This window comes from Runella sp. MFBS21 (genome assembly GCF_029433105.1).
GTDB lineage: Bacteria > Bacteroidota > Bacteroidia > Cytophagales > Spirosomataceae > Runella.
Genome location: NZ_JARNTW010000002.1, coordinates 115344 through 227648 on the forward strand (window position 1 = coordinate 115344; position 112305 = coordinate 227648).

At 41.9% G+C, this 112305-nt stretch carries 94 protein-coding genes (1 of these 94 cut by a window edge); 47 read left to right on the forward strand and 47 right to left on the reverse strand.

Annotated elements, in window-relative coordinates; genetic code table 11:
* The 6 genes from P1X15_RS04765 to P1X15_RS04790 form a co-directional block, all read right to left on the reverse strand.
* On the reverse strand, positions 1-2782 hold the 5' portion of the coding sequence (locus P1X15_RS04765; RefSeq protein WP_277336999.1) for a VCBS repeat-containing protein. The gene continues 572 nt to the left of window position 1, outside the view; the window shows 2782 of its 3354 coding nt (coding positions 1-2782); its start codon is at positions 2780-2782; the stop codon falls past the left edge of the window.
* A 48-nt stretch (positions 2783-2830) separates the two neighbouring features.
* Positions 2831-3538 (reverse strand): hypothetical protein, encoded by a 708-nt coding sequence (locus P1X15_RS04770; protein ID WP_277337000.1) that lies wholly within the window; start codon positions 3536-3538, stop codon positions 2831-2833.
* 116 nt (positions 3539-3654) lie between these two features.
* The gene (locus tag P1X15_RS04775; protein ID WP_277337001.1) at positions 3655-5508 is read right to left on the reverse strand and encodes a RagB/SusD family nutrient uptake outer membrane protein; all 1854 of its coding nucleotides are present in this window, start codon (positions 5506-5508) and stop codon (positions 3655-3657) included.
* Positions 5509-5528: 20 nt separating this feature from the next.
* Positions 5529-9053 (reverse strand): TonB-dependent receptor, encoded by a 3525-nt coding sequence (locus P1X15_RS04780; RefSeq protein WP_277337002.1) that lies wholly within the window; start codon positions 9051-9053, stop codon positions 5529-5531.
* Between the two features lie 57 nt (positions 9054-9110).
* A complete protein-coding gene (locus P1X15_RS04785) occupies positions 9111-10127 on the reverse strand; it encodes a FecR family protein (RefSeq protein ID WP_277337003.1) in 1017 nt (338 codons plus the stop codon).
* Between the two features lie 108 nt (positions 10128-10235).
* The gene (locus P1X15_RS04790) at positions 10236-10916 is read right to left on the reverse strand and encodes a sigma-70 family RNA polymerase sigma factor (RefSeq protein WP_277337004.1); all 681 of its coding nucleotides are present in this window, start codon (positions 10914-10916) and stop codon (positions 10236-10238) included.
* 182 nt (positions 10917-11098) lie between these two features.
* Here P1X15_RS04790 and P1X15_RS04795 point away from each other — a divergent pair, with 182 nt between their 5' ends.
* From P1X15_RS04795 to P1X15_RS04805, 3 genes are all read left to right on the forward strand, one after another.
* Positions 11099-11569, forward strand: a complete 471-nt coding sequence (locus P1X15_RS04795; RefSeq protein ID WP_277337005.1) for a RimK/LysX family protein — start codon at positions 11099-11101, stop codon at positions 11567-11569.
* Positions 11570-11693: 124 nt separating this feature from the next.
* Complete coding sequence (rimK, locus tag P1X15_RS04800) at positions 11694-12596, forward strand: 30S ribosomal protein S6--L-glutamate ligase (protein ID WP_277337006.1); 903 nt, start codon at positions 11694-11696, stop codon at positions 12594-12596.
* 51 nt (positions 12597-12647) lie between these two features.
* On the forward strand, positions 12648-13355 hold the full coding sequence (locus P1X15_RS04805; RefSeq protein ID WP_277337007.1) for an NrtR DNA-binding winged helix domain-containing protein: 708 nt from the start codon (positions 12648-12650) through the stop codon (positions 13353-13355).
* Positions 13356-13359: 4 nt separating this feature from the next.
* Here P1X15_RS04805 and P1X15_RS04810 read toward each other — a convergent pair whose 3' ends face one another.
* Complete coding sequence (locus P1X15_RS04810; RefSeq protein WP_277337008.1) at positions 13360-15144, reverse strand: MutS-related protein; 1785 nt, start codon at positions 15142-15144, stop codon at positions 13360-13362.
* Positions 15145-15191: 47 nt separating this feature from the next.
* Complete coding sequence (locus P1X15_RS04815; RefSeq protein WP_277337009.1) at positions 15192-15491, reverse strand: hypothetical protein; 300 nt, start codon at positions 15489-15491, stop codon at positions 15192-15194.
* 204 nt (positions 15492-15695) lie between these two features.
* Between P1X15_RS04815 and P1X15_RS04820 the strand changes: the two genes are divergently transcribed.
* Positions 15696-16211 carry an acyl-CoA thioesterase gene (locus tag P1X15_RS04820; RefSeq protein ID WP_277337010.1) on the forward strand — a complete coding sequence of 172 codons (516 nt, stop codon included), beginning with the start codon at positions 15696-15698 and terminating at the stop codon, positions 16209-16211.
* Positions 16212-16215: 4 nt separating this feature from the next.
* Here the strand turns inward: P1X15_RS04820 and P1X15_RS04825 are convergent, their stop codons facing one another.
* From P1X15_RS04825 to tyrS, 5 genes are all read right to left on the reverse strand, one after another.
* Positions 16216-16509 carry a putative quinol monooxygenase gene (locus tag P1X15_RS04825; protein ID WP_277337011.1) on the reverse strand — a complete coding sequence of 98 codons (294 nt, stop codon included), beginning with the start codon at positions 16507-16509 and terminating at the stop codon, positions 16216-16218.
* A gap of 28 nt (positions 16510-16537) precedes the next feature.
* Complete coding sequence (locus P1X15_RS04830; RefSeq protein WP_277337012.1) at positions 16538-17320, reverse strand: enoyl-CoA hydratase/isomerase family protein; 783 nt, start codon at positions 17318-17320, stop codon at positions 16538-16540.
* A 22-nt stretch (positions 17321-17342) separates the two neighbouring features.
* Positions 17343-17981 (reverse strand): hypothetical protein, encoded by a 639-nt coding sequence (locus P1X15_RS04835; RefSeq protein ID WP_277337013.1) that lies wholly within the window; start codon positions 17979-17981, stop codon positions 17343-17345.
* Positions 17982-18088: 107 nt separating this feature from the next.
* On the reverse strand, positions 18089-19543 hold the full coding sequence (gene rpoN, locus P1X15_RS04840; protein ID WP_277337014.1) for an RNA polymerase factor sigma-54: 1455 nt from the start codon (positions 19541-19543) through the stop codon (positions 18089-18091).
* 311 nt (positions 19544-19854) lie between these two features.
* Positions 19855-21156, reverse strand: coding sequence for a tyrosine--tRNA ligase (gene tyrS, locus P1X15_RS04845; protein WP_277337015.1), 1302 nt, complete (start codon positions 21154-21156; stop codon positions 19855-19857).
* 213 nt (positions 21157-21369) lie between these two features.
* Here tyrS and guaB point away from each other — a divergent pair, with 213 nt between their 5' ends.
* A complete protein-coding gene (guaB, locus tag P1X15_RS04850; RefSeq protein WP_277337016.1) occupies positions 21370-22845 on the forward strand; it encodes an IMP dehydrogenase in 1476 nt (491 codons plus the stop codon).
* A gap of 181 nt (positions 22846-23026) precedes the next feature.
* On the opposite strand, the gene P1X15_RS04855 is transcribed toward guaB, so the two are convergent.
* On the reverse strand, positions 23027-23881 hold the full coding sequence (locus tag P1X15_RS04855) for an AraC family transcriptional regulator (protein WP_277337017.1): 855 nt from the start codon (positions 23879-23881) through the stop codon (positions 23027-23029).
* A 109-nt stretch (positions 23882-23990) separates the two neighbouring features.
* Here P1X15_RS04855 and P1X15_RS04860 point away from each other — a divergent pair, with 109 nt between their 5' ends.
* A complete protein-coding gene (locus tag P1X15_RS04860; RefSeq protein ID WP_310586008.1) occupies positions 23991-25361 on the forward strand; it encodes an MFS transporter in 1371 nt (456 codons plus the stop codon).
* 62 nt (positions 25362-25423) lie between these two features.
* Positions 25424-26956, forward strand: a complete 1533-nt coding sequence (treA, locus tag P1X15_RS04865; RefSeq protein ID WP_277337018.1) for an alpha,alpha-trehalase TreA — start codon at positions 25424-25426, stop codon at positions 26954-26956.
* A gap of 51 nt (positions 26957-27007) precedes the next feature.
* Here the strand turns inward: treA and P1X15_RS04870 are convergent, their stop codons facing one another.
* Both P1X15_RS04870 and hisB read right to left on the reverse strand, forming a co-directional pair.
* Positions 27008-27376, reverse strand: a complete 369-nt coding sequence (locus P1X15_RS04870; RefSeq protein ID WP_277337019.1) for a DUF3127 domain-containing protein — start codon at positions 27374-27376, stop codon at positions 27008-27010.
* A 348-nt stretch (positions 27377-27724) separates the two neighbouring features.
* Entirely contained in the window at positions 27725-28846 is a 1122-nt protein-coding gene (gene hisB, locus P1X15_RS04875; RefSeq protein ID WP_277337020.1) for a bifunctional histidinol-phosphatase/imidazoleglycerol-phosphate dehydratase HisB, read from the reverse strand.
* A 92-nt stretch (positions 28847-28938) separates the two neighbouring features.
* Between hisB and P1X15_RS04880 the strand changes: the two genes are divergently transcribed.
* The gene (locus P1X15_RS04880; RefSeq protein WP_277337021.1) at positions 28939-30279 is read left to right on the forward strand and encodes an amidohydrolase; all 1341 of its coding nucleotides are present in this window, start codon (positions 28939-28941) and stop codon (positions 30277-30279) included.
* An 89-nt stretch (positions 30280-30368) separates the two neighbouring features.
* Here P1X15_RS04880 and P1X15_RS04885 read toward each other — a convergent pair whose 3' ends face one another.
* Positions 30369-31244: a DMT family transporter gene (locus P1X15_RS04885; RefSeq protein WP_277337022.1), complete on the reverse strand. Its 876-nt coding sequence runs from the start codon at positions 31242-31244 to the stop codon at positions 30369-30371.
* A gap of 140 nt (positions 31245-31384) precedes the next feature.
* Here P1X15_RS04885 and P1X15_RS04890 point away from each other — a divergent pair, with 140 nt between their 5' ends.
* Positions 31385-32281, forward strand: a complete 897-nt coding sequence (locus P1X15_RS04890; RefSeq protein WP_277337023.1) for a polyphosphate kinase 2 family protein — start codon at positions 31385-31387, stop codon at positions 32279-32281.
* An 18-nt stretch (positions 32282-32299) separates the two neighbouring features.
* On the opposite strand, the gene P1X15_RS04895 is transcribed toward P1X15_RS04890, so the two are convergent.
* From P1X15_RS04895 to P1X15_RS04905, 3 genes are read right to left on the reverse strand one after another with little or no spacing between them, the layout of a single operon-like run.
* On the reverse strand, positions 32300-32521 hold the full coding sequence (locus P1X15_RS04895) for a VF530 family protein (RefSeq protein WP_277337024.1): 222 nt from the start codon (positions 32519-32521) through the stop codon (positions 32300-32302).
* 51 nt (positions 32522-32572) lie between these two features.
* Entirely contained in the window at positions 32573-33682 is a 1110-nt protein-coding gene (locus P1X15_RS04900) for a Zn-dependent alcohol dehydrogenase (RefSeq protein ID WP_277337025.1), read from the reverse strand.
* Positions 33683-33685: 3 nt separating this feature from the next.
* Positions 33686-34462 carry a hypothetical protein gene (locus P1X15_RS04905; RefSeq protein ID WP_277337026.1) on the reverse strand — a complete coding sequence of 259 codons (777 nt, stop codon included), beginning with the start codon at positions 34460-34462 and terminating at the stop codon, positions 33686-33688.
* Between the two features lie 145 nt (positions 34463-34607).
* Here P1X15_RS04905 and P1X15_RS04910 point away from each other — a divergent pair, with 145 nt between their 5' ends.
* Complete coding sequence (locus P1X15_RS04910; protein ID WP_277337027.1) at positions 34608-35444, forward strand: universal stress protein; 837 nt, start codon at positions 34608-34610, stop codon at positions 35442-35444.
* A gap of 101 nt (positions 35445-35545) precedes the next feature.
* On the opposite strand, the gene P1X15_RS04915 is transcribed toward P1X15_RS04910, so the two are convergent.
* From P1X15_RS04915 to P1X15_RS04945, 7 genes are read right to left on the reverse strand one after another with little or no spacing between them, the layout of a single operon-like run.
* The gene (locus P1X15_RS04915) at positions 35546-36193 is read right to left on the reverse strand and encodes a hypothetical protein (protein ID WP_277337028.1); all 648 of its coding nucleotides are present in this window, start codon (positions 36191-36193) and stop codon (positions 35546-35548) included.
* Between the two features lie 4 nt (positions 36194-36197).
* The gene (locus P1X15_RS04920; protein WP_277337029.1) at positions 36198-37091 is read right to left on the reverse strand and encodes a hypothetical protein; all 894 of its coding nucleotides are present in this window, start codon (positions 37089-37091) and stop codon (positions 36198-36200) included.
* Between the two features lie 2 nt (positions 37092-37093).
* Complete coding sequence (locus P1X15_RS04925) at positions 37094-38206, reverse strand: hypothetical protein (protein ID WP_277337030.1); 1113 nt, start codon at positions 38204-38206, stop codon at positions 37094-37096.
* 3 nt (positions 38207-38209) lie between these two features.
* A complete protein-coding gene (locus P1X15_RS04930; RefSeq protein ID WP_277337031.1) occupies positions 38210-38467 on the reverse strand; it encodes a hypothetical protein in 258 nt (85 codons plus the stop codon).
* Positions 38468-38508: 41 nt separating this feature from the next.
* Positions 38509-39657 (reverse strand): M56 family metallopeptidase, encoded by a 1149-nt coding sequence (locus tag P1X15_RS04935; RefSeq protein WP_277337032.1) that lies wholly within the window; start codon positions 39655-39657, stop codon positions 38509-38511.
* 24 nt (positions 39658-39681) lie between these two features.
* Positions 39682-40020: a hypothetical protein gene (locus P1X15_RS04940; protein WP_277337033.1), complete on the reverse strand. Its 339-nt coding sequence runs from the start codon at positions 40018-40020 to the stop codon at positions 39682-39684.
* Positions 40021-40045: 25 nt separating this feature from the next.
* On the reverse strand, positions 40046-40408 hold the full coding sequence (locus P1X15_RS04945; protein ID WP_277337034.1) for a BlaI/MecI/CopY family transcriptional regulator: 363 nt from the start codon (positions 40406-40408) through the stop codon (positions 40046-40048).
* 163 nt (positions 40409-40571) lie between these two features.
* On the opposite strand from P1X15_RS04945, the gene P1X15_RS04950 reads away from it, so the two are divergent.
* Complete coding sequence (locus P1X15_RS04950) at positions 40572-41411, forward strand: dienelactone hydrolase family protein (RefSeq protein ID WP_277337035.1); 840 nt, start codon at positions 40572-40574, stop codon at positions 41409-41411.
* 961 nt (positions 41412-42372) lie between these two features.
* Here P1X15_RS04950 and P1X15_RS04955 read toward each other — a convergent pair.
* From P1X15_RS04955 to P1X15_RS04970, 4 genes are all read right to left on the reverse strand, one after another.
* Positions 42373-45486: an efflux RND transporter permease subunit gene (locus tag P1X15_RS04955; protein ID WP_277337036.1), complete on the reverse strand. Its 3114-nt coding sequence runs from the start codon at positions 45484-45486 to the stop codon at positions 42373-42375.
* 3 nt (positions 45487-45489) lie between these two features.
* The gene (locus P1X15_RS04960) at positions 45490-46572 is read right to left on the reverse strand and encodes an efflux RND transporter periplasmic adaptor subunit (RefSeq protein ID WP_277337037.1); all 1083 of its coding nucleotides are present in this window, start codon (positions 46570-46572) and stop codon (positions 45490-45492) included.
* A 75-nt stretch (positions 46573-46647) separates the two neighbouring features.
* Positions 46648-47913 (reverse strand): TolC family protein, encoded by a 1266-nt coding sequence (locus tag P1X15_RS04965; RefSeq protein ID WP_277337038.1) that lies wholly within the window; start codon positions 47911-47913, stop codon positions 46648-46650.
* Between the two features lie 110 nt (positions 47914-48023).
* Positions 48024-48410 carry a hypothetical protein gene (locus tag P1X15_RS04970; protein ID WP_277337039.1) on the reverse strand — a complete coding sequence of 129 codons (387 nt, stop codon included), beginning with the start codon at positions 48408-48410 and terminating at the stop codon, positions 48024-48026.
* A 300-nt stretch (positions 48411-48710) separates the two neighbouring features.
* Here P1X15_RS04970 and sufC point away from each other — a divergent pair, with 300 nt between their 5' ends.
* The 6 genes from sufC to P1X15_RS05000 all read left to right on the forward strand — a co-directional run bounded on the left by sufC (position 48711) and on the right by P1X15_RS05000 (position 52453).
* Positions 48711-49469, forward strand: a complete 759-nt coding sequence (gene sufC, locus P1X15_RS04975) for a Fe-S cluster assembly ATPase SufC (protein ID WP_277337040.1) — start codon at positions 48711-48713, stop codon at positions 49467-49469.
* 22 nt (positions 49470-49491) lie between these two features.
* Positions 49492-49719: a hypothetical protein gene (locus P1X15_RS04980; RefSeq protein ID WP_277337041.1), complete on the forward strand. Its 228-nt coding sequence runs from the start codon at positions 49492-49494 to the stop codon at positions 49717-49719.
* A gap of 65 nt (positions 49720-49784) precedes the next feature.
* Positions 49785-49916: a type II toxin-antitoxin system YoeB family toxin gene (locus tag P1X15_RS04985; RefSeq protein ID WP_277337042.1), complete on the forward strand. Its 132-nt coding sequence runs from the start codon at positions 49785-49787 to the stop codon at positions 49914-49916.
* On the forward strand, positions 49897-49989 hold the full coding sequence (locus P1X15_RS04990; protein WP_277337043.1) for a type II toxin-antitoxin system YoeB family toxin: 93 nt from the start codon (positions 49897-49899) through the stop codon (positions 49987-49989). Before P1X15_RS04985 ends, P1X15_RS04990 begins: the two co-directional genes overlap by 20 nt.
* 17 nt (positions 49990-50006) lie before the next feature.
* Positions 50007-51329, forward strand: a complete 1323-nt coding sequence (sufD, locus tag P1X15_RS04995; protein ID WP_277337044.1) for a Fe-S cluster assembly protein SufD — start codon at positions 50007-50009, stop codon at positions 51327-51329.
* Positions 51330-51514: 185 nt separating this feature from the next.
* Complete coding sequence (locus P1X15_RS05000; protein ID WP_277337045.1) at positions 51515-52453, forward strand: D-2-hydroxyacid dehydrogenase; 939 nt, start codon at positions 51515-51517, stop codon at positions 52451-52453.
* 94 nt (positions 52454-52547) lie between these two features.
* Here P1X15_RS05000 and P1X15_RS05005 read toward each other — a convergent pair whose 3' ends face one another.
* From P1X15_RS05005 to P1X15_RS05045, 9 genes are all read right to left on the reverse strand, one after another.
* Positions 52548-53084, reverse strand: coding sequence for a hypothetical protein (locus tag P1X15_RS05005; RefSeq protein WP_277337046.1), 537 nt, complete (start codon positions 53082-53084; stop codon positions 52548-52550).
* 114 nt (positions 53085-53198) lie between these two features.
* Entirely contained in the window at positions 53199-53666 is a 468-nt protein-coding gene (locus P1X15_RS05010) for a hypothetical protein (protein ID WP_277337047.1), read from the reverse strand.
* Between the two features lie 80 nt (positions 53667-53746).
* Positions 53747-54295, reverse strand: coding sequence for a hypothetical protein (locus P1X15_RS05015; RefSeq protein ID WP_277337048.1), 549 nt, complete (start codon positions 54293-54295; stop codon positions 53747-53749).
* A 34-nt stretch (positions 54296-54329) separates the two neighbouring features.
* Positions 54330-56642: a TonB-dependent receptor domain-containing protein gene (locus tag P1X15_RS05020; protein ID WP_277337049.1), complete on the reverse strand. Its 2313-nt coding sequence runs from the start codon at positions 56640-56642 to the stop codon at positions 54330-54332.
* A 7-nt stretch (positions 56643-56649) separates the two neighbouring features.
* Positions 56650-57618 carry a DUF4249 family protein gene (locus tag P1X15_RS05025; RefSeq protein WP_277337050.1) on the reverse strand — a complete coding sequence of 323 codons (969 nt, stop codon included), beginning with the start codon at positions 57616-57618 and terminating at the stop codon, positions 56650-56652.
* A gap of 65 nt (positions 57619-57683) precedes the next feature.
* A complete protein-coding gene (locus P1X15_RS05030) occupies positions 57684-58607 on the reverse strand; it encodes a hypothetical protein (RefSeq protein ID WP_277337051.1) in 924 nt (307 codons plus the stop codon).
* Positions 58564-59664 carry an ISAs1 family transposase gene (locus tag P1X15_RS05035; RefSeq protein ID WP_277337052.1) on the reverse strand — a complete coding sequence of 367 codons (1101 nt, stop codon included), beginning with the start codon at positions 59662-59664 and terminating at the stop codon, positions 58564-58566. The genes P1X15_RS05030 and P1X15_RS05035 overlap by 44 nt, the downstream gene beginning before the upstream one ends.
* 43 nt (positions 59665-59707) lie before the next feature.
* Entirely contained in the window at positions 59708-59905 is a 198-nt protein-coding gene (locus tag P1X15_RS05040) for a hypothetical protein (protein WP_277337053.1), read from the reverse strand.
* A gap of 147 nt (positions 59906-60052) precedes the next feature.
* Positions 60053-60685, reverse strand: coding sequence for a Crp/Fnr family transcriptional regulator (locus P1X15_RS05045; protein WP_277337054.1), 633 nt, complete (start codon positions 60683-60685; stop codon positions 60053-60055).
* A gap of 423 nt (positions 60686-61108) precedes the next feature.
* Between P1X15_RS05045 and P1X15_RS05050 the strand changes: the two genes are divergently transcribed.
* Positions 61109-63424 carry a glycoside hydrolase family 65 protein gene (locus P1X15_RS05050; RefSeq protein WP_277337055.1) on the forward strand — a complete coding sequence of 772 codons (2316 nt, stop codon included), beginning with the start codon at positions 61109-61111 and terminating at the stop codon, positions 63422-63424.
* Positions 63425-63581: 157 nt separating this feature from the next.
* On the forward strand, positions 63582-64457 hold the full coding sequence (locus tag P1X15_RS05055; protein WP_277337056.1) for a glycosyltransferase family 2 protein: 876 nt from the start codon (positions 63582-63584) through the stop codon (positions 64455-64457).
* 69 nt (positions 64458-64526) lie between these two features.
* On the opposite strand, the gene P1X15_RS05060 is transcribed toward P1X15_RS05055, so the two are convergent.
* The 3 genes from P1X15_RS05060 to P1X15_RS05070 form a co-directional block, all read right to left on the reverse strand.
* Positions 64527-67706: a T9SS type A sorting domain-containing protein gene (locus P1X15_RS05060; protein ID WP_277337057.1), complete on the reverse strand. Its 3180-nt coding sequence runs from the start codon at positions 67704-67706 to the stop codon at positions 64527-64529.
* Positions 67707-67849: 143 nt separating this feature from the next.
* On the reverse strand, positions 67850-68737 hold the full coding sequence (locus P1X15_RS05065; protein ID WP_277337058.1) for an alpha/beta hydrolase: 888 nt from the start codon (positions 68735-68737) through the stop codon (positions 67850-67852).
* A 156-nt stretch (positions 68738-68893) separates the two neighbouring features.
* Positions 68894-69502 carry a 2OG-Fe(II) oxygenase gene (locus tag P1X15_RS05070; protein WP_277337059.1) on the reverse strand — a complete coding sequence of 203 codons (609 nt, stop codon included), beginning with the start codon at positions 69500-69502 and terminating at the stop codon, positions 68894-68896.
* Positions 69503-69909: 407 nt separating this feature from the next.
* Here P1X15_RS05070 and P1X15_RS05075 point away from each other — a divergent pair, with 407 nt between their 5' ends.
* Positions 69910-71094, forward strand: coding sequence for a DUF6600 domain-containing protein (locus tag P1X15_RS05075; protein ID WP_277337060.1), 1185 nt, complete (start codon positions 69910-69912; stop codon positions 71092-71094).
* 52 nt (positions 71095-71146) lie between these two features.
* Here P1X15_RS05075 and P1X15_RS05080 read toward each other — a convergent pair whose 3' ends face one another.
* Positions 71147-71911 (reverse strand): LytTR family DNA-binding domain-containing protein, encoded by a 765-nt coding sequence (locus P1X15_RS05080; RefSeq protein WP_277337061.1) that lies wholly within the window; start codon positions 71909-71911, stop codon positions 71147-71149.
* Entirely contained in the window at positions 71886-73013 is a 1128-nt protein-coding gene (locus P1X15_RS05085) for a sensor histidine kinase (protein ID WP_277337062.1), read from the reverse strand. Before P1X15_RS05085 ends, P1X15_RS05080 begins: the two co-directional genes overlap by 26 nt.
* A 352-nt stretch (positions 73014-73365) precedes the next feature.
* On the opposite strand from P1X15_RS05085, the gene P1X15_RS05090 reads away from it, so the two are divergent.
* The 27 genes from P1X15_RS05090 to P1X15_RS05220 all read left to right on the forward strand — a co-directional run bounded on the left by P1X15_RS05090 (position 73366) and on the right by P1X15_RS05220 (position 108738).
* Complete coding sequence (locus P1X15_RS05090; protein WP_277337063.1) at positions 73366-74292, forward strand: DUF2279 domain-containing protein; 927 nt, start codon at positions 73366-73368, stop codon at positions 74290-74292.
* Between the two features lie 205 nt (positions 74293-74497).
* Positions 74498-77038: a TonB-dependent receptor domain-containing protein gene (locus tag P1X15_RS05095; RefSeq protein WP_277337064.1), complete on the forward strand. Its 2541-nt coding sequence runs from the start codon at positions 74498-74500 to the stop codon at positions 77036-77038.
* A gap of 277 nt (positions 77039-77315) precedes the next feature.
* Positions 77316-78698 (forward strand): FAD-binding oxidoreductase, encoded by a 1383-nt coding sequence (locus tag P1X15_RS05100; protein WP_277337065.1) that lies wholly within the window; start codon positions 77316-77318, stop codon positions 78696-78698.
* A 129-nt stretch (positions 78699-78827) separates the two neighbouring features.
* Entirely contained in the window at positions 78828-79316 is a 489-nt protein-coding gene (locus tag P1X15_RS05105; protein WP_277337066.1) for a Rieske 2Fe-2S domain-containing protein, read from the forward strand.
* Between the two features lie 22 nt (positions 79317-79338).
* Positions 79339-79782 (forward strand): thioredoxin family protein, encoded by a 444-nt coding sequence (locus tag P1X15_RS05110; RefSeq protein ID WP_277337067.1) that lies wholly within the window; start codon positions 79339-79341, stop codon positions 79780-79782.
* Positions 79748-80719, forward strand: a complete 972-nt coding sequence (locus tag P1X15_RS05115; RefSeq protein ID WP_277337068.1) for an FAD:protein FMN transferase — start codon at positions 79748-79750, stop codon at positions 80717-80719. The genes P1X15_RS05110 and P1X15_RS05115 overlap by 35 nt, the downstream gene beginning before the upstream one ends.
* Before the next feature lie 239 nt (positions 80720-80958).
* A complete protein-coding gene (locus tag P1X15_RS05120) occupies positions 80959-81129 on the forward strand; it encodes a DUF4266 domain-containing protein (RefSeq protein WP_409049673.1) in 171 nt (56 codons plus the stop codon).
* Between the two features lie 53 nt (positions 81130-81182).
* Positions 81183-82394, forward strand: a complete 1212-nt coding sequence (locus tag P1X15_RS05125; protein WP_277337070.1) for a DUF3570 domain-containing protein — start codon at positions 81183-81185, stop codon at positions 82392-82394.
* Positions 82395-82721: 327 nt separating this feature from the next.
* On the forward strand, positions 82722-83075 hold the full coding sequence (locus P1X15_RS05130; RefSeq protein ID WP_277337071.1) for a hypothetical protein: 354 nt from the start codon (positions 82722-82724) through the stop codon (positions 83073-83075).
* Complete coding sequence (locus P1X15_RS05135; protein ID WP_277337072.1) at positions 83072-83662, forward strand: DUF4255 domain-containing protein; 591 nt, start codon at positions 83072-83074, stop codon at positions 83660-83662. The genes P1X15_RS05130 and P1X15_RS05135 overlap by 4 nt, the downstream gene beginning before the upstream one ends.
* A gap of 42 nt (positions 83663-83704) precedes the next feature.
* Entirely contained in the window at positions 83705-84535 is an 831-nt protein-coding gene (locus P1X15_RS05140) for a hypothetical protein (protein WP_277337073.1), read from the forward strand.
* Positions 84536-84569: 34 nt separating this feature from the next.
* A complete protein-coding gene (locus tag P1X15_RS05145) occupies positions 84570-86378 on the forward strand; it encodes a phage tail sheath C-terminal domain-containing protein (RefSeq protein WP_277337074.1) in 1809 nt (602 codons plus the stop codon).
* Positions 86379-86418: 40 nt separating this feature from the next.
* On the forward strand, positions 86419-86856 hold the full coding sequence (locus tag P1X15_RS05150) for a phage tail protein (RefSeq protein WP_277337075.1): 438 nt from the start codon (positions 86419-86421) through the stop codon (positions 86854-86856).
* Positions 86857-86860: 4 nt separating this feature from the next.
* Positions 86861-87307: a phage tail protein gene (locus P1X15_RS05155; RefSeq protein ID WP_277337076.1), complete on the forward strand. Its 447-nt coding sequence runs from the start codon at positions 86861-86863 to the stop codon at positions 87305-87307.
* A 7-nt stretch (positions 87308-87314) separates the two neighbouring features.
* Positions 87315-87491: a DUF5908 family protein gene (locus tag P1X15_RS05160; protein ID WP_277337077.1), complete on the forward strand. Its 177-nt coding sequence runs from the start codon at positions 87315-87317 to the stop codon at positions 87489-87491.
* A 5-nt stretch (positions 87492-87496) separates the two neighbouring features.
* A complete protein-coding gene (locus tag P1X15_RS05165; RefSeq protein ID WP_277337078.1) occupies positions 87497-88201 on the forward strand; it encodes a LysM peptidoglycan-binding domain-containing protein in 705 nt (234 codons plus the stop codon).
* On the forward strand, positions 88202-89935 hold the full coding sequence (gene vgrG, locus P1X15_RS05170) for a type VI secretion system tip protein VgrG (protein ID WP_277337079.1): 1734 nt from the start codon (positions 88202-88204) through the stop codon (positions 89933-89935).
* Between the two features lie 4 nt (positions 89936-89939).
* Positions 89940-90389, forward strand: coding sequence for a GPW/gp25 family protein (locus P1X15_RS05175; protein ID WP_277337080.1), 450 nt, complete (start codon positions 89940-89942; stop codon positions 90387-90389).
* 31 nt (positions 90390-90420) lie between these two features.
* Positions 90421-93657, forward strand: coding sequence for a baseplate J/gp47 family protein (locus P1X15_RS05180; protein WP_277337081.1), 3237 nt, complete (start codon positions 90421-90423; stop codon positions 93655-93657).
* 42 nt (positions 93658-93699) lie between these two features.
* Entirely contained in the window at positions 93700-96132 is a 2433-nt protein-coding gene (locus P1X15_RS05185; RefSeq protein ID WP_277337082.1) for a hypothetical protein, read from the forward strand.
* A 22-nt stretch (positions 96133-96154) separates the two neighbouring features.
* A complete protein-coding gene (locus tag P1X15_RS05190) occupies positions 96155-98068 on the forward strand; it encodes a carboxypeptidase-like regulatory domain-containing protein (RefSeq protein ID WP_277337083.1) in 1914 nt (637 codons plus the stop codon).
* Entirely contained in the window at positions 98026-99291 is a 1266-nt protein-coding gene (locus tag P1X15_RS05195; protein WP_277337084.1) for a contractile injection system tape measure protein, read from the forward strand. The genes P1X15_RS05190 and P1X15_RS05195 overlap by 43 nt, the downstream gene beginning before the upstream one ends.
* A 92-nt stretch (positions 99292-99383) precedes the next feature.
* Positions 99384-103577, forward strand: coding sequence for a DUF4157 domain-containing protein (locus tag P1X15_RS05200; protein ID WP_277337085.1), 4194 nt, complete (start codon positions 99384-99386; stop codon positions 103575-103577).
* Between the two features lie 185 nt (positions 103578-103762).
* A complete protein-coding gene (locus P1X15_RS05205) occupies positions 103763-105070 on the forward strand; it encodes an ATP-binding protein (protein ID WP_277337086.1) in 1308 nt (435 codons plus the stop codon).
* Positions 105071-105178: 108 nt separating this feature from the next.
* Positions 105179-105748 carry a hypothetical protein gene (locus tag P1X15_RS05210; RefSeq protein ID WP_277337087.1) on the forward strand — a complete coding sequence of 190 codons (570 nt, stop codon included), beginning with the start codon at positions 105179-105181 and terminating at the stop codon, positions 105746-105748.
* Positions 105745-107949: a histidine kinase gene (locus P1X15_RS05215; protein WP_277337088.1), complete on the forward strand. Its 2205-nt coding sequence runs from the start codon at positions 105745-105747 to the stop codon at positions 107947-107949. The genes P1X15_RS05210 and P1X15_RS05215 overlap by 4 nt, the downstream gene beginning before the upstream one ends.
* 30 nt (positions 107950-107979) lie before the next feature.
* Positions 107980-108738: a LytTR family DNA-binding domain-containing protein gene (locus P1X15_RS05220; RefSeq protein ID WP_277337089.1), complete on the forward strand. Its 759-nt coding sequence runs from the start codon at positions 107980-107982 to the stop codon at positions 108736-108738.
* Positions 108739-108976: 238 nt separating this feature from the next.
* Here the strand turns inward: P1X15_RS05220 and P1X15_RS05225 are convergent, their stop codons facing one another.
* Positions 108977-110233, reverse strand: a complete 1257-nt coding sequence (locus P1X15_RS05225) for an Hsp70 family protein (protein ID WP_277337090.1) — start codon at positions 110231-110233, stop codon at positions 108977-108979.
* A gap of 63 nt (positions 110234-110296) precedes the next feature.
* A complete protein-coding gene (locus P1X15_RS05230; RefSeq protein WP_277337091.1) occupies positions 110297-111979 on the reverse strand; it encodes a murein L,D-transpeptidase in 1683 nt (560 codons plus the stop codon).
* Positions 111980-112305: the final 326 nt, after the last annotated feature.

Sequence of the window (112305 nt, forward strand, 5' to 3'; positions counted from 1 at the left end):
ACAATTCGGCGGGCTGTGTAGGAGAAGCCTGCACTTGAGAGTTAAGTCCCAAATTGCCTATCAGCAAGTCTTGTTTACCATCCCCATTCAAATCTTCCACAAGAAGTTTGTTCCACCATCCATTGTATTTCTTATCAAAATACTTATCCGTTTTATCCTCCAATTTTCCATTGACTTGTTCAAAAACCATGACAGGCATCCATTCTCCTACTACAATAAGTTCCGCTTTTTTGTCACCATTAAGGTCGAGCCAAGCGGCGTCAGTGACCATGCCTACTTTTTGAAGGGTAGGTGCTAGAGAAGTAATTGCATCCTTGAAATTACCCTTGCCGTCGTTGATGAGTAAAAAGCTAGTGGGAATTTCGGGATAACTTCCCGGCACCACGCGTCCACCCACAAATAAGTCGGGTTTTTGATCACCATTGATATCGGCTACTCTTACGCAGCTTGTGCTAGCAAGCATGGAAGGCAGTGCAGCAGGGTTTTTGGTGAAATTTCCTTTGCCGTCATTGAGATAAAGAGCATCTTGGAGAAGAGGATCGTTGAGGGCAAAATTGGCATAGCCTCCATGACATACGTACAAATCAAGCGCACCGTCTCCGTTGGCATCAAAAAACAAAGCATCGCTTGCATCACTTTTGGCATCTGCTTCAAAGGCTGTTTGTGGTTTTTTGGTGAAACTTCCTCCTTTTTGTTGGACAAAAAGTGCTCCAGCTTGCCCATTGCCTCCTCCCACAAAAACATCTTCAAGACCATCGCCGTTTACATCCCCTTTTGCCATAGGAGGGCCAGGGTAAGATTGCGGATTGACCATCAGGATTTGACGCTTGAAATCGTTGAAACTGGAAGCAGGCTGAGTGTACGCGATTTGCGAAGGTGTTTCTTGGAAAATAGGAGCTACCTTATTGGGTTTAGAAGGAGTTTCGGTAGCGTCTTTTTCTTTGAGGGTGAGCCATTGATTGGCTTTGAGGTTAGTGAGGCGTTGTTGTTTGCCATTAGGCCAAACTATTTTCAAGGAGTCCACAGTTGCGATTTTTCCAAGTCCAAAGTGTATAATACCCGATACACTCGACTGATAGCCACGCATAGGCATTTGCTCCAAGTATTGAACTTGCCCTTTTTGATAGATAGTGATTTTTGCCCCAATACCTAGCCGGTTCATCGACCCTCCCTCAAGGCTTATTTTGAGGTAATGATGTCCGAGTTTTTGCTGGGCGTCGTTTTGGTAAATGAAAGCAGGCTGATTGATATTATTGACGACAAGATCAAGGTCGCCGTCATTGTCCAAATCAGCGTATACAGCCCCATTGCTATTGGAAGATTGGGCTAGTCCCCACTGAGAGCCTACATTTTTGAAAGAGAGGTCTTTGTTGTTTTTGAAGGCATAATTGACGACGTTGGAAGCAGGCATTTGTTGTACCAAATTGAGTACATCCTGACGGCCAATGTTGGCTTGATTTTGTTGAAAGTCATTCATGTATTTCAAAAAATCAAGATTTGTATAGTCGCGCAGGTAGCCATTGGTAATGTAGAGGTCTTTCCAGCCGTCGTTGTCATAATCCGCAAAAAGGGCTGCCCAGCTCCAGTCGGTATTAGAAATACCTGCCAATTGACCAATTTCGGAGAAAAGAGGTGAGGGAGTCTGAGTAGCACCTTGGTTGAGCTGTAGCATATTGCGCATGTATTGCTTATGAAAACCGGAGCGTACTACCATGTCAAACTTCTCATAGTTGTCAGGAGCCATGAGGAGTTTTTGGCGGCGATTGTCTTCGGGTAGCATATCGAGCGTAAAAATATCCGGAGTGGCGTCGTTGTTAATGTCGGCCACGTCGTTGCCCATCGAAAAATGAGACGTATGCCCTATTGAGGCGGCTAGTTGATTAGTGAAGCCGCCTTTTTGATTGTTGATATAAAGCCGGTCAGGAATCGTGTAGTCGTTGCTGATATAAATATCAGGCCAGCCGTCTTGGTTAAAATCCCCGATTCCTGCTCCCAATCCGTACGAGAGTGCCGAGCTATGGATGCCCGATTGTTTGGTAACATCCGTAAATCGTTGCCCTTGGTTCTTAAAAAGTCGTGAGCCACTGATGGCATCTTCTATTTTTTCCAACTGAGCACTGCTCGATTCGTTGAGTACGGGCAAAGATTTGATGTTGTGATTGAGCAAAAACAAATCTAAGTCTCCATCACAGTCATAATCAAAGAAATAGGCATTGGTGCTAGAGGAAGGGCTATCAAGCCCATATTCGGCAGCTTTTTCGAGAAAAGTCGGAATCCCTTGGGGATTGTTGCCTTGATTGATAAACAACTCATTGGTTTTTTTTTCGGGGGGCAGATTGCCTGAATGACACACAAATATATCCAGAAGTCCGTCGCCATTGACATCCGCCATCGTAACGCCCGTTTTCCAAGGGCCTTGGCGACCACCTGCACCCGAAACATCGGTAATGTCTTCAAAGGTCATTTTACCTTTGTTGAGGTAGAGTTTGTTGGCGCTGAGATTGGCCGTAAAGTAGAGGTCGTCGAGTTTATCGCCATTAAGGTCTCCCACTGCTACACCACCACCATTATAAAAATATTCGTACATCAACACATTAGTATTAAGTCCTTCAGTGATAATGTTCTGAAAATCTACGTGTGTTTGTTCGGGGGTAAGGAGGGTAAAAAGAGCTGGTTCGTCATTGGCAATAATCTCTTCTTTTTTTTCTGAAGAGGAATCTTGGCAGCCGATTGTGGTCCATACCAACAAACTTAAGACGTAAAAAGAGAAAGGTATCTTCATAGAAACTAAAAATCGGGTTGGAGCAATGACAAAAAAATGAAATAAGAATTAAAGTAATTGATTACAAAACTGTAGTAAATTTTTGAGATTGTCTTCATCGTAAACATCAATAGGATGCTCTTTAAGGTATTTTTCGATGGCAGATTTATGTTTGGGAAATATCTTAGAAATGCTTGATTTATTAGCTTTATAGAAACGATTGTTTGCGTCGATAAAAAAATAGGTTTTTGTTTTTGAAAACACTATATCTCCTTTTGTTTCAAGTTTTTGGACGGAGCCATTGCCATGCGAAAAGACACTGTAATTTCTGATAGAGCCGGCTCCTGATGATTGTTGATAGGCGCCTTGTTTTTCGAGGCTAGCGAGACGAAATACTTGCTTAACTCCCAGCTTAGCGGCAGGTGTATCTAGCATTACCTCTACATAGCCAATGTCTGGGTTGTAATAAAATACTATGTCATGGATTTGAATATTTTTGATAAGATATTCATTGGAAAGCGAAAGGGTGTCTGAGTTGGGGGCAATAAAGTGCATTTCTCCCAACAAGAGATTATAATTAAGTTTCGCTGTACTATTTCCGCCCGTCAAAAATGATACTATTCCATCCTGAAAGGCGGGTAAGCGATAGCGGTCTGTGAAAGCAACTTGTTTTTCAATTTCTTTCTCCGACTTAATCTTAATCAAGTTAGGATTTTGGGCTGCTAGAGATAATGTGATACAAGCTCCCATTCCGGTTATTAATAATTGTTTAAGCATATCCCTGATGTGAAGATGAAATTATTATAACTTAGAAAGGCGAGGTCTTAAAAAATCTATGCCTGTGAGAACCACAGGCATAGATAAGATTACTCAAAAGATGGTGAAATGTAATATTAATAGCCAGGGTTTTGTACCAACTTGCTATTTCGGTTCATTTCATCGCGATGGATAGGCAAGAAATATTGCTTATCTAGCCATGCGCGGTTTTCTTTACCAGGGTCGATTTCAAATACTTTGTAAGTATAATCGTAGCTAGTTGGGTCGTATTTGTAAAGCGTCACGCTCTTACCAGCTTTAAGTGCACCTGTGACGTTGATACCATTTGCTTTGCGGCCTAATGTAGTAGGTGCAATCATCCAGCGGCGCGCGTCATGATAGCGTTGTTCTTCAAGATACATTTCAATGCGTTTTTCGTTTCTCAGACGCTGACGCAGAGCATCACCCGATTCGGTAAGAGCAGGCATTCCAGCGCGGAAACGGATTTTGTTGAGCCAAGTACGCGCTTCGGCATCTTGACCTAATTCGATAGCAGCTTCGGCATAGTTGAAGATAGCCTCAGTATAGCGGAACAAAGGCCAAGGAACTTGTTGCCAAGTATTTTGATCTACAATTGCAGGATTTGGATCGATAAATTTACGTGCATAATAGCCAGTATAAGTACCATTCCAGTCTTCTACCGATGATTTGCGAGTATCCAATCCGAAGAAAGGAACTTTTGAACCACCACTGACCACTTCATAAGTTCCGGTTTGGATTTGGTTGGCAGGGTCTTTTGAAGCTACGTCGGCAGTACGAGGTTTCCAGTTAGAGCCATCGTATAAAATTGAGGCATAGAAACGAGGGTCACGATTGTCATAAGGTTTGGTAGCATGATCGGCTTTATTCCAATCAAACTTGGTACCATCCATCATTTCATAATCATCTACCATCAATTGGATAGGGGTATTACCAGCCCAGTTGTGGTAGCCATTAGGGCCATTAAACAACCCTTGGCGGCCACCGTTTTCTTGCTTGGCATTGATGAAGTAGCGTCCTAAGATAAGTTCTTTTTCGCCACCGTTTCTTGACATCGCAATGTTGTGATAGTTGGCAGTTCCGTCGTCTTTAGAAGCAGCTTTATCCAGTGTGAGCTGATAACCCAATCCCGTTACATCCAATACCGCTTTGGCAGCATCTTTGGCTTTTTGCCAGCGCTCAGTACGGCTACCACTTGTATATCCAAGGATTTCTGGTTTAGAAAAGGCAGCCAAAACAGTTGATTTTGCTTTTGCGGTAGGTACGTCGTACAAATCGCTAGCGGCATAAATCAACACACGAGATTTAAGAGCCAAAGCAGCAGCTCTTGTAGCTCTACCTGCGGCCAACGATTTGCCATTGAGGAGGGTTGCTGCTTCATCGCAGTCTTTTACGATAAAGTTTACACACTGCTCAAAAGTATTACGCTCCGATAGGTAGTCTGCTTCTCCCAGCTCGAATGGACGATCCACTAGAGGAATACCTCCATAGTAGCGTAGGAGTTGGTGATAGTAATAAGCACGCAAAAATTTTGCTTCACCTTTCAAGCGTTCTACCAAAGTAGCATCATTGAATTGGGGTTTTTCCAATTTACTCAGTGCCAAGTTACAAGCACGGATACGTGAGTACATATTGGCCCAGCTCAAAGTTCCATTGATCCAGCCTGGATCGGCGGGATTTGAACGTGATTCAGTAATCGTAGTAATACCGCGACCAGGGTGAGTAAAAATAGTCTCATCGGTCAAAGAGGCGAGCATTTGCTCGTCAAATCCTCCATTACCAAAACCTGCGTAAATTTCAGTAACAAACGCATCGGTCAAGGCACCGTCGGTCCAAACTGTCGATTCCGACAACTGATCCAGAGGTTGGGTATTGACAAAATCACCGTTACAACCTGCCAAAACCAACATGGCAGAGAGAGCAGTGACTGATATGTATTTTAGTTTTTTCATATTTATTTCAAAAATGTTTGTTAGAAAGAAACTGTCAAACCAGCATTGATGATACGCTGCTGAGGATAGTATTGACCAGTTGATGAGCTTGATTCAGGGTCAAACGAATCGAATTTGGTGATAGTGAAAAGGTTCAAGCCATTGATGTAGATACGAGCATTTCCCATACCCACTTTGCTTGTAAGTACTGAAGGAAGGGCATATCCAAGCTCAAAGTTTTTGAGACGGATATAGTCCGTATTTCTAAACCAGTAAGAGTTACCACCAGAGAAGTATTGGTCACTACGGTTAGCAATACGAGGGTGTACGCTGCTTGGATTTTCTACCGTCCAACGATCTCTGTACATGCTATAAAGGAAGTTACCAATATTACCCATTTCACCAGGGCTTACGTATTGTTTAGCACCTGCCGAACCTTGGAAAAGGATATTTACATCAAAACCTTTGTAGCTGGCAATTAAGCTCAAACCTCCTTGGAACATGGGGATGTTGTTGAAATTGGTACGAACTCTATCGTCAGGCGTGATTTTACCATCACCATTGTAGTCCACATACTTCATATCACCAGGGCGAAGGGTATTTACGATCGCTTTGTAATCAATTTTATTTTCATTGATTTCGGCTTGATCTTTAAATACGCCATCATACAAATAAACTTGTTCGGTATTCATAGGCTTGCCAGTAGTGCGTTGCCATTCAGGAGCACCTGGAGCTTCGTCCCAGAAAAGGATTTTGTTTTTGGCATATCCTCCGTTTACGCTTACATTATATTTGAAAGCACCTGCTTGGTTGCGATAGCCAATGTTGAATTCCCAACCTTTGTTAGCCACTTCTCCGATGTTTTGCGCTGGCAAAGAAAGACCTGTTGATTGAGGTACCGAAGCGTTTTTAAACCACAAGATGTTGGTACGTTTGTTTGAGAAAACGTCAAACTCAAAGTTGATTTTACCGTTTAGCAACTGACCTTCCAAACCGATATCGGCATTATTAGCGATTTCCCAAGTGATGGAGTTGTTAGGAACACGTGTTTCGTACAAAGTCTTAGTCTCTGTATTGTTAATGATATAACTACGGAAACCATAAGTAGACAAGTACTGATAAGTAGCAAGAGTAGTAGTGTTAGGAAGATACACTTGGTCGTTACCCATTTGGCCATAAGAAGCGCGGAGTTTCAAGTAGTTGAATACTGGTAGCGATTTTTTGATGAAATCTTCTTCAGACAGTACCCAGCCCACCATGGCACCAGGGAAGAAACCATAACGTGTAGCTTCAGGGAACATATCTGAGCCGTCATAACGCCACAAGAATTCAGCTAAGTATTTTTCTTTGTAGTTGTAAGCCACCCGACCGAAGTAGTTCAAACGAGCACGTTCGAAAGCCCCACCACCGTTGTTTTTCTCTAAGTCACCACCGGCAAAGATTTGATCAAGGGCAGGAGAGATAAAGTAACGACGGAAAGCGTTGAAGTTATCACCTTGGATAGTTTCTTTGTTTGTACCAGCCAAGAATGTTAGACCGTGTGCGCCAAAAGTACGCTCATAGGTAAGAATACCTCCTAAAAGAATATTAAGCTGGTTTTCGTTGGTCAAAGTAAGGCGAGGCTCGGCAGGTCCGCGTTTACTAGCAATCAATTTGGGAGTTACGCCATCGGCTTCAAAGCCAGTACCACGCTCATATAGAGTCCAAGGAGTTTCCCAACGACGCATGTTGCGCGACAAAATGTCGATAGAGGCAGTTCCTGTAAATTTCAAACCTTCTACGCCAGGGATTTTGATGTCGAGCTGTCCGTTGGTTTGAAGATAATTACGTTTGTCTTTATCATAACCAGTGGCATTGGTAGTGATGACAACAGGGTTTTCACCGTTCTCAATGTCAGGACCAGGGCGTCCGTCAGGCCAGTAAGCAGGCTGTTGGGGTTTTCCACGCATCAACATCCGGAAAATCGCACCAGCACCTTTGGTAGGAAAGAAACGAGACTCTTGGCGGCCAGTTACACCCATATTCAAGTTGATGTATTTGTTTACTTTGGCGTCCAAATTGATACGGAAATCATACTGCTTATAGCCAGTTGCTGAATTGATATAGTTCCCGTCTTGGTTTTGATAACCCAAAGAAGCCAAGTACTTCACATTTTCTGAGCCACCATTCAATTGTACATTGTGGCGAGTTTGAGGCGACCATGTTTTGAGGGTAGAGCCATACCAGTCGGTATCAGGGTGTCCCCAAGGATCTGAGCCATCACGGTATTTTTGGAAATCTTCGGGTTGGAAAGGAGCTTTACGCTGAGCACCAGCAGCGGTAGTATATACCCCTGTTGACTTGTAAGCTGCAGTAGCAGCTGCCCATTCGCTGGCAGGCAATCCATAAATATCCAAGTCATTGAGCATCTCAGTATATTGAGCAGCATTGGCTAGCTTGGGCAATTGGGTAGGTTGTGCCCAACCTTGGTTAAATGAGTAAGAAAGCTCAGGTTTCCCAGATTTACCTCTTTTGGTAGTAATCAAAATAACCCCGTTGGCAGCACGAGCACCGTAGATAGCAGCCGATGCATCTTTCAAGACGGAGATAGTTTCGATATCAGCAGGGTTGAGGCGATCCAAACCACCCGCACGACCTGGAATACCATCGATTACGATAAGGGCGTCGTTGTTTCCGAGGGTGTTTGACCCACGAATACGGATACCCGCTCCGTCATAGCCTGGCTCACCACTACGGTTGGTAGCTACTACCCCAGGAAGACGACCGGCGAGAGATTGGGAGAGGTTTACGGCGGGCGATTTTACCAAGTCACCCCCTTTTACACTCACAACCGAACCCGTTACGGTTTCTTTCTTCTGAACACCATAACCCACCACGACTACCTCGTTAAGGGCTTTCACATCTACCATCAATGTAACGTTGATGCTATTGCGTCCATTAACAGGAACTTCTTGTGGAAGATAACCGATAAATGAGAACACCAAAATGGCATTGTCATTGGTGAAGTTTAATGTATAATTACCTTCGTTGTCAGTTACTGTTCCAAGCGTAGTACCTTTTACTAATACACTTACTCCAGGAAGTCCTTGACCTTGCTCGTCGGCTACTTTACCTTTCACTTGTGCCAAGGCAGTCTGCGTGCGGCTTGCAGTTCCTTCAGGAGTGAGGGTAGGATTGATAGAAGCGGTTAAATTTCCTACGGCTACCGTAGGAATGGCAGTTTGTTTTTCAACTTTTCCAGAACGAGTCACTACATAAGAACCGTCGCTACTTTTACGATACCCCAAACCTAATGGTTTCAATAGTGTCTCGATGTTTTTTTCGAGTCCTTCCTTGTAGTTAAGCTCATTTGCTGATACAATATAAGGCTCAACCATTTGGTCAGAAAACAAAATGTCTACCTTATAGTGATGACGTAAGTCGTTTAAGACTTTTTTCAAGCTTTTGGTCCCTTTCCTTTCGGGAGCAGGGGTATGGTGCGCTAGAGGAGAGCGCTCCATGTTTTGTGCTTGACTAATGGGCTGCCCTACCATCATTGCTGCTAGAGGGACGCCAATTAGCCTCATTTTGTAGCTCATTTTTGTCATAGTAGATAAAATAAATTAATTGTTAGTTAAGATTGGTTAATGAATTGACTTGAAGATTACTTGTTTGTCTTTCTGTTGAATAGAAACTGGTAGAATTTCGGATAAAGCCGTTAATAACTCTTCGGCATTGCGGGCTTGAAATGAGCCAGACAAAGAATAATCGAGCAATTCTTTGTCTTCTATTTGGGCCCGGATGCCGTAGTTATTTTGAAGAAGTGTAACAATTTCTTTTAGGTTAGTTTTGTCAAATACAAAGCGATTGTTTTTCCACGCGGAATAATTTTCGGGGTGAAGCACTTTTTTTACTTCCATGTTTCCCTTATCGGTAAGGGATACCAAATCCCCAGGTTTCATGGTAAAAAGCTGTGGACGTTGGTTTTTAGAACGATACTGAATATTGACCTTGCCTTTGGTAAGTACCACTTTTGATTGATCTTCCCGTGCCAACACCGTAAACTCGGTTCCGAGTACTTCTACATCAAAAGAGGCCCCTGTCTTTACTAAAAATCGTTTGTCGTCTTTGGTATGAACTACGGAAAAATCCGCCTCTCCTTTCAAAAAGACAGTGCGAGTAGAGCTCCCAAACCCAAAGCGTGGAACACTCAACGACGAATTAGCATTCAAGGATACTTTACTGCCATCTTCTAGGGTAAAAGATTGGGTTTGACCATAATTGGTGGTATATGTTTTGGTGAAAATTTGCTCTTGATAGAGCCACAGAGTGACGAGTGAAATAAGTAAAAAACTTGCGGCAGTAAGTTGGATACCCCAGTTCCACCACTTGTTTTTCAATTGTCTTTTTTCAATAGCTTCAGTTGGTTGTTCATTAGCTAAAGAAGGCATCTCTAGTTGCTTATGGAACCGCTCTATGCCTTCAGGCAGGTTTGCCTGATACATAGGTCTGCTCAATTCCCATTCATGAAGACACAAATAGAAAAACTCTTCGTTTGAAGGGTCTAGAGCCCATTCTTCTATTTGAGAGCGTTGAAGAGCGGTAACTTGACCAGCAAAATAATCAAAAAGAAGGGGTTTAGTAACAAAAATTTGTCTCACAAAATGGTATTTTAAGGGCTTTTAGTATTACTTTCATAGGATAGACACATGTGCTATCTACAAACCCTTATACCAGATTTAAAATTTTTTAGAAAAAGATAAATTTTGCTAGAAATCAGCCAATAGAGCGGTGACAAAACTCAGTATTGTAATGCCTTTTGCTCTCAACATATCTCTGAGTGTGTGATTAGCTTTTCTAATCTGAACTTCAATCGTGCGCAACGATAATTGGAGTATATCGGCGATTTCAGCATATTTTTTGCCTTCAAACCGATACATCAAATAAATCTTGCGTTGTTGTGAGGGAAGGTTGCTGATTGTTTTTTCGATTTCTTGATACAGTTCTTCGTATTGAGTAACTAAGTCGGGCTGAGAGATGACGTCGTCAGAAGAATTTTCTAAAATCTCCAAGCCTGTCATACGTTTAGATTCCCTTTGCAGATAATTGTAGGCACGGTGGCGTACCGTTTTGTACAAATAAGCCCTGAAAGAGGTCGTTACTTCGCGATAGGTCTCTTTGGAATAAAATTGATAAAAGATGTCAGATACTAAATCTTCAGCGATGGTTTTGGAATAAAGGAACCTCACTGCATGACTACAAAGGGGCTGATAGTATGAGCGATAAAGTAGCTCACACCCAAGTTGGGGGTTAGATTGAAATGCCTGACGAATAAAAAACTCTACGTCTGCCGGACTTTCTACCTCCTCTAATTCATTCACTTCCTCTTTCAAAATCCGCACCGGAACCTCAACTGTAGGAATAGAGTTGTAATCGATACTAAGGCTCATTTTTAGGTTAGTCAAATATTACTGTATGTAAAGTTACAATTTTACTGCAATTATTACAATTTTCTAGGTGTTATATTGACCAAAACTAATGATAAATTAGCTTACTTTAAGAAAATGTCACTATACCGGAACCCTTTACCTTATCTTAATGTATCTTTGACGATACGATAGTTGCCACAATAGTGAAAACAAAAAAGAAAAAGCTTAAAACTGTAATTAGACCCAAAAAATGGGTGATTGGCCGTAACGATGTGGTAGATTTTCCCGATTTGGGGATAACGGATGTACGGGCTAAAGTAGATACTGGCGCTTATACTTCAGCGATTCATTGTTATAAAGTACAACTTATTAAAGAAACGTTGACTTTTTATTTACCTGCGCATCGTGGCGAAAAACATCAAAAATTTGAAACAAATCATTTTGAGTTAAAAGCCATCAAAAACTCTTTTGGACAGACTGAAATGCGCTATGTTATTAAAACAAAAGTTGCATTGTTTGGTAAAACATTTTTGACCGAATTTTCGCTTGCCGACCGCCAACAAATGCGATATCCGGTTTTGATAGGCCGCAAATTGCTTCGTAACCGTTTTGTGGTAGATGTAAGCTTAGAAAATGTCTCTTACACTCAGAAATTACTTGCTACCCCCGTCTAGATTATTCGCTTGATTGATTAACAAAATCGTAATATTACTTCACCATACTTCCTTTTAATTTTGCCGCGTTTGTTTGTGTATTTATTTGATAAACAAACGGAATTTTATTGACTATCAATTAATTATGAAAATTGCGATTCTCTCCGCTAACTCAAAGTTATATTCTACCAAAAAACTGTTGGAAGCCATTCGAAAACGAGGACATGAAGGGGTGATTATCAATCACTCGCTATGTCATGTAATGATTGAGGAAGAAAAACCAGTACTTTTATACAACAACCAAATTATTGAGGGGATTGATGCTATTATCCCCCGGATAGGCGCCTCTGTTACTGATTATGGCTGTGCGGTGGTCAGGCAGTTTGAAATGATGAAGATTTTTACAACCGTTAAGTCGCAGGCTATCATGAGGTCTCGAAACAAACTAAGGAGCCTGCAAATCTTGTCCAAAGCAGGAGTTCAAATACCCAAGACGGTTTTTGCCAATCAGACCAAAGATATTGACAACTTGATCAAGCTTGTGGGAGGGCCTCCCGTTATTATCAAACTACTAGAAGGAACCCAAGGCGTAGGGGTCGTCTTGGCCGAGTCAGGCAAAGCAGCCAAATCGACTATTGAGGCTTTTTATGGGCTGAAAACCAATGTTTTGATTCAAGAATACATTGCTGAATCCAACGGCGCTGATGTAAGAGCGTTTGTGATTGGAAATAAAGTGGTGGCGGCTATGCGTCGTCAGGGACAGCCGGGCGATTTTCGTTCAAATTTACATCTGGGCGGAAAAGCAGAGGCCATTGTTTTGTCTCAAGAAGAAGAAAAAGCCGCTCTACAATCTGCTAAGGCCTTAGGACTCAAGGTAGCTGGAGTGGATATGATTCAGTCGAATCGTGGACCGATGATTATGGAAGTAAATTCTTCGCCCGGCCTTGAAGGTATCCAAAAAACAACGGGCATCAATGTGGCAGACCTCATCATTGGGTATATTGAAGAAAAAATCCCTGCTGATGAAGGCGACACTATTGGGGTATAAAGTAAAAAATACTAATTTTCGTCTTCTTACCTATGATGAAAATAGTATTATATGCTTGATAAGGCTTCTTACAGTAAACAGCCCAAATGTCTTGTGGCTTTGGATTCCATTATTTTTGGATTTGATGGCGAGCAATTAAAAATCTTATTGGTAAAAAGAGGGCCAAACCCTACCGTACAAACATGGTCACTGATGGGTGGATGGCTCGCTCCCAACGAAAACCTAGAGCGGTCGGCTGAGCGAATTTTGTTTGAGCTAACGGGTCTCAAAAACGTATATTTAGAGCAATTGTATACCTTTGGCGATGTGGATCGGGATCCGATAGAGCGAACTGTATCGGTAGCTTATTTTGCACTGATTAATATCGAACACATCGACTCTACGCTCTCGCAAGCCTATCATGCGGAATGGTTTCCGGTAAGTAAGATGCCCAAAGAACTACTTTTTGACCACCGCCAAATGATAGATTTGGCTATCAATAAGCTACGGTATAAGGCCGCTTTGCATCCGCTTGGATTTGAGTTATTACCCGAAAAATTTACGATTCCGCAGTTACAAAAACTCTATGAAGCTATCTTTCAAACTACTTTTGATAAACGAAATTTTAGCCGAAAAATATTATCGACACGTTTGTTGGTAAAATTGAAAGAGAAACAAAAATCATCTAAAAAAGGAGCTTATTTGTACCAAGTCGATCAAGAAAAATACGAAACCTACAGTAATTCCTTCTTGAATTTTGTTTCAAATTCGGCATTTTAATTCTCTAAATTTTAATACCGATTTGTTGCATCAATGCTGTGGCATTAAATTCTTTGCAAGCGCCTTCTTGTAATTGATAGTCAAACAAAAGCTTACCGTCTTTGAAAGTAGAATAAAAACTGTGGTTGTGAACAAAAGAATGCTCATCTGCCATTTGGCTTAATTCCAAATCATGAGTAGATACAAAACCTGAGGCATTGGACTGATGAAGTTGAAGAATCAAGGCCTCGGCTCCCCGATGGCGGTCGGAAGAATTGGTCCCTTTGAGGATTTCGTCTAAAAAATAAAAAACGGGTACACTGCCCGTTTGAGTGAGTTCGAGCAGGGCTTTGAGCCTTTTGAGTTCTGCATAAAAAGAAGAAGTGTTTTCTTCCAGAGAATCTTGCGTACGCATACTCGTAAAAACCCTGACCAAAGAAGTATCTAAAGATTTTGCACATACTACCGATCCTGTAAGTGCCATCACGATATTGAGCCCTACGGTTCTGAGAAAAGTACTTTTTCCCGACATATTAGACCCCGTAATAAGATAAGTTTGGCCTACATGATTGGCTTCAAAATCATTAGAGACGCGCTTGGAAACGGATAAAAGTGGGTGCCCCAACTGGGAAGCTTTAAAATGGAAAGGGCGTGAATCAAACCTAGCAAAAGGAAGCTCAGGATTGGCATAGGCATAGCCAGCGAGACTATTGAGCGCTTCAATTTCCCCCAACACCCCTAGCCATGTCTCTAAATCCTGCTTATGTACTTTTTTCCAATCTTCTAGCTTGGTCATCCATTGTAAATCCCACAAAGTAGGTAGCCCTATAGCCAACATAAAATAGGGATTAAGCCTAAAATTGAGATTTTCAGTATATTGAGCAAGTTGTTGGATAGAGGCCGAAGCGGTTTGACTAGAAGAAGTTAGTTGTTTTTGTAATTGCTTGAGTTTATCAGCTTTGAAAGGCTGCTGTTCTATTTGGGATAAAATATGCCCGTAGGCTTTGAAAGTGTCAACGATTTGTTGGGATTGTTCGGCATAGAGTTTGACGGATGCGTTCAATCTACCCAAAATATAACCATGAAAACCAAGTACGAGGATGACTACTAGCCACGGAATCAAACCCATAAAAGCCCCGACAATTATACTTATTGAGAATACGGGAAGTATCCGCCAAGAGCGCCATCTTACAATAGATTGATTTTCGCCTGCTTGAAGCCAATTTTGTAGAAAATCTGGTGATTGAGATACTTGCTTTTCTATACGAGCAGTGGCCTCTATATTCTGCCGCCAATCGAGTAGGGGGGTAAGTTCTGTAATGGCAAGCTGACGCATCGTGATTTCGATAAGGTCAGAAGGCGCGAGTAGCCATTTGGCAAGTGTCTGCATACCAGGGTGAGTATGAGCGCGATTGAGTAATCGAAAAAGAGAGTGCTTTCCGAAAATATCTAAATCTGTACAGTAGGGATGATGAGTTGGAATAAAATTTTCGCCAGTCTCAGGGCGCAAAAACGCTAGTGAAAGGCGGGCGATTTCTTCGTGATTGATATCTGCCAATGCCCTCTGTAAATTCCTTTTGTGGCTAACTTGCTGGTGTTTTTTTAGCAAAATTCCAAAAAGCAAGATACCCACTAGCCCACATATAAGGGCTGCCAATAAATAGGATTCGTACAGTGACCAGCACAGAGATATAGTACCTATAAAAAACAGCAACCTCATCCAAGAAAGACGTTGATAAAGTTGGTGAAAGGACTGGGCGCTTTGGTGTGAGTGAGTTTGAAGTTGGGTAAAAGTATCGAAAGGTGTCACGGCTGTAATTTTTCCCCAAAGATAAGCATATTACTTACCAAAGTTGATTAGTTTAATGAAAACATGGGCAATTTGACTGCCGTGGCGGTGTTGTTAAACATCAATTCAAAGATAGTAGGATGCATAAAATCAATCAGTGGGAATTCCGAAATAATCTCCATTACATCAAATTCATTTTTGGCATTGACTACGCACCAAAGCTTAGAGCGATCGCTAGATAACGAATAGGCAGTGATTTTGCCACTTTCCATCAACTGATTGATTTTGAGACGTTGATGTGGGATTTTAGCCAAAAAATCTTCTGGCATTTCTCTTGGCAATATAAATTCGACCATGAATTGACTCATAACATATACGAAGTTATTGGGAAACTCAAATACTTTATTAACAGATGTATGATATAGTGCTTAAGTAACATACCTCTGAGTGAAATGGTTCGGTGGGTTGTGGTTTGGGACTTTAGAATTAAATTTGTGACCTCTTTCATAATACTTGTAAATGAAATTATAAGACGATCTACTTTTACAGATAAATCAACAACTAACAACTTTATGCCTCAGCCTAAGTTTGCTCGCGAGTCCCACACCATCATGACCGAAATGGTTTTACCTAATGATACCAATACGCTCAACAACCTCATGGGAGGGCGGCTGTTACATTGGATGGATATTTGCGCGGCTATTGCCGCTCAAAAACATGCTAACCGTACCGTAGTGACTGCCTCCGTAGACAACGTATCTTTTGCTGAGCCTATTAAACTAGGTAATATTGTGACTTTTGAGGCACAAGTTACACGGGCTTTCAACTCTTCGATGGAAGTACATATCAAAGTGAGCGCTCAAAATATATCGGCAGGCGAGAAGGCTGTGCATACCAATTCGGCTTTTTATACTTTTGTGGCCGTAGATCAAAGCGGAAGACCGATTGAAGTAGCTCCCGCCGTAGCCGAAACTGAAGAAGAAGAGAAGTTGTATCAGAGTGCACTACGCCGCCGGCAGTTGAGACTTGTGCTCGCTGGACGTATGAATCCAGCCGACGCTACCGAACTGAAAGCACTTTTTGGATAAAACGCTACACTATTTCGCTACTTTTAGAAGAAAAGGCAACGGGCTTATCTGCAAATAGGACTTTTGTTTTGTTCCAAGTACTTCTAAACAACTCCGAATTGCGATAATGATTAAGAGCGTCATCATCTTCCCAATGACTGTGCGTAACAAATACATTGGGAAGTGTATAATCTTGCCATAGCTCTAAATGATGACAACCTTTCATGGCCCGAATTTGGTGTTTTGATTGTTCGAAAATGACTAAAAATTCGTTTACCTTTTCGGGAATAAAAGTCATTCTTACAATCCTAATCAGCATTGTTGTAGTAATGATAAAATGAAAGCATCTATTTGCCGCGGTATTTGGCTTTTCTTTTCTGTAAAAAAGCCATAATTCCCTCGCCAGCGTCATAGGTGTGGCTCAGTTTTTCTTGCGATTCGGCTTCTAGTTCGAGCATTTCATCCAGATTAGAATAAATCGACTGATTGAGGGCTTTTTTCATGGCTCCGATTGCCTGCGTGGGAGCGTTTCGATAGTAAGTAATCACTTCACAAATTTCAATATCTAGCTCGCTAGCCTTAACTACTTTGGTGATTAAACCAAGCTGAGCAGCTTCGGTGGAGGTCACTTTACGGCCTGTAGAAGCAATTTCGAAGGCGCGCTGCATTCCTACAAGTCTTGGTAAGAAGAAGGTAGAACCGGCATCGGGCATTAATCCAATATTGATAAATATTTGACTCAAATAGGCATTTTCGGCAGCAATCACCACATCACAAGCGAGTGCTAACGAACATCCCGCACCAGCTGCCACGCCGTTGAGCCGACAAATCACTGGTTTGGGGATAGAACGAATGGCCAAAATCATAGGATTATAATATTGACGAAGCGAATCTCCCAAATTGTTATTATCACGCATACCTTCTTTGAGATCTGCTCCTGAGCAAAAGGCTTTATCGCCAGCGCCTGTTATGACCACTACTCTGATAGTGCTATCGGTTGCAGCGGCAGTGACAGCAGCTGTAATTTCCTGTAACAAACCTGTATTGAGTGCATTATAGACTTGAGGGCGATTAAGAATGATTTTTGCAACGCCGTCGTTGATTTCAAAAAGAATATGCTCGTAGTTCATCAATAGGTAAAATTTAAGTTTTTCATACAAATTGCCATACAGTAAGCAAACTTACTAAAATTCCGAGTGATAAACCCGCTATTACTTGTAAAGGTGTATGAGCGTTGAGATAAAGACGGGCGCTAATCAACAAACCCACGAGTACTGTCAGTATTACCAAAGGATACAAAAGTTGGGTTTGAGAAAACTTAACTGCTATTCCCAAAATAGCTCCAAAACAGCCTCCTATACCTACTCCATGCGCACTGATTTTCCAAGAAAGACTAATAATTCCGACCAATAGGATAGACACTGTAATACTTCCTAAAACAATTCCGATTTCGGGTGATATTTCTGAAAGAGCCCTTAATTGAACTGTAAAAAAATAAGTAGATAGCGCATATAAGAGAGCTGTCACAAAATAAGGTAGCCGCCGGTCGGCTAGGTCTTGCATGTGCAGGCTTTTGATATACTTGGCTCGATAAAGATAATAGATAGTGAGAGCAGGTAATACAAAGGTAGTAATACTCACAAATCCCAATAAAGTGACACGTACGGTCGGGCTTAGAATATCAACCCCAATCACAGAAGGCGCAAAAAAAAACAAAACGCCCAACAGCAAAGTGGGCATCAGTAACGGATGAAGGACTACCGAAAATACCTGAGCTAAACGCGTATTCAAGGGATGACTAAAACATTAAAAGTGAGTACAAACGAAAAAATCGTTACAAAAATAGAAATTCATTTGTAACGTTTCGCTATTACTTTTTTATGTCGTCGCTTTCTTTGTTAAAGTTGTTTTCTCAAACGCGCGACAGGAATGTTTAGTTGTTCGCGGTATTTGGCTACTGTACGGCGGGCAATGTTGTAGCCACGTTCGTTGAGTAGTTTTTCAAGTTTGTCGTCAGATAGAGGATTCCCTTTGGCTTCGTTGTCGATAAGCTCTTTCAAAATAGACTTTACTTCGCGGCTACTAGCATCTTCGCCATAGTCGGTTGAGATACCTTCAGAGAAGAAATATTTGAGGGGATACACCCCAAACTCAGTCTGAACAGCCTTGCTATTGGCTACCCGTGATACGGTAGAGACATCCATTTCAATCAAAGTGGCGATATCTTTCAAAATCATGGGTTTCAGGCGTGCTTCATCACCCTCCAAAAAAAAGTCGTATTGATAATTGACGATGGCATCCATCGTACGTTGAAGAGTATTTTGGCGCTGTTTGATGGCATCAATGAACCATTTTGCAGCATCTAACTTTTGTTTAACAAACGTGACCGTTTCGCGGATATGACGGTTGGATTTGTCGCTTTTGTCGTAAGTATCGAGCATTTCGGCAAAAGAACGACTGATTCGCAACTCTGGAGCATTTTTGGCATTAAGATGTACTTCTAGCTTGCCGTTGGTATTATTGACCCAAAAATCGGGCACCAAATATTGTGCCAAACCATCTTCGCCTTCTACTGAGCCAGGTTTAGGATTGAGCTTCGTGATCAGACTGATGACGCATTTCATCTGCTGATCGTTGATGCTAAGACGTTTCTGAATTTTTTCGTAGTGCTTTTTCGAAAACTCTTCAAAGAAGTCTTCTATTACTTTGATTGCGTAAGTAACATGAGAATCATTGGGGTCTTTGCGGTCCAATTGAAGCAACAAACACTCTTGCAGATTACGTGCTCCAATGCCTGGAGGGTCGAAGGTCTGGATCTTTTTTAAGACTTGCTCTACTTCTTCAACACTGCAATAAAACCCCTGTGAAAAAGCTAAATCGTGTACAATCGCTTGTAAAGAGCGACGGATGTAACCGTCGTTTTCAATACTCCCTAAAAGCTGCATTCCGATGGTGTTTTGACGTTCATTAAGCCTTAAAAAGCCAAATTGTTGTATTAGCGCATCATGAAGGGTATGCATAGTCGCGATCGGCATCTCCCTCTCTTCTTCGCCAAAAGCGCCATCACTGTGCATCTTATAGCCTGCGTATTCGTCTTGATGTAGATAATCATCTAGACTGATGTCGTCTCGATGACTATAATCATCATCATAGTCTTCGTCATTGTCGTCACTGTATTCATCTTTGCTGTTTAGCTCCTCATCCATTCCTTCTTCTAATGCTGGATTGATTTCCAGCTCTTCCTCTACACGAGTCTCCAATTCCGCAGTTGGAATTTGTAATAGCTTAATGAACTGTATTTGCTGAGGCGAAAGCTTCTGCTGTAAAGTCTGATTTAGGCTTAATTTCTGCATGATGGCTTTTGGGTTATAGAGGGTGTTCCATGCGATTGGTTTTGGTGTATTTTTATCTACAAAAATACCCTTTCTCAATAGTCGTGCCAAAAATATTGGTTCGTGCGGTTTTTATTATTTTTTTTTCTCTTTTCTACACTGATGTTTTTTAGATAATATCCTTAAAAGCAAAGTATTTGTTTGTAAATCATTGATTTTCAGTGTATTAATCAATAAATATTCTATTCTGTCTTTTAAATATTCCAAAACGACAAAATAAAAAAACGCCTATTTTTATAGGCGTTTTTGATAATTGACTAGAAAGCGATAGACTAGTAGACTAAAATCAGGTGGTTTTTTTTGCCCTTTGATATCAGTAGATATTTCCCCTGTAACAAGTCAAAATTAGGGGTTGCATTGGGATCGCTTATCTTGGTTTTATTGATACTAAGAGCATTGCCTTGGATAGCCCGTCTGGCTTCGCTTTTTGATGGATAAATCTCATGATTAGTTACTACGGACACCAAATCAGTAACTGAAGTACAGCTTTCGTAGGCATCACGAGAGATGTGGGTTTGGGCTACTCCCTCAAACACTGACTTAAAAGTATCTTCATCCATGCTTTGAAGAGTTTCGAGCGTGCCTTTGCCATACAAAATATCGGAAGCAGCCACGGCCATTTCATAAGCCTCTTGTGAATGTACACGAATTGTGACGTCTTTGGCAAGGGCTTTTTGCATGATATGTAAATGCTCCGCACCCTTGTGTTGTTCTTCTAATGCTTCTATTTCTTCACGGCTATAGAGTGTGAAAACCCGTAAAAGTCGAGGACAATCGGCATCAGTACATTTGAGCCAAAACTGATAAAATTGATACGGTGAGGTCATTTTGGGGTCGAGCCACACGTTTCCGCTTTCGCTTTTGCCAAACTTGGTCCCGTCGGCTTTGGTTACGAGGGGAGTGGTCAGGGCAAAGGCGCGGTGCTCGGCAGTTTCGTCGTTGTTGTTTTCTTTGCGACGAATCAGTTCCGTTCCCGTAGTGATGTTGCCCCATTGGTCGGAGCCTCCCATTTGGAGACGCACGTTCTTGTTTTTATATAGCCAATAAAAATCGTATCCCTGCAATAGTTGGTAGCTAAACTCAGTAAAGGAAATTCCTGTTTCTAGTCTTTTTTTAACGGAGTCTTTGGCCGACATATAATTGACGGTAATATACTTGCCTGCTTCACGCAAAAACTCCAAGAAACCGATACCTTTAAACCAGTCGTAATTGTTGACAATTTCGGCGGGGTTTTCGCTACTCTCAAAATCCAAAAACTGCTCCAATTGTTTTTTGATGCAGGATTCGTTGTAGCGAAGCGTTTCTTCCGAAAGAAAAGACCTCTCAGCTGCTTTGCCAGAAGGGTCGCCTACCATACCAGTAGCACCGCCCACAAGCGCAATAGGCTTATGGCCGCACAACTGAAAATGCTTGAGCAGCATAACCGTGGCCAAATTGCCAATGTGCAACGACGACGCAGTAGGGTCAAATCCAATATAAGCAGTAGTAATACCTTTTTGGAGTTGCTCTTCTGTACCGGGCATCATGTCTTGCAGCATCCCGCGCCAACGTAATTCTTCGATGAAATTTTTCACTTGACTATAATAATTGAGTTGTAGTGGTTTGTAAGCAGTGTTTGGATGTAAAAAAACTGCTTTTTGTTCCCTTTTTCTAAAAAGTCCACAAAGGTACGGGAAAAAAGAGGGAAACGAAACCAAGATTATTTTTCCGTTAAAAACCAACAAGATTTTAACATCACAAAAATTTACTGTAATTTTACGCGGCAAATAACGAATCGTTCATTTGCTATGTTCTCAGACACATCCAAATTCCTCTACGAGGCTCTCACTTACGACGACGTACTGCTCGTCCCCGCTTATTCTGAAGTTTTACCGCGTGATACCAACACGCAAGCACAGCTTACACGCAACATCCGTTTGAACGTTCCATTGGTGTCGGCCGCCATGGATACCGTTACTGAGTACGAACTCGCCATCGCTATGGCACAAGAAGGGGGAATTGGGATGATTCACAAAAACATGAGTGTGGAGGAGCAAGCCGCTCAGGTTCGAAAAGTGAAACGTTCGCAAAGTGGAATGATAGTGGATCCCATTACACTCAACGAAGAGGCTACACTCCGTGATGCTCACCGTATCATGTCGGAGTTTAAAATTGGCGGCATTCCGGTGGTAGATTCCCATAGCAAGCTGATTGGAATTGTGACCAACCGTGATTTGCGTTTTCAGAAAGATTTGACAAAAGGGGTAGTCGAAATTATGACAAAAGACAACCTCATCGTAGGACCAGAGGGCATTGACTTGGAAGAGGCCGAAAGCATCTTACAAGAATATAAAATTGAAAAACTTCCTATTGTAGATCGTGGCGGTAAATTGGTAGGTTTGATTACTTATCGCGATATTATCAAGCGGAAAGATCGCCCCAATGCTTGCAAAGATTCGATTGGACGTCTAAGAGTGGGTGCAGCAGTGGGTGTTACACCAGATCTCATTCGTCGAGTAGAAGCTCTTCTCAAAGCGGGTGTAGATGTCGTAAGCATCGATACTGCGCATGGCCACTCACGTGGAGTAATAGATGCCCTCAAAGGTGTAAAGAATCAGTTTCCGCAATTGGATGTCATCGTGGGTAACATCGCTACGGGTGAGGCCGCCAAAGCCTTGGTAGACGCCGGTGCCGATGCCGTAAAAGTAGGGGTAGGCCCAGGTAGTATCTGTACGACTCGTATCATTGCGGGGATTGGAATGCCACAGCTTTCGGCAGTGTATGAATCGGCCAAAGCTATAGAAGGTAGCGGAGTACCCGTCATTGCAGATGGGGGTATTCGCTACTCTGGTGATGTTGTGAAGGCGATTGCGGGCGGGGGAAGCACCGTTATGATTGGCTCGCTTTTAGCTGGTACCGACGAAGCCCCTGGTGAAGAGATCCTATACGAAGGACGCCGTTTCAAATCCTATCGTGGTATGGGTTCGGTAGAGGCGATGGAAGATGGTTCCAAAGACCGCTATTTCCAAGATGCCGAAGATGATATCAAAAAGCTTGTACCTGAAGGAATCGTAGGGCGCGTGCCTTACAAAGGCAAAGTAGCCGAAGTGCTTTATCAGTTGGTAGGAGGACTCAAGGCGGGCATGGGTTACTGTGGTGCTCCTGATATTGAGCAGTTACAGAAAGCGCAGTTTGTCAGAATCAGCGCTGCGGGGATGCGCGAGAGCCACCCTCACGATATTCAGATTGCGAAAGAAGCCCCTAACTATACTACTAAAAGATAGGAGTTTTGTGACTACTTAGCCTTAGGCAATAAGCTTTAAGCAGTAGGTATTTTTGGTAAGGTTGTTAGGCAATCACAGATAAGGATTAACTGCCCGGCTGCCTCGTTGTGTTTTACACCCAATAATAAGCTTATGGCATACAGCCTACGGGGTCGCCCGCGCGGAGCTTATTGCTTAAGTATTAATTTATTCTCAAAGCCTTTCGGAACACCGAAGGGCTTTGTTGTTTATGGGATTTGAAAACCCGATTAAAATAAGCCACATTGCCAAAACCGCATTCGTAGGCAATATCGGTAATGCTGCGATTGCTAGCTAGTAGCCGCGTGGCTTGGTTGACACGGTACTGATTTACAAATTCCGTAAAAGTCAGGTTCATCATTTTTTTGAAATAATGACAAAAAGAAGGAACCGTAAGGTGCGAAAGCGAAGCTATTTCTTGGATGTCAATAGGTTTTTGGTAATTTTCTTGAACATATTTCAAAACCCGATTAAGACGTACTTCGTCGCGTTGGCTTACTTCTAGTTTGAGTCCTTCGGCATTGAGAAAGTAGCATTCGGACGTATTGGCCAATACATGTAGGATATTGACAAGCTCCATAAAACGCTCAAAAGGAGGTAACTCTAGCAGTTTTTTGAGTCTTTTTTTGATTTGTACTTTGGTATCTCCATAAAAACAAATGCCTTGGTGTGACCGCTCAAAAAGGCGTTTGATAGCACTCATTTCGGTCATTTCCAAAAAATCATTCCCCCAAAAGTTCTCCTTGAGCTGCACCACAATTTCTTCATGGGGACCAACGGCCTCTTGTCCAAAACCAGAGTGGGGGACGTTGGGACCGATAAAAACCAAATCACCGTCTTCGTAGTAGCTCAAATGCGTCCCCACGTGCCGCCGCCCCGAGCCCTGATATACACACACAATCTCGTATTCGGGATGATAGTGAAATTGCCACCGGAAAAGTTCGGGCAATACGATGTTGTGTAAAATGCGAAAAGAGCTCCCTTCATCGGGACGAATGACTTCAAATTCGGTTTTCATCGCCTGTGTTAAGATGATTAACCCAAAAATAGGGATAAAAATCTTAATACAGGATAAAAATTGAGCAATAGGAGTTTATTTTTTTCTTGAGAAAAATTTGAACTTTGCCATGAATACTTTAAAAATTGGCTTTATCTCACAACCTATGATGTTTAAGGAGCGGGTGTTATCCCGCTTCATTTTTTTAGTTTTTTATTCCTCCCTTATCTATATTTTTAATGTTATGCTATCTTATTGGAAAGTAAAGCTTTCGATATTTCTCAATTATTTCGTTTTTGCGATTTTGCTCAATAGCGTCGGTACGGTGATTTTGCAAGTCCAACATACCTACAACGTATCAGAGACTTCGGCCTCGGTATTAGAGGCTTTCAAAGATTTGAGTATTGCGGCGGTATCGTTTTTGGTAGCTTCCTATATTCATCGCCTTGGTTACAAAAATGCCATGCTGATTGCATTGGGATTCAATGCCTTGGTGTGTCTGTTGATGCCCACGATTCATTCTTTTGGTATGACCAAAGTGCTATTTGCAGTGGCAGGAGCGGGATTTGCTTTGATCAAAGTCTCGGTATACGGGACGATTGGTCTTGTAACTGCCGACAAGAAAGAACACATCAGCCTCATGAATTTCATTGAGTCTTTCTTTATGATTGGCATTTTGGCAGGTTATTTTATTTTTAGTGGTTTTATTGATGAGAGCTCGCCTACTGCTTGGCTCAATGTATATTATATCCTAGGTGCGATATCACTTATTGCCTTTACCCTACTTCTTACTACTTCTTTTGATGAATCTTCGCTCCAAACCGAAGAGAGCAAGCCCTTCCTGGATGACTTTGTGGAAATGTTTCGGTTGGTGGTGTTACCGCTAGTACTGGTATTTGTAATATGTGCATTTACCTATGTTTTGATTGAGCAAAGTATCATGAGCTGGTTGCCTACCTTCAACAACAAAGTACTGCATTTACCGGCTGCATTGAGCATTCAGATGGCGAGTCTATTGGCGATTGCGACGGCAGTGGGGCGGTTTTTGGCGGGGGTTCTTCTCAAAAAACTCAATTGGTTAATTGTATTAGTGGGTTGTTTGATAGTGTCGGGGGGGCTGGTATTGGTAGCTCTTCCTTTGGCCCAAAACATCGATACAAGTCAGGTGACAGGCTGGGGAAATGCACCTTTAGCCGCTTTTATTTTTCCCATAATTGGTCTTTTTTTAGCTCCTATCTATCCTGCTATCAACTCGCTGATTCTTAGCTCACTTCCTGTACGACAACACGGACTCATGTCGGGCTTGATTGTGATTTTTTCGGCTTTGGGTGGAACCACCGGCTCGCTGATTACAGGCTATATTTTTGAACATTATGGAGGGCAAACAGCTTTTTATTTTTCACTTGTTCCGATTGGTCTTTTGATAGTTGCGCTCTATTTTTTTAGCCGATTGCAAGGAAAAAATACTACCGTTCAGATTGATTCAATGGGCGGGCATTAATTTGATTTTTATAGCTATTCTTCAGTTTTCTAAACTAATTATCGTATCTAAAATTTACTCCCATGACTTTGTTAGAAGCACGTAACTCCGGTTTTATGCTCATGGAAGATTTTCAGTGTTTGTATGAAGAAATCCAACAAAGTGGGATATTCTCTGATTCAAAGACTTTTACAGATGCCATCGCTAAGGGCACTATTGCAGAGATTTTGGAAGCCTATCATCGGCAAAAACAAGAACCAGATTTTGATTTAAAATCTTTTGTAGAAATGTTTTTTGTAATACCAATAGCACAACCTGCTGATTATCAAAGCGACCCATCAAAACCCCTGCGCTTACATTTGGAGGACTTATGGCTTATCTTGACACGTTCCCCCGCCAAAGCCCAAGGAACATTGATTGAGCTTCCTTACGATTATGTGGTACCAGGGGGAAGGTTTAGAGAAATTTATTATTGGGATTCGTACTTTACTATGCTGGGATTGGAGGTGTCGGGGCAGTATGCGCTCATCGAAAGCATGGTCAATAACTTTGCACATCTGATTGATACCATTGGTTTTATCCCCAATGGCAATCGTACTTATTATCTTGGGCGTTCGCAACCTCCCTTTTTTGCCCTTATGGTGCAGCTTTTGGCAACTCACCAAGGGGAAGAGGTGTGGCAGCAATACTTACCCCAACTGGAAAAAGAGTATGGCTTTTGGATGAAAGGACGAGAAAAACTTTCGTTACAAGATGATCATCAACGTGCCCAAGCCCGGACCGTAATGCTTCCTGACGGAAGCGTACTCAATCGCTATTGGGATGATGTGCCTCTTCCTCGGCCCGAAGCTTACAAAGAAGATGTAGCGTTGGCACAACAAATCAAAGACCAAAAGCCTGAAGATGTATATCGACATGTGCGGGCAGCAGCAGAGTCGGGCTGGGATTTTAGCAGTAGGTGGTTTAAAGATGGTCAAAATATGACGACTATTCATACGACCGATATTATTCCGGTAGACTTGAATTGTTTGCTTTTTTATCTCGAAAAATGTCTTCAAAGGGCCTATAAAAACAATGGAAATCACTTTTTGGAGGCTATTTATCAACAAAAAGCGACTCAAAGGCAAGGTGCTATCGAGAAATATTGTTGGAATGTTTCAGAGGGGTTTTATTCTGATTATGATTGGAAGATGCAGGTTATTGTCCCAAATCATACATTAGCAGGAGTGTTTCCACTATTTTTTGGAATTGCCTCGCAAGCCCAAGCGACTCAAGTAGCCGAAGTATTAGAAAAGAAATTTTTAAGAGAGGGAGGACTACTAACTACTTTACAAACCACTCATCAACAATGGGATGCACCCAACGGCTGGGCACCACTTCAATGGATAGCTTATAGAGGGCTTAAAAATTATGGTTTTGAAACACTTGCCAAAGAAATAAAACGACGCTGGACCCAAAACAACGAGATGTACTATGCCAAAGCAGGCAAGATGATGGAGAAGTACAACGTGGAAGGGCAAGAAGAATCAGCGCAAGGAGGAGAGTATCCTAATCAAGACGGTTTTGGATGGACCAATGGGGTTTATTTAAAAATGATAACCGACGATGATTTATAAAACCAAAAGCGAATGAGCGAATTCGCTTTTGGTTTCCGCCATTTCATATCTTTAAAAAGGCAAGCTATCTTCGTCGTCACTTTTAAAAGTGGTGGGTAGTTCGGTAGTGGGGCGTGAGGAGGTAGAAGCCGTAGGCATTGCCTCAACAGAAGATGCACTAAGGGACTCAATTTTCCACGCTTTTACGTCGGTATACCAGCGACCGTTGTATTCACGGCTTTCGATGTCAAAAGATACATTGACGTCATTGCCAATCTGTAGCGCACTTTCATTGATTTTGTCTCCCCAAGCAGAGATACACACTTTTTTGGGATATTGCCCTTCGGTTTCGATGACAAAATCCTGTTTTTTCCATGCGCCGTTTTTGCCTTCTCCTGTCTGTAAGGCCAATAGCTGAATCACTCTTCCTTTGATGTCCATAATATGATAGATGCTCGAAATTCGATTGCGATTTTGGTGATAGTATATAAAAAAAGCGAGCTATCAGTATTATCTACCAGCTCGCCTTCTTATGGATTGAATACTGGGCTTAGTCTTTGAAGAATTTTTTGTAGTTACGCTCTTGACTTTCTAAGAGGCTTCCTACCCAAAATGCTAGTCCAAGCAATGTAGCGTAAAATATAAGAGTACCAATAGTTCTTAAGTCCATTATATTGATTTTGATTTTGTGAAACCTTTTACAAACTGTACAAAAGTAATAAGGGGAGGAGGTTAGATACAAGTTTAATCCTTGTTTTTTTAAGAATTTCTCTGCTGATTCTTATCAATCTAAAGCACTCCTTTGGTAGAGGGCAAAACATCCAGTGCCTTGAGGTCGCGTTTTACTGCCATTTTTATGGCTTTAGCCCAACCCTTGAAAATCGCCTCAATTTTGTGGTGTTCATTGCTGCCTTCACATTTGATGTTGAGGTTGCATTGAGCGGTATCAGAAAAAGATTTGAAAAAATGATAAAACATTTCGGTAGGCATTTCTCCGATTTTTTCGCGTTTGAAATCCGCATCCCATACTAACCAAGGGCGTCCTGAGAAATCAATAGCGACTTGTGCGAGAGCTTCGTCCATTGGAAGCAAAAAACCATACCTACTGATGCCGCGCTTATCGCCCAAAGCTTTACGATAAGCTTCTCCTAGCGCTAGGGCGGTATCTTCGATAGTATGGTGCTCGTCGATGTGTAGGTCACCTACCACTGATATTTTCAAATCAGCACCTGAATGTTTGGCCAATTGGTCGAGCATATGGTCGAAAAAACCAAGCCCAGTTTGCATTTCTGATTTTCCGCTACCGTCTAAATTAAGTTCTATCTTGATTTGGGTTTCTTTGGTATTTCGCTCTACTGATGCAGTACGGGCTGGTAAGCGCAAGTGTTCATAAATTTCATCCCAATTGTTGCTAACAAGCGTAATGGCTTTTTTGAGTTCGGGAGTAAGGTTGTCGGGCCATTCGGGGGCAATAAAAATGGCTTTCGCGCCGAGATTGACGGCAAGCTGAACGTCGGTAAGGCGATCGCCTATTACGTAGCTATTGGCCAAATCATAATCTTCACTGAAATACTCTGTCAATAAGGCTATACCGGGTTTGCGGGTAGGGGCATTTTCGTGAGGAAAGCTACGGTCGATATGAATATTTTGAAATACCACACCTTCTCCTTCAAGGGTCTGGAGCATTTTGTTTTGGGCTGGCCAAAAAGTATCCTCAGGAAAAGAATCAGTACCTAGCCCGTCTTGGTTGGTCACCATCACAAAACCATAGTCGGTGTCTTCGGCAAGGCGCCGTAAATTAGAAATCGCTTTGGGTAAAAAAGCCAGTTTTTCTAGTGAATCTACTTGAAAATCAACGGGAGGCTCGACGATAATGGTCCCGTCGCGGTCTATGAAAAGAAGTTTTTGCATTACTTACTTAGTTTAAACTGCGAATATCGAACTTAGCAGCTCGTTTTTTTATAAATTGCTTGAAAATTTTCTTGATCCAAACTAAAAACTTGATGAAAAAAACACTCCTTTTTAGCGCTTTACTGGCGACAGCACTAGGGCAAGCTCATGCCCAAAGTGGCCTCAAGCCAGTCATAAACCAAGCCGCCGATGCAATCGAAAGCAAAGTAATTGCGTGGCGGCGCGATTTGCATGAGCATCCCGAGCTAGGGAATCAAGAATTCAGAACAGCGGGTATTGTGGCTGAGCATCTGAAAAAATTAGGCTATGAAGTGCAAGAAAAGATAGCCGTAACGGGCGTAGTGGGTGTCTTAAAAGGAGGAAAGCCTGGCCCTGTGGTGGCCTTACGTGCCGATATGGATGGGCTTCCAGTGACTGAGCGTGTGGATGTTCCTTTTAAATCTAAAGTAACTACTGAATTTAATAATCAAAAAACGGGTGTTATGCACGCTTGTGGTCATGATAGCCACGTGGCGATTTTGATGGGGGTGGCAGAAGTATTGGCTTCGGTGAAAAAAGACCTCGCGGGTACGGTAAAGCTGATTTTCCAACCTGCTGAAGAAGGCGTATATACGGGAGGGACTTTCGGTGCCAATCGTATGGTAGAAGAGGGGGTTTTGGAGAATCCCAAAGTAGATGCCATTTTTGGTTTACATATCAATTCTCAAACCGAGGTAGGTACTATTCGTTATCGGCCAGGCGCGACAATGGCAGCAGTAGACCAATTGACTATCAAGCTCAAAGGCAAACAAACCCACGGTGCCAATCCTTGGTCGGGCGTAGATCCCATTGTGACGGCTTCGCAAATTGTGATGGGACTACAAACGATAGTAAGTCGGAATGTCAATATTACCGAAAATCCTGCCGTGGTAACAGTAGGTGCTATTCATGGCGGTATTCGTTACAATATCATTCCAGAATCATTGGAAATGATTGGCACTATCAGGACTTTTGGTGATGAGCAGCAAGCGTTGGTACATCGTCGTATCAAAGAGATATCTAACCATATCGCCGAAAGCGCGGGTGCCAAGGCCGACGTAGAGATAGGAATAGGGTATCCTGCCACGGTCAATGACCCCGCTCTGACCGATAAGATGATTCCGACTTTAGAAGCGCTTGCGGGCAAAGACAAAGTACTCATTACCCCTGTAGCGACGGGAGCCGAAGATTTTAGTTACTTCCAGAAAAAAATCCCGGGTTTCTTCTTCTTTTTAGGAGGGATGGCCAAAGGCAAAAGCCCATACGATGTAGCACCTCATCATACTCCCGATTTTTATATTGATGAGAGTGGATTTACTTTAGGGGTGAAGTCTCTAAGTCATTTGGTGGTAGATTATATGGCTATGAATGCCCCACAGGTAAGCTCTCCTAAAACCAAAAAAACAGCTAAGTAATTTTACTATAGCGCTACAATCATACAAAATCGGCTCGCATATCTTGCGAGCCGATTTTGTATGATTGTAATTTGCCCTAAAATGTAGATTTATTTTTTAGCGGTCAGCCATACGCCTAGCATCACCAAACCACCGCCTATAATGGTACTCCATGTAAGTTTTTCGCCTAACAAACTTACCGCTATCAAGGCTGCAAAAACGGGCGTAAGATTGCCTACCACAGCGGCTTTGGTAGCTCCTATTTGTTGTACTGCTTCATAGTACCAGATAAAACCCAGTGCAGTGGCAGTAGTGGCCATGTACAATACCGATGCCAAAGACTGCCAACTACTGTGGGTGATTTGGGAAATAAGATCGTGTTGTAAGGCGGGGCCTAGCAATAGTAGCGCTCCTAAAGTGGCCGAATAAGCACTCAAAGTCAGAGCAGGCATTTGGCGCAAAGTGATTTTTCCTACCAGCGTGTACACGGTCCAACTTATGACACATCCCATGATAAGCAGCTCTCCTAGTCCCCAAGTATTGTCAGAAAATAAAGCCATAAAATCGCCACGCGTAAGCACCACTATGGCGCCCACAATAGATAAAACAATGCCCATCCATTTGATAAACGATACCTGCTCTTTTAAAAATAGCCAACTTCCGAGTGTCACACTGACGGGTACAAAAGCAATCACTAATGAAGCCCGAACGGTACTCATGTATTGCATTCCTGAAAAGAAAAATACATTGTAGAGAAATACCCCGGTAAAAGCGGCGACCAATACCAAACCCCATTGACTTTTGGTAAGGGCGGGAAATTTGCCGTTGGTACGATACAAAAATGCCATCAATAATAAAGAAGCTAAAACAAAGCGCAAGCAAGAAATCGAATAAGGACCTAATGATTGGAGGGCGATTTTGCCAGCGGCAAAGTTGGTACCCCAAAAAAACACTGTGGCAATGAGCTTTAAGTAAGTGAGGCGCATAAAAAATAAAGAGAGGATACGTATGAGTAAAAAAGAATTATCGCTAAAAGTTCAGCAAAAGCCAATCTAAGTGTAATATTTCTATTTTTGATTTTCGTAAATGAATTGTAGCCTTTAGGTGAATAAAAAATAAACAAATCATGACAAAAAAAATCAATATCAACGACTTTCGTTTCGACGGAAATCAAAAGTTTAGTATCAAAAAAGTAGCTTCCAAAATCGATGATTTATATGGAGATAAGGCTGATTATGAGGCTAAATTGAAAGATTTTCGTACTACGATGGACGAGCTCCAAAGTCGCATGTATGCCCATAGCCGATATGGATTGTTGGTGATTTTTCAGGCGATGGATGCCGCTGGTAAAGACGGGACTATCAAGCACGTACTATCGGGAGTAAATCCGATTGGCGTAAAGATTCAATCTTTTAAACGGCCTTCAGAACTTGAGCTTGACCATGATTTTTTGTGGCGTCATCTGGTACATTTGCCTGAGAGAGGCAATATCACCATATTCAATAGGAGTCATTATGAAGAAGTATTGGTGGTAAAAGTTCATCCCGAAATTTTGTTGAAATCCCAAAAACTTCCGATAGAGCTTACCAAAGATTTGGATAAAGTATGGAAGCATCGCTACGATGATATTGCTCATTTTGAGAAGTACCTTTACCGCAATGGAATTCGTACGGTGAAGATTTTTTTGAATATCTCACAAAAAGAGCAAGGCGAAAGACTGATTGAGCGCATTGCAGACCCTTCTAAAAATTGGAAGTTTGAAGAGGGGGATGTCAAAGAAAGGGGATTTTGGCAGCAATACATGGAAGCTTACGAAGAAGCTATCAATGCCACTGCTACCGAAAAAGCCCCTTGGTATGTGGTACCCGCCGATGATAAGAAAAATATGAGATTGCTAGTAGGACAAATTTTGATTTCGGAACTTCAAAAATTGGATATGTCGTATCCCGAAACTACCCCCGAACGCCAAGTCGCACTTCAAAAATTGATGGCTACGATTGAGGAGCAAGACAAAGATTTGTGAGCGAATGGATGTATTTCTTTAATCATTCAAACTCATAAGATAAAGTTGCTCTACTTTTTCGCGAGCCCAAGGGGTTTTACGCAAGAACTTCAAACTTGATTTGATGCTTGGATCATACTGAAAGCAGCGGATATTGACATATTCGCTCATCACTTCCCAACCGTAGTGAGCTACAAGGTGGTTGAGCATCATTTCGAGGGTGACACCGTGGAGGGGATTATTGGCTTGGGGATTGTTCATACTGCAAATATACGCAAGTCGGTATTGAATGAGTGTATTTGAAAATTTTTATCAAAATACAACGACCCCTTTGGCGTTGCGTCCAGCGTGCATATCCGCAAAAGCCGTGGCAAGCTCCTCAAGAGGATAAGTTTTTGTGATCATTTTATCTAATATCAAATCACCCTTGGCATAAAGCTCCTGTAAAATCGGGAAATCGATTTGAGGGCGGGCTTTGCCATAGAGTGGATTGATGTAGATTTTGTCCCATTCAAAAAGATTCATGTCTATTTTGATTTCTTGTTCGATTCCACTGACTTGGCAAGCCACTCCCGCATTACGAATCATGGCTAGAGGTGCAGCGCCTAGCTCAGGAATAGCGGTACACTCAAAAGCATAGTCTGCCCCTCTTCCCGAAGTCAGGGTTTTGACTTGCTCCGCTGCTTTTAGTAATCCTTCATCATTTTTATCGGCCAAAATCGTGTCGGTAGCACCGTATTCTTTGGCCATTTCGAGGCGTAGTGGATTGATATCAACAGCGATGATTTTGGCAGCTCCGGCGATGCGAGCACCTTGAATCACATTCAAACCTACCCCGCCTGTGCCAAGTACTACTACGGAGCTACCAGTTTTTACTTTGGCGGCATTGACCACCGACCCATAACCCGTCATAACGCCGCAGCCCACAATCGCCGCTGATGGAAAAGGCATATCGACATTGATTTTGACACAAGCCGCTTCCCGGACCAAGGTGTATTCGGACATGGTGCCGAGGCTAAAAGCGCGTTCAATAGGTTGGCCGTTGAGCCGCGTTGAAGTCAGCGTGGCATGGCCTCCTGAGGCTTTGTTGCCTGCGGTGACAGGAGAATTGACTTCACAAATATGTTGATTTCCTTCTTGGCATTGAAAGCATTTATGGCAAGGAATAGCCCAATTGAGCATGACCGCATCCCCTACTTGCACTTGGGTAACTTGCGGCCCCACCTGCGTCACGATACCTGCTCCTTCATGGCCCATTACGATGGGCTTGCCCCACGATTGTGAATCCCAATCAGTGTGGCAAATGCCCGCCGCTTTGATTTGGACAATTACCTCATCGCCTTGAGGAGCATCTAGGTGTAAGGTCTGGATTGAGAAACCGCCCTGACCGTTGGCGATAGCGGCTTTGGATGTTAGAAACATCGATTATTTGGCTTGGGGGTATTTGGATAAATCAGGACGGGCAAAATCGGTAAAAATACTATCAGGAAGTTTGTCAAAAACCACAATATCGGTCAAGTCACGGTCGCCGCGCTCCCCAGAAAGATAGATTTTGCCGTGTTTTTTGTAGTCCGTCCAAGGGCGAATGAAATTAGGCTTTTCGGCATCATATTTGGCAAAATACGCCCATTGCCATACCATTGGGTTTGTTTTCTTTACCCATACCTTGTATTTATTGTCGGGGGTATTGCCTACGCCTTTGAAAGTAAGTTGAAGAAGGTCAGCTTCTACACCGTCTTGGGTTTTGTCTTCTCCTAGATACTTGAGTGTCACGCCCGAATCCTTGAGTTTGAAAGGCATCACTAGCCAATAGCTATCATTGATCCAAGCACCTTTGCCACTACGTACGTATTTGGCGATAGAATCGGGGGCTGTTTGTTCTTGGCCATACTTAAAAACCCGCCCTTTGTCGGTGTTGATATTGAGAAGGAGAGTTTGGTCATTGTTGACATTGTCGATTCGTACATTGCCGGTCCATTTGTCCCAGATAAGCTTACGATTACCGAAAAAATTCCAAGCGATGTAGCGGGTTTTGTCCCAGTTTTTGCGTCCGCCCATGTTTTCCATGACTTGGTCGGCAATTTGAATCGCTTTGGCATCAGACCCCGCTTCATCAAAACCAGATGCTGGTGGATTTTTTTGTGAAAAACAGGTTATACCTGCCATAAAACATAGAAGGAAAAAGACAGAACGTGAGGTCATTGGTATAGTTTTTTATGGAAAATTAACTTTTAACGCAAAGTTTACATACGTGATTGACATTTATCACCAAGTTTACTGATTTTTATCATATCATTTCATCTTTTATCTATACAATTTTATGGCATCCAACCAACCTCAAAAAACAATGAGAACGATTTTGGTTCCGACCGATTTCTCTGAAAATTCGCAAAAGGCCTTGGAATTAGCCCAAGAAATAGCCGAACGTTATGACGCAGGACTCTTTTTGGTACATGCGTATCACCCCCCGGTGGTAGATCCTAATCTTCCTGCGGATGCATTGATGGTATTGACCGAGCAGACTGAGAAAATTGAAAGTGAAAAACTAGAATCGTGGGCGCAAGAATGCCGGGCCAATGGCTACGCTTGCAAAAGTAAATTGGTGTTTGGGAGTGCGGTAGAGGTGGTTTTGGACGAAATCAAAGCCGAAAAACCGCTTTTGGTTGTAATGGGGCGTACTGGCAAAGGCGGCTGGCTCGACAAAATCATGGGAAGTGTCGCGTCGGCAGTGGCCTCTAAGGCAACTTGTCCGGTGCTGGTATTGCCGCCACAAACTCAGACGATTACTATTAAAAAAATAGTATATGCCACCGAGCTTGAAAGACCTGAAGAAAATGCCCTAGGGTTTGCTTTCAACCTTGCCGAACATTTCAAGGCGGAGCTTGATTTGGTAAAAGTAAATGCCCCTTTTGAGGTCAATGTGTTTGACGATGAGCAGTTTGTGAATGACATTAAAGGCGTATTTGGGGATAAAAAATACACGCTTCATACCATCGATGATGAGTCGGTAGTAGGAGGGTTGCAGAAATATGCGGATGAAAATCAGGCGGATTTGATTGTGATGTCTACACGCAAACGCGATTGGCTATCAAGTATTATCAATCCGAGTGTGTCTAAAAAAATGGTATTGGCGACGCACATCCCCGTATTAATTTGTCATTTAGAAGAAGCTGTGCTAGCATAGCTTATTTATAAAAATCTTGCGAGAATGGGTTGTTTAGAGTACACCTGAGTCTGGTTAGGCTCAGGTGTCTTTGTTTTTGGACTTTATTCTTTCAATCCAAATCAGATAGAGATTTTGAGAAGAGCGTTTTTTTGAGGCGTATTTACGTTGTTAGCCGCAAGCTTAATCATGGGTATTTCTTCTTCTCTTTTGTGAGCGTAGATTTTTGAGATATGGTTGATTTGGATTTTTGACAAGTCTGTTTGAGTGATGCGCTCTCCATCCACAAAAATGTCAATATCGTTTTTGAATTCTTCGTACAGCGCAAGACGATTGTCGGAGCTAATGTAAAGCATCGTATGTCTTTTTTGATTGTCACTCGCTTCCTTCAGTTGTACTTGATTCCCTGTCCAAGTATATGCCCATTTTTTTTCAACCTCCCAACTTTTTGTAAAGCTTAGTAGTTTGCCTTGGTGGTATTCTTCTACGATAACGGTATCGCCTTTATGGAATGTCTTTGTTTCATAAACATTGTTATCTACTTCTAAATTTTTTTGTTCCCCAAATTCTTGTTGCGTATCTGTGATAGATTCAGAGTGGATGCTAGGCTGGCACATCATTGTTGAAAATGCCACAAACCCAAAAATGAAATATCTCCAAGCATTACAAGAAGAAGGGCGGCGATTCATCATCTGAACTCTTCTTTTGAGCATTGATTGGTTGAAATGATTCGTAAAAGTAAAGTATTCGGGATTGGTGAGAGGTTTCATGGCTTTAGTAAGTATGAATAAGAACAAATGATTGAGGCTTGTATAAATTTTTAGCATCATAGATTACAAAAGATGCAAACTCTTTGATTTGATTGGGGGCTAGTTTGCTTACATACTCATAAGAAACGGGAAAACCATTTTGTCTAAAAAGAGCGCTTCTATTTTCTAATGCTTTTTTCAAAACTTCATTAGCAGGCGTATTAATTTTATACGTAGGTGTCCCTTCAATTCCTTCAAAGGGATTTTGAGTAAAGCTATTAGTTGACATGTAAAGCAACTTATCCCACGACATGCCGTGCTTTATTTTTAGCTCAGAAATTTGGTATTGCAAAATTCGGCTAGAGAAGACTTCCTTGGCACTTGCTTCATCTTCTTTCGCTATCTTTTCTAAAGTAGAGGAGGAAGGTTTGAGAGAAGATGAAAACTGATTTGTATGAGGGTTGTACTTATAAAATTTAGATTTAAAAGGGAGTTTATGGCTTTCATTGCCATGAGTATATACAGAATTGTACCCTTTGCCGATTTGATAAGTTTCAATTTGTTTGATGAAGTTTTGAGAGTTGTCTAAGACGTATTTTGAAACCTTAAAATCAATATCCTGCTTTTTCAATGCTTGCTGAATAATGGCTAAATCACCTAAAGAAATTTTAGGCGTAATCACCCATTCAAACTCGTTTTGGTTTTGATGCAAATACTTTGATTTTTCAGCCTCATCAATTGTAAGAGAAGGTTTGGAAAAAGAAAAAACTAAACCTATTGCCCCCGCGAATAAGAGATATTGTAACGCTGTTTTCCAAGTAACGGCGTTTTTGTTCATCATCTGAATGCGCTTTTTGAGCATTGATTGGTTGAAATGATTCGTAAAAGCAAAATATTCGGGATTGGTGAGAGGTTTCATGGCTAGTTGTCTTTTGTAGTGTACACTAAAATATTAATTTCGTGAAGGTTAGCTTTTTTGTCTTCTACTTCGTATTTGATAGCGTGTTTGAATTTTTCAATCGGAATGCTTTCAATATCAGACAATAAAGCAGGATTATCATTGAGTCTAAATTTGGCTCTATGGAGTGACTCATTTACTTTTATTACATCTTTGCGTTGGCTATTTGTCATAATGGCAAAAGCCTGATGAAAATGTGGAGTGGTTTCTTTGGTCAAGGATTTCGCCAAAAACATACTAGTAGGAACATTGTAAATGCCCAATTGCCGATACCTGTTTATGATTTCGTAGAAAGCTTGTGACCATCTACCATCAAAGTGGGCAAGCCAATTGTCAAGTTGGGCTAGATGCTTGAGGCTTTGCTCCTGAGGTGTGGTACCCTCAAGTAGAGGGATAGTTAAGCTCGTTTTGCGGCTCTGTTCCAAAGAAATAATTTGGGGAGATTTTTGGAACAACAATATGACAGCAATAGGCTCGATAGGTCTAGAGTCCGTATCTTCTCCTCTTTTGATGAGGCGAGGCATAGAAGAAAAACTTTTAACTAACATTTCTGCTTTTCTAATATACCTACCCGACGAATCCATTTGCCAAGTTATAATGTCTATTCCTAATCCATGCTGGTCTAATTCCTGACGAATTTTCACTAGCTCTTCAAATGGTGTTTTTGCCGTAATGAGTAGGTGGAGATAATCGCCCTTGTAAACCACATATTTGGTAGAAGAAATCTTAGGCATTGGGATTTCATTAGAAGTCGTTTCATTTCCTAAAGAAGAGTCTTGGGGAGAAGCCTTTTTGGTGGGAGTTTTCCATACAAAATCCTGCAATGGGGCTGCTGATGGGGTTTTGTGTACTTTTTTCAAAACCGGAACTTTCGTTAGGAGCATCACTTTAACTTGTTCCTGATAAGGTTTAGTAAAAGCCGCACACAACCAAATAGTAGCTATAAACAATCCATATTTTCCAACGACATTCCAAGCAGACTTACGCTTGTTCATCATCTGAATACGCTTTTTGAGCATCGATTGGTTGAAATGGTTGGTAAATGTAAAATGTTCGGGATTGGTGAGAGGTTTCATGGCTTATAAAGATTTGGTAAACACCATTACATAATGATCGCGTAGAAGCTTGTTTTCATGCCATTTTTCCTTAAAAATGACCGAATAGAAATCTTTGATTGAAATTTTTTCAATTTCTTCCAAAGAAGAAGGACGACCATCTAACAAAAAAATATCTCTGCGCCTTGGCTGCGCGATAGATAGATAACCATCACTTGACAAGTTGATTAGGTTTGATTTTTTACCAAGACGACTTGTTTCGGTAAGTTGGGTAATGGTCACACTTGAGCTACCACCCACTCCCGTGTTTAAGAGTGCTTTATTTATTTTATTTTATATTCGATTTGGTTATTAGTCCATTCTTCGTTGGCAATAGCCTCATCGGCGGTGGCTATTTGTTTAAAAAATGGAGTGACATTTGATGTGCCGCAAGATTTGTTTTTGCTGATAGTGATATATCCTACGCGTGAACTGATAGGTTGACCTAAGTCAGAAGAGGATTCTAATGCAAACCCACACTCTCCTCTCTTTAGTCCATGTCCTTTAACGTCTATTTTGATGATGAATTGGTGAAGAGGATCGGTTTTGAATTCTTCCACGTCAAATAAAATCTGATGCTTTGTAAATTCTTTTCGGATATCTACTACATTTTCCAATGTGACCTTGGGAGTAATCAACCAATATAAAACACTGTCTTTGTAATAAACATATTTGGTATCGGATATAAGGTTATTGGTAGAAACCAAGGGCATGGACTGCTCTAAGGTGGCAGTATCTTCTTCCAGAATTTTAGGTGAAACCCAGATGAAATCTTTTAATTTTTCATATTTCGGGGTTTCTTTAGTTACAAAAGCGGCCTTCAATTCAGGTATTTTTTTTATGAGATTCGTTTTTACTATTTCCTGATAAGGTTTGGTAAAAGCCGCACACAACCAAATAGTAGCTATAAACAATCCATATTTTCCAATAACATTCCAAGCAGACTTACGCTTGTTCATCATCTGAATGCGCTTTTTGAGCATTGATTGGTTGAAATGATTAGTGATAGAAGGCGTTTCGTTGCCTAAGGTATTTCGTAAAAGATGATACTGATAAGACTTTTTCTCGATACCGCTGTCAAGTACGGCGCGGTCGGTGATAAATTCTAGCGTCTCTTGGACGAGTTTTTGGTGCCACCAAGCAAAAGGGTTCAACCAAAACACAATCTTCAAAAGCTCTGCCGTAAGCACATCAATACTGTGACGTTGATGAGCATGTATACATTCGTGGATAAAAATCTGATTCCATTCGTCTTCGGTATAAAGTTCAGGATTGAAAAAAATCCAGTTGAAAAAAGAAAAAGGAGAACTGATTTTAGGATTTTCAACCAACGTAATGTTGTATTCTGTGGTGCTAATTGAACTCTGACCTTTGAGCCTCCACAACACGCCAATCTGTATCAGAAGTTTTATCAACAATCCTCCCGCTACCAATGCATATCCAATTGTAAGCCAGTCCTATAGCGTATAATCAGTCTCTCGCGTAGAAAGTGAGACAGGCGCAGTAGAAGAAGGTGGAGAAGTGGAAGGCACCGAAACCGAAAGAGGAACGGTAGCGACAGACGGAGGAGCGGTAGGCAATACCCTCGCAACAGCTTGAGCAGGCGCATCAGGCAACCACTCAAAATCGGGTAAAGGCACAATCGGCAACAGTAGCGTAGCGGCAACATTGAGCCACAAAAGCCACCGATTCACTTGTAAAAAAGTTTCCTTCTTGACCAGCCACGCATAAGCAGTGGTCAAAATCGCTAAAACCAAACTGGCTTTTAGAAGATAAAAAAACAGCGCGTACGGCATGGCAGTAGAGGTTTAGGTTTTGTGGCTAATTGCCCTTTTCAATCATTTGCAATATCTCGCGGAGTTCCTCAGCACTTACTTTGTCATTCTTGGCAAAATAAGACACCATATTTTTGTACGAATTATCAAAATATTCGCCTACCAACTTATTGATAACAAATTGATTTTGATAGTTTTCCTTGCTTATAAGTGGAAAGTATTCGTGGGTATTGCCATAAGAATGGTGACCTACATAGCCTTTTTCTTCGAGGTTACGAATGATAGTCGATACTGTGTTGTAGTGCAAAGGCGGGTCGGTAAAAAATGGCAAAAGGTCTTTTACAAAAGCGCGTTCGGCTTTCCAGAGTGCCCGCATAATTTCTTCTTCTTTGTTTGTTAGTTTTTCCATAGCTCAAATATATAACTATAAACGTAGTTTTCAAGCTATTTTTATAGTTTTTGTAAAAAAATAATTTAGCTTATGAATTTTCTGGGTGTTTTGAAACCATTTAGAAGGATTTTGGTTAAAATTGTATGTAAATACATTTATATTCATCTTATCCCATTTTCCAATGAAAAGACTGATTTTGTTAGGGGCAATGTTTGCTTTGCAGGCATTTATTCAGCGGCCCGTCGAGGCACCGATTCCATTGTGTCAAACCTCTCATGACATGGCAGCGTGGGCGGCAGATGCCAATTTTATGGCCATGCATGAGGCACCTGCGGCTTATCGTTATGCTGGCAAAGGGGAAACTATTACCTTTCCGACGCCCGATGGTAAAACGGGTTCTGGCTTTTTGATTAAAGCGCCCAAGAAGTCGGATAAGTGGCTTTTTGTGTACCAAGAATGGTGGGGACTCAACGACCACATCAAGCACGAAGCCGAAACATACTACAATGATTTGGGGAATGTCAACGTGTTGGCTTTGGATATGTACGATGGTCAAGTGGGTACTACTCCGCAGGAAGCCGGAAAAATCATGCAGTCAGTACCACAAGAACGTTTGACGGCTATCATGCAAGGCGCCTTAAATCACGTAGGCAAAAAAGCCAAAATTGCGAGTGTAGGCTGGTGCTTCGGTGGAATGTTGTCGTTGAAGTCGGCCTTATTGGAAGGTAAGCAAGCCATAGGCTGTGTGATGTACTATGGTCGTCCAGAGCAAGATGTAGAAAAACTTAAAACCTTGAACGTGGATGTATTGGGTATTTTTGGAAAACAGGACAAAGCTCCGTCGCCTGAAATGGTAGAGCAGTTTGAGCAGAATATGAAGGCTGCGGGCAAACAAGTGACTGTGAAAATGTATGATGCGGTACACGGCTTTGCCAATCCAAGTAATCCTAAGCACGATGCAACGGCTACGGCAGATGCTTATAAGCATTCAATTGAATACTTGAAGAAGAAGTTTAGCTAAAGCACTGCCTTTCTCCTTTGTCACCCCGACGCAAGGAGGGAACTGAGCCACTTTGTGGTGGTGTAGATTCCTCCTTAGGTCGGAATGACAACATGGGAATGACAACATGGGAATGACAAAAAAGTCAAAAAACTTTCTCCTTTGTCACCCCGACGTAAGGAGGGGACTGAGCCACTTTGTGGTGGTGTAGATTCCTCCTTAGGTCGGAATGACAACATGGGAATGACAACATGGGAATGACAAAAAAGTCAAAAAACTTTCTCCTTTGTCACCCCGACGTAAGGAGGGAACTGAGCCACTTTGTGGTGGTGTAGATTCCTCCTTACGTCGGAATGACAACATGGGAATGACAACATGGGAATGACAAAAAAGTCAAAAAACTTTCTCCTTTGTCACCCCGACGTAAGGAGGGGACTGATTCCTCTTTGTAGTGGTGTAGATTCCTCCTTAGGTCGGAATGACAACATGGGAATGACAACAGCGGAATGACAAAAAAATCAAAAAGCTTTCTCCTTTGTCACCCCGACGTAAGGAGGGAACTGAGCCACTTTGTAGTGGTGTAGATTCCTCCTTGCGTCGGAATGACAACATCGGAATGACAACATGGGAATGACAAAAAAAGTCAAAAAACTTTCTCCTTTGTCACCCCGACGTAAGGAGGGAACTGAGCCACTTTGTAGTGGTGTAGATTCCTCCTTGCGTCGGAATGACAACATGGGAATGACAACATGGGAATGACAAAAAAAGTCAAAAAACTTTCTCCTTTGTCCCCCCGACGCAAGGAGGGGACTGATTCCTCTTTGTAGTGGTGTAGATTCCTCCTTAGGTCGGAATGACAACATCGGAATGACAAATGCTCCTATCGTGGGAATGACGAGGTGGGATGAATGACCTAGCAAACGTAAGAAACGCTACTCGGAAGTCCAAGTAGCGTTTTCTGCCATTAATTAAACCATTGAAGTTACTGTTTTAACAATTGTTTGCGTTTTTCGCGGCTGCTGTAAATCCATTCGTACACAGTCGGAAGGATAAGCAACGATAATAAAGTAGCCGTGATAAGCCCGCCGATGACGACAATCGCCAGTGGTTTTTGAGTCTCGGAACCAATACCTGTTGAAATGGCCGCTGGTAACAAGCCCAATGATGCCATCAAGGCTGTCATTACAATCGGACGCAGCATGGCTTTGGAACCTTCTTTGATTGCCTCAATCAACGGCATTCCTGCTTTCAGGTTCTTGTGATAATTGTTAATAAGAATAACACCGTTTTGGGTCGCAATCCCAAACAACGCGATAAACCCAACCCCCGCCGAAATACTAAAGTTGACCCCCGTGAGAAGCAACGCCGCAATTCCGCCAATGAGCGCAAAAGGCACGTTGAGGAGGACTAAAATGGAGTCGAGGGCGTTGCCAAAAGACACAAACAAGATAAAGAAAATCAAAATCAAGCTGATGGGTACCACCAAGGCCAAGCGATTTTGCGCCCGTTGCTGGTTTTCAAACTCCCCATTCCATTTCATTTCGTAACCTTTAGGCAATTTCACAACGGCATTTACTTTCTTTTGAGCTTCAGCGATGGTGCTTCCTAAGTCGCGGCCACGTACCGAAAACTTCACGGCGATAAAACGGGCATTGTCTTCGCGGTAAATAAAAGCAGGTCCCGCTACGTTTTCTATGCTCGCAATTTGTTTTAAAGGTATTTTGCCACCGTTGAGGGTAGGCACTTGGAGCCGACCAATTTGCTCAATGGAAGACCGGAACGGCTGGTCGTAGCGAAGGCGCAAATCAAATTTCTTTTCACCTTCATACACTTGGCTTACGGCTTTTCCTCCAATCGCCATTTCTATAACCGCATTGGCATCAACGGCATCAATGCCGTATTGGGCCATTTTGTCGGGATTGAGGGTAATACGAAGCTCGGGCTGACCTAAGTTGCGAAATATGCCTAAGTCTTCTACTCCTTGTACTTTTTTGAGGACGTTGAAAACCTCCGTGATTTTTTTGTCCAATACGTTAAGGTCATCTCCTTGTATTTTTACGGCTATCGACCCTTTTACTCCCGAAACTGCCTCGGCAACGTTGTCAGAAATAGGTTGTGAAAACCCAAAATCAACGCCTCTGAAACCCGCTAATTTGGCTTGCATTTCAGCTACCAACTGGTCTTTGGTGATGTTGCGTTTCCATTCGTTGGCAGGGTACAAGTCCACAAAAAACTCTTGATTGAAAAAACCCGTGGGGTCGGTACCGTCATTGGGGCGGCCTGTTTGGCTAATAACCCCTCTTACTTCAGGAAACTGCTCAAACACCTGACGAAACTTACGCGTAAAGTGGTAGCTGTCTTCGAGGCTGATACTGAGAGGCATACTCGCCCGAACGTAAATCGAACCTTCGTTGAGCTGTGGCAAAAACTCAGAACCTACAAAGTGGAAGGCACCGAGTGCCAAACCGAGCGCCGTTACACCCGCTACCATGGCTCGTTTGGGGTGGTTCATCATGCCGTCGAGCATGGGTGCGTAAGCTTTGTTGAGCCACGTAATGATGGGATTGTGACGTTCTCTGACGTTTTTGTTTAGCAAAATACTGCTCAATACAGGAACAAATGTAAGTGCCAACAACAACGCACCCAACAAGGCGAATCCAATCGTAAATGCCAACGGACTGAACAGCTTTCCTTCGACTTTTTGGAAGGAGAAAATAGGTAATAAGGCCGTGATAATGATGAGCTTAGACGTAAAAATGGATTTTCCCATTTCTACCGCCGTTTTGAGGATTCGGCTTAGTTTGGCACGTTTGTTGAAACTTTCCATTCCCTCTTTTTCGGCCCAGTGTGCCAGCATCACAAACAGCCCTTCGACCATTACCACCGCTCCGTCGATGATGATACCAAAGTCAATGGCACCAATGGAAAGTAGGTTGGCTGTCATGCCTTTGACCCGCATTAAAATAAAAGCAAACAACAACGCGAGTGGAATGATAAGAGCAACCGTAACGGTTGTACGCCAATCCGCTAAAAATATCAACAAGATGACCGTCACCAGCGTAATCCCCAAGGCTACGTTTTCACCTACGGTGTGCATGGTGTGGTTGTTGAGTTCGGTACGGTCGTAAAATACCTTGATTTTAACGTCTTGCGGCAATACCGTTGAGTTGAGATAAGCTATTTTTTCTTTGAGTTTTGGTAATACTTCTCCAGGGTTTTCTCCTTTGCGCATGAGCACGATGCCCTCGACCACATCGTCGTGAAAATCGCGACCAACGATGCCTAGCTGAGGCAAATTAGAAGGACGAACGGTACTGATGTTTGAAATCCGAACTGGGACGCCATTGATGTTTTTGACAATGATTTTTTCAATGTCAGGCACATTTTTTACAATCCCAATCCCACGTACTACAAAGGCTTGCTGACCTTCGCGCAAGATGTCGCCACCTACGTTTACGTTGGCATGTTGGAGGGCGTCATACACGTCGAGGGCAGTGAGGTTGTATTTAGTGAGTAAATTGGGGTTCACGCTTACTTCAAAGGTGCGAACGCGTCCGCCAAAGCTCACTACGTCGGCTACGCCCTGTACCGCTTTGATATTTTTTTGAATCACCCAATCTTGAATCGTTTTGAGCTCAGTTACCGATTTGTCGGGTGAAGTAAGCGTGTAGCGATAAATCTCACCCGTGGGGCCTGCGGGAGGTTGGATTTCGGCATTTACTCCTTCGGGAAGGTCAACGTTAGATAGCTTTTGACTGGCTTCCATACGAGCGCTAAAATTGTCAACACCGTCCTCAAAAATGATTTTGATAAATGACAGTCCAAACAAATTGACACTCCTAATCGCGGTACGGCGACTGATAGAATTCATTTCGGTCTCAATCGGAATCGAAATAAAACGCTCTACTTCTTCGGCGCTACGGCCAGGCCACTGGGAGATAATCACCACCTCCGTGTTGGTGACATCGGGATAGGCTTCGACGGGGGTGTTGTAAAAACTTACCGCCCCTGCAATCACTACCAACAAGGTCACAAAAAAGACGATGCCCTTGTTTTTGAGTGAAAAGCCAATGATATTTTTGATGAATTTGTTCATGACTTAGTCGGTTAATTCATTGAATAACAAAAGCGCACCTTCAGTCACGACTTGGTCGCCGTCGCGGAGATTGGCTTTGATATAGCTGTATTTGGAGGTACTTTTGATGACTTCTACGGGAACCGATTTATAATTGCCCTTGCCTTTGTCGAGAATAACAAAATAACGATCTTCGCTAAAAATCACCGATTTGGGGTTGACGGCCAACAGTTTTTCGGGTTTTTCGATATGAAGTTTTACCGTACAAAACATATCGGGTTTGAGCAAACCCCCTGGGTTTTGAAGCACTACTCGCGCTTGAAGCACCTTACTGTCATTGTCAATGACCTGACTGATGTTGTCGATACGGCCCTGAAACACGCGGTCGGGATAAGCAAGTGTGCTGATATTTACTTCTTGACCTACTTTGACGGCCTGAATGTCAGACTCATAAATGTTGATAAGTACCCACACATCCGAAAGATTAGAAATCGTAAAAAGGCTGTTTCCGTTGTCGGGACGAATTTGCATGTTGGGGTTAATGTTCCGCTCTACGATGTAGCCGCTTACGGGGGCAGTGACGGTAAAAATAGGCTGGCTATTGGCCGAAGTGCCGCCGTACATTTTCAACACTTGGCTCGAACGCTCCAATTCAGAAGAGGCGATTTCGAGTTGTTTGCGGGCATTGACCAAGTCATTTTCTGACGAAAATTTCGTTTTATACAATTGCTCTACATTGTCGGCGTTGCGTTTGGCAATGTCGTAGTTCGATTTTGCAGTATTGTAATCTTTCACAAATTGGCTGACATCGGCGCTTTGAAGTTTGGCCAACATTTGCCCTTTTTTGACGTAAGCCCCTAGCTCGGCGTTTACATCTAGTACATTGCCGCTGACCATCGGATATACTCTATCTACTTGTTTTTGATCAAACGATACTTGACCCGTAAACTGCAACTCTTGTTCGTAATTACGGAGTTGTACTGTATCGGTGCGAAACGCAGAGTCTGTGTCTTTGGTTTTAGGCTCTTCGTTTTTTTGTTCGTTTTGGCATGAGAGGAGAACAAATGCAGGTAGGCAGAGTACCCACAATAGTAACTTGGTTTTCATTGAATGACAGAATTGAAGATAGTAGGAATGATTTGACTAATGTCTTAAGCCAGTGTTTTTGACGGTTAGTACCCTCTAAAACACCTTAGAATTGGTGACGTAGTTAAGTTGTTGTTGAGCCTGATACAGTCGGTTGGAGCTATCAATAAGCATCAATTGAGCATCTTTGTAAGCCCGGATTTTGTCAATAAAGCTTACCAAATCAATCACCCGACGGGTATAATCTTCGGTGGCATTTTTAGAAATATCTTGGATGCTTTGAAGATATTCAGGTGTGATTTTAGCTTGTAATTGAGTAGCCTGACTGTATTGCTGGTAAGCGTTTACTACTTCTTGCTCTACTTGAATTCCTACGGCGTTGCGGCTTTCTTTTGATTGGTCAATACCCCAGCGAGCGGCTTGGATGTTGCCTTGGTTTTTGTTTCGAATCGGCAAATCAATCAATGCTTGCACACCTACATAGTTTGGAAAAGGGCCGCCTACATGTTGGTAATCGGCTCCCAAAGTAAGGTTAGGGGTAGCAAGGGCTTTTTGGTAGGTGAAGTTGCGTTGATTGTAAGTGACCTGTTGATCGGCAAGTTGCAAATCGGGACGCTGCGATAAGGCTTGACTGACCAAATCGTTCAAAGGCACGACTGTTTTGGCGTTGTTTGTTTCAATAACGGGAATAATATACGTTGATCCATTGATAGACAACAACGTGCGCAACGTCGCTTCATCTTGACTGATTTGGGCGTGGAGGTCGGTTAGGTCACTTTCCCAATTTTTTTGTTCCAATTCTAGGCGCGTTACTTCGTAAGGGGCAATCACTCCTAGTTTCAGCTGGGCTCGAAAGGCTTCTAAAAGCGAAGCAAGTTGCTGGCCTTGCAGTTGGAGCATGGTCAATTTTTGTTGGTTGGTAGCCAAATTGCCAAACGACTGCGCCATTTGAAAGCGGATATTGCGCATAAGGTCTTGGAAAGCAGATTGTTGGAGCGAAATGTTGGTTTCGGCCAGCTGAACGAGTTTACTTCTGAGTTTGACCAAACTGACAATTTGTTGCACCTGCACGTTTATGACGCTACTTGTCGGATTGTATAAATCACTATTGCGCCCATAGGGGAGAAGTTTGCCGCTGTACCCATTATAGAGGTTGGTTTCTACAAATAAGTTGGGATTGTACCATAGCTTGGCTTGTTCTTTGGCGGCTTCGGCTACGTTGACATTGTATTTTTGGGCCAACAGTACGAAGTTTTTTTGCACGAATTGTTGTTCAGCTTGCGACAAAGTAAGACTCAAAGAATCAGATTGCGCGTGAACAAGAGCTGGACAAAGCAAGAATGTCCAGAATACGAGAATCAATGGTTTAATACGCATAACTTAAAATAAAAAGTGGCTGCATTTGTGCCTCAGTGACCTTGGCGCCCAGAGGCCTTCGAAATGAAGAGTATTTATTTGAGGGAGTGAATGTACTATTTCTTGACTTCCACTCGCAATATATCAGTGCTATCGCTTTTTTTGACTTCTTCAATTTGGGCTATTTTTTTTCCTTGAGTCTCTTGAAAAGAGATTAATATCTTCTTTTGCTCTGCAGTTAAGTCTTTGACTTTTAGTGCTTCTTCGGTTTCTATCCAATCACCGTCTGCTTTATAAAACAAGGCCATTCCTTGATGCTCCTTATCAATAAAATAAGCGAAATAATAGTCGGGATTTTCTTCCCATTCCACTTTAGTAGCGGTCGGCACATGAGAAACAAAACTTTCTCTTACGTCAAAAGGTACCTGATCTTGGCTAAGTTGACGTTTGCAAGCTGAAAAACTGAGTAGGATTACGGCACCTACAATGAGTAACTTCTTCATGATGATTTTTTTCTGAGAAACGTTGTTTGTTTGATGTGCCAAAGGTGAAACCTCAATATTAAAGCCGTTTTAAAGGCGTATTAAAAGGGGGTTAAAGTATAAAATCGCACCTCACCCACTTGGAGATTTAGAGATTTGTGAGGCTTAAATAAACATTTTGGTATAAACCCCAACTTTTCGATAGGGAGAATTGTTAACAAATCACAAGGGTTTATGAACTCTTTATTGTAATTTTGCAGACTTTTTCTGATGTACTACGAGGCAATGCGCCCGTTATGACCAAGACAAAAACCACTTATTATGCTTACAATCACGGATTTACAAGCTTCGGTTGACCAAAAAGAGATTTTGAAAGGAATCAATTTGGAGATCAAACCCGGTGAAGTCCACGCAATAATGGGCCCCAATGGCTCAGGTAAAAGTACTTTAGCCTCTGTATTGGCAGGTCGCGAAGAATACGAAGTAACGGGAGGAAGTGTTGACTTTGAAGGCCAAGACTTGCTCGAAATGTCGCCTGAAGAACGTGCTGCGGCAGGTGTCTTTTTGGCATTTCAGTATCCTGTCGAAATCCCAGGAGTTACGACTATCAACTTTCTAAAAACCGCCCTCAACGAAATTCGTAAGTCACGAGGTGAAGAGCCTTTGGATGCCGCGCAATTTTTAAAACTCATGCGCGAAAAGGCCAAACTTGTCAATATCGATGATGCGCTTTTGAAACGTTCATTGAATGAAGGCTTTTCGGGCGGAGAGAAAAAACGCAACGAGATTTTTCAGATGGCAATGCTCGAACCCAAATTGGCGATTTTGGATGAAACCGATTCAGGGCTTGACATCGATGCGCTTCGCATTGTAGCAGAAGGCGTCAATAAACTACGTAGTCCTGAGCGTGCCGTTATTGTGGTGACTCACTATCAGCGTTTGCTCGACTATATCGTGCCGGACTACGTACACGTGTTGTACAAAGGGCGTATTGTAAAATCTGGCCCTAAAGAGCTTGCCCTAGAGCTTGAAGAAAAAGGCTATGATTGGATTAAGGCCGAAGTAGCGGCTTCTTTGTAGATTAAAATAAAAACTTCAATTTATGACTACCACGATTGAATTGAATGCTGAAGAGCTTGATTATAAGCTTTTTAAAAGCTTAAAAGCCATGTATAAAAATCGTAAGATACGTTTGACTATTAATAGTGAAATGGACGAGACAGAATATTTGCTTTCAAGTCAAGCTAACCGCGACATTTTAAAAAAATCGATGGAAGAAGCTAAAAGAGGTGAAAAGATATTGGTGCAGTTGAGTGATTTAAGTAAATGAGGAATATTTCATTTACTCCCACGGCCTTTAGTCAATTTAATGAATGGAGAAGCACCAATAAAAAAATGCAAGATCGTATCATTAAATTACTAGAAGAAATACAGCGAAATCCTTTTGAAGGAACAGCTAAACCAGAACCTTTAAAATATAATCTCAAAGGATACTGCGGGGCTGCCCGTGCGGTCAAGGAGAATTGATGACGAACATCGGTTGGTCTATGAAGTTACCAATGAAGATATTGTCGTAATTAGCTGCAAATATCATTATTGAATTGTAAAAATTCAGACATGGATTTATCAAAAAATACAGACTTAAAACAACAACTCGTTGCTGATTTTCAGGCCAATGAAAGCCGCTTGAATGGCGAAACCAAAACGCCCGTGCATCAAACACGTCGCGAAGCCATGCAAAACTTCGAGAAGTTGGGTTTCCCTACTATCAAGCACGAGGAGTGGAAATATAGTAATGTCAATAGCCTTGTCAAACAAGCCTTTGATTTTAACGTAAAAACTGAGTTTGGCTCCGAAGAACTAGAGACTTTGGCGATTCCTAACTTAGAAGGCAATATTCTCTATTTTATTAATGGTATTTACAATCCTGCGCTTTCACGGATTGTATCACCCGAGAATCAATTACAAATCTTGAGTTTTGGGCAAGCCGTCAAAGAAAATCCTAGTCTTTTGGATGCTTACTTTGCCAAATATGCCAATTACCAAGACGATGCCTTTACCGCGTTGAATACGGCTTTTGCGCATGATGGAGTGGTGGTCAATGTGCCCGCTGGTAAAGTAGTAGAGCAGCCGATTATTTTGCGCTTTATTACAGATGCGCGTGCTGCCAATGCCGCTTCTCAACCACGCAACTTGATTGTAGTAGGCAAAAATGCCGAAGTAAAAATGGCCGAAGCATTCCGAACAATCGGAGAAAATGGCTCTTTTACTAACATCGTTACCGAAATCGTAATTGATGAAAACGCCAACGTACAATACTATAAAGTACAAAACGAAACCGAGAAAGCCTATCATATCGGTACTACGCAAGTAAGCCAAAAGGCCAATAGTCATTTTTATGCCGTGACGGTGACGGTCAACGGGGGTTTTGTACGCAACAACCTCAACATCGTACTCGACGGCCAAAACTGCGAGGCTTTCATGTATGGCTTGTATTTTCCGAATGGTAAACAACACATCGACAATCACACCCTTGTGGATCACGCTAAGCCCAATTCTTACAGTAATGAATTGTACAAAGGCGTACTACAAGATAAATCGACGGGAGTTTTCAACGGAAAAATTTTCGTTAGAGACGGAGCCAGCAAAACCAATGCTTATCAGTCGTGCCGCAATGTGGTACTATCCGATGAGGCGTCGATGAATACCAAACCTCAATTGGAAATTTATAATGATGATGTGAAGTGTTCGCACGGAACTACCACCGGTAAACTCAACGACGAAGCTTTGTTTTATATGCGTTCGCGTGGGATTCCGAAAGCCGAGGCTATGACTTTGCTCATGTATGCCTTCTGCGAAGACGTCATCAGCGAAATCAAGATTGAACCCATCAGGGCGTATTTGGAGGGCGTTATTGCCGACAAACTCGCTCAAAAATAATCTTATCTTTATTTATCCTGTTTGCAAATTACCCTTTCCCCGCCTCCCTCGGCGGGGATTTTTTGTGGTTCAAGTTTGGTGAAAAGAACAGGGTGAAAATTCACAAAAAAAACCTCAAAAAGGGGTAAGTAGGCGAAATAGGTTTCTTTAAAAAAGTATATCTATCATAAACTAAAACAACTACCGTGAAAATTGTTTTTTTAGACGCTCGCACCGTAGGAGATGTTCCGAATTTGAATCAACTCGCTGCTTTAGGAGACCTAACCCTCCACGCCGATACCCAACATGATGAAGTAATAAAACGGATAGCAGGGGCTGAGGTGGTAATTACCAACAAAGTGAAAGTAACTCAGGAGGCTATGAAGGCTACTCCTACCCTTAAGCTCATATGTGTAGCTGCCACCGGAACCAACAACGTGGATTTGGAAGCTGCCAAATCATTGGGGATTGAGGTAAAAAATGTAAAGGGATACTCTACCGACAGTGTAGCACAGGAGACTTTTGCGTTGTTGTTGGCCTTGCTCAATTCCACGGCCTATTATGATGCTTATGTCAAATCGGGCGAGTATTCCCAAGAAAAGATCTTTACGCACTTAGGGCGGCCTTTTTGGGAAATCAACGGCAAGCGTTTTGGTATCCTAGGTTTGGGTGAAATAGGCCGACAAGTGGCACGTATCGCAATGGCATTTGGGGCAGAGGTAGTCTATTTTTCGGCTTCGGGCCAAGAGTACAACGTCATTTATAAGCGTCTCGAATTGGAGGAGTTTCTACAAACTTGTGATATTATCTCTATTCACGCACCACTTAGTGCTGCTACCGAAAACTTGCTTGACTATCAGCGTCTTGCTTTGATGAAGCCTACAGCGGTATTGCTCAACACAAGCCGTGGGGGAATTGTCAACGAGGCTGATTTGGCGCGGGCTTTAGACGAAGATTTGATTGCAGGGGCGGCGATTGATGTATTTACGCAAGAGCCTATTTCGGCTACGCACCCTTATTTACAACTGACAAAAAAAGACAAACTCATTTTAGCTCCTCACATTGCATGGTCGAGTATCGAAGCGCGGACGCGCCTGATGCACCGCGTCGCCGAAAATATTGAGCATTATTTAGCTGAGAAATGATGAGAAATGATGAGAAATGAAATCTGTAATAAGGCTTCCCAAGTTAAGTTTTAAACTTGGGAAGATTTATATTTCACCCATCCCCATTACCCACTCAGGGTACAATGCTTTTGGAGTAATCGCCATTTTGATGAAATGTTACTATTTGGTCATTGGCACAATTACCCACACACCGACGCCCTGGGTTGACTATTCGCTTGCCTGATACCACGATGTACTGTGTTTTGGCAGGTGGCCGAATGTAGAGTTTGTCGTAGAGGACTTCTTCCAGGCAGGCCAATAGCTCAGGGGTGGGCGTATTTTTCTTTCTCTCAGAGGACTTGGGCGCAGTCTCATAGAAAAAAACCAAATCAGCATTACACCAGGCGTATTCGGTGGGAGGGCTATCTTTGTAGCGGTCGTCGATGAGGGCTGTCATGTACCAGCATTTTTCGCCCTTGTCGTTGACAAATCGCCTGATTTCTACAACCCCCTTGTTGTTGACAAACCAATGATCTTGAATACAAGAGGTAATGTAATGACTTACAATCATTTTTTCTTGTGGACTGAGGGTATATTCAGAGCAGGGCTTTTGGGAATAAGCCTTCAGAAACAGGCTAGAGCATAGGAAGAGAACGATGATTTTTTTCATGGATTGCTTTTTAATTTCCAACATACATAGAACTATAGCGTTTTCAGGGCATGATACGTAAGGTATAACCCCCTCGTTCATGAAATACCACAATCAAGTCATTGGAACCGTGGCCTAAAAGATGACGACCTGTATTAACAATTCGTTTCCCAAATACGGTGATGTACTGTGTTTTGGCGGGCGGGCGGATGTAAAGTTTGTCGTAGGTGACTTCTTCCAAACAGGCCAATAGCTCAGGATTAGGCGTAGTTTTTTTTCAGAATAAGAGCAGGTCTCAACGCTCTCATAGAAAAAAACCAAATCAGCATTACACCAGGCGTATTCGGTGGGAGGGTTGTCTTTGTAGCGGTCGTCGATGACGGCTACTAGGTACCAGCATTTTTCGCCCTTTTCGTTGACAAACCGCGTGATTTTCACGACTCCTTTGTTGTTGACAAACCAATGCCCGTGCACACAAGTCATGATGTAGGAGCTTACAACCACTTTTTCTTGCTCATTGAGGGTGTATTCATGGCAGGGCTTTTGGGAATATCCCGTCAGAAATAAGATAGAAAACAGAATGGAAAAGATGATTTTTTTCATGGATTGCTTTTTAATCTCCAACATACATAGAACTATAGCGAGGTCAGAGGCGGTTTAGCCTCTGACCTCATCATCTCTGCTCAGGGTACAATGTTTTTGGTATAGTCCCCTCTTTCATGAAATGTCACTATTTGGTCATTAGCACAATTACCTAAACAAAGACGCCTATTTAGAATCTGTTTCCCGAATATAGTCGTGTACTGCCTTTTGACTGGCGGGCGAATGTAAAGTTTGTCGTAAGTGACTTCTTCCAAACAGGCCAATAGCTCAGGGGTAGGCGTAGTTTTTTTTTCAGAATAAGAGCCAGGAGAAGAATTGTAATTAACGCTTTCATAGAAAAAAACCAAATCAGCATTACACCAGGCGTATTCGGTGGGAGGATTGTCTTTGTAGCGGTCGTCGATGACGGCTACTAGGTACCAGCATTTTTCGCCCTTTTCGTTGACAAACCGCGTGATTTTCACGACTCCTTTGTTGTTGACAAACCAATGCCCATGCACACAAGTCATGATGTAGGAGCTTACAATCACTTTTTCTTGCTCATTGAGGGTGTATTCATGGCAGGGCTTTTGGGAATATCCCGTCAGAAATAGAGTGGAAAACAGAATGGAAAAGATGATTTTTTTCATGGAGTGACCGATTGTAAACTTTGTAAATAAGTCACTAAAAATAAAAAATTTGGTAAGAAAAATAAGGCAGAATAGGAAAGAAACCCCGCTGAAAGACTTTATATTTTTCAATTCCAACCCCCTGGACAAAAACAGGGTTTACTTCTAGATAAAATGGGTTGGTACGATTGTAAGCATTGTATAAACCTACGTTCCACCGATATTCTCGCCCTTTTTTGTTAATGTTTTTGTAACTAGCCCCCACGTCTAGCCGGTGTATGTGAGGCATTCGGGTTTGATTACGTCCCGTATAATAAGGTCTAGGTACACCCTGAATCGTAACATACGATGCTAAAGGGAGGTCAATAGGATGGCCAGTTTGATAAACCCAATTAGCTACTAGATTCCACTTAGGAGTAAGTTGGTAGTTGGCAACGATAGTAGCATTGTGTCGACGATCGTATCTAGCATAAAACCACTCTCCATCGTTGATTTCGGGTGTTTGACGTTGGCTTACAGCATAAGTATAGCTGAGCCATCCATTGAGGCGTCCTACTTTTTTTTGTAGCATCGTTTCGATTCCATAAGCCCGCCCCTTTACACCTGTAATCACTATATCTTGCCAATTTTTCTGGTAATCTGTTACTACGTCAGAGCCGTACTGATATTCTAATAAATCTTGGATATCTTTATAATACCCTTCCAACGAAAAATGAAAACTTGCTTGGTCGACTTTCCAGCCTAATTCAAATTGATCGGAACGGATAGGACGAACTTTGGCCGTAGCTGGTACCCATATTTCGTTGGGCAGTCCTACGCCATTAGACGTTACTTGATGCATATACTGCTGCATACGAGAATACCCCCCTTGCAAAGAATGATGCTTAGAAAGACGCCACGTAAGTGAAGCTCGGGGTTCCCAATTAGCATAGGTATGATTTTCAACGCTGAGTTGAGAACGGCGAATACCTAGCTGTACTCGAAAAGGCTTTAGGTTGATTTCATCTTCGAAATACATGGCTAGTTCGCGGGTGTAGATGGGGAGACTGCCATTTAGATTGGTAGCTAGGGTAGTATTGTTCCGAATTACTTTAAGTTGACCCGGAAAATACCGATGAAAAGTTTGTTCAAAACCTGCACTTATTTTATGAGTGTTGGAAGGTGTAAAATCAAAAATGCTTTTAATTGTCCAGTCGCGAATAGAGTTTTTTAGTTGACTTTCATCTTTTCTCGATTCTTTTTCTATGGTGTTGACAGTAGTAGAAAGGAATTGGGTATTGAAATGGCTGAACGTGCCTACTACTCGCCAAAATAATTGAGGAAGTAAAGAATGATTATATCTTAAAGAGGAGGTGATACTACCCCAGTCTAAGGAATTTTGTGTTTTCTTTTCGGAAGAACGGCTTCCACTCTGAAGATTGTCATGGTTAGAATAAATACTAAACAGCAGCTGGCTATTATCTTTAAAAGTATGATTGAGTTTAAGATTTAGATCATAAAACCAAAAATTAAAGTTGTTGCTGTAGTTTTTGCTTAAAATCACTTTTCCTAGTTGTCTTAATTGCAGCAATGAGGTATGCATAGTACGGGCTGCTATAAGATACGACGAACGATTTTTTTTGATGGGACCTTCTATCAGTAACCGTGAATTGAGCATTCCAATCGCAAATTCTTTTCGACTACGCTGATTGTTACCTTCTTTCATAGTCAAATCAATGATGGATGCAATCCTACCCCCGTATCGGGCTGGGAAAGCACCTTTATAGACATCCATGTTTTTGACCGCATCAGGGTTAAAAACCGATACAAATCCAAAGGCATGGGAAGTGTTGTAAACAATCGCTTCGTCCAATAAAACTAAGTTTTGGTCGGGGCTACTTCCTCTTACATAAAGCCCCGTAGAACCTTCTTGTCCAGTCATAATACCTGGTATAAAAGCTAGAGATTTGAATAAGTCGGGTTCTCCTAATAGCATTGGGATTTGTTTAAGGGTAGTGATCGGAATACGAACAAGCCCCAAGTAATCACTAGGAGGGTTAGCGTTTTTTATGATTACTTCTTCCAATGTTGAAGGCTCGACTCTTATCGTAACCGTCGAATCTTGACGTAAATGAAGCGTATCTATATAGTTTTTATAACTAGGATAACTACATCTGATTTCTTGAATGCCTGTGGGCAAAGTCAAAACGAATTGCCCGTATTGATTAGTAGTAGTGTATTGATTGGCATTTGAGGAGTATACTACTGCGCCTATCACAGCTTCCCCACTTTCAGCAATAACGACTTTTCCGGATAATTTTACGTTTTTTTGTGCTGTGGCCAACTGATGACATATTATCAATGTAAATACAACCAGAACTCCCTTCATACCCTTTTCATAATTTAACGATTTGAATTTTTCTATTAATGGCTGTCACGATACCTATTCCCCCTTTCACATTAGAGTAAGTAGGCTGGGTTGGAACAAAGGCATTGTCGCTTCCTTCTACTGCGCGGTCAGCTCTTCTAAACAAAATATAATCAGGCAAATAGATTGCACTCAGCACTCGGATTGCATTGGCATTGTTGAAGCTGCTATTCTTGACGTTTTTGTCATAAAATAAAGTGTAGCCATCTGCCACAAGTTCAATCTCTTTGGGTGAAGCTCCTAAACATTGGGTATTGTAAGCCAAAGCATAGCGCGAACTGAAAGGGGGAAGGAGTGTAGGGGCTTCGGCATAGCATGGATTTTTTTCAAAGCCCAAGGTATTGTTTGGGTCGATTTCGGTAGGGTAGGCTGCTGAGCCATACATGGTATCTGTGGGGTTGATGAGGAGTGATTCAGCATCTAAAACTATGTAATCGCCACTGCTAGTATTGTTTTCAAGGGTTGCTTTGATTGAAATGGGCTGCCTAAAGGTCCTGTTTATATTAATTGGCTCATTGGAAGAAAGGAAGCGAGTGCTTATACTTTTGACCTGAACATCAGCAGGAATGCGTATGGGTTTGCTTTCCACTTTTTCATATCCTTCTACAAAAGCTTTAAGAGTATATACTTTGTTGGGTTGAATTGTATAGTTGGGGAATTCATATTGCCCAAGAGTTTGATTGAAAGATAGTACACCTATTAAGTTTTGATTTTCCCAAAGCTCTACAATGGCATTTTCGTAATAGGTTTTGGACGGTTTATTATCAGTCACGGACCAAGTTTTTCCTACGTAAACCAGAGGCGTTTCGTGGGCAACCAATAGGCTGTTGAGTATTACCAAGTGGGTGTTGTTAACCAAAAAAAGTTGTTTATCGCCTTGGCAAGCGTTTAAAATTAAGAATAAACCTAAGAGATAAAGATAGTTTAAGATTTTCATGCTGTAAAGGATGAGAACATGATATTTGCCTTAACTAATTCGTTAAAGCAAATATCATGTTAGTATTAAAAGTTGGCATTAATACCTAATAATCCAGTCTGACCTTTTCTATTTTGAGGATCACCTTGCATATTCGCCTCAATATTACTTATAGAACCTGTAGCAGTTAGACCTAAAGAACCAAACGCTACATTTGAGACAAGCATTCCACTTAAAGCAATTCCATATATATCCATATTGACTCCAGGAGTTTCGGCAGAAAACGATTGGCCATAATTTAATGCACCACTTAAATATAACCATCCACTAGAGCGAGACCAACCATCTGTTTCTTGAGCAACCCAATTGCCAAGCCAGTTTTTTCTTTCATGTTTAAGTGCCAAACCGACCTCATAGATATAAATAAAACCACATGTGGGAGCTCCCGTATCAAAGGTACACCCCCAACCTGTATTGTAACTCTTTGCAAATTGTCTCCAAGTAAATTTCCTTGTAGCAAGACCAGGGGAAGTATATGGTGAATTTGGTACCTCGCCCCACTGGTCAACATCTGCAAAACGTGCGTTAGACTTTTCTTCAATAAGTTTTATTTCGGTTACGGGGTATTCTTTTACAAATTTAGAAGAGTTTTTAAGGAGCTCAAGAGCGTTTTGAATATTGGTATATCTCACTATTTGATCATTAATTTGGTATAAACTATCTCCAATCTGTACTAGGCCTTCATGGTTCAAAATAAAGGCTAGACAAGGACCTGAAACGGCTCTTTCATACGTTTTAATTCCATTATTTTCAACAATATTATAAGTGTGCTTATAGCTTAATTCAAGATTATTGGTGTTTTCTTTACGGGTTTCTATTTGCTGGTTAAATTCTTCAAAAGCTATTTCTAGGGGTTTAAAACCTACAAATTGTTTAGCCCATAGGTACTTATCCAGGGCGATTGCATCAAATATTAAGTTGGTTAAGTAATTCAATAAGAAATTCATCATCCCTAGCGGCCTTTTTTCGTTTTCGCTTTAAACTTATCTTGGCAGGATGACGACTAATTAAACCTAGCGCTAATTTACGTATGGTGGTCAAATTACGAGGAGCATGGTCTTTACGAACTTGACACCCATCTTCATTAAAGGTGACATCCAGATGCCAATGTTGCTGATTCTCAATGCCCCAATGTCGGCGAATGAAATGGCCTACTTGAGCAGCCCAATATCCAGCTAATGAGCTGATATAGTAGCGTTTACTGAGTTGATGCTCTTGATTAACCCAACGACTTGATTCTACATAAATAACGCTTTTTAAACCAACCCACTCTTGAGCAGCATCAATAAAATTAAGTTTCTCGCTGAGGATAACCGTTCGTTTTTCCGCTCTACCATGTTCTAAATCCCGACTTATTTCTGCTTGTAGGGATGATTGGTGGCGCTCGAACCAATCGGCCACTTGAGTGTATAAGCCGTCCTGATTAGACTTCAAGCCAATTACATAGTTGGCTTGTCGCTCAACAATGAGTTGGGTAATCGCTTTTTGACACCCAATCGCATCAATGCTGACGATACTGTCGGTAATATCTAGCGTGCTAAGCAGCTCAGGGATAGCCGTTATCTCATTGGTTTTGTTAGCTATTTGCTTCTGAGCCAAGCACAAACGCTCTTTTTCCGCCCAAACACTCAGAATCTGAACCGTAGCTTGTTTGTGACCTGCTTCTACAGTTCCTCGCAGTTGTTTGCCATCGACAATGAGTTGTTTTTGACTTAATAGCCCAACAATTTCTTTTCCCCAATTTATCAATAACGACTCCAGCTGAGTGGGCGAAAGGCGGCGAAAAACGCGATTAAGTGTATCATGAGAAGGGATACCACAAGGCAATTCCAGAAACTCACGCAAGACTTCTTCTTTATCACAAGCATAATCGTACACCTCTTCAAAACCCTCACAATCACATAGATAACCACAAAGTACGATCATCAATATATCGCTTAACAGATGTAAGCACTTGCCCTCCTGACCAGGGTCATCTATCTCAAAAAATAATTCAGAAACATCCATTCAACAAAAATCGCTATCTTTTACTTTCGTGCAATCGCCCTAGTTACTTATCGGTTAAAGCCAATTTTTCAATTGTTTTTTGTAGTGATTTGTGATTACTAAATTTTAGATGCCCGTTGACTAATGTTATTTCTTCAGAAAGTTGATTCGGTTTCCTATTAGATATAGGATCTTGTTCATTTTGACAAGCTAATAGGAGAAATAGTCCCCCAGTAAGCAAAAAAGAAAATAACTTTTTCATACTTTTGTTTGGTTTAATTTGAAATGATTAGACTCATAAGCCTCCCTCGTCCGCCAAGATGTCTGGGGGGCTTACTTGTTACAAACCTAACTAAACTTCCGAAAACCGAAGGTAGTTTAAACTACCAAATGTGACTTGTACCCAATTTTATGTCTTTTTCTTTGCCAATCGCGCTCGGATTTTACACAAGGTTACGCGGTGAATCCCCAAATAAGAGGCTATGTGCTTTACTTTGAGTCGGTAAGTTGCCTGATGATATAGCTTTAGAAAAAACTCATAGCGTTTTTGAGGGTTGGATTGGTGCAGCAAAAGGTTACGTTCGTGGGTGGTTTCGAGCCAATGACGACACAGATTATCAAACACCGCTTTCAGTTCAGGGTATTGACCGATGAGCTGCTGCCAATCGTCGTACCTAATACCCTGTAAGGTGGTGGCTTCTTCCGTAATGCACGACTCAAGAGCTGGCTTTTTTGAAAGAAGGCTGCTCAAGGCACAAAAAAACATACCCGTAGGAGCGAAGCCTGTTGTTTTTTCGCCGTCGGGTTGTTGTTGAAAAAAACGCACCGTACCACTTTTAATCCAATAAATGTGAGCATTGGCTTGGCTTTCTCTAAACACCAAACTTTGAGCGGGGAGGTTGCTTTCGGTAAGGCAAGCGGCAATGGATTTCTGACATGTGTCCCTCAGCGGGCCGTAATGGAGCAGGGCTGTAACAAAGTTTTCGTCTTGTGTCTGGCACAAATGCGCTTCAAAGGAAGAAATAGAATCAAGGTGTGACATAGTAGAGTTTAGGCTGCAAGGTTGGTAATGTACAATTTTAGCTATCCAATTTTTAAGATATTGCTAAACTTAAATGTATATAAAATAACATGGAAAAACAAAATAGGAGAGAACCGTAAACCCTGAAATTCCGGTGAAATCTAACTATTGTCCGGTGAAATGACTATAAAAGTTGAAAGCCATGAACTTTAAGGCACTCAATGGAGGTAGATATTTCTATCATTGTATAGTTAGGAGAGAAAATCAGGTAAATGGAAATTTATTTGAATAGTACAATTTATGAGGTTGTTTTATTTGGCCAATTAAGGCTCTAATGTTTTACTCAATGCGTAAAAACCAGAACAATTAAAGATAAAATCGATGAAAAAACCTTCGGCTGAAATGCCTACTTTTGGGCCAACATTCATGTAGATAATACCCAAAATGAAAAATTATATAAAACACGACCCTTGGTGCATCATTGAAGAAGGGTTTGCAGCCGATTACAACGAAATCACCGAGAGCCTTACGAGCCTTGGCAACGGACGCATGGGGCAAAGGGGTAATTTTGAAGAACGGTTTTCGGGAAAAACTTTGCTGGGCAATTATGTGGCAGGCGTGTTTTACCCCGACAAAACCCGCGTTGGCTGGTGGAAAAACGGCTACCCACGGTATTTTGCCAAAGTACTCAATGCTTGTAATTGGATTGGAATAGACATAGATATTGAAGGCGAAACCCTTGATTTGGCTACGTGCGAGGTGTCAGAATACACCCGCGTACTCAATATGAAAGAGGGAATACTGGAGCGGAAGTTTGTAGCGACGCTTGCAAGTGGTAAGCAAGTACGGGTACATGCTCAACGTTTTTGTAGCATCGTTGACGATGAAGCAGGTGCGATTCGGTATGCCATCACTCCGCTCAATTTTGACGGCAAAATCACCCTTGTTCCTTCCCTCAACGGGGATATTAGCAATAAAGACTCCAATTATGGCGAAAAATTTTGGGATGAAATCCACAAGGAAACGTCTTTTGGGGAGGCATACCTTGAAATGCGTACCAAAGATACACCTTTCAAAACCGAGCTTTTTAACGTATGTACAGGGATGAAAATAGATTTGAAAATCGATGGAAAAAAGGTTGATTTTCAGAGCTTACCTGTCAAGGAGGAAAAGTGCGTGGCGTGTCGTATCATACTTAATGCCAAGACCAACGAAGAAATCGCTTTATACAAATATGCCGTCAATTTGGCCTCTCTCAATCATTCGGTGGAGGAGTTATTGCCTAACGCTAAGGTATATACTAATCGGATATTTAAGAAGGGTTTTGAACAAATGAAAGCCGAGCAAATCCAAGCTTGGGCGGAGCGTTGGGCACAAAACGACATCATCATTGAAGGTGATGATGCAGCTCAGCAGGGAATTCGTTTTAATATTTTTCAATTAGAACAAACCTACACGGGCGAAGACGACCGCCTCAATATTGGTCCTAAGGGCTTCACGGGGGAAAAATATGGCGGTAGTACCTACTGGGATACCGAGGCCTATTGCTTGCCTTTTTATTTGGCTACTGCCGACCAAAAAGTAGCGCGTAATCTGCTAGTATATCGTTATAAACACCTCCAAAAAGCCATCGAAAATGCCCAAATGCTCGGCTTTAAAGATGGTGCTGCCCTCTATCCGATGGTGACCATGACGGGCGAAGAATGTCATAATGAGTGGGAAATTACGTTTGAAGAAATTCACCGAAACGGGGCCATTGCGTATGCCATTTATGACTATATCCGTCATACTGACGATGAGGCGTATCTCGGCGAATATGGCCTAGAAGTGTTGATTGCGGTTTCTCGTTTTTGGGCGCAAAGGGTCAATTGGTCCTCTGACAAACAAAAGTACGTAATGCTAGGTGTGACTGGTCCGAATGAGTACGAAAACAACGTCAACAACAACTGGTACACCAACTACCTCGCCGCTTGGTGTTTGCGATTTACGTTAGAATCAATTGCCAAAGTAGAGCTACAAAACCCTGCCGCTTTGGCTGCTATTTATGAACGAGTGGGCTTCAATGCCGCTACCGAAACAGCCAAATGGAGTCAGGTAGTGGAGAATATGTATTATCCTTACGATGCAGAGCGTCAGGTCTTTTTACAACAAGACGGATTTTTGGATAAAGAATTATTGACTGTAGAGGATATTGCAGCACAGCGGCCTATCAATCAGCGCTGGTCATGGGATAGAATTTTGCGGAGTTGTTTTATCAAACAAGCCGATGTACTGCAAGGGTTGTATTTCTTTGAAGATGAGTTTGATATAGAGACTATTCGCCGCAATTTTGATTTCTACGAGCCCATGACCGTCCACGAATCGTCGCTGTCGCCTTGTGTGCATGTGATATTGGCGGCTATGCTTGGCTATAACGAAAAAGCCTACGAGATGTATTTGCGTACCTCAAGGCTTGATTTGGATGATTACAACAACGACACCGAAGATGGGCTTCATATTACGAGCATGGCAGGTACATGGATGTCGGTCATCAAAGGATTTGCAGGAATGCGAATCAAAAATGGTAGCCTGTCATTCACACCTTTCTTGCCTACCCAATGGCAGGGGTATTCTTTCAGAATTACCTTCAAAAAACAGGTCGTACGGATTGGGGTTCGCCGCGGAGAAGTAGAAGTCGAAAACCTCTCCAATGAACCTTTGCAAATAATGATAAATGATAATGTCTTGCACCTAGAAGCACACCAATCACAGACGGTGTAAGCCTCCATTAAATGGTCTAAAAACAGGGTATTTGTATGTCTTATAAAAAAGTCGGCAGAAAATTTTTGCCGACTTTTTTGTATTTTGTTGCAATGCTAAGCGCATTTCTTGCGTATGGATAGCAAATACCTTCATAACTGTTATTAGTTTTTACACCATGATTGAATATTTTTCACACTCTAGAAAACAGGGTGTACCTCTGTTTTCGATAATTATTCCTACTTGGAATAATCTCACTTATCTACAAACTTGCATTAGGAGCATTCGCCAAAACTCCACCTATAATCATCAAATCGTATTGCATATCAATGAGGGAATGGACGGTACCGCCGAATGGGCCAAAAAAGAACAAATAGATTATAGCTATTCGGCCCAAAACGTCGGGATATGTCTTGGTTGTAATGCGGCGTATTCGCTAACCAAGGCTGATTATATCGTATACATGAACGACGACATGTATGCTTGTCCTGATTGGGACAAATACCTTTATGATGCAATCAAAGAGTATGGAAAAGATGATTTTTATTTTTCTGGTACTCAAATAGAGCGTTATCCTCGCGACAATGCTTTTATCGTAAGTGGTAAAGATTATGGCGATAGCATTCAGAATTTTGATGAACAACGACTCCTACGCGATTATAGCTCTTTGGCGGTTCCTGATTGGAATGGCGCTTCATTTCCGCCAAGTGTGATGCACCGTCACTTTTGGAATCTAATTGGGGGTTTTAGCGTGGAGTTTAGCCCCGGTATGTATTCTGACCCTGATATGAGTCGTAAACTTTGGGAGGTAGGTGTGCGTAATTTTAGGGGAATTGGTAAAAGCCTTGTGTACCATTTTATTTCAAAGTCGGTCAGTAGGGTAAGTCACAATCCAGGACGTAAGCAGTTTCTAAAAAAATGGAAAATGACTGCCAATACTTTTTACACTTTTTATCTTGATTTTTATAATACCAAACAAAGCTCTTATATTTTTCCGATATCGTTAAAATTGAAGTTAAAATTATTGAGTGATAGAATCAGGCTGCATTTGTGAAAAGTAGCTGTTTAAAAATACAGCCAAAAAATAATTGATAGTTCGTTACAGCTTGAAGCTTATCTTTTGCTAGAAAAAGATAAGCTTTTGTGTAAAGCGCTGGTGATTGATATAATAAACCAATATATAGCTTCCTTTGGGAAGTGCCGAAGGACGTAAAAAATAATTATTCCTACTATCTGAATTAGCATCTATTTGAGTATGCTTAATAGGAAGGAGGTGAGACACTTCTTGTCCAAGCATATTATACAAAAATGCTTCTTTAATGTCTACTTGCTGTGACGTAACCTGAAAGAAGTCTTTGATAGGGTTGGGGAATACGTTTGATTTTGTGTCGGCAATGAGAGGTGACCAATAACTAAAATCAATGCCAAAGCTCGCAATGGTAGGAGCGTATAGTTGGTTGCCAGCTTGTTCTGCTTTGATCACAACACGCACAGGTTTTGTTATGTCGAGCCAGCCTTCTTTTGTCAAAATAGATTCGTAATTAGGGCTTAAATAAAGGGAGTCGTGGCGAATATAAAAAAGCTGAGAAGTAATGTAATTGTTGTCTAAGGAGCTATATATCAGTGGTAATCGAGACGAGGCCACACCTCGAATTTTAAAAGGGAAGTCTTTTGATAATAAATGATAAGTCTCATTGGTAGTCGAAAGCCCCTCAAAACTAATACTTTGGGGATATTGTTTAATCTGCCAATATAGGGTACGTTCAGTGGCGGCGTAGTGAGGGGTTTGTGGTTGAGAAATTCTGATTTTGACTGTTCCAGCTTCGCCAGTAGGATACATCAATCCCTCTTTGAAATAGGCACCTTTTCCTTCTACGAACACCCTAAGTGGTACTTCTGCGGTAGTGGTGTAAGTCAAAGGAAGAGGGCTGAAATCAACATACAGAGTAGTGTCATTGATAGATGTTTTGATAGAAGCTGTGGGGAGCTTAGGGAGTTGTATCGTGGCAGAAGTATAGTAGGGTTGCCCACCTTTTACGGAAGTGGCTACGAATGACAACACGCCCGTGTCACCCCCAAATATGAGTTTATTGCCTTCTAGTTTGCCTATATTGTCTAATGAATGAGTGCGTACTTTGACTTGACCACTAGTGGCTTCATAAAATTCTGTGCGTATGTTGACATTTACGGTAGAACCATCCGAGCTAAAAGTTTCCAAGGTTAACCCTGTTTTTTTGAGGCTATCAGTTAGGGTAATTATCTTAGGCAAGTTTTTAATTTCAACCCATCTTGTCGAAGATTGAGTAGAATATCGATAAAGTTTATTGTCTAATACAGAAAGGATATCCTGATTAGGTAGAATATCTATCAATTTGTCGTTGGAAATCTGATAGTTAATGATATCAAAACTTTTGCCAAAACGCCCTTTTACCTGAAACGAATTGTCTATAGATAAATCAGGCAAAAGCTTATTGAAACCAGCCAAAAGTAAATCTCCTCTTTGGGTAATATATTTGTAATGATCGAATTTTTCCGAGAAATCTCCATCCGAGTATAGTTTAGTATATCCATCTTGTCCTAAACGACAAACATAAATACTACTTCCATAACATGTTCCATTCAAGCATTGTCCATCAAAAAGAATGACAGTATTTCCTACTTTTTTTAGGTGTAATTCAGGAAAGCTGTAAGAGTGGAGGAGGGGTGCAGCTTTAAATTGGTTGTCTTTTTGACCATTTAAGGCAAATCTATTTCCTCCATGATAAATTTTACTATCGTTGGCTATGACCAGGTTGGTAATTAAAGCTCCGCCCTCCCAATTGAATTCTGAATCTAACTTTCCTTCAAATGTGTAGCGTTGTAGGGTATTGTTGGAAGAAGCATAAATGTGTTTTCGGATTGTATCTACTTCTATTATATTACCAGCAATCGAAGAAAGCATCTGCTCTTGATTTTGAGCATCAATTTTGACTTTTGTGTTATCAAAAACGTCAAATAAGACTTCGCTTCCGCCTAGGTGAAATATTTTTTTGACGGGTTTTTCAAAACGGAAAAATTCTTGATTTTGATAATATTTAATAAACGACAATTGGCTGTCAAAAGGATTTTTATAACCTATCCAATAGTCAGCGTTTGATAAAGTTTGAATATAGGTGATTGCTCTTTCAAGCTTCCGTTTAGGAATTATAAATTCTCTGACGGTATCAGCCAGTGTGTTAATGTTTACTTCATGCAGTTTTTGATAAATATCTTGATAATATAATATGTCGTTTTGTACTAGTAGAGTGGAGAAGTTGGCTAGGGGAGTGTCAAGTTTTTTGATATTTCCTTTATTATCAACAAAAGCAAAACCTTTCTTCTCTATCATATATGTAAGATAAGAAGTATTGGTCGATTCAAGGTATTGATAGTTTATATTTGGATTGTTATCGATGAGGGGTAATTGTGCATTAAAAGGCAGTATTTTACCCTCAAAGCTAATTTTTATAATTTCTTTAAGATTATTTTTATTATAAAGTATTTTTTTTATAATTAATGTATCTTCATGAAAATCAATATTTTGTAAGGATTCATAGGAAGAAGAAAGATGAAGGTCTTCCTGATTTATTTCAAACACAAGATGATTGCTTGTCATCAGTTGTTCTTTGGGCCTCAAATGGTAAAGCTGAAGTGCAGATTTTTTAGTATTAGGGTTATGAATGACCCAGACCCAGATATTTTTATCAATATCTACTCTTATGTTACCCACCAAGAATGTGCTTGAATTTGACTTTGAGCTTAAGTGTTGATTGTTGATGGTCGCTAAAAAATGACCATCAGTATCGTATACGTGTAGATTCTCAATAGATATGTTTCCTGCTACCAATTCTTTGGTGATGATACACCCATTACTTATTTGGTCAATCCTAAACTCTTTGACTTGAATCGTTTTTGTTTGTAAAGTCGCTAAATCAAAATAAGATAGATTGTGACCCGTGGTGTTGTCGTTATTTGTAAAAGGAATGTACCAGAAACCATCGTTAGTAAGACTATTTCTTATAAAATTCCCCTGAAATTTTTCAATAATATTACCTTTTGAGTCTAGAACAGCTATTTCATTTGGATTAGAATAAATGACTTCTGGAGAAGGTAGCTCTATAGAAGCAATCGTAAATTTTGAATTAAATTCAATGATTTGCTTGATTTGATAACTTGCTGTTTCGAAGGTTGGAGCTTGAAATACAAACTTGCTATCAGGAGCATATATTTGAGCCTTTAAAGCTCCAAATAATAGAAAAAATAGAGAAGTGTAGATGATTTTCATTAATGTTGAAGTAGATAGGCTGTACTACAATTAAGTTTTATTCAAAAATAAAAAACTTAATTTATTAATAAAAAAAGGAATGGAAATAAACTAGACAGTTATTCCCATTCCTTTAAAATACTTTGGCTAATTGTATGTATCTTTTACTGCGCTAGACCCATGCCAATGAGCCAATTATGGCACCCATCGGGCCAGCCATGTACGGAGCCTTTTTGTTTTTTTGCCAGTCCAAATCCATGCCCACCATTTTCATAAATGAGTATAGAAGCGGGAATATTTAATTTGCGTAGCGCATCATAATAAAGCAAGCTATTTTCGACGGGTACGCCTTTATCGTCCGTAGCATGAACCAATAAAGTAGGAGGTGTTTTGTCGGATACTTGTTTTTCGGTTGAGAAAAGCGCTAACTTGGCGGGGTCAGGGTTTTTGCCTAGCAATTTTTCAAACGAACCCGCGTGCTTTTTGGAACCAGAACTAATAACAGGATACATTAAAATCGCAAAATTGGGTTTTAAAACATCCACACTGCTCAAGTTGTCGAAGGCCGAAAATTGGGGAGCAAGGTGCCAAAGTGTACTCACCGTCGAAGCCAAATGCCCTCCTGCCGAAAAGCCCATCACACCGATACGGTTGGGGTCGATGTTGTATTTGGCTGCATTTTCCCGAATCAATTTCATCCCTTGAAGCGCATCTTGGAGTGCTACTTCGTGTTTGTTGGACCAGAGGGCGTCGTCGGGTAGGCGGTATTTTAGTACAAATGCGGTTACGCCAAAACCATTAAACCATTTGGCTACATCCACTCCTTCATGACCTGCTGCTTCTATACCATAGCCACCCCCCGGACAAATCATTACGGCCGTGCCATTGGGTTTGGCTGGAAAGTAAGCCGACAAAGTAGGCAATACAATATTACTGATTCGCAAAACACCATCATTGCCGACTTCAATCTTTTCTTGAATTGTACGATTTTTTAAATCATTAGGAATCTGCCCTTCGGGCCAAAGAGGAATGACGGTTTGCGAACGCGACATGGTAGAAATCAGACTTAAGGATAAAAATTGAAGGAGGAGAAGCAAACGATAAGTGCGGCGCATAAAACTGAAGGAATAAATGTTTAGTTTTTTGGTTATAAAAGCAAATAAACCTCAAAAGTTAATCTCTCTGTCTGCTAGAAAAAACGATTCAAACTAGTAAGTACGTAGCCAACCTGTGAGGCTGAGACGTTCGCGAGTAGCAGGAAGTACCTCATGTTCGAGTTTGTCAGCTTCAAAGCATACGAGTCGGCCTCCTATGGGAGAGACTTTGAGTGACTCGCCATTGGAAAGATACACCACCAACTCCCCCCCATCGGTAGGTTCCCAATTTTCGTTAAGATAGCAAATCACCGACATTTTGCGGCGGGAGTCATGGCGAAAGCGGTCAAGATGTCGTTTATAAAAAGTGCCTACTGGATAGAGCGCATAATGAAACTCAAAATCGCGAAGACCCAGAAAACAAGTACGGTTGAGATATTGAATCAAATCATTGATTTTTTCAAAAAAGGCTTGTTCTGCGGGGTAAGTTGAATGTTCGTTGAGCCACAAAATATGATCTCCTCTGATTCCTGCCTTGACCTGATGCTCCGACCCTTGCCCAATGCCCGCCGTTTTGAAGGCGCCGTCAGAATGCCGTTGTCGTAATGTTTGACTCAATGACTTTAGCTCGGAAGGGTTCAAAAAGTTGTCTAATATTCCGTAACCTTGTTCTGTGATGTTGTCTATCAGCGTATCAAATATCTCCATGAGGGGCGTTGCCATAAATAAAACACTAAGTAATGAATTTTAACTTAAATAAGCACAGCGGTAATTTGATAGTTTGAAAATTAGGTAATTTGAGATTTTATTGTAATATTCTGATTATCAAAAATTTATATCGATTTTGACTCTTGAATTTATATGTTTGTAAATTTTATAAAGTGTTTTTTTGGTATATTTTATTCTTTTCATCAGAATAGCTCCTTTCATTTTGGTTTTGCCCACAGATTGAATGTTAGTATTCTATCCCTGATAGGGGTTCTAAGTCTAAGTTGGGCTGTTGAGTACCCACAAAAAATGACTTTGGTTAACGATTGTTAATGTTGGGATTAGGATTGTGAAATTAAAATAGAAACCCCTAACTTTTCGTTGAAATAGTACAAAGTTGAATTTAACATATCAATAAGGTCATGAAAGCAATTCATAAAATAAAATGGGTGTATCTCGTTCTCTTATTAACCATAGCAGGAACGACCCTTGCGCAGCCTGGAGTCAGAATTTCTCGCTATGATTTCTATGATGAACTAGCCCCTTATGGCCAATGGATGGACTATCCTTCTTATGGCCAAGTATGGCGTCCACGGGTAGAAGTAGGGTTTCAGCCCTATGCTACTGCAGGCCACTGGGAAATGACCGAATACGGCAATACCTGGATGTCAGACTATGAGTGGGGGTGGGCACCTTTTCACTACGGTCGTTGGTTGTTTGATGATTATTATGGCTGGATTTGGGTTCCTGACGATGAGTGGGGCCCTGCTTGGGTTACTTGGCGTTCGGGGGGAGGTTATTATGGCTGGGCACCCTTAGGCCCTGGTATGGGAATAGACCTCCATATTAGTGTCAATCTTCCTTACAATTACTGGGTGTTTGTGCCAGAGATATACATCAGAAGCCCTCGCGTTTATAGTTACTGCGTGCCTCGCCCAAGGGTAGTAAATGTCTACAATAGCACTACTATTATCAACAATTATTATCGATACAACAATCGCTCGTATGTGTATGGCCCTCAGCGCTATGATATTGAGCGTGTAACCAGAAGCAGAGTAAATGTGTACCGCGCCGATGACCTGTATCGCCAAGGTAGAAGCTACGCTCGCAACAATGACCGCGACTATCGTCAAGAACCCAATCGTAATTATGGCCCCTCACGCCCTACTTATGATACACCAGCTCGACGCGATAACCAATCTTATTCAGGTAACAACAACAGAGTATATCGCGACAATACGCCCCCTGCTCGCTCGCAAGATGGGCAAAACGACAGAAGTTACCAATCGGCTCCCCGTGGTAATGCTCAACGTACTTGGTCGGACGATAGCTACTCGCAGCCACGTAACGGAAGAGAAAGCCAAAGTCGCGAAACTACTCCGCAGCGTACTTATGAGAATGCTCCTTCGCGACGCGGAGGAGGTGACAATGGAGCACCCACTCGCTCGTACGAACCCTCGCGCGATACGCGTGACTACTCACGGGCTCGTGGTCAACAAGAATCATCGCCTCGTAGCTCTTCTGAGCGCCAAGGCGGCGGTGGCGAAAGAGAGGGCGGTGGTGAAAGAGTGGGCGGCGGTGGTGGCCGCCGTGGCGGAGGCAACTGACAACAAAGGTAAAGACACGTAAGTAGAATGGGCATAAATCACAGAAAGTGGTTTATGCCCATTTGCTTACAAACTGATTGAAAGTGTCTTTATACTGCTCACTTACCGGAATGGTAGTATTCCCAATTTGAATGCTATTGCGTGTAAGAGAAGTGATTTTTTCTAAAGAAACAATAAACGAACGGTGTACCCTCATAAAGCGCCGTGACGGAAGCTTATCTTCGAGTGCTTTCAGACTTGTAAGCGATAAAATGGGCTTGGTAGAGCTTTGTAAATGCACCTTTACGTAATCTTTCAGCCCTTCGATATACAAAATATCATTGAACGCTACCCTTACCAACTGATACTCAACTTTCAAAAACAAGGAGTCTTCTTCGGGCTCGGCAGGAAGTGAAGCTGGCGTAGGCGGTGCTACTGGTGCTGGAGTGGGGCGATTCACTAGCTCAAAGTATCCTTTGGCCTTGGTCGCTGCTCTCAAAAATTCCTCATAATTAAATGGCTTCAGTAAGTAATCAAGAGCATCTACTTTATAACCTTCAAGGGCAAAATTGTTGAAAGCTGTCGTGAAAATAATGCGTGGACCTGCTCCATTTTGCTGGCTTTGAGAAAGAATGCGAGCCAATTCGATGCCTGTCAAATCGGGCATTTGAATATCCAAAAAAATCAAATCAACTTGGAGCGTGTGCAGTCCCTGTAAGGCTTCTACTGCACTGGAGTATTTTCCTATTAAATTAAGAAAAGGAGTTTTTTCGATAAAAACACTCACCAATCCCAAGGCAAGTGGTTCGTCATCAACGGCTATGCAATTGAGCATCATAGAGAGGCGGACTAGAGTGATTAGTTTGTGATTGAACAGCGGTAGTTTGAAGGGTCAATTCTACCAAAAATTCATCATTGGCGGTATGCTCCGTAATTTTAAGATCATAACGGTCGGGATATAACAAATCCAGACGACGACGCGTGTTGACCAATCCAATACCGTTGCTTTCTTCCAACGATACGCTTTTCTGTGAAAAGAGCGTATTTCTCACTTCTACCCGTAAAATTTGAGCTTCTTGCTTGATACCAATATAAATATGACTGGGCTGGGTAGCACTTACCCCGTGTTTAAAGGCATTTTCGAGAAAAGGCAAAAGTATCATGGGGGCGATAGCTACGTCAGTTTGGGGAGTGGGTTGTTCAAACTCTACTTTTACTTTATCGGTGAGTCGAAGCTGCATAAGTTGGATATAGTCTTGCAAAAAAGCAATCTCTTGACTCAATCTGACAGTCCCTTCTTTGGTTTCATACAATACATACCGCATCATTCTGGATAATCTATGCAATGCTTCCTGAGCCGATTCTACATCTATCATGGTAAGGGCATAGATATTGTTGAGGGTATTGAAGAAAAAGTGAGGGTTGATTTGGGCTTTCAAAAAGGAAAGCTCAGAAGTAACTTTGTCTTTCTCCAATTGTACCCGTACTTGGGTGTCTTTTTGCCATGTTTGCACTACCGTAATACTCGTACTTGCCCCAAGCGAAAGCAAAGAATACAGGAAAGTAAAAGAATCAAAGCGGCGCGGACGATTGGGATTGTAAGGCTCGTTGGGTCTAAATACCTTATGCCACAGCTCGGGCAAATTAAGCCAAGTTTCAAGCCCTTGAATACTCCAATAAATCGTAACTACGATGCTCACAATCGAGACAATATACCAAGCTGTGTGGTTGCGAAAAAGTAACTTTGGTACTAAAATATAGGTATTTACGTAGAAAGCAATTACCAGTAAGCTCAATAATACCCACTGTTTGACCCAAAATTCAGAAGGCGGATCGATGCTCATGCCTTTGGGTTGTGAAAACAAAAGAGGAGTCACAAGGAGCCACCCAAAGATATGCAGCATGAAAGGTATATAACGACGTTGGGGACGGAGGAGCATAACAATACAATTTAGTCTGCAATATTAAAAAACGACGTTGAGTATTGAGGTTTAGAATCTACTAACCTAAAGGATTTACCGACAGAGACCTAACTTTGTTCTTTGAGTGAGATGCCTAAACAAATTTAGAATAATCTCATTGTAGACCAAATCAAATAACTTAATTTCCTTTTAAGGATATTTTTTTGGTTTGAAAATCAGGGGATTATATGGAACGAATGCGGGCTGGTTTTTAGATTAATAAACAAATAAAAATGCCCGTTGGATAAAATTTGTGTTTTTGATTGGTTCATAATCAATATCTTAATTCCATAATAAGTGAAAGGGCACAGGTATTAAAGAAAGAGAATAAATGAAAAAAGCTAAAAGTGGGAAATGGGCCGGGATATTGTTATTATCTGTTTTTAGCCAACAGGCCATATCCCAAATCGATTCGATAGAAAAACCAGTACCGGTATTTCATAAGGGTAGATTTGCGGCGGTAGTAGCTACCGAAGCTACCCTGTATGTAGGTACGATGGCTTACCTCAATTTTATCTGGTATAAAGACGAAAAACGTGTTCCCTTTGAGTTTTATAATGATGCCGCAGGCTACTTGCAAGTAGATAAATTTGGACATGCCTACGGGGCTTATCTTGAGAGTTATATAGGTTATAAAGCATTGCGGTGGGCAGGCGCTACTAAGAAAAAAGCTTTGTGGTTTGGAGGGACGCTCGGTTTTTTGCTTCAATCTCCTATTGAAATCGTAGATGGGTTTTATGAAGGATGGGGTTTTTCGTGGAGCGACATGGCCGCCAATGCTCTCGGAAGTGGTATAGTGATTGGGCAAGAATTGCTTTTTGATGAGCAAATCATGAAATACAAATTCACTTTTCGGCGCTCACCGTATGCTAAGCAAGCCAATGGCTATTTGGGCACCACCTTTGCAGGACAAATATTGCAAGACTACAATGCACATACTTATTGGTTTAGTATTGGACTCAATCGCCTCATTCGTTCAGACAAAATCCCCCCTTGGCTCAACATCGCCGTAGGATATGGGGCCAACGGAATGTTTGGCGAATTTGAAAATATAAGCCGTTGGGGGCAAGTGGTGATTCCACCTACGCAACGTTATCGTCAATTTCTGTTTTCGTTGGATGTAGATTGGACCAAAATCAAAACCAAAAATCGTTTTCTGAATCAAGTATTTCAAAGTATATTTATGCTAAAACTCCCTTTTCCGGCTCTTGAAATCAATACCAAAAACGGTTTTAGATTCTATGGAATGTACTATTGAGTCTATCAATTGCCAAAATTTACCGATAGAATGCTGTTTGTATTATACCAAGTTGAGAATAAAGGCTTAGGAAGAGGAAAAACAATCGCTATCGGTTAAAAATCCCTAATTATCGGTATATCTATCATCTTCGGTCTATTGTATTTTTTTGCGAAATAAAGTTGACGTTACTTTGTTTCATCAAAACGAAAACAATAGATAGACAATGAAAAATATAATTACTTTCGCATTTGTGGTATTGGGAATCACAGCCGCCCAAGCCCAGTTCGGTCCGGGAGGCCCTGGCGGGCAAGGTGGTGATGGCAATGGCCGCAACAGAAACACTAATGCTCAATCACCTTCCCTCAATTTAGAAAGTACCGCTCCTAAAGGCAATTCAAAAATAAGTGGATTTGTGGTGGATTCTTCAGTGACTCAGGCCGTTGAGTTTGCAAATATTGCGCTTTACAACAAAGCTACTGGCAAGCCCGTTGACGGTACAATGGCCGACGAAAAGGGCAAATTTACCTTTAAAAATATTGCCGCTGGCGACTACAAGCTTCTGATTTCATTTATTGGATATAAAGACAAAACCATCGACAATATCAAGCTAGTCAAAGGGCAAGACCTTGATTTAGGGGTCGTAAAACTTAATCCTGATATCAAGACACTTGATGAAGTAGTAGTAACGGGCGAAAAATCACTCATCGAAGAGAAAGTAGATAGAATGGTTTATAATGCCGAAAAAGACCTAACTGCTCGGGGGGGAGATGCGGCCGATGTCTTGAAAAAAGTACCCATGTTGTCGGTTGACTTAGACGGAAATGTGTCGCTCAGAGGAAGTCAAAATATCAGGGTGTTGATTAACAACAAGCCCTCGACTATCGTAGCAAGTAGCATCGCTGATGCACTCAAAATGATTCCGGCAGATTTGATTAAATCAGTGGAAGTAATTACGTCTCCTTCTGCCAAATATGATGCTGAAGGCTCGGCAGGTATCATCAATATTGTTACCAAAAAGTCTACCTTACAGGGACTTACGCTCAATGCTGACGCTGGAGTAGGAGTAAGGGGATCTAACTTGAGCCTTAACGGAAACTATCGTCAAGGAAAATTAGGGATTACATTGGGTGGATTTGGACGGGCTTTTTACAACAAAGCAGGTACTACTCTCGACCAATCGACCCTCCAAAACGGTGTTTCCCTGCTTACCAAGCAATCTACCGATGCGCACGACAATGGCTTATTTGGACGCTATAACCTTGGTTTTGACTATGACTTAGGCAAAAATCAATCTCTTACTGCGGGCGTTAGCTTCGGTACTCGCAACTTTATCCGTTCGCAAGACCTTACCACTCGTTTGTTTACAAATGATGCGCTTTCTTCTACTTCATATCGTGATGTGACCAGCAAAGATTTGTCAAACAACGTGGATATTAATGTGGATTATATCCGCATGTTCAAAAAGCCAGGACAAGAGTGGTCTATTTCGACCCAATACAGCCGCAACAATCTTACCAATAACTTCAATGCCGATTTGTTGAGCGAAAGTAGCAGCCTATTGAGCCGTCAGAAAAACCTTAACTCTAATCTTAACCAAGAAGCCACTATCCAAACGGATTATCAGACGCCGATCAAAACCAATCAAATGATTGAATTTGGTGCCAAAACGATTATGCGTCAGGTAACGAGCGATTATAGCTATCAGATTGCAGGACCTACAGGGGCTTTTGCTAGCGACGCCCGCAATCCAGAAGGTTTTTTGAATTATAATCAAAATATAGTGTCGGGATATTTGTCTTATACTTATTCGACCGCCAAAAAATATACGTTCAAAGTAGGGTCACGTTATGAGTACACTACGATTGATGCCAACGACCAAAAAGGGAAAATCTCAATTCCAAGCTACGGAAATTTGGTCCCAAGTATCAATATCTCTAAAAGCTTGAAAGGCTCAACGCTCAAACTGGCTTACAATCGCCGTATTCAACGCCCCGGTTTGCAACAGTTGAATCCTAACTTCAATGCAGCTAACCCTCAGAATATCAGTATTGGTAATCCAAATTTAAGACCCGAATTGACCAACAATTTTGAGCTTGGTTTGAGTACTAACATCAAGAAAACATACCTCAACGTGGCGGTGTTTGCTCGCTCTACCAACAACAGCATTACCCGTTTGAGCGCTCCTTCGGATACTTTGGCAGGCGCGATTGTGACTACCTTCCAAAACATCGGTAAGCAACAAGTGTACGGAGCTAACGTTTTTGCTAATCTTTATATCACTCCTAAGTGGACCGTAAACGGAGGCGTAGATTTGTATTACAACTACCTCGAAGGCAAAGTACAAGGATTGGACGGTACTTCAATCACAGCAACCAACACCGGTTGGGTGATAGGCGGACGAGTGATGACAAGTCTTGCGCTCAATCAAGGCTGGGCCGTACAAGCCAACGGTGGAATGCGCGGCAATCAAATCACACTGCAAGGAGTTCAGGGAAGCTTCTACATGTATTCGGTAGGAGTGAAAAAAGACTTCAACAACAAAAAAGGAAGTTTGGGATTAGCGGCTGAAAACTTTTTCGGAGGTATGAGTATCAAATCGACAAGCGTGTCGCCGCAGTTTAACCAAACTTTTGTGAACAATATTTATAACCAAAACGTCAAATTAACGTTCAGTTATAAGATAGGAAAAATGAGCTTTACCGCTCCCAAAAAGACCAAGTCTGTGAAAAACGACGATGTGAAAGAAGGAGGAGAGAATCGTTAAACATTAACAGACTTATCAAGTTTACAAATGGAGTAAGAGTTCAAACTTGACAAGTCTTGTAAATGGACGCCAACAGACTTGTCAAGTTTATAAACGCAGTAGCCGTCAAACTTGACAAATCTTGCAAACTACCAAATGACAAAAGATTTTTAAAGTAGATAGATAAATGAGTGAGCCAAAAGGCGGGTCTTTACCCGCCTTTTGCTTTTTTAGGTAATCTTATTTCAATTGAAGATTTTTTTGTGGATACTTGTAAAGGTATTTGTTGATTCATTTTATGAAAGATATTGTAACACAGCTCATTGAAGTTTTAGGGAAAGAAGCTGTTCTTACCCACGAAGAAGCTGCGATGCGGTCGGCGGGTGTATGGGGAAAACCTCGGAATTTGGATGTTTTAGCCTTGGTGCGTCCCCAAAATACCGAAGAAGTTGCTAAAGTTTTGCAATTATGCCACGAAGCGCATCAGCCCGTAGTGCCTCATGGGGGACTTTCCAATGTGGTTGGAAGCGCAGTCACTGCCCCGCACGAAATTGCGTTGAGCCTAGAGCGAATGAATCACATTGAAGAGATTGATAAAATCAATAAAACCGTGACCGTCCAAGCGGGTGTGGTATTGCAGCATTTGCAACAGGCCGTTGCGGAGCAGGGGCTTTTGTTTCCTCTCGATTTAGGAGCTAAGGGAAGCTGTACCATAGGGGGCAATGTGGCGACCAATGCGGGCGGTTTGCAGGCATTGCGCTATGGCGTAACACGGCAGCTTGTATTAGGATTGGAAGCCGTTTTGGCCGACGGTACGGTGGTTTCATCACTCCACAAACTCCAAAAAAACAACACAGGTTATGATCTCAAGCACCTCTTTATTGGCACCGAAGGAACACTCGGCGTAGTGACCAAAGTCGTTTTAAAGTTAGAAGAAGCACCTCGAAGTCGAAATACTGCTTTTATCGCATTAGAAAGTTTTGAAGCTACGGCTCATTTGCTACGCTTTGCAAAAGAAAAATTGGCGGGCACTCTCACCACTTTTGAGTTGTTTTGGGAAGAATACTATCGCCTCATGACTACGCCTCCTTCTTCTTTCACACCTCCACTCCCTCACGGAAGCCCTTTTTATGTGTTGATAGAAGCACTGGGGCAAAATCCAGAAAAAGACCAACAACTCTTTGAAGCGATGCTAGAAGAAGCCTTGCTCAAAGGAGACATTGTGGATGCGGTGATGGCGCATTCACAGCATCAGCTAGATTGGTTTTGGGGAATTAGAGAAAAAGTAGAATATGCAGGGCAGCACCACGGCTGGGTCGTGGCTTTTGATGTTAGCTTGGCGATTTCGGATATGGATGCTTACATACGGCATATCAAAGCCCAACTAAGCCACCAATGGCCCGAATACTACTTTTATGCTTTTGGACACATGGGAGATGGGAATTTACACTTGTATGTTTATGTAGATGACGACTACGAATCTACGCGGCAGCAGATTGAAGAAATCGTCTATACGCCTTTGCAAGCCATCAATGGCTCGGTGTCAGCAGAGCATGGCATTGGTCTTTATAAAAAACAATGGTTGGAACTTAGCCGAACACCGAATGAAATACAACTTATGAAAACGCTAAAAAAAGCCCTAGACCCGCACGGTATTTTAAACCCGAATAAGATTTTTTGAGTCAAAAAAAACTTCAAATCCGACATATTATTATTTTGAAAATATCTAAATAGAAGTGTTTTAAAAAAAAGCTGCCACGGCTATTTATCGACTTACGTAATAGGTAAATAAATAAAAAGAATGTTACCTATGAATCGCTATGAATTTTTGAAATCAATGGGCTTTCGGGGGGGCGCATTGATGGCATTGCTGACCTCCTGTATCAGAGAAGAAGATACCTATGTAGAAGCGCTTACCATCTCTCCTTCTTCTAATACCACCCCAGTTGAGACTACTCCTCCGACAACTGGAACGACTGATTTAAGTACTATTAAAAATCCTTTGGTAACGATTGACCTTACAGCATCGGCCAATGCTGCCCTCAAAACAGTGGGAGGGTATTTAGTAAAAAGTGGGATTGTGATAGCTCAAGCAAGTGCAGGTGTGTACGTAGCGGCTACTCAGACTTGTAGTCATGAGCCTAAGAAGAGAGTTATTTTTAACAAAACCGAATTTTATTGTACCGATCACGGGGCCCGCTTCGACCTCACTGGAAAAGGACTCAATAGTTTTGGGAGTAAAGGTATTGCTGTTTATAAAGTCGCTACCGACGGAAAAACATTGGTAGTTTATAGTTAATTTACTTCAAAATTCAACCAACATGAAAGGTCTTATTTCTTTGTTAGTCAGTAGTTTATGGATGTCGTCGTTGCAGTGGGGAGGAGATTTTGAAAAAGCCAAAGCGGAAGCCACTCAAAATCATAAATTCATTTTACTCAATTTTTGTGGTTCTGATTGGTGCGGCCCTTGTATCAAACTCAAGAAGGATATTTTTGAATCAAGCGATTTTGAACAGTATGCGGCTAGTCGTTTGGTGCTGGTAAGAGCCGATTTTCCTCGCCTGAAAAAAAATCAATTAGAACCTCATCAAACTGCTCATAACGAAACTTTGGCCGAAAAGTATAATCCACAAGGTAAGTTCCCTTTTACGGTTTTGTTGGACGCGCAAGGCAAAGTCATAAAGCAATGGGACGGCTACCCAACTTCGATGAATACCCTCACTTTTATTCATGATATTAGTACCACGCTCGATGTCGCCAAGTGAAGTTTTAGTAGAAGAGCAGCTATATCGGCGCGTACTCAAACTCATGGGCAATCGCTTTGAGATAAGCGTAGTAGCCCATAATGAGGCTTGGGCAGAGGCGCGTATTGATGAGGCAGTAGCAGAAATAAGGCGAATTGAGGCACTTCTGACAACGTATAGAGAGGATAGTCAAACCAATCAAATCAATGCCAACGCTGGGATTCAGCCCACAAAGGTAGACCAAGAAGTATTTGATTTAATCAAACGCTCCCAACGGATTTCGGCGCTTACGCAAGGAGCTTTTGACATTACTTATGGTTCTATTGATAAGAGTCTGTGGAATTTTGATACGCACATGATTCGCTTGCCTGATGCTGCCACTGCTCGCTTGGCAGTACGCCTTATCGATTATCGCAATGTGATTTTGGATGAAACTACCACGAGTGTTTTTCTCAAACATCAAGGAATGCGTATTGGTTTTGGAGGAATTGGTAAAGGCTATGCTGCTGAAATGGCAAAACAGCTACTCATCAAACAAGGCGTAACGAGCGGTATTGTGAATGCGGCTGGCGACTTGACTACGTGGGGAATGCAGCCCAACGGCCACCCCTGGACTATTGGTATTGCTGATCCCAACGCTAAAAATGAGCCTTTTTCGTGTCTTAATATCAGCAATGTGGCCGTGGCTACGTCTGGCAATTATGAAAAGTTTGTGATGATTGACGGAAAGCGATATTCGCATACGATTGACCCCAAAACAGGATTGCCGGTATCAGGCATTAAAAGTGTGACAATTGTGTGTCCTAATGCTGAGATTGCAGATGCGATGGCCACGCCCGTAATGGTTATGGGAGTAAAAGTAGGCATCGACCTCATCAATCAAATGCAGGGAATCGCTTGCATCATCATTGATGAACACGACCGAGTGTTTACCAGTAAAAACATCAGAATTAACTAAAGAATTTGATAAAGTCGGCTCTAATTGGTTCTCCGCATAAATGCCCCGTAGGGGCTACATCTCGGTAAAAAATTAGAACGATACTCCGTATAAATGCCCCGTAGGGGCTAAAAATCGGTAGAAAAAATAAATCACCAAAAAATCCGCATTGATGCCCCATAGGGGCTACATATCGGTAAAGACCTATGAAAAAACAATGGAAATATGGGCTCTTTTTCACCCTATTGGTGGTGGGAAGTATGACCTCGTGCGTTTCGGTAAAAGAATACCAGAAAAGCCGTATCAATGACTCGGAAATGGAGCTGTCGGCTCGGAAGTCAGAAAAGTTTGAACAGAGTTTTTATTTGTACCGCGAAGGCGCTTCGGGGGCCAATGGCGGCAAAAGCGGTGGAGGCTGTGGATGTAACTAACCATGAAGCTGCCGAAGAGGTGGCTTTCTTAAAAACGAAATTTTGGTATCCTAATGAAAAAAATCATCATCACAGTAGGGCTGCTGACGAGCCTATTTAGGGGGGCGTATGCCCAAACTACCTCCACCGAAAAAGAAAATTACGAAAAACGTAAACTCAAACTCGAAGAGGTCAATTTAGTAACAAGCTACTACGGTCAAGACGGCAACAACTCGGCAGTGACGGGGGGAGTAGGTACCGAAAAACTCAATGATTTTGCCAATTCTATTGATTTGAAAATGTCATTTATTGACCGGAAAAGTCGCCAACATAGTATCGTCGCCGATTTCAACATCGACCATTATACCTCGGCTTCTTCCGACAACATCGACCCCCTCACAGTTTCGTCGGCTTCGCGTAGTGATACGCATATTTATCCCTCGCTATCATGGAGTATGAAAGACGACGCCACGCATACTACCCGTGGAATCAGTTATGCGTATTCTACTGAATATGACTATCATTCCAACGGAATCAACTTCAATTTTATTAAAGCTTCTCGCGACAACAACCGTGAGTTTAGCCTGAAAGCGGGGGCATTTTTTGATACATGGACGGCGATTTTACCCGCTGAACTTCGACCGTCGGGCTATGGGTCGGCGGCAGAAGGCGACCGCGACCCCGTGGCTTATAAACCTCGTAATTCGTATAATCTAGCCTTGTCGTTATCTCAAATCATCAATAAGCGTCTTCAAGTTTTGATTACGGTTGAACCCGCTTTTCAGGAAGGATTATTGAGTACGCCCTATCACCGCGTTTATTTTACCGACGGTTCGCATACAGTAGAGAAGCTTCCCGGCACAAGGTTCAAATTGCCGATTGGCGGAAGGGTAAGCTATTTCATGGGCGACCGCTTGATTTTGAGAGGATTTTATCGGTTTTATACCGACGACTGGGACATGAAAGCCCATACCGTCAATTTAGAAGCTTCTTACAAAATCACGCCTTTTGTTTCGGTAAGTCCTTTTTATCGGTTTAGTAATCAGTCGGCAGTGCGTTATTTCAAACCTTACGGGCAACACTCCAAAAACGACGCTTATTACACGAGCGATTATGACATCTCGGCTTTCACAAGCCATTTTGTAGGGGCAGGCGTACGCTTAGCTCCGCCGGGGGGATTGTGGGGTATCAAACATTGGAATACCTTTGAGCTTCGCTACGGGCATTATATGCGCACCACAGGGATGGTAGGCAATAGTGTGACATTGGCAGTAAAGTTAAAATAGAAGTATAAAAGCAGTTTCAGGCGAGAGTCATGGGCAAATAGGCTTATGAGTCTCGCCTGATTTTTTGTGTAGTAATAGATAAAGCTATGATTCTCTGAGCAAACGGTCGAAAATTGAAGTTTTTCGACCGTTTGCTCAATAGTTACCTTTTTATTTGATTTATTCCCTCCTTATTTCTTAATTTTATTTCACACTCGCCGCGGCTTCGATTTTTTTAAATCATTTTTTTTTGACCAAAACAAACCTTTTGGTGGTAGGTAAACCATGCAAAAAAATGCCTGCTAAAGAAACAGTGGCTCAGAAGACCAAAACAACTATGATGAGTATATGCAAAAAGTGGGGCAATACAAGGATGAATTGAGTGAGGTGAACAAATACAAGTACAAAACCACTGGAAGATTCAGGTTTAGTAACAACTCCCCCGAAATTGATGTCTTGGCCCAGACGGATGAGCTTTTATTGAAAAATATTTGGACTATCCTTGACAATACACCTCAGGCGGATTGGTGGCTGAAAGATATTGACTTAGATGGTTTGAAAGAGGATCTTATGAACCGTAAACGTCGCTTGTATTATCCTGCTGAAATTAAAAAATTAGAAGATAAAATGAATCGCCTACTTTTGTTGATGGACAATGAAGCAAAAGGGGAAATTGAATTGGAAAAAATTCTAAATGCATGATTTTTGAGGTAATCAAATTGATGAGTGAAGAGCTAAAGGCTTATATTGCTCCTTTGGCTGAGCAAACTCTGGTTGAGATTGGGAGTATTGCCAATATGGTAAATACCCCCAATGATACGATACTGCTATCGCTTGTCAATGTTGAAGAAGAAACTGCCCTCCGAAATATGCCACCGCCTTTTCAGCATAACGCAGCGGGAAATTTAGAACGTAAACAACCGCCCGTTTTTCTGAATCTCTATGTGATGGTTGCGGCCAATTTCTCAACAGATGCCAACTACGAAACAGCTCTAAGACGGTTGGGGCGAGTAGTACAGTGTTTTCAGCGCAAGACGATTTATACCGTAGCCAATACGCCCAATGTCTTTTTGCCAGCGGAAGCGGCTACTCTAAAAGTCACTACAGAGCTATATTCACTTACTTTCGAAAAACTCAATCAGCTTTGGGGAACTATGGGAGGCAAGCAGATTCCTTCGGTCGTATATAAGGTACGTGTAGTAGAAGAACAAGCCGAAATGCGCCTACCCGAAGGACCCGCAGTAATGACAGTGGAGGGACAATTTACGCAGTTTTCCCCATCCTCTTAAGGGAGTGATAGTTAGTGTAGGTTTCTCTAAATACCGAAAACAATGGCACTCGAAACATTCAGGGTGGGTTATGCCAAACTATTTGATGTTTGGATAGAGCACCACTATTTTTTGGATTTTGGTGAAATTTCGTTTCAAAACATCAGTCTTCTACCAGTAGATACGCAGCTAGCGCTTCAGCGCATTGGAGAGCAGTATGATGTTAGGAAGTTTTGGCACATACAACCCGATATTTCTACCAAAATATTGATGCAAAATCAGAAAATTATTTTTAAGCCTATACCGAGGGGGGTTAGGGTCGGGGTGGCAATCGACGAAAATCGCAAACCTCAAATCCCATTCTCGCAAGGTCTAAAATTGACTTTTGAAGTGATGCTCAATGACGGGTATTTTATGATTTATACCCAAATAGAAAAAGCAGTCGCAGACGGGTTAACCCAAATGGTGAGTGTAATTGAAGACAATGAAACGGTGCTTAGAAAAAACATCTTTAGGTTTAGTAACCAAGGGGAAGGAGTGGTTTTGAATACCAATCGTACGATTCAGTCAAGCGATTTAAAAGTTTTTGTTCCAGAAGTTGGTCGTACTTCGCCGCCGCCCTTGGGCATCATTGAAATAGAACACTCAGCTGTCAAGAGTTTACTTGATACCGAAGGAAAAGTAAGTGTCAATCCACCCAATTTTAGGCTTGTGTTCGCCAATCGAAAAACCCGCTGGTACTATCGTAATACTGAGGTAGCAGGAGGAATGCTGCCGCTGGTCAAACATGGAAGGGTAGAAGCCGAGCTGAATGGCCAGAAAATGGCAAATCCGACGCCAGTCCACACCATTTATGACGCTGTCAGCGATAGCTATTTTTCGCATATTTATTAAAACAGTTTTTTTCACTCTTTACATTTTTTTCAACATGGCAAGCTCACTCAATCTGGCAAGCTTAAAGACGCCTGGTGTTTATATTGAAGAAGTCTCTTTGTTTCCGCCTTCGGTAGCACAGGTCGATACGGCCATTCCTGCCTTTGTTGGATACACAGAAATAGCTCTCAAAAACGGCAAATCCATTACTGGAATTCCTACCCAAATAAAGTCGATGGTAGAATTTAGAAAGTATTTTGGGCAAGCCGCTAATCGCGAAATTCAGATTACGCTCAATGCGCTCAACAACATAGAAGGCGCTGAAGTAGGAACTAAAAAATATTTGTACGATAGCTTACTTATGTTTTTTGCCAACGGTGGAGAAAAGTGTTATATCATTTCAGTAGGAGGGTTTAGTGCTGCTCCCCAAATTTCTCATTTTACGGATGCCTTCGAACAACTTAAAAAATATGATGAGCCGACACTCATCGTAATGCCCGATTTGATGCGATTTGAGGGGACAGACATCAATCATATCGGTACAGTGCAGCAAGCGGCTATTGACCATTGCACCAAAATGCAGGACCGTTTTGCGGTGTTGGATGTCCAAATTGCCAACAAAAATTTAGAAGATGTAGCCGATACCGACATCGAAACCTTCAGAGCGGGGATTGGCAATCATCTGAAATATGCGGCGGCTTACTATCCTTGGCTATGTACGAGCCTTCCAGTCAATCCTACATTTCGGGCTATAACTCTACAAAAAGCAGGTGCAACCATATCCCTTGATAGTATTCTGGAGGGAAATTCGAAAGTGATAGCTACCAACGCTCGCATTTTGGCCGAATTTGTGGCTTTGGTAGAAGGAAGTGTACCTGATAATGCAGCTTACTTTAACGAAGGAGTGGATGAAATAGGTAAGACAGCCCGCTTGGCAATCATTCAAAATAATGTGGATGCTTTTACGAATCATTTGAATGATTTCTTGACGAACAAAGTACCATTGTTGTCAAACGACTCTCCCAACAAACTACGAGACGTTGTAACAGTCTTTATTGCTTCTCATCAAACCAAAGTAACTTCACTCAATACGGTCATTGGAGGGTTGGATAATGCAGGGGCTTCGCCTTTGGTAGAATATAATCAGGCATTTGGGCAAGTAGAAGCCTTATTTACAAGCCTAATTGCAAGTATTGAAAATAGCCTAAAAGGAGTGGAGACAGATTTGCTAGCCAAAGTCCCCTTGTATTCAAACCTAGTGGCTGCCGCCAATGCCAAAGGAGTAGTGATACCTCCTAGTGGAGCGATAGTAGGCGTCTATGCCGCTACCGACAATAATAGAGGTGTATGGAAAGCTCCCGCCAATGTATTGATAAACAACGTGCTAAGGCCAACGGTGTTTGTGGATGATGATGTTCAAGAAAACCTCAATGTAGATACAACAGCTGGCAAATCTATCAACGCTATTCGGCAATTTACGGGTAAAGGCACCCTGGTGTGGGGAGCACGTACCTTGGCAGGCAATGACAACGAATGGCGCTATGTATCGGTGAGGCGTTTTTTTAATATGGTTGAAGAATCCGTCAAAAAAGCTTCAAGTCAATTTGTATTTGAACCCAATGACGCCAACACTTGGGTCAGGGTCAGGGCGATGATTGAGAATTTCCTGACGTTGCAGTGGCGAGCGGGGGCTTTGGCAGGGGTCAAAGCCGACCATGCTTTTTATGTAAGGGTAGGCTTGGGCCAAACCATGACCGCAGAAGATATCTTGAATGGTTTTTTGATTGTAGAAATAGGCATGGCTGTGGTGCGTCCTGCGGAGTTTATCATTTTGCGTTTTTCTCACAAAATGCAAGAATCATAGCAGCTAGTAAATTCCCAAAAACACTTAATTTTTTAATAATATGGCAACTACATACCCACTGTCTCGGTTTCATTTTAGGGTCGAATGGGGCGGCGCTCGTATAGGATTTACCGAAGTTACTGGCTTAAATATCGAGAGGGCTGTGATTGAATATCGCGATGGAGCCTCGCCAGAATTTCACAAAATCAAAACTGCGGGCTTAGAAAACTTCCCTAATATCACCCTCAAAAGAGGCACTTTTGCAGGCGATGCAGATTTTTATAATTGGTGGAACAACGTGGCCATGAATACCATAGACCGCCGCGACTTGACGATTAGTTTGCTCAACGAAGAGCATAATCCCGTGGTAGTGTGGAAAGTCAAAAACGCTTGGCCTCTCAAAGTAATGTCGGGTGATTTGAAATCAGACGCTAGTGAGGTATTGATAGAAAGTATTGAGCTGGTACATGAAGGTCTAACCATCCAAAACGAAGCCTAGGTCCATGAGTCTGCTATATCCCCCAGTCGGCTTTCATTTTGTGGTGGCATTTGAAATTTTCCCACAGTCCCCTCAAGATGGCCGTTTTCAGGAAGTATCGGGGCTCAATGTCGAGATGCAAATGGAATCGCTGCGTGAAGGGGGAGAGTTGAGATTTGAGCATCAACTTCCCGTCAGAACCAAATACAGTGATTTGGTTTTGAAACGCGGTCTATTTGTAGGTTCTGCGGTGTATAAGTGGTGTAAAAATGCTTTTGAAGATTTTGAGTTTCAGCCCGTCAATCTGATGGTATCGCTCCTAAACGAGCAGCACCTACCCGTTATGTCGTGGCATGTGGTTCATGCTTTACCCAAAAAATGGGATATCTCCGCTTTCAATGCTGAGCAAAATACCTTTGCTATTGAAAGTCTCACTTTGACTTATCGATATTATAAAACAATCAGAATCTAACAACAAGATGCCCGTACTTATCAATGAAGTGATAGTGACAATGGTGATTGATGCCAATATTTCGGAGAGCATCAATGCGACGACAGTCTCTAAAAAAGAAGCTTACGAAATCCAACAAAAAGAGACCATTAGGCAGTGTGTGGAGCAAGTGTTGAGGATTCTTCAAGAAAAACAAGAACGATAAAAAGGATGGAAACGGGCAAACTCCAAAAAATGAAATTGGCTGGCTACAAAGATGTAAAATGTGCCAAAGGTACTGAAGTATCATCTTATACGGTTTTGGTCAATCCCGAAACTTATACGCTCAATTATGAAACCAAAATCAATACCGAGCAAGCGCCTGGTACAAGTTCTATCGCAGCACCTTACAACTTATCGCTGCCCCAACGCCTAGAATTTGAATTTTTGTTTGATGGTACTGGGGCATTGATGAGTGAAGGCGTTCCGAATCCGTTTGAGGTATCTAATCAGCAGCCTGTGAATGAGCAGATTGATAGATTTAAGGCTACTATTTTTGAAATCAATGGCGAAATACACCAACCCTTATTTATCAGATTAGAATGGGGCGCATTGAGTTTTGTAGGAATGGCCGAAAAAGTACAATTCATATACAAATTATTTAAGCCCGACGGTAGTCCGTTGAGAGTAGTGGCTAAAACCACCTTTGTAGAAGCCCTTGATAAAGAAAAAGAAGAAGCGAAAAAAAAGATGTCGTCGCCTGATTTGACCCACTTCCGAACCGTCAAGGCAGGAGATAGACTTCCACTGATGTGTCATGATATTTATGGGGATTCGACTCTGTATCGCGAAATCGCCAGGGTCAACAAAATCATCAATCCTAGAAAGCTAAAAGTGGGACAGCAAATCATTTTTCCTCCTATCCAAAAACAATAAATGGCCGGCCATTCTTACACGCAAGGTACAGCAAGTTACACTATAAAAGTGGACGACCGGAATCTGCCTCTAACGGTACAAATACGCTCTATAAGTGTACAAAAAGAAGTAAACAAAATTCCTACAGCGCATATTATCATTCTCGATGGGGACGCTTCGCAGCGGGTGTTTGAGGTAGGAAATAGCGATTGGTGTATTCCAGGGCGACCCATTGAGATTTTTGTAGGGCAAGCAGGCAACGAAACCAGTATTTTCAAAGGGATGGTTGTAAAACATGGCATAGAGCTGCGCTCAAGTGGTATGACACGGCTCAATTTGATGTGTAAAGATTTTTATGTAAAAACCACGATTGCGCCTGTTAGGAGATACTTGATTGATACGAAAGATTCGGTGGCAATCGAAACAATTTTGCAACCTTATGCGGGGCTGGAAATCCAAACTTCCGAGACTTCTACAGTGCATCCTGAACTGATTCAATATGATACTACTGATTGGGATTTTGTGGTGATGAGGGCAGAAGCCAATGGGATGATTTGCGTGGTAGAAAATGGAAAAATGACCGTAACAAAACCTAACCTTGAGCAAGAACCTATCTTAAACATGGCTTATGGTAGCGATATATTGGACATAGAAGCACAAATGGATGCCCGTCAACAATTCAAAACCCTAAAAACCCAAATGTGGGATTGTGTTGACCAAGTACCCGTAGAAGCCCTAGCTATCGAGCCTACTTTAGATCTTGGGGGAAATCTAAATGCACAGGCGATGGCTTTCGAATTACCTACAGACGTGGTGTGGAGTCATGGCGGAAAACTCGAGATGGGAGAACTGCAAACCCTGGCCGATGCGGCTCTTTTCAAACAGCGTATGGCGGCTATTCAAGGGAGATTGAGGATATTTGGAAATGCCAACATCAAACCAAATACGCTCATCAATTTGCAAGGCCTTAGTGAGAGATTTAATGGAAAGGTTTGGGTATCAGGAGTATTGCATAAAATCGAAGATGGTGTTTGGACTTCTGATATACAGCTGGGATGGTCGATGAGGTGGTTTGCGCAAGACAATAACCTCTCTCAGCAGGCACCTCCGCCTTTGGTACCGCCGATAGAAGGTCTTCAGATAGGGATCGTTACAGCCTTAGAAGGCGACCCTGAAGGCGAAGGGCGTATTTTGGTAAGAATGCCGATGATTTCGCCTCGCGCAGAAGGTTCATGGGCGCGTATAGTAAGCCTCGACGCAGGCACCGAAAGAGGATTTCATTTTAAACCCGAAATAGGGGATGAAGTAATCGTCGGTTTTTTACAAAATGACCCTCGCAAAGCGGTAGTTTTAGGAGCAGTACATAGTAGCAACAAGCCTTCACCGCTGCCCAATACCGACTCCAATCATTTAAAAGGGTATGTGTCAAGAAGCAAAATGCAATGGATGTTTGATGACGAAAACAAAACTATCACTCTCAAAACCGAAGCTGGCAACGAAATAATAGTTTCGGAATCCCAAAAACAGATTTCGATTCAAGACCAAAACAACAATAAAATCATCATGAATTCTGAGGGCATTGTGATAGAAAGTAGTAAAGACCTGACCCTGAAAGCCGCCGCTACTATAAAGATTGAGGGAATAAATATAGAAAATAAAGCCTCGGCCCAATACAAAGCAGAGGCTACGGCGAGTGTAGACATAAGCAGTAGTGGAACAGCTATCTTGAAAGGAAATCCAGTATTAATCAATTGAAAACATGGCACTTGAAGATTTTTTAGGGAGAGGGTGGGGCTTCCCGCCTGCTTTTGATACCCAAGGCGTTGAGATGACAACGGGGGTAGAGGATATTGAAAAAAGTTTGGAAATCTTGCTCTCTACTCGCTTAAGAGAAAGGATAATGTTGCCAGAATATGGCTGCAATTTGGATGTGTTTCTGTTTGAACCCCTCAACACTAGCTTGCGTACTCAAATCAAAGAAACCGTCAAAGATGCGATTTACTATCATGAACCTCGCATCGACCCCTTGAATGTAACCCTCGAACAGCCCCCTGAGTCGTTGGGAAGTCTCTTGATTGTGATAGAATATCGCATCAGAGCTACTAATACGCGCTACAATTATGTCTTTCCTTTTTATAAAGAAGAAGCAAGTCAGCTTGATATTGATCCAACTCTCCCCCATATAGTTTCAACTTCTTTTAATAATTGAGGGTCTTTTTTGAAACTAAAACCAATATTTTATGAGCCATTGTCCTGAACATAATCCCCTCCAACATGAAGGTACTGCGCAGTTTCAGCGGAGCTTAGAAGCTTTGTATCCAGACTATGCACGTATAGATGAAAGGACAATCGAGGACTTACTAAAACTAACGGCTTGTTATGCCAAGAAGGCATTGCCTCTATTTTATAGTCTCAACAATCAAGCTTCTTCGTGGGGGGAGGAGGAGTGGCTTAAGTTGATGGATTATACCAATTTCTTTCAAAACTCAGCAAATCTCACTCAAATCATAGCCGAAATGCAACGGCGTCATGATTTTCCTCCGCATTTTGCATTATTCTTATGTTTTCTCAAATTGTTTGAATATTTGCAAAAAGACATCAATCAACTTACCCAAAAACACCTTGACTTTTATTATAACAAGATCCTAAAGCTACAGCTTCAAGCTCCTGTAGCCGACCATGTGCATATTTTATTTAGTTTGGCACGCCATATTGCCGAAACAGTAGTAGAAACACGGACACTTCTGGATGCAGGGCGTGATACTTCGCTCCCTACTCCTCGGCCACTTACTTATACTACCAATGAGGCTGTAGTGGTTAATAATTCCAAAATAGCTTATCAGCGTAGTGTATATTGGGATACTAATACTCACCAATTGTTTTATGCACTTGATGCCAAAACGGCCGATGGTATCGAAAAGCCTTTGCCCCAAGAGAATCATTCATGGTGTGCATTTGGACCTAAACCCAAAGCGACGGCATCGTGTGATAACTTTGGTGGCGCTGCTTCAACAAAATTTATAGAATATCCTACGCTTAAGGTGGGATTTGCGGTAGCTTCCAATATTCTTCTTTTGGCAGAAGGCAGGCGTACAATTATTTTAGAAGTCATCACTGCTCAACTGCTTTCGGGTTCTTCGGAATATAGGTTTGATATCCAACTAAGTGGACAAAAAAACTGGATAGACCTCAAGGGTCAAAGCTTCAAAGTAGTAGCGACCAATAAACTTCAATTGGAGTGTGTTTTGGAAGCAAGTGAAAAGGAAAAAGTGGTGGCATTTGACGCCAGCAAATTGGACGGAAACTATCAAACTACCTCGCCTGTGATGCGGTGTTGGCTGGTCGATACTTCCCAATATGCTCTTTTGAAGACGATTCAAATAGAATCTGTTTTTATTAAAACTAAAGTGGAAGGTCTCAAAAAGACCTTGATTTTAGAAAATGAATTGGGAAAAGTAAGCCCCGAAAAATCATTGATGCTTTTTGGGGTTCAGCCTAGCGTGGGGGCGGTATTGTACGTAGGATGCGACGAGGCTCGTCACAAAACCCTCGAATCTGTCAGGGTAAAAAGTGAAGCATGGGCAGGAAAACCCAACCTTGACGAACACTATAAAAATTATTGCACTTATAAAAAAGACAATTCTGGTTCGGTAGTGATAGTAGGAGATTATCGTCGAAAAGAGGCTGATTTTAAAATTAATACAGAGATTGTTAATGGGAATTTGAAAGGGAAAAGTTCCCTCCAAAAATCGCTTTTTAGCGGTTTAGGGGCAGGCCTACAAATACAATCAAATACTGGTTTTATAGACAGAGTTGGGCTCAATGGTGTTTTTAATTACCGAATTGGAGGATTTGTTAGTACTGGCAATTTTGTCCAGAAAAAAGACATTACTAAAATTATTTGGGGGAATCTCAACTCTCCGCTTCAAAACCTAAGCGATAGTTTATTGAAAATAGAATTGGCAAATCAAGATTTTGGGCATTTTGTTTACCCAAAAATAGTATCAGATTTGGCCGCTTTCAATGCAAATTTAGCAGCTAATTCCAGCGATTTAAAACCCATTCCGCCCGCTCCTTATACGCCCGTTTCGGCGGGAATTCAACTGGATTATGTAGCAGTTACGCAGTCCAATCAACTCACCGATAGTGCTTTTGAGGCCTATGCCATGCGTGATGTACAGTTTTTTCACTTGGGGGCTTTTGGGTATTCGGAAGAACACACCTTTCTAAAAAAAGAACTAGATTTTTTGACGCATCAAGAGCAAACTAGCGCTTGGCTTATGCCTCAGTATAGCCCTCATGGTACATTCTATCTGGGATTAAGCGGAATTCAACCTTTGGAGGCAGTGAGTATATTGTTTCAGGTAGAAGAAGGAAGTGCCAATCCCGAGCGGCCTACCGCCGATGTAAAATGGAGCGTGTTAGTGAGCAATCAGTGGCGATTGTTGAATGAAGATAATATCTTGAAAGACACCACTCAGCAATTACTTACGTCGGGGATTGTGCAGTTTTATTTACCTGCCGAAACCACCCTCAATCATACTCTTTTGGAAGAGCAGGTGGTATGGATAAAGGCCGAGCTATTTCTCAATAATACTTCTGCTCCCCACGACAGTGTAAGCAACCTCATAGCTATTCATCCGCAGGCGGTATTGGCTACCTTCAATGACCAGCAGAATGCACCTAGTCATTATGCCGAGCCACTTGCGGCGCATGCGATATCGCGAGCTAAAGAAGGATTAAGTGCTATCAAAAAAATAGAACAACCTTATGCGTCTTTTGGGGGAAAGCCTCAGGAAACCAACCAAGCTTTTTATCAACGAGTGAGTGAGCGCCTACGGCACAAGCAGCGCGCAGTGGCTATATGGGACTATGAGCATCTGGTATTGCAGGAATTTCCACGAATATTTAAGGTAAAGTGTCTGAATCATACAAGATTAGATAAGCAAAGGCCAAAGACTGATCCTCTGCGCCTTAATCAACTAGCACCTGGAAATGTGGTGCTGGTAGTAGTGCCCGATTTGCATAATATCAATGCTACCAACCACTTGGAACCCAAAGTAGATTTGAATACCCTCAAAAATATTGACGATTATCTCCAAAAACATACAGGTCTATGGGTGGATATCCAAACCACAAACCCTGATTATGAAGCGGTAAGATTGAAATTTAAAGTTCGATTCAAAAGAGGATTTCCCTTTGCTACCTACCAAAAAAAACTCAATGAGGCACTCGTAGCTTATTTGTCGCCTTGGGTAAAAGATACTTCAGTAGATATACCTTTTGGTGGAGTACTCGAAAGAAGTGTGGTCATCAATTTTATCGAGCGCCTTGGCTATGTAGATGTATTGCGCGATTTTGTGATGCTTCGCCAAAATGATTCCTATGAAGGATATGAGCAAATCTCCGCCACCAATCCTATGGCCGTTTTGGTGTCTTGCCCGCAGCATTGTATCAGTGAGTTTAGTGGATGTTGATATTTTATTATGGTATAATAATCTTGTAATCAGTTGATTAGTATGGTAGAAAGTATAGTGATATCAAACAAGCCGCCGCTATCGCTCGCCAGCGATTATACACAGCTACGTGCTTTAGGGATGGCTTATATTGAGCATTTAGGAAGTGAATTTTGGACAGACTACAACACGCACGACCCCGGAATCACGACCCTCCACCTGCTTTGTTATGCAATTACGGATTTGAGTTTGCGTACTCAGCTACCTATCGAAGATATATTGACCTCCTCCTTGGGAAGTCAGCAAGCTTTGAGGGAGGCATTTTTGACGGCAGATATGATATTGCCTACTAGCCCTGTCACTGAATTGGATTATCGCAAATTGCTGATAGATGTAGAAGGGGTACGGAATGCTTGGTTGTTGAAGGCCGAGCAACGAGTGTATGTCAATTGCCAGACCCAGCATTTGCAATATGAAACTCCCCTTGCGGCTATTTCTTATTGGACGGATTTTGCTTTACAGGGGCTGTACGATTTACTTATCGAATACGACGAAGTTTGCTTTTACGAAAAAGAGGCGAATGCCGTCGAAGAATGTAAAAAAAATATCTTAAAAAACGTCAAAAATGCTTATTTAGAGAATCGTTGTTTAGGCGAAGATATACGGCAAATCAAAGAAGTCCCCGCCCAAAAAATAATGATTTGTGCGGATGTAGATATTGAAAATGATGTAAACGTGGCCGAAGTACACGCGAGGATTCTTTTTGAAATTCAACATTATTTGTCGCCTCCCATCAAGCGATATTCATTGCAGGAGTTGCAGGCGATTTTGAAGCAAAGCCCTGACCAAGAAGTTCCTTTTGATGTCATTTTTGAGGGGCCTTTGCTCCAAAATGGTTTTATTTTAGATACGGACTTAGAAGCGGCGCAGCTGCGAGCGCGTGTTTATACTTCGGATATTATCAATAAAGTCATGGGCATAGAATTGAATGGCAAAAAAGCCGTCAAGGCTATCAAAAAAATAAGACTCAATCTTTTAATCAAAGAAGAAGGCACTCCATGTAAAGACTGGAAACCACAAGACCCCGAAGGAGTAGCTTGGTGTTTGCATATTCCTGAAGGGCATCAAGCTCAGCTTTGTATTGAAAAAACAGCCCTCAATTTTTTCAAAAATGGGATTTTGGTTTCTTCTACTACCCATGAAAACAATGCTTATACCCAATTCCGAAACCTACAAAAGGAATTTTGGGAAGCTAATAAACGAACCATTGAAGTACCTCTTATACCCGTAGGAGAGGTACAGGCCGTAGAAGAGTATAGCTCTATTGTCAATGATTTTCCCCAAACCTACGGCATTGGACGTGAGGGGCTTCCTGCTTCGACTCCGCTTGAAAGACAGGCTAAAGCCAAGCAGTTTAAAGCATATCTTTTATTTTTTGATCAGCTTTTGGCCAATTATCTAGCACAAATCAAAAACCTAAGTAAGCTGTTTGACCCTGCAAGTGAAGCGGGTACTTATTTTTCGCAGAAAATAACGGATGTAAAGGAGGTGGAGCTGCTTTATGGAAACTACGCGCAACTAGATGATACCTTAGCTTTGATTATTGAAAAATGGGAAGGATATCCGACAAATCCGATTCGCAAAAACCGTTTTTTAGATCATATTTTGGCGCGTTTTGCTGAAAACTTTAGCGAATACGCCATGCTTTCCTTTTCACTTTTTGAGGACTTTGATGGTACTAAAATCCTGAAAAACAAAAGTGATTTTATTAAAAATTTTTATCAGCGGCCTTCAAGAGATGGCGTAGAAACGTCAGAAAACTGGCACCAAAGGTCAGTGACTTATTTTAGGAACCTCAATCACGCGCACGCCTACAATTATTGTCAGTCAGTCAATGGGACTCCATCAGTAGATAACCCCCTTAATATAACAGGAGTAGTACGGCGTATCGCAGGGCTATTGGGCATTTCGGAAAGCGAGGCTCAATTGACGGTCAGTGCGACCGACGAACGAATTTTTTTAGTGGAACATATTTTACTACGTCCCGATGTGGCCAATCCTGCCGAAAAATGGTTTGAAGTATGTACCGAACCCGATTGTACACACTGCCGCCCTCTAGATCCTTATTCTTTTAGGGTGTCGGTGGTATTGCCAGGCTATACCGAACGTTTCAGTAACATCAGTTTTAGGAAATATGCCGAAAGAGTGATTCGGAAGGAATTGCCCGCCCATATTTTGGCACGTATATGTTGGGTAAGTCAATCTCATTTGGAGGAATTTGTAAACAGATACAAGGTATGGCTTGAGCTAAAATCGCGGATGTGTGAAGCCCCTGACCTCCAAGCATATGCTTTGGCTTTTAATGAGTTGTTAGAGATACTCCATCGTCTTCATACGATATATCCCGAAGGAGTTTTGCACAATTGCGACAATCCTGACGAAAAATCTCCCCTGATTTTGGGGCGTAGTGTGCTGGGAAGTTTGAAAAACCAATAAAGATGCATAAAAGCTTATGGCAATGCCTAATCCATACTTAGCCGAGTCGCCGGAGTCATTTGATGAGCATGATTTCGAGCTACCTATCTTTAAACCAGATATGGTACTGACACACACACAGCTCAATACACTCTTTGGGTATTTGATGCTCAATGATGCCCATACTCGTACTGATCTCGTAGGGGTAGGGGTAGTATGCGGATTGGTTCCCCAAAAAAACAGAGATAGCATCGAAATATCGCGTGGATGCGGGGTGACTACCCAAGGGGATTTGATTCGTTTCCCTGACCTTCGTATCTATACTCATTTTGCTCCTTATGTGTTGGCCAATCATGTGCCTTATGCTCCTTTTCAGGCTATCAATGGGTTAGAGCTTTGGGAGGTTTTTGAGAAGCCTCCTCAGTCCAATCCTTCGGTTAAGTTTCTATCGGAAATGCCTATGGACGACAAAGTCGTAATGCTTTATCTGGAAAGTACGCACAAAGCCGCAGACCGATGTTCGGGGGTGGACTGTGACAATCAAGGGGATAGATGGCAAAATACACTAAGAGTATTTTTAGTAAAAACCAAGGATGCCGAACGCCTCATCCAAAAAGACCATTTGCAAGCGGCGGCGGCGTGTTATGTATTGCCAAGGCTAAGAAGCCGACGCGTCAGAATCGATGACCGCGACTACGATTCATCTCTCAAAGGTTTTCAGAAGTTGATTGAAATCATGGTGGAGGAGCTGATAGAGGCTTTGAAAAAATCGTTTGAAGCCGTGAGCGAAATCCTCAAGCCGCTTTACAAAGACACGGCTCCCGTGGGTGGGTGGCAAAAAGAATTGACTTCTAAAGCTGCTAAATACAGTAAGTCGGCCTCTATTCAATATGTATATGATTGGCTAAGAGATATTTATGATGCCTACGAAGAGTTTAGAACGGCTACTTGCTGTTGGCTGTCAATGTGTATGCCACGCGAAGAGTGGTTTCCGAAGCATCTTTTATTGGGAGAGCTAAACAAAGCCCGATGTCATTTCACGTACCGTCATTATTTTTTACGGTCTCCAGCAGTCTTAGATTGTAAAGACAGTCGAGAAAAAGCAAAATTTCTTCATCAGCGAATAGGGCATTTGATTGCGCATTTTCAGGTGCCTGCCGAGGCCGATATCCGTATTACGCCGTCGGTGTTGGGAATACATCCGTTGGGTGAGCGGGCTATGCCTTTTTATTATACGCCTGAGATGAGATTGTTTTGGAATTATGAAAAAAAACGCAAGTGTCACACCGAAGACCTGCTGTCGTATCACCTGCCCGAATCACCCCCCAAATATGTCTCTTTACCTTTTCGATATGACCTTGGGAAGTGGGAGTTTTTTCGCATTGAGGGTCTGATAGGAAAGGATATTGGCGAAGTACTAAAAACATTGACGGCGCTGCGGTCGCAGCATAATTTGGCTTTTGAACTGCTAGGCTTGTCGATAGATATACGAAAAGAAGGGGCTCAGATACAGATAATAGGCCAGGTAATTTTGAAGAATCAAGAACCTCTGCCAGGGGTAAAAATTACTATTAAAGGTACTAACAGAGGTACTGCTACCGACGCGAGGGGGAATTTTAGAATCACTGCCAATGTAGGACAAGTATTGGTAGTCGAAACGGTGGGGTTTGCAACCAAAGAAATAGTCGTTGATTCAAATCCCAACCTTAAAATCATACTTGATGACAATACTCCTAGGGTAGCCACTAGAGATTTGTCCCCTTTTGGTCAGTTTTTGAAGCAATATCCGGGGATGGAGCATGGAGCAGGGGTGCCTGTAGGAGGGACGTTTGTTATCGTTTTTCAAAGCCTAAACGCCCGCGTGCGTACTGTAGTGGCCGATTTTTATTTACCTTATTTTATCCAAAACAGTCAGTGGCTCAAAGACAAAATCATATCGTTAGAAAACTTCAGATAGAGGTAGAAGTGAGGGATAAGACAGTAAACCCCACAGAGCTTCAACATTCCTTATCGCACGCATTGCAATCTCGACGTGTAGAAGAGGCTATTGAAGGTGCTTTGTCGGAGGTGAGTACGCCTCACCAATGGATAACGCTGGATAAAGTAACGATAGATTTAGGAAGGATTACCTTAGATAAGGTCGAAAAATTAGTGTTTTTTGAGCAACTACAAGCATTGTTGTATGAACAGGTTTTGAAACAAATTGAGGAGGTGACAATACACCCAAAACGAGAGATGAAGACAGCGGAAGATTTTGATTTTGACCAATTTGTCTTCTTTTTAGAAAATGGTTTTTTTCGGGTAATACCAATCACTGACGCTCCAATAACAGGCACCACAGAAACTCAAAAATGGATGGAAGCTATTTTGCTCAGCTTGAATGAAACACGTCGGTGGATTTTAAAGCAAGCCCTTCTGCGAAGTCAAGAAGCGCGGAGGCGTATAGTTTCTCAATTTTCTCACTCCAACTTTCTACTGTTGTTAGAGCAGTTGGGAAAATTACAAAAAAAAACCGAAAGCCAACTGGTTTTCGAGCCTTATCCTTTACCAATAGCTAGGTTAAAAACAGAAGTAATGACGCGCCTAGCGCAACTTGAGCAAATACTTATAGAAACTCCCAAAAAAGAAGGGGAAAATGTATCCCCCTCTAATATCACTCCTAAAACGACGACCTTGAAAGAATCTATTTTTATTCAAAATGCTGGAGTTGTGTTGCTGCATCCCTTTATTAATCAATGTTTTAAAGCTTTAGGATGGATAGAAGGGGGGCGTTTTGTAGATGAAGAAAAACAACAAAAAGGTGTACTAATGTGGTATTTTTTGGCTACTAGGCAAGACACTCCCGCCGAACATGAACTCGTGTTGCCAAAAATATTGTGTGGACTTTTGCCCCAATATGTACTCCAACCCCTCCAACCCCTGACTCCCGAGGAGCGACAAGAAGGAGAGGATATGCTGGCGGCGGTGATTGCTCATTGGTCGATTTTAAAAAATACCTCTCCCAATGGACTAAGGGCTGAGTTTTTATTAAGAGAAGGGAAATTAGAGGCTTCTTCCGACATGCTAATACTGACGGTGGAGCAACGCGCCTCTGATATATTACTTTCTAAGTTGCCGTGGGGCATTAGTATGATTAAGTTGAATTGGATGTCGACCCTTTTATATGTTAATTGGTTTTGAAAGCTTTACCCCAACATAGCGAAAAATCAAGCCCAACAACGAGCACTAGCACGCCGTCAAATGGGCTATGGAAGCAGAAAGAAGCTACTTTTTTGACACCTTCTCGACCCCAGCCTTTTGTACAAGCTAAACTCAGCGTGGGTAAGGTAGAAGATAAATATGAACGAGAAGCCGACAATGCCGCCGACCACATTGCACAGAATGTGGTCAATAATACCGTGGGTGCGAGGCCAGAGATTAGTGCGATTGATGAAAAAGAGAAAATCCAACGCAAAACAGAAGCAAACAGTGATGTATTGCCGAGTGTTTTTTTTGAAGAAAAACTCAACGCTAGCCAACAAAGCGGCGAGCCGCTGCCCGATAATCTCAGGGAAATGATGCAAAAAAGCTTTGGATTTAATCTCTCCAAAGTCAGAATCCATGCCGATGACTATGCGGATGAACTCAATCGCGAGCTACATAAAGATACTTTGGCTTTTGCCTACAATGAGCATATTTATTTCAGAAAAGGAAAATATCGTCCCCATGAACTCAATGGCATTGTGTTGCTTGCCCATGAGATTACGCACGTGCTTCAACAACGGACTTTGGAGCCACTTCAAGAGCCTAAGCACGACACCCTCGTGGATGCCGTAGTAGAAGCAACTCCAAAAGGCATTGCCAAAGAAACCAAACAATCATCGCCGCCAAAACAAAAAAAGGAAGCAAGAAAAAGACGCAAGCCATCCGACGAAGACAAAAAAATAGAGAAAGCTACCGACGAAATGACGGTAGAATTGGAAAAAGCCGCCCAGAAAAACTCGCCACGCTCACCCGAAGAAGACCCTAATTTTGTGAAGGTGGTAAAGAAAGCCAAACAACAAGCCAAAAAAACCAAAAAACATGACCCCGCCGAAAAGAAAACCAAAGAAATGCAGGCATCGGTAAAACTCCCTGACAATGAGGTAGAAAGCCAAGCAAAATCGAGGCAGGTAGATAAAATGAGTCAAGAAAAACCCGCCAAATTTGAGGCTGATTCTTTTAAGCAATCCTTGATGGAGAAGGTTAAAAAAGTAGCACCTAAGAATCTGGAAGAAGCTTCTGATTTTAAGAAAGACAATAAAATTGAGGAAGTAAAACAGGCCGTGAGTGGGAAAGTAGGCGACGAAAAAGAAAAAGCCGCGCAGGATATTCAACAAACCACCGCCGAAACGCCCAGTAGTGAGGGGCTTAGTGCCAGACCCGTCAAAGGGCTGCCGCCAGCGGGTATTGGTACTATGAATACTCATATTGGTGCAAAAAAAGCAAGTCCGCCACCACGCCTTCCTGAAGAAATATCACTCAAAGCCGGGAGTGAAAGCTTAGACCGAGAATTGAAAGGGGGAGGAGTATCAGAAGACCAAATCAAAAAATCAAATGAACCTTCGTTTGGCTCGGCTCTTGCCCAAAAAAATGAGGCGCAGCAAGATGCAATAGTGGCTCCCGATAAATACCGTAAGGAAGAAAAACGAATCCTAAGCCAGGCCGAAATAGCTGCCAACAAATTGGCTACCGCCGAATTGCTCGAAATGCACGGCGACCGAAAAAAGCAATTTGAAGGAGTAGAACAAAAACAACAATCGGCTAAAAGTGAAGAAGAAATCATAAGAGAAGAAATTGCCAAAAATTTAGAAACCCTGTATGCAGATACCAAGAAACTGGTAGAAGAACGCCTTGCCAAACTCACCACCGAGGTAGCTACGAAGTTTGACAATGGTGCCAAACAAGCAAAAGAACGTTTTGAGAATGATACTGATAGCAAAATGTCGACTTACAAACGCCGACGCTACAGCGGTTTTTGGGGCCCAGCCAAGTGGATTAAAGACAAACTTGCGGGCCTTCCCGACGAAGTCAATCAGTTTTATGAGGAGGGGCGAGTCCAGTATCTCGCCGATATGGAGGCAGTGATTACGGCAATCTCTACGCACGTGGCTGCTGAACTCAACGCTGCTACCGAAGACATAGCCAATGGTCGTAAAAAAGTACAAGACTATTTTAATAGTTTGGACGAAAACCAGAAACGAATAGGGCAAAGTACTTTGGACGAAGCTTTAGGGCGATTTGATGAACTCGAATCAAAAGTAGAAGATACCCAAGGGGAGCTTATCGACTCCCTGGCTGATAAATATAAAGAAAACCTACAACAACTCGACGCTCGTATCGAAGCCATGAAAGAAGCCAACAAAGGCTTAGTAAGCAAGGCTATCGGGGCTATCAAAGGTGTAATCAAAACCATCAGAGAGCTCAAAGATTTATTGTTGAGGGTATTGTCCAAAGTAGCCAAGGCCATAGGATATATCATTTTACATCCGATTGCATTTTTGGGGAATTTGATTTCGGCGGTGGGGCAAGGCGTAAAAAACTTTGCTAAAAATATTCTCAGCCATTTACAAAAAGGGTTTCTCAAATGGCTCACAGGAGCAGCAGGAGATGTACAAATCGAAATTCCCGATAGCCTCGACCCCGTTGGAATATTTAAAATGGTTTGTAGTGTGATAGGCCTTACTGTAGAAAATTTTATGGAACGCGCCGCTCGAAAAATTCCTGCGACTATTTTAGAAGGTTTAAAGCAAGCCCAAGGAGTGATAAAAATAGTAATGGAAAAAGGCATAATAGGCTTATGGGAATACATCAAAGACCAAGTAGAGTCCATTTTGGTGGGGGCTAAGGAGGCGGTTTTTGATTTTATGCAAAATAAAATCATTGAAGCGGGTGTCGATTTTATTTTGAAAATGCTGACGCCAGCGGGTGCTTTTATCAAGGCTTGCCAAGCTATCTACAAAATCATTAAGTTTATTTGGGAAAATGCCAAGCGTATTCTACAATTTATCGAAGGTATCCTCGATGCTATCTTGGATATTGCGGCGGGCAATTTGAGCAATGCCATCAAAAAGGTCGAAAATTCACTGGCAGATGCTATTCCGTTGGCGATTGGCTTTTTGGCGAGCTTGCTCAATCTGGACGGCATCCCCAAAAAAGTAATTGAGATTCTGAAAAAAATCAAGGGACGGATTGATCTCATTATTGACACTATTATCCTTAAAGCATGGGAATATGGCAAAACAATAGTGGGAAAAGCCATTGCCGGTGGCAAAAAAGTGGTGAAGGCGGTCTTTAATTGGATAAAATCGTTGGTAAGATTTAAAACCGCCGATGGCGAAAACCATAAACTTTATTTTAAGGAAATAGGCGGAGCCTACACAATCATCGTAGAAAGCACCCCCCAGACCTATACAGAGTTTATTGGCTCGCTCCTCATTGACCCCAATCATAGTCAGAAAGACCAGTTGACGAAAGACAAAGATAGTGCGAAAAAACTGGCCGAAGATATTGATAAATGGATAGAGGCCTCCGAAAAAGATGAGAAAGATAGAAGCGGTGATATTGAAAAAAACTTACTAAAACTTGGCCCTCTCACGGCCCGCCTCATGATGGCTGATAAACAAACCGCCAAAATCACTAACAAAAAATCTTCGAAACCGATTTTTGGTGGGCTTACAAGTGGAGGAGGATTTGGTAAAAGTGTACGTATTGAATACTTCTCCGAATTTACCACGGGGTCGGAGGCCGACGGAAAAGGAAATGCCATATATGCCACACTCAATCAGCGCAAAAGTGGCAAGGGGAGTTATTATGTACAAGGGCATTTGCTAAGTGCTAAGCTTCATGGCACGGGCGAAGAATGGGGGAATTTGACACCGCTCACGAGACAAGCCAATGCCTTGCACGTAGCAAGAGTAGAAAGTAAACTCAAAGAAGTGGTAGATAAAAAAAGGGCTTTTATGTATGTAGTGACACCTAGCTACGGACGAGGAAAAAATACAGACTTGATTGAGAAGATAAATAAATCTAACGATGCGAAGGAAGATAAAAAAATAAAAAAAGAAATAGTAGAAGCTGAGCAATACGTACCGACAAGCTTGGTGTGTACCATCAAAGAAATGGATACTACCGCCCCCGAAAGACAAGAAAAAACGGGAGGATTAGTAGTTAATGAAAAAATAGAAAATACGATAGAGGGCAATGTCGCAGACTATCAAGTGGTAGAAGGTCCCGTAATACCTGTTTTTATTAATGAAGCCACCGCAGAAGAGCTTACATCTATTGAGGGAATTGGTGAAATAACCGCCGAAAAAATTGTCGAACTTCGTGGGCAGAAAATATATTTTAGAAATAGAGATGAAATATTTGATGTCTTTAAAAATATATCAAAAGATAAAATAAATAATGCTTACAGTAAAGGAAAGATAAATTTTAGAGTCCCTTAGCATTGAAATATAGTTTTGCGACTTAAATAATTTCAATTTTCTGTCCACAGCAATTCGTCGAATTATAAAATTGATGTGTTTTGCTGAAAAAAGAGGATTGTGATCCTAATAATTTCCAATATTAGAAAGCGTTCGATAAAATAGGATTGATACTATATTTTGTATTGTTTTTATAAAAATTCCCAATGAAACATTTTGTGAGATATTTAGAAGCAATTATAACGGTGCGATTGGATGTAGAGTTGGGTGGCAAAACAGAAGAGGAGTTTCCTGCATTCATAATTGAACCTACCGATGATGAAAAATTATCGAGTTTTATTGTAAAACATCAATTATGCTTTGAAGAGATTACAATTCTTCTTCTTGCGCTTATGCCACATCTATATCCTACTTTTTTTGATAAAATTCTTCATCAATATTTTCCTAATGGGGCTGATTTTCCAGAGTTTGGAGGAGTGCGGGGGCTTCATCATCGTGGAATCTTACCCACAGGCGAAACAGCCCTTTTTATCCTTGCCAGCGGCGACTTGGAAAAGCGTTTGGTCTTGTACGAATTGTTTAGCGAAACTCATTTGTTCGCCCAAAAACACATCCTTCGGTTGGAGGAGGTAGTGAAGGGAGAGCCTCGTTTTGGGGGGCGATTGGTGCTGTCGGATGAGTATGTGGAGCTTTTTACGATGGGGAGAGTGTCTTTGCCTCAATATGGTAGCCAATTTCCAGCCCAACTTATCGAAACAGATTTGGAATGGGACGATTTGATTCTTCCTTGCGATACACGCCGTCAGATTCAAGACCTCGAAAACTGGATAAATCATCATAGCTCTTTGCAAGCTTGGGAGTGGGGGAAATACCTAAAACCCGGCTATAGAGCTTTGTTTTATGGCCCCTCTGGTACAGGCAAAACCCTCACAGCGACCTTGTTGGGGAAGTTTACGAAGCGCGAGGTATTTCGAGTCGACTTGTCGCTTGTGGTATCAAAGTACATTGGCGAAACCGAAAAAAATCTGGCTCTTCTATTTGACAAAGCGCACGCCAAAAATTGGATTTTGTTTTTTGATGAGGCTGATGCGCTCTTTGGTAAACGCACCGAAACCCGTGACGCCCACGACCGCTATGCTAATCAAGAAGTGGCTTACTTATTACAAAAAATTGAAGATTTTGATGGATTAGTCATATTGGCTTCTAATCTCAAAAATAATATTGATAGCGCTTTTGCAAGGCGTTTTCAGACGATAGTTCATTTTCCGATGCCCACCGCCAAAGAGCGGTGGATGCTGTGGCAAAAATATTGGCCTCCTACTTCGCCACTGCCACAAGGTACAAACCTAAAAGACCTTGCCGACCGTTATGAGTTGTCGGGAGCTGCCATTCTCAATGTGATACATTTAGGACTACTACGGGCATTGGCTTCTCAACGAAATGAAATTCTACTATCAGACCTACTCGAAATCATCAAATTAGAATACTTCAAAGAGGGTAAGCTGATTGTTTAAGTCCAAGATTAATTAACTCACGCCGATTTTATAATAGTTTGTCTGAATCTCCTCTGGGATGCTAGAGGCGTGGTATAGCTTTGTATCTATCATTTAAAAAAAGATACAATGGAAAACCTCCCCGTTCAAATTGGTTGGGTAGAAATACTTCAGAAAACCCTGCAGTTCATTAGCCGTTATGGGCTAAAAGTGCTCTTATTGGGTTTAGTTGCAGCCTTTGGGAGAGGGATGCAAGAAGGAGCATGGGGAGCGATTTCGTCAATAGGTTTTTGGGGGCTAGAGTTTGTAGTAGAAGGAGTACGGTTAGGATTGGTGATTTTAGTCATTGGAAATGGCTCTTTGAAGATAGGATTTCGGAGAGTCGTGGCTATTTTTAGAGCGAAAAAATCGGATTGGAAACTGATATGGACTCAATTCAAAAAGAATGTATCGGCCAATAAAATAGCGATCTTGGTCAATTTTGCCCTTTTTCTGATGATAGCGGCCCTTTTTAATTTTAGTATTCATGTAGGTATCGAAGAAGGGCTTTTAAAATACTTGAAAAACAATCATATTATAGATGCTATGGCTTCCAAATGGCCTGTTGTTTTGTGGCTAAAAAATGTCTCTATTATTCCTTTCACTTTGATTTTTGAAACTATCTTGATACTTCTCCTAACAGCCCCCTCAAAACCATGAATACCCCTACTCAAGCAGGTTGGCCTCCTACCAAAACCTTTCATTTTGCGGGCGAAAACCTTCGCTATTTTCGATTAGATTCTTTTGCCGGCCCTACCGAGTTGATTGGTTGGGATAAAGAAGAAATACACATAGAAATCTTCGTGACGATTCGGCGTTGGAGTACACTTTTTTTTGTAGAAGAGCCTCTCGCCGATTGGGAATGGGACGAAGAAACAGTGTCGATTTCGCAGGCCGACAATACCCTCCATATTCGTTCTCGGCCCAATTATAGAAGTTTGACAAACTGGGTCAATTTTCCGAAAGTATCTTTTCGGGTTTATTTACCAGCTAGTCTCTCTACGCAGGTTTATAATTCATTTGGCGGTAATATTTCCCTCAAATCCCTGAAAGGGCGTCATCAGTTCAATACAATGGGCGGGCATATTAAGCTAGAAAAGGTAGAAGGAGAACTAAAAGGCCGTACCACTGGCGGCAACATACATCTCCTTTCTTGTGACGCTAAAGCAGATGTTTCGACTTTTGGCGGAAACATTAAGATTGAGCAGTGCAAAGGCGAAATCAAAGTAAGTACCAAAGGGGGAAATATCCATATTCGGCAGTGTGATGCCAAAATATATACAGATACTTGGGGTGGAAACATCAAAGCTTCCCACTGCAAGGGCGATTTGAAATGCTATACTTCAGGAGGTAATATCGCTTTTGAAGAAATTCAAGGCAATATAGGTGCTTCCACTAAAGGGGGAAATATGAGAGTGAGTATCAAAGCCATTGATGAGTATTTATGGCTTGAAGCCAATAGCGGAAATATCAATATCGACTTGCCCTTGCAGCAGGGGCTACAGCTGAATGTGAAAGGGTCACGCGTAAAAATGCCCTTGCTGCCCCATTTTAATGGTGTCAGAAAAAACCGCTATATCAATGGGCAACTCAATGGGGGAGGAGCCAACGTAACCCTCAAAACGCGGGGGGGAGTGATTGCTATTAAGCCTTATGAGGCGGAGGCATCTACCATACCCACCCAGACGGAAGCGACCTACACCGAAAACGAAGTACGAGAAGAAGACGCGCCAATCCCTTTCGAAAATCGATTTTGGACGACGGTTTTGCCCTTTATGTATTCGTTTTTTGTAATGGCTCTTTTTGTGTACGGTTTTAGTAGTGTGTTTTATTTTTCGTTGGAATTGATGAAAACAGATTCTCCCGAAAACGCCCAAAATACAGCCTTGTTTTTACTCAACATTACCTCGTCGGTCGGGTGCTTTGTGGCGGTGAATGTATTCATCAAAAAAGTAGAACGAAAATACCATTCCGATTGGAAAAAGTATTTGGTTCTTATCATCATGACGGTGGGTTTTGTGCGGTTGGCACATTTTTTACAATGGATTATTTATTTATACCTTCCTGACAATGAATTGTTTTGGGTGCATTATTGGCATATGCTTGATTACAATGTCTGGAATACTTACTCTGACCGCAGTTCGCTGTTTTTTGCTTCGATTCCCTTGTTTGCGGTATCTCTTTATTTTTATTTTTGGCAAAAATCTCGACATTTTACCCGTAAAATCTCCGAGCAAGAGTACCAATTACTAAACCTCGAAAAGCTCAAAACCAAAGCCCAACTCAATGCCTTGGAAGCGCGTATCAACCCACATTTTTTATACAATTCCCTCAATAGCATCGCAGGCTTGGTACACCAGGATCCCGATAAGGCTGAAGAAATGACCGTTCAGCTTTCAAAATTATTTCGGCATACAACAGGGCGCAACGAAGGACATTATCATTTGATAGCCGAAGAATTGGAGGTAGTGCGTTCTTATTTGGCGATTGAACAAATGCGGTTTGGCAATCGGCTCTCTTTTTCTATCAAAGTAGCGCCTGAGTTGTTGGATTTTAAAATTCCGCGTTTTTTGTTGCAACCAATCGTCGAAAATGCCATCAAACATGGCATTTCGAATTTGCTAGAAAATGGTGAAATAGAAATCATCATTGAAGCCCAAACCGACACGATTCAGTTTAGAATTCATGACAATGGCCCTGCTTTCAAAGAAGATATCAGTGGAGGCTATGGTTTGCGGAGTATTCGTGATAAATTAAACCTAATTTATGGCGAGAAAGCCTCTCTCCAAGTGCAAAACAATGCCTACAAAATGGTAATTATTAGTATCCCAAAAGAACACGAGTGGGTGGAGTTGAAGTAATAATTTGATTAAATTTTTGATTTTTTTATTATGTATAAAACATTATTGATTGACGACGAACAAATTGCTTTGGGGCGTTTGAAGCGATTGTTAGCTTCTTTTGAAGAGGTGATAGAGATTGTGGGCGAAGCACTCAATGGCCCTGAAGGCATTCAAAAAATAGAGACTTTACAGCCCGACCTGATTTTTCTGGATATCGAAATGCCCCTCATGACGGGTTTTGAAATGTTATCAAAACTGACCTATATGCCTTTGGTGGTGTTTGTGACGGCCTACGATCAATACGCCATCAAGGCATTTGAGGAAAAATCGATTGATTATTTGCTCAAACCCGTGGAAAAAGAGCGGCTTTTCAAAACCATCCATAAGCTCAAAATGCTCCAACCCACGCAAGAGCTATCGCTGACCAAAGAAAGACTACTAGAGTTGATTGGGCAAATTAGCCCCAAAAAAGAAATGCATTCTATTTCGGTCAAAAGCGGTGATAAAATTCTCTTTGTTCCTCTGAGCGAGATTAGTTTTTTTCAAGCCGACGACAAATATGTATTGCTCAATACCATCGATAGCAAGCAATACCTCATGAATCATACTATCAGTGGTTTGGAAGAAAAACTCCCTGTCGATTTTATCAGAATCAGTCGTTCGACAATAGTAAATTCGTTAAGAATCAAAGAATTAGAGCGTTATTTTAGCGGTAAGTATTTGGTCGTAATGAACGATTCGAAAAACTCTAAACTAGAATCAGGCACCACCTATCAGGAAAATGTAAAGCGATTAATGGAAATTTAAGCTATCCCTCTGCTTCTCTTTTCGTCAGAAAGTTTTGAAGGTAATCACTTGACCCAAAGTATGATTTGGGTCAAAAATGGTACTGCGTCTCCGACGCAAAACAAGAAAACGTATCATGCTTTTAGTGACATACTGTGGGTAATCACTTGACCCAAACTATGATTTGGGTCAAAAATGGCGCTGCGTCTCCGACGCAAAAAAAGAAAATATATCAGTGAAAATTTATTGATTCAATAACTCAAAGATAACGTCTTTTGCTATCATAAGCCAATCCTACGCCAACGCTGTCGAGTTTGTTTTCGTCGGAAACAGCCGCATTGGGAAACAATTCTCTAAACTTCGCTTGTACGGCCGGAATCTCAGTAGAGCCACCCGTGAGAATGATAAGATCAATAGCATCGGGGGTGATTCCGGCTTCTTTCACGCACTCACTTGCTGAAGTGGCCATTTTTACAATTTCTTGCTCAATCGCTTCTTCAAACATCGTTTTGGTAGTGCTAATCACAAAGTCTTGCTCAATAAAATCCAAAGGCGCAACGTATGACGGTGCATCAGTCAAGGCGATTTTGGCATCTTCTACGGCACCTAGTAGTATGTGCCCACTTTCTTGCTCGATGACATTGAGGAGTTTAGAAAGGCGCGGTTTGTCGTGCGATTGCCCCAAATACTGCCGAATTTGCATGAGATTTTTGGGCGTGTAAAGGGTGTTGATTTTGCTCCATTCTGACAAATCAAAATAGTATTTGAGCGGAATAGGCAGGTTTTTGTCACCGTAAGTGGTGCGGTAGCCTAGTTCGGGCATAAAAGCATGAAGGCTCAAATCCTTATCAAAGTCATTGCCACCGATGCGTACACCGGTGTTGGCCAAAATATCACTTGTGCGGTCGGACTTGGCGAGGTATTTTTGAGAAAGTCTAATGACCGTAAAATCGGAAGTACCCCCGCCAATATCCGCCACGATAGCTAGTTTTTCACCGCTTACGTTTACTTCGTGGGCAAAAGCGGCGGCAATCGGCTCAAATTGAAAATTAATGTTTTTGAAGCCCACATTTTGGGCAATCGTTCGTAGTTCTTCTTGGGCGTTTTTGTTACCTACAGGGTCGTTGTCAATAAAAAAAACGGGTCGCCCCATGATGACGCTATCGATTTCCTGCTGGGCGGTGAGTTCGGCTTTGTGTTTGAGATATTTGACAAACTGCCCAATAATTTTGTTAAAATTCATCGGACTTCCGTTGACCAGCGTGCCTTGTTTCATGGCCGAAGTCCCCAAAACGCGTTTCAAACTGCGCATAAAACGCCCTTTGTGACGCTCCAAAAAGAGGTTGACAGCCTCGCGGCCATAGTGAGGAGTGTTGTCGATGCGTTCAAAAAAAATAGCACTTGGAATGGTGGTGTGATGGTTTTCGACAGGAACCAAAGTGAGGGTTTCATCTCGATAAAAGGCAATAGTAGAGTTCGACGTGCCGAAATCTACGCCGCAAGCGATAGCTGACATGTATAATAAATAGTGGTTGAATAAAACAAATAGCCTCAGAAGTGGTGTTTTGGGCTCCTCGTATCAAGACTTAGAGGCGATGCGTTCGCCAAAAATCTCTTGTTCGAGGGCTTTGTCCAAACCGTACAAATCATTACGAAAATTGAGCTGACCTGTCTGGTCTACCCATGCCGTAAAATATACGATATACACAGGAAGGGCGGGACGTACCGTAATCCATTTTTCCTTCTGAGTTTTCCAAACACTCTCAAGCTTTTCTTCGTTCCATGCAGGGTCATTTTTTAAAACGTGCAAAGCCAATTTTTCGGGCGTAGATACACGAATGCAGCCGTGGCTAAACGCGCGCGTCGATTCCCCAAAAAGGCTTTTGGAAGGGGTATCGTGAAGATAAATGCTATAACTATTGGGAAACAAAAACTTGACTTTTCCTAATGAATTGCCCGGACCGGGTTTTTGTCGAATCGTAAAAGGAACATTTTTGGTATAAGAGCTCCATTTGACAGAGTAGGGGTCAACTACCTTGTTGCCAGATACTACTTCCATGTTGTTGCGGGCTAGGTAGCCAGGATTTCGTTTGAGTTTGGGCAAAATTTCGTTGTTGATGATGTTGTTGGTCACGACCCAATAAGGATTGAGTACTACATATGACAAATTGCCTCGAAAAATACTCGTTTTGGTAGCTTCTTTACCCACCACTACGTTTGACATCCAAGTTTGTTTGCCATTTTCAAACACATGAAGTTTGAACTCGGGAATGTTGATCAGCAGCATATTAGGCTCCATTTCGGCAGGAACCCACCGCAAGCGCTCCATGTTGAGCATGATTTGTCGGATACGAAAGCTGATAGGTCGATTGAGTTCTCGAGCGGTATTTGCGTCGATTTTGCCGTTTTCAACCAGTCCCAATCGATGTTGGAAGCGTTTGAGTCCTACCGCGAGCGAGTCGGTAAAAAGGGCGCTACTATCGGCTTCGTTCATGTCGCCCCACATCAGGAGCGTCTGTTTGAGAGCAATCAAAGACGAATCTTCATCGTTGGCTTGCAGTGATTTTTTGGGGAAGTTGAAGGTAGGCCATCCGCCTTTTTTCTCCAAACTTCGGTAATACTGTAGTTTATTTTTGAGCAATACATAATACCGATTGACCGGCTCGCGCATGGGGTTTCCTTTGGCCGAAACCAATGTGTCTAACAGCGCCTGATAGTCTTTTTTCTTGCGTGGAATAAACCATTCTAAGTCAAGTGGGTCTTTGACACTTCCCGTAAATGCTTTGTCAGTATATTTAAAGAAGGCTGTTGTCAGTAGCAACTCCAAGGTTTGAGCATCTTGGTGGCGTTTCAAAAACTGACTCCCTTTGGTATGTGCTTCCAATAACAAAGTATCTATCTGGTGGCTATAAAGACTACTATCCGCAAAATCGCTGATGAAGGCTTCGCGCTGCTGATTGAAGTTGAGAGCGGCATTAGTCAGCGTATTTTCACTAAACCACGCATATTGATAGTTTCTTCTTCGATAAAATTCACTGACGTCTTTTTGGATGCTGTCAGCTACTAAATGGAGGCGGTAAAAATCGATAAGGATAGTACTGTCTAGAACGAGGTTGGTGTAGTTTTGGGTAGAATAAACACTAGAATCTGGCGCAAAAGCTGCTTGTTGGGGCTTTTTTTGTTGGAATTGATAATACACTACGGCGGCGATAATCGCCACAATACCCACGCCTAAGGCTAAATAAGGCCAATTTTTTTTCATGTTATTAGATTAAGAGGAAATACACAATCACAAATCTAATCATTTTGCGGTTAACCCTGCCAACGTTCGTACCCTGCCAACATTCTAAACGTTTGGCAGGGTTGGGTTGTGCCATTTCCAACGTTGGCAGGGTTGGTTTGGTTTATGTTGCCGTTGCTACTACTCATAACCCTGCCAACGTTCCAAACGTTTGGCAGAGTTGGTTTGGTTTATGTTGCCGTTGTTACTACTCCTAACCCTGCCAACGTTCTAAACGTTTGGCAGGGTTGGGTTGTGCCATTTCCAACGTTGGCAGGGTTGGTTTGGTTTATGTTGCCGTTGTTACT

Bases quoted from the DNA above. Each gene is read 5' to 3' on its own strand.
- P1X15_RS04770 (WP_277337000.1), bottom strand. From the start codon at position 3,538: ATGCTTAAACAATTATTAATAACCGGAATGGGAGCTTGTATCACATTA.
- P1X15_RS04775 (WP_277337001.1), bottom strand. From the start codon at position 5,508: ATGAAAAAACTAAAATACATATCAGTCACTGCTCTCTCTGCCATGTTG.
- P1X15_RS04780 (WP_277337002.1), bottom strand. From the start codon at position 9,053: ATGAGGCTAATTGGCGTCCCTCTAGCAGCAATGATGGTAGGGCAGCCC.
- P1X15_RS04790 (WP_277337004.1), bottom strand. From the start codon at position 10,916: ATGAGCCTTAGTATCGATTACAACTCTATTCCTACAGTTGAGGTTCCG.
- rimK (WP_277337006.1), top strand. From the start codon at position 11,694: ATGAAAATTGCGATTCTCTCCGCTAACTCAAAGTTATATTCTACCAAA.
- P1X15_RS04805 (WP_277337007.1), top strand. From the start codon at position 12,648: ATGCTTGATAAGGCTTCTTACAGTAAACAGCCCAAATGTCTTGTGGCT.
- P1X15_RS04815 (WP_277337009.1), bottom strand. From the start codon at position 15,491: ATGAGTCAATTCATGGTCGAATTTATATTGCCAAGAGAAATGCCAGAA.
- P1X15_RS04820 (WP_277337010.1), top strand. From the start codon at position 15,696: ATGCCTCAGCCTAAGTTTGCTCGCGAGTCCCACACCATCATGACCGAA.
- P1X15_RS04825 (WP_277337011.1), bottom strand. From the start codon at position 16,509: ATGCTGATTAGGATTGTAAGAATGACTTTTATTCCCGAAAAGGTAAAC.
- P1X15_RS04830 (WP_277337012.1), bottom strand. From the start codon at position 17,320: ATGAACTACGAGCATATTCTTTTTGAAATCAACGACGGCGTTGCAAAA.
- rpoN (WP_277337014.1), bottom strand. From the start codon at position 19,543: ATGCAGAAATTAAGCCTAAATCAGACTTTACAGCAGAAGCTTTCGCCT.
- guaB (WP_277337016.1), top strand. From the start codon at position 21,370: ATGTTCTCAGACACATCCAAATTCCTCTACGAGGCTCTCACTTACGAC.
- P1X15_RS04855 (WP_277337017.1), bottom strand. From the start codon at position 23,881: ATGAAAACCGAATTTGAAGTCATTCGTCCCGATGAAGGGAGCTCTTTT.
- P1X15_RS04860 (WP_310586008.1), top strand. From the start codon at position 23,991: ATGAATACTTTAAAAATTGGCTTTATCTCACAACCTATGATGTTTAAG.
- treA (WP_277337018.1), top strand. From the start codon at position 25,424: ATGACTTTGTTAGAAGCACGTAACTCCGGTTTTATGCTCATGGAAGAT.
- P1X15_RS04870 (WP_277337019.1), bottom strand. From the start codon at position 27,376: ATGGACATCAAAGGAAGAGTGATTCAGCTATTGGCCTTACAGACAGGA.
- hisB (WP_277337020.1), bottom strand. From the start codon at position 28,846: ATGCAAAAACTTCTTTTCATAGACCGCGACGGGACCATTATCGTCGAG.
- P1X15_RS04880 (WP_277337021.1), top strand. From the start codon at position 28,939: ATGAAAAAAACACTCCTTTTTAGCGCTTTACTGGCGACAGCACTAGGG.
- P1X15_RS04885 (WP_277337022.1), bottom strand. From the start codon at position 31,244: ATGCGCCTCACTTACTTAAAGCTCATTGCCACAGTGTTTTTTTGGGGT.
- P1X15_RS04890 (WP_277337023.1), top strand. From the start codon at position 31,385: ATGACAAAAAAAATCAATATCAACGACTTTCGTTTCGACGGAAATCAA.
- P1X15_RS04895 (WP_277337024.1), bottom strand. From the start codon at position 32,521: ATGAACAATCCCCAAGCCAATAATCCCCTCCACGGTGTCACCCTCGAA.
- P1X15_RS04900 (WP_277337025.1), bottom strand. From the start codon at position 33,682: ATGTTTCTAACATCCAAAGCCGCTATCGCCAACGGTCAGGGCGGTTTC.
- P1X15_RS04905 (WP_277337026.1), bottom strand. From the start codon at position 34,462: ATGACCTCACGTTCTGTCTTTTTCCTTCTATGTTTTATGGCAGGTATA.
- P1X15_RS04910 (WP_277337027.1), top strand. From the start codon at position 34,608: ATGAGAACGATTTTGGTTCCGACCGATTTCTCTGAAAATTCGCAAAAG.
- P1X15_RS04915 (WP_277337028.1), bottom strand. From the start codon at position 36,193: ATGAAACCTCTCACCAATCCCGAATACTTTACTTTTACGAATCATTTC.
- P1X15_RS04920 (WP_277337029.1), bottom strand. From the start codon at position 37,091: ATGAAACCTCTCACCAATCCCGAATATTTTGCTTTTACGAATCATTTC.
- P1X15_RS04925 (WP_277337030.1), bottom strand. From the start codon at position 38,206: ATGAAACCTCTCACCAATCCCGAACATTTTACATTTACCAACCATTTC.
- P1X15_RS04940 (WP_277337033.1), bottom strand. From the start codon at position 40,020: ATGCCGTACGCGCTGTTTTTTTATCTTCTAAAAGCCAGTTTGGTTTTA.
- P1X15_RS04945 (WP_277337034.1), bottom strand. From the start codon at position 40,408: ATGGAAAAACTAACAAACAAAGAAGAAGAAATTATGCGGGCACTCTGG.
- P1X15_RS04950 (WP_277337035.1), top strand. From the start codon at position 40,572: ATGAAAAGACTGATTTTGTTAGGGGCAATGTTTGCTTTGCAGGCATTT.
- P1X15_RS04955 (WP_277337036.1), bottom strand. From the start codon at position 45,486: ATGAACAAATTCATCAAAAATATCATTGGCTTTTCACTCAAAAACAAG.
- P1X15_RS04960 (WP_277337037.1), bottom strand. From the start codon at position 46,572: ATGAAAACCAAGTTACTATTGTGGGTACTCTGCCTACCTGCATTTGTT.
- P1X15_RS04970 (WP_277337039.1), bottom strand. From the start codon at position 48,410: ATGAAGAAGTTACTCATTGTAGGTGCCGTAATCCTACTCAGTTTTTCA.
- sufC (WP_277337040.1), top strand. From the start codon at position 48,711: ATGCTTACAATCACGGATTTACAAGCTTCGGTTGACCAAAAAGAGATT.
- P1X15_RS04980 (WP_277337041.1), top strand. From the start codon at position 49,492: ATGACTACCACGATTGAATTGAATGCTGAAGAGCTTGATTATAAGCTT.
- P1X15_RS04985 (WP_277337042.1), top strand. From the start codon at position 49,785: ATGCAAGATCGTATCATTAAATTACTAGAAGAAATACAGCGAAATCCT.
- sufD (WP_277337044.1), top strand. From the start codon at position 50,007: ATGGATTTATCAAAAAATACAGACTTAAAACAACAACTCGTTGCTGAT.
- P1X15_RS05005 (WP_277337046.1), bottom strand. From the start codon at position 53,084: ATGAAAAAAATCATCGTTCTCTTCCTATGCTCTAGCCTGTTTCTGAAG.
- P1X15_RS05010 (WP_277337047.1), bottom strand. From the start codon at position 53,666: ATGAAAAAAATCATCTTTTCCATTCTGTTTTCTATCTTATTTCTGACG.
- P1X15_RS05015 (WP_277337048.1), bottom strand. From the start codon at position 54,295: ATGAAAAAAATCATCTTTTCCATTCTGTTTTCCACTCTATTTCTGACG.
- P1X15_RS05020 (WP_277337049.1), bottom strand. From the start codon at position 56,642: ATGAAGGGAGTTCTGGTTGTATTTACATTGATAATATGTCATCAGTTG.
- P1X15_RS05025 (WP_277337050.1), bottom strand. From the start codon at position 57,618: ATGAAAATCTTAAACTATCTTTATCTCTTAGGTTTATTCTTAATTTTA.
- P1X15_RS05030 (WP_277337051.1), bottom strand. From the start codon at position 58,607: ATGATGAATTTCTTATTGAATTACTTAACCAACTTAATATTTGATGCA.
- P1X15_RS05035 (WP_277337052.1), bottom strand. From the start codon at position 59,664: ATGGATGTTTCTGAATTATTTTTTGAGATAGATGACCCTGGTCAGGAG.
- P1X15_RS05040 (WP_277337053.1), bottom strand. From the start codon at position 59,905: ATGAAAAAGTTATTTTCTTTTTTGCTTACTGGGGGACTATTTCTCCTA.
- P1X15_RS05045 (WP_277337054.1), bottom strand. From the start codon at position 60,685: ATGTCACACCTTGATTCTATTTCTTCCTTTGAAGCGCATTTGTGCCAG.
- P1X15_RS05050 (WP_277337055.1), top strand. From the start codon at position 61,109: ATGAAAAATTATATAAAACACGACCCTTGGTGCATCATTGAAGAAGGG.
- P1X15_RS05055 (WP_277337056.1), top strand. From the start codon at position 63,582: ATGATTGAATATTTTTCACACTCTAGAAAACAGGGTGTACCTCTGTTT.
- P1X15_RS05060 (WP_277337057.1), bottom strand. From the start codon at position 67,706: ATGAAAATCATCTACACTTCTCTATTTTTTCTATTATTTGGAGCTTTA.
- P1X15_RS05065 (WP_277337058.1), bottom strand. From the start codon at position 68,737: ATGTCGCGTTCGCAAACCGTCATTCCTCTTTGGCCCGAAGGGCAGATT.
- P1X15_RS05070 (WP_277337059.1), bottom strand. From the start codon at position 69,502: ATGGCAACGCCCCTCATGGAGATATTTGATACGCTGATAGACAACATC.
- P1X15_RS05075 (WP_277337060.1), top strand. From the start codon at position 69,910: ATGAAAGCAATTCATAAAATAAAATGGGTGTATCTCGTTCTCTTATTA.
- P1X15_RS05080 (WP_277337061.1), bottom strand. From the start codon at position 71,911: ATGATGCTCAATTGCATAGCCGTTGATGACGAACCACTTGCCTTGGGA.
- P1X15_RS05085 (WP_277337062.1), bottom strand. From the start codon at position 73,013: ATGCTCCTCCGTCCCCAACGTCGTTATATACCTTTCATGCTGCATATC.
- P1X15_RS05090 (WP_277337063.1), top strand. From the start codon at position 73,366: ATGAAAAAAGCTAAAAGTGGGAAATGGGCCGGGATATTGTTATTATCT.
- P1X15_RS05095 (WP_277337064.1), top strand. From the start codon at position 74,498: ATGAAAAATATAATTACTTTCGCATTTGTGGTATTGGGAATCACAGCC.
- P1X15_RS05100 (WP_277337065.1), top strand. From the start codon at position 77,316: ATGAAAGATATTGTAACACAGCTCATTGAAGTTTTAGGGAAAGAAGCT.
- P1X15_RS05105 (WP_277337066.1), top strand. From the start codon at position 78,828: ATGAATCGCTATGAATTTTTGAAATCAATGGGCTTTCGGGGGGGCGCA.
- P1X15_RS05110 (WP_277337067.1), top strand. From the start codon at position 79,339: ATGAAAGGTCTTATTTCTTTGTTAGTCAGTAGTTTATGGATGTCGTCG.
- P1X15_RS05115 (WP_277337068.1), top strand. From the start codon at position 79,748: ATGATATTAGTACCACGCTCGATGTCGCCAAGTGAAGTTTTAGTAGAA.
- P1X15_RS05120 (WP_409049673.1), top strand. From the start codon at position 80,959: ATGACCTCGTGCGTTTCGGTAAAAGAATACCAGAAAAGCCGTATCAAT.
- P1X15_RS05125 (WP_277337070.1), top strand. From the start codon at position 81,183: ATGAAAAAAATCATCATCACAGTAGGGCTGCTGACGAGCCTATTTAGG.
- P1X15_RS05130 (WP_277337071.1), top strand. From the start codon at position 82,722: ATGCAAAAAGTGGGGCAATACAAGGATGAATTGAGTGAGGTGAACAAA.
- P1X15_RS05135 (WP_277337072.1), top strand. From the start codon at position 83,072: ATGATTTTTGAGGTAATCAAATTGATGAGTGAAGAGCTAAAGGCTTAT.
- P1X15_RS05140 (WP_277337073.1), top strand. From the start codon at position 83,705: ATGGCACTCGAAACATTCAGGGTGGGTTATGCCAAACTATTTGATGTT.
- P1X15_RS05145 (WP_277337074.1), top strand. From the start codon at position 84,570: ATGGCAAGCTCACTCAATCTGGCAAGCTTAAAGACGCCTGGTGTTTAT.
- P1X15_RS05150 (WP_277337075.1), top strand. From the start codon at position 86,419: ATGGCAACTACATACCCACTGTCTCGGTTTCATTTTAGGGTCGAATGG.
- P1X15_RS05155 (WP_277337076.1), top strand. From the start codon at position 86,861: ATGAGTCTGCTATATCCCCCAGTCGGCTTTCATTTTGTGGTGGCATTT.
- P1X15_RS05160 (WP_277337077.1), top strand. From the start codon at position 87,315: ATGCCCGTACTTATCAATGAAGTGATAGTGACAATGGTGATTGATGCC.
- P1X15_RS05165 (WP_277337078.1), top strand. From the start codon at position 87,497: ATGGAAACGGGCAAACTCCAAAAAATGAAATTGGCTGGCTACAAAGAT.
- vgrG (WP_277337079.1), top strand. From the start codon at position 88,202: ATGGCCGGCCATTCTTACACGCAAGGTACAGCAAGTTACACTATAAAA.
- P1X15_RS05175 (WP_277337080.1), top strand. From the start codon at position 89,940: ATGGCACTTGAAGATTTTTTAGGGAGAGGGTGGGGCTTCCCGCCTGCT.
- P1X15_RS05180 (WP_277337081.1), top strand. From the start codon at position 90,421: ATGAGCCATTGTCCTGAACATAATCCCCTCCAACATGAAGGTACTGCG.
- P1X15_RS05185 (WP_277337082.1), top strand. From the start codon at position 93,700: ATGGTAGAAAGTATAGTGATATCAAACAAGCCGCCGCTATCGCTCGCC.
- P1X15_RS05190 (WP_277337083.1), top strand. From the start codon at position 96,155: ATGCCTAATCCATACTTAGCCGAGTCGCCGGAGTCATTTGATGAGCAT.
- P1X15_RS05205 (WP_277337086.1), top strand. From the start codon at position 103,763: ATGAAACATTTTGTGAGATATTTAGAAGCAATTATAACGGTGCGATTG.
- P1X15_RS05210 (WP_277337087.1), top strand. From the start codon at position 105,179: ATGGAAAACCTCCCCGTTCAAATTGGTTGGGTAGAAATACTTCAGAAA.
- P1X15_RS05215 (WP_277337088.1), top strand. From the start codon at position 105,745: ATGAATACCCCTACTCAAGCAGGTTGGCCTCCTACCAAAACCTTTCAT.
- P1X15_RS05220 (WP_277337089.1), top strand. From the start codon at position 107,980: ATGTATAAAACATTATTGATTGACGACGAACAAATTGCTTTGGGGCGT.
- P1X15_RS05225 (WP_277337090.1), bottom strand. From the start codon at position 110,233: ATGTCAGCTATCGCTTGCGGCGTAGATTTCGGCACGTCGAACTCTACT.
- P1X15_RS05230 (WP_277337091.1), bottom strand. From the start codon at position 111,979: ATGAAAAAAAATTGGCCTTATTTAGCCTTAGGCGTGGGTATTGTGGCG.